The organism is Streptomyces sp. NPDC050161 (assembly GCF_044460025.1).
GTDB lineage: Bacteria > Actinomycetota > Actinomycetes > Streptomycetales > Streptomycetaceae > Streptomyces.
The window spans coordinates 115,344-228,244 of record NZ_JBITJM010000007.1 but is presented as its reverse complement, the minus strand read 5'-3'; the positions used below and the strand labels follow the sequence as shown (position 1 = coordinate 228,244).

Here is a 112,901-nt window from a genome sequence, read left to right as displayed (position 1 = left end):
CCTCCGGGCGGGAGCCGAACAGCGCGCCGTTGCGCCACTCGTTGACGAGGAAGGCCGACACATTGCGCCGGATCCGGGCCCACAGCGCCTCGTCGTTGGGCTCGAACACCACCCACTGGGTGCCGATCAGGATCGACTCCTCCAGGTAGTTGAAGTACCGGCGGATGTTGACGTAGCGCCAGGCCGGGTCGGACGACAGGGTGCGGGCACCCCAGACGCGGATACCGCGGCCGGGGAAGGCGCGGATGCAGTTGACGCCGATCGGGTTGAGCAGGTCCTGCTCGCCGCGGGTGATCTGGGTCTCCAGGTCGACGGCGCCGCGCACCACCTCGTTGGCCGGCGCCTTGTGCACGCCGCGCTCGAAGTCGTTGCGCGCCCAGATACCGGCCACGTGCCCGCTCGGCGGGACCAGCTTCGACTGGCCGCTGGCCGGGTCGAAGACCTTGACCCACGGGTAGTACACGGCCGCGTACTTGGAGTCGTAGCCCGCGCCCTCCTGCCGCCACACCCGGATGTCACGGGCGTTCAGGCCGGGCGGCGGGTCGATGAGGGCGACGCGGTCGCCCATCAGCTCGCAGTGCGCGATCAGCCCGAGCTGGACGGCCTTGACCGACTCCAGGTCGATGGCGCCGCGCTGGTAGGCCGCCATCAGGTCGGGAACGGAGACCATCGCGATCTCGTCGACCGCCTCCAGGCCGCCGAAGCCGGTGCGGTCGGCGGAGTCGCCGAGGTACTGGGCGGGGCCGGGGTGGGCGCTCTGCGCCGGGGCGGGCACGGCGGGTGCGGCGGCCGGTGTGGCACGGCCGAGCGCCACCGTCTGGTTCTCCGGCCGGGCGAGCTGCCCCGCGGGCGCCGACTCCTGGACCGTGATCAGCCGGGAGCGCTCCTTGACCTGCGTGACGACGTAGTTGCGGTTGCCCTTCTTGGCCGTCACGTCGAAGGACTCGGCGACCTTCTCGCCGTCCTTGACGATCAGCTTGAACCGCTCGGCGGGGCCCTCGCCCTCGGGGTCGGCGACCTCGACGCTGAGCGGGCCGCCGGTACCGGCGGCGATGGCGCGCACCGCGAAGGTGCCAAGCTCGGTCGGGTCGCCGGGGGTCAGCTCGGCGGGCGCGGCCGAGGCCCCGACCGCGGCCGGCGCGGCGGCCGTCGGGTTCTCCCCGTCGGGCGCGCCGCCGACGCGTACCACGTACGCGGCGGAGCCACCGTTGTTGAAGAAGCCGTAGACGGAGTGCGCGAGGTAGTAGCCGTCGGTGAACTCGCCGAAGGCTGCGACGTACTGGGACCAGTTGGTCACCAGCGTCGGCTGGTTGAGGGGCCCGGTGGGCGCGAGCCCGACGAAGGCCGCCACCGAGGTGCCCACCCCCTCGATCGGACGTGAGCCGCTGGCGACCTCCTCGACGTAGACGCCGGGCGACAGGTACGACGGCATGTTCTGGTTCTCCTCGGGGTAGGACGGCCGTGCGAGTTTCAGACGCTCTTCACTTTTGTCCGGCGGAGCGGAAGCGGGAAGGTCTCTCCGGGCCTGGCCGGGGGCACAGCCGGTGCCCCAAGGGGCAGCTTGTGCTGTGCGGATGAGGTTCCGGGCGGCCGTGACAGGGCGGCCCGGACGTGGCAGAGCGGGTGCGACGGCTGTTCTCGGCCACCGGTGGGCGGACCCGTCCACCCTCCTACGGGAAGGAAGTGAGGGACGGAAGGACCGTACGGGCAGACCCCCCGGGCTTCCGGGGCACTCAAGGAGTCCGGTGGCGCGGGCCGGGCTGCCGGGAACCCCGGTGGCGACGGCCCGGTTGCCCGTGTGCCGCCCCGGAGGGCAGCTCATTGCGTACCTTCGGGCAACGCACCGTGCCCTGTGGCCTGCGACACGTGTCAACACCCGCCATAGCCTGGGCATATGAGCCTGTGGACCTCCCTCGAACCCGCCTCGACCACTGTGGACCCGGGCGGTAGCACCACCGTGCGGCTGCGGCTGCGCAATACCGGCGATGTCGTCGACGAGTACCGGTGCGTGCCGGTCGGCGATCTGGCGCCGTGGACGACGGTCGAGCCGCAGACCATCCGGCTGTACCCGGGCACGACCGGCGCGGTGGAGCTGACGTTCGCCCCGCCCCGCACCCCGGACGCCGCCGCGGGCCCGAACCCGTACGGGGTGCAGATCATCCCGACGGAACACCCGGAGGCCACCACCGTCCCCGAGGGCAACGTCACCATCACGCCGTTCAGCGAGGTCCGCGCCGAACTCGTGCCGCAGACGGTCAAGGGCCGGTTCCGGGGGCGCCCCAAGCTCGCCGTCGACAACTTCGGCAACGTCGCGCTGACCGCCTCCATCAACGGCAGCGACAACGGCGACCAGATCTCGTACGACATCCACCCGGCGAACGTCCAGATCCAGCCGGGGCGGGCCGCGTTCATCAAGGCCACGCTGAAGCCGCGGCAGATCATCTGGGCCGGCGCGAAGCAGTCCAGGCCCTTCACCCTCGGGGTGCAGCGCTCCGGCGCCGAGCCGCTTCCGGTGCGCGGTACCTACATCCAGCCCGGATTGCTGCCCCGCTGGCTGGGAGTGGTCCTCAGCATGGTGCTGGCGCTGGCCATCGCCTTCCTCATGATCTGGCTGACCTACAAGCCGACCGTGCAGAGCAAGGCGCAGGAGAAAACGGAGCAGGAGGCCGTCCAGAAGGTGCCGACGCCGGATCCCAAGCCCACGCCGAGCGAGCCGAAGGCCCCGGATCCCGACCCGAAGCCGACCCACGGCGGCAACGGGGACGGTGGGGCGAAGGCCAAGGCGAAGGCGAAGGCCGAGCGGGAGAAGTTCTTCAACGTCCTGCTGCGGAACGGGACGACACGGAAGTGCGCCAATCTCCCCGGCTACGGCAGGGGGACGATCGGCGGCCCGGTCAACCAGCTGACCTGCAACGGAAACCCCGAGCAGGAGAACCAGATCTGGAATCTGGAGCTGATGCCCAAGGGCAAGGGCGCGGGTCCTGGCAACAAGGACCTCTACCAGATCAAGAACGTCAAGGACGGCTACTGCATGGACCTGCCGGACAACGGTCCCGCTCCGAAGGAGACGCACATCACGGAGGGCCCCTGCACCGGCCGGAGCGACGACAACCAGGGCTGGTGGCTGGAGAAGCGGGAGACGACCAACCTGTGGTGGATCCACAACTACACCAGCAACAACCTGTGCCTGGACGTCTCCGGCTACGCGGCAAAGGGCGATGACATGGCCGACAACAAGGCCCTCACCATCTTCGACTGCAGTGACACCGACGATCAGGGTTGGTCCGTCGACAAGCAGTGAGGGGCGCCGTACCCCACGAGTGAGGCCCGGCCGGGACCGTCAAGGACCTGGCCGGGCCTCGCCCGTTCCTTCATCTGCCGGTGCCGTTCACCAGCCCATGTCGTCGAGGACGAGGCGGCCCGCCTTGCGGTACTCGCGGCGGGCGCCGGCCAGCAGGTCGGCGTCGCTGACCGGCTCGCCGCGCCCTGCCGCCGCGTAGGCAGCGGTCACCACGGCACTGCGGATCGAACCGCCGGCCAGCTCGAAGTCGCGGGCGCAGGGCCCCGGATCGATGCCATCCGCGCAGGGCACGTGGACCAGGCTGTGCCGCCACAGGGCGAGCCGCTGCTCGGCGTCGGGGAACGGGAAGTCGACGATCAGGTCCAGGCGGCGGGTGAAGGCGTCGTCGATGTTGGCCCGCAGGTTGGTGGTGAGCAGCGCGATGCCGTCGAACGCCTCCAGCCGCTGGAGCAGGTAGGCGCTCTCCAGGTTGGCGTAGCGGTCGTGTGCGTCCTTGACCTCGGAGCGCTTGCCGAAGACGGCGTCGGCCTCGTCGAAGAGCAGCACGGCATCGGTACGGTCGGCCTCGGTGAAGATCCGCTCCAGGTTCTTCTCGGTCTCACCGACGAACTTGTCCACGACCGACGACAGTTGGACGACGTACATGTCCAGGCCCAGATCGGCGGCGACCACCTCGGCCGACAGGGTCTTGCCGGTTCCGGAGTCCCCGGCGAACAGCGCCAGCACCCCGCGGCCACGGCCGCCTCCGGCGCTCAGCCGCCAGTCGCCGAGCACCCGGTCACGGTGCCGGGCGCGCAGCGCCAGCTCCCGCAGATACGTCAACGGCCCGTCCGGCAGCACCAGATCGTCCCAGCCGACGTCGGGCCGGATCCGCCGCGCGTGCCGTTCCAGGCCGGACGCGGACTGCTGCCGGGCGGCGAGCCGCAGGTGATCGGCGGTCAGCGGGCCGCCGTCGAGTGCGGCCAGATCCCGCGCGGCGCGGGCGGCGCGGCGGATCCGGTCGCTCCCGAGGCGGTAGGGCGCGACGGCATCGGCCAGGTCGAAACCGGCGTCCAGGTCCGTGCCGATGCCCAGCTCCGCCGCCCACGCGTCCGTCGCGCCCGAGCGCAGCCGCGGCGCGTCCAGCACCAGCGGGTCCTGGTCGCACCACTGCGGGTCGTACGGGCGGGTTCCGCCGAACAGGACCTGTACGTCGGGCGCCGCCAGCGCCCGGATCAGCGGTCCCGGCCGTTCGGGCAGCGGCGACACGACGATCGCGCAGTCGCGGAGCCGTGCCTCGCGCAGCAGTTGGGGCACCGGGCCCAAGGCCGCAGGTTCGGTGTGGCCGGCCCCTTCCGGGTTGCCGTGCGGGTCGTGCGCGGCGGCGGGGGCGGTGTCGGCGGGGCTGAAGTGGAGGGCACCTCGCCCGGCGGCGCTCAGGGCCGCGGTGGCGCAGGCGAGGCCGTCGCCTTCCCGGTGTTCGCGCAGGTAGACCGTGAGCGGCCCGGCATCCAGGCGCGCGGCCAGCTTGCCGGCCAGCGGGTCGTCGACGGCCGCGGGCGCACCGGGCGCGGGCAGCGCGGTGACGTATCCGGCCAGCGCGGCGTCCGCGGTGTCGTCGCCGAGCAGGTGGGCGGCGACGCGGTCGGGGACGCGCAAGGAGCGGCTGAGGAAGGGGCGTTCGGTCTCCTCGACGAGGAGCAGCCCGTGGCCTGACAGCGGCGCCGACGGGTGGAACCGGCCGCGCGCCCCCGAGTCGGCGGCGCCGGGAGCGAGCAGCCCGCACAGGTCGAGGGCGAGACCGGTGGTGGCCCGTCGGCGGCTGACGTCGTCGTTGAGGTAGCCGTAGAGCGGCTCGAATCCGCGGTCGAGGTCGGGGGCCACGGCGATCAGCAGGATCGTGGTGTCCAGCGCGGTCAGTCCGAAGCGGTGGGCGAGCCGGCCGAGCCGGTCGCCGTGGTGCGGTTCCGCCGCCTCGTCCGCCTCGTCGCCTTCGCCCGCCGGGTCTTCCTGCGGGCGGGAACCGGCGGGCTGCCGCAGGTGGTGCCGTACGGCCTCGTCGGACAGGTAGAGGCCGCGCAGCGGGTCGGCTGCGGTGGGGTCGCCGGCGCTGCGCGCGTCGACCAGGGTGCCGACCCGGTCGCGCAGCCGGGCGAGCCGGGCGAGCAGCGGCCCCACCGGGTCGTCTGCGGCGCCGTTCCCCTCCGCGGTGGGCGCGCTGCCGGTCATCGGGCCGGTCATCGGGCCTCCTCCGCTTCCCGGGTGTTCGGCGCGGGCGGGGTGGCGCCGGTGAGATGGCGCGGCAGGTGTGCCCGCTCGTCGTCCGGCGGCCCCTCGATCTCGCGGGCGCGCACCACGGCGCCTTCGGTGACCGGCGGCCCCGCGTCGTAGTCGGGGAAGCCGGGGAACGGCACGGTGACGACCAGGTCGAGCGACGGCTTGAGTTCGCCGCCGAGCGCCGACCAGACCTCGGACATCGACCGGGAGTCGGTGTGCAGCCCGCCGACGGTGAGCGGCACGCTGAGCCCGAGGGCGGCGAGCGAGTCCGGCAGGCTCTCGGGCGGCAGCAGTTCGTTCGGCAGCAGTGTGGCCAACGCCGCCGACAGCAGGCGGTGTTCGTCCTGCGGGCGTTTGGTCCAGGCGGTGACGAGATACGACAGGCGGAACCAGCGGGGCGGCCGGCGGCGGCGTATCACGATGCCCCGGTCGTCGTGGACGGGGAGGGAGCCGCGTTCGCGCCGCTTGACGTCCTCCCGTATGTCGTACAGATAGGCGTTGAGGGCCGGTGCGTTGCGGCGTGCCGCCCACTCCCGGGTCGGTGCGTCGAAGGCGACCTCGATGTCGGTGCCGGCCAGCACGCCGCCGGTCAGCAGACCTTTGAGTACTTCGTCGACTTCGTGGATCATTGCGGTTGCTCCTGTCGGCCGGTGGCGGCCCTCACGAGATGTATCCCTCGCGCAGGGCGTACGCCACGGCATGCGCGCGGTTGCGCAGGTTCAGACGGGTCGTCAGGCCCTGCATGATGTTCTTGACGGTGCGTTCGGAGTAGGCCAGCTTGCGGGCTATTTCACCGGTGTCCATCCCTTCGGCGACCAGCCGGAGCGCGTCGACCTCCCGCTGGTTGAGCCCGGACGGGCGACCGCCGGGGGCGCCCACGGTGCCGGGCCGCAGCGCGCCGACCTGACTGATCAGCCGCCCGAGCAGGTCGGACGGCAGATCGCCGTCGCCGCGGTGGGCGGCGAGTACGGCCTGCAGCAGCCGCTGTCCGGTGGCCTCGCGCCGCCAGACGATGGCGCCCACCCCGCATTCGATGATTTCCAGCAGTTCCGCCTCGCGTATCAGGCTGACCACCAGGACGGCGTGCAGCCCGTCGCTGCGCACCAGCCGGCGCAGCCAGGAGAACATCGTCTCGTCGAGGGTCTCGGTGAGCAGGACGGCGACGCCGCCGCCCTGGGCGTCCGCCTCGTCGACGAGATCGATCACCGGGTGCTGCCGCAGCTGGCTGATTGTTCCTTCTCGGGAGATCGGATCCGGCGCGTGGACCACGACGGGAATCCGTTTCGCGGGTTCCGCCACTGCCGTCCGGAAAGAGCCGCGCAATTGTCCTCCCATGCCCATCGCCGTCCTGCTCAAGTGCTCATGTCGAGTCGGCTGATGCTGCATTTCCTCGCTTCGTGTCCCGTAGCTTACCGAGCCCAAGACGTGGCCCTTCGCGAACCCGGTTGCCTTGGTGGTCCGTTGTAACTGAATTGTCGAAAAGCGGGCGCTGGGGGGTGTTGTGCCGTGGCATGGTGGCGTACCGTGCCCGGGAATCGGATGTGACATACCGTCAATTACACGCTGTAAAAGAGCGAATGAGTCAAATCGAGAGATCCGCGGGAAGGTGCGGGCACATGGGCCACCCGTGTTGCCGTACGGACTCGAAATGGGCACGCTTCTGTGCCGGATCGCCGAAATGGCGCACCGGTCACGGGTGAAGAGCGCCGCGTTTCTTGCCCAGGTTTTTGCCCAGCATTCCCTGTCGCCTGTTGTTGCCGTGAATATTCCTCCGGTGGTGCGGTGACGGAAGGTCAGGGAAAGGGGAATCCGCCGCCGGTCCGCACGCCGTGCGCCGAGTGCCGGTGCCGGCGGGCGGACGGGCCCGGCGGCGGATGTATCCGTACTGCGCAGGACGTACGCGTACGGGCGTTCGGTTGCGGTCCGGTGCGTACGGATCACCGGCGCCCCGCCCGCCGCGCCCTTGCCGGGCCGGGGAGTTCGGGTCAGGGTGGGGCGTGGCGGCCGGTCCGTGGCCGCCCGACCGGCCGTCTGCTGTCTGGAGCGCGCGTGGCTTCCTTCGTCCTCCCTCATGTCCTGCACGGCGACGGGCCGCACAAGGTCATCGCCGTACACGGCTGGTTCGCGGACCGGTCCGCCTTCGACGCGGTGCTGCCCGACCTCGACCGGGACGCGTTCCAGTACGCGGTGGTCGACCTCCGCGGCTACGGCGGGGCGAAGGACGAGCCCGGCGCGTACACCACGGCCGAGGGCGCGGCCGACGTCCTGGCGCTCGCCGACCGGCTGGGCTGGGAGCGGTGTTCGCTGATCGGGCACTCGATGGGCGGCAGCGTCGTCCAGCGGGTGCTGGCCGCGGCGCCGCACCGTGTCCGCAGGCTCGTCGGCATCTCACCGGTGCCCGCATCCGGGGCCGGCCTGTCACCGGAGCAGTGGGAACTGTTCGCATCGGCGGCGCACGCCCCGGAGAGCCGGCGGGCCATCATCGACCTCACCACCGGCGGGCGGCGCCCCGCCGCCTGGCTCGACCGCATGGTGCGCAGGTCCCTGGAGCGCAGCGACCCGACGGCGTTCCGCACCTGGCTGGACTCCTGGGCGCTGGAGGACTTCGCGGCCGAGATCGACGGCTCGCCGGTACCTGCGCTTGCGGTCGCCGGGGCGCTCGACCCCGCGCTCTCCGCCGACGTGATGCGCGCGACCTGGCTGCGCCGGCACGCCGCGGCCACCCTGGTCGAACTGCCGGGCGCCGGGCACTACGCCATGGACGAGACCCCGCTGGAACTGATCCGCACGGTCGAGGACTTCCTGCGCGCCGACGGAGACGGCGGACCGGCAGGGCTTGCGGCGCGCACCGGCGACGGGCCGGACGCCGCATGACGCGCCCGGCGGCCGGCGGAGCACCGGCGGCGCCCGGCACACCGGACCTGCCCGACGTGCCGGACGTCTTCGACCCCCGTATCTACACCGGCGGCCTGCCGCACGCGGCCTACCGGCGGCTGCGCGACCGGCATCCGGTGGCCAGGCAGGAGGAGCACGAGGTACTGGGCTGGCCCGCGGGCCCCGGCTTCTGGGCCGTCACCCGGCACGCCGACGTCGTCCGCGTCCTCAAGGACGCCCGCACCTTCTCCTCCCGCCTGGGCGCCACCCAGATCCGCGACCCCGACCCCGCCGACCTGCCGTTCATCCGCCGGATGATGCTCAATCAGGACCCCCCGGACCACGTCAGGCTGCGCCGGCTCGCGGGCCGCGCCTTCACACCCCGTCGCATCGCACGGTTCGAGGACGGGGTGCGCGAGCGGGCCCGCGCCCTGCTGACGGCGTCCGTCGCCGCCGCCCGCGACGGGGACGGCGTCCGCGATCTCGTCGCCGACGTCACGGACGAGTACGCGCTGCTCAACCTCGCCGACCTGCTGGGCGTCCCGGCCACCGATCGCGGCCTGCTCCTGGAGTGGACCCGGCGCGTCATCGGCTACCAGGACCCGGACGAGGCAGGGCCGTCCGCCGCCGGGCAGGACGGGCCGCCCGCCGATCCGCGTTCCCCGGCGATGCTGGGGGACATGTTCGGCTTCGCGCGGGACCTGGCCGCCCACAAGCGGCGCCATCCGGGCGACGACCTCATGACGGTCCTCGCGACCGACCGCGAACTGGCCACCACCGAACTGGAGATGTTCTTCTTCCTGCTGACCATCGCGGGCAACGACACGGTGCGCAGCGCGGCACCCGGCGGCCTGCTGGCGCTCGCCCGCCACCCCGGCGCCTACCGTGCGCTGCGTACCGGGGAGGCGGCGACGGCGACGGCGGTGGAGGAACTGCTGCGCTGGCATCCGCCGGTGCTCAGCTTCCGCAGGACCGCCGCCCGCGACACCGAACTGGCGGGCCGCCGCATCAGGGCGGGCGACAAGGTGGTCGTCTTCCACGGCTCGGCCAACTTCGACGAGCGGGCCTTCGCCGACCCGCACCGGCTCGATCCGGCCCGCACCCCCAACCCCCACGTCTCCTTCGGCGACGGCCCGCACGTCTGCCTGGGCGCGCACTTCGCGCGCCTGCAACTGCGGGTGCTCTACGAGGAGACCTGCCGCCTGCTGCCCGCCCTGGCCGTCGGGGGCCCGCCGCAGCGCCTGGTGTCGAACTTCATCAACGGCCTGAAATCGCTGCCGCTGCGCCTGACGGACGTACCGCACCGGAGCTGAGCCGCACGGCGGGGACCGCGCCAGGTCCCCTGCTACCAGGGCGCGATGGGCCGCACGCCGATGCGGCGGCCTTCGTCGTCGAGCAGATGGCCCATGCGCTTGACGGTGTGCAGGCCCACGATGCGGTCGGTGACGGTGAGGGTGGGGAGCCGCGCGCACAAGGCGGCCTCGCGGCGCTGGATGTCGCCGATGTCGTGCACCCAGAGCGTGGCGAAGATGTTGGCCGACCCGGTGACACCCGCCACCAGACGGCACTCGGGGGAGGCCGCGAACGCACGGTGGACGGCGTCGATGTCGCGGGCCGGGGCCCGGCCCAGGAGGGAGACCGGGACGGGGCGGCCGGCGAGCGGTGTGGCCAGGTCGCAGCGGAAGGTGAGGACCCCGGCGTCGGTCAGCCGGTGCAGGCGGCGGCGGACGGTGGCCGGGCTGGTCGCGGCGCGGGCGGCCAGTTCGGACCAGCCGAGGCGGCCGTCGCTGACGAGCTGGTCGATCAACAGGCGGTCCACGGCGTCGAGTTCGACGGCGCGTATCCCGTTCGGCGCCGGGTGCGCGGTGGCGCCGAGCGCGGTGAGCTGGGCGGGGTCGAGGGAGCGCAGCCGCCAGCGGCTCCCCTCGACGTACAGGGACGTGGCGAACAGGCAGCTGACCGCGGTGATGCCGGGCAGTCGGTCGAGCTTCCCGGTCAGGAAGCGGCCGAGCGCGGGCAGGTCCGGGGTCAGCACGTCGAGCAGCAGGTCGGCGCTGCCAGGTCCGGTCACCTCGATGGTGACGGCCTCCGTGCACCCGCTCAGCTCCGCCGCCAGGTGGGACCTGGCCTCGGGACGGCAGCGGAGCAGCACGAACGCGGTGCAGCGGCTGCGGGTGAACTCCCGCCCCGGCGCCGCGTACACCCACGCCAGACCGGCCTCGGTCAGCCGCTCCCAGCGCCGCGCCAGGGTGCTCGGGGTGACGCCGAGCAGCGGCGCGAGGTCGGCCCAGGAGGCTCGGGGCCGTAGCTGCAGGGCGTTCACCAGCGCGAGATCCAACTCGCTCGCGGTGACCGTTTCTTGCATCAGGTGTGCTCCGTACGTCCGAATCCGTCGATTTCCGCGCCCGCTCGTACCCCGGCCCGCACAGTAACCACCACTGTCGGTTTCCGGCCACCGGATGAGGTGAGACTGTGTCCACTCCCGAGTCGTCCCCCAGGCCACGGGCGATGCGTTCCACCGCCCTGCTCGGCGCGATGGCCGTCGTGGTGCTGTGCAGCGGGATCGTGCAGGGCTACCTCACGCCGCTGCTGCCCGCGCTCGGCCCGCTGCTGCACCTCAGCAGCGTCGGCCAGAACAACATCTACCTGCTCTCCCAGCTCGCCTTCGCGGTGCTGACGCCGCTGCTGTCGCGGCTCGGCGACCTGTACGGGCACCGCAGACTGCTCCGGATCGCGCTGGCCATGGTGGCGGGCGGCTCGCTGCTGATGGCGGCCTGGCCCTCCGCGGCGACGCTGGCCGTCGGCGTGCTGCTGCAAGGCGCCCTGGTGGGCTTCTTCCCGCTGCTCGTGGGCATTCTCAGGTCCCGCGCGCCGGAGCGGAACCGCACCGGGATCTCGCTGCTCGTCGGCGTGCTGCTGATCGCGATCGGCGTGGGCGGCCTGGTGGCCGGGGTGCTCAGCGAACGGCATCCGGCCGCGGGGCTGTGGACGGCGGTACCGGTCGCCGTGCTCGCCCTCGTCGCCGGTCTGCTGCTGCCCGACAGCGACGTACCGCACGGCGGACGCTTCCACTTCGGGGCGGCGGCGCTGCTCACCGTGGGTCTGGTGGCGCTGGTGCTGGTCCTCGCGCAGGGCGCCGCCTGGGGGTGGGTGTCGATACCGACCCTGGGGCTCGCGCTGGTGGCCGTGGTGGCGCTCGCCGCCTGGGTCGCGGTCGAGCGCCGCGCCGCGCATCCGCTGGTCAGCGTGCGGATGCTGAGCAACCGGCGGCTCGCGGTGGTCAGCGGCTACACCTTCTGCGCCGCCTTCGGCACCATCGGCTTCCTCGGCGCCAACGCCCTCTTCCTGGGCGCCTCGCCTGCGGACGCGGGCTACGGCATGGGCCTGGGGCCGCAGGCCATCGCCACCGTCTCGCTCGGCATGGTGACCGCCGGGTTCGCCGGCTCCGCGCTCACACCGCGGCTGGCCCGGCGGGCGGGCGACCGCGCGGTGCTCGCGGCCGGCGGACTGCTCGCCGCGCTGGGCTTCCTGGGCATGGTGCTCTGCCACGGCACCCTCCCCTCGTATCTGACGTGCGCCCTGGTCGTGGGCCTGGCGACGGGGGTGTTCGAGTCGATCGGCAGGACCCTGTCGGCCGAGGTCGTCGACGCGCAGCAGACCGCGCTCGCGGTCGGCATCAACGAGTTGGCGCTGTCGCTCGGCGCGGCCATCGGCGCCGCCGTGACCGGCGCGTTCTTCGCCGCGCACGCGGACCGGGGCACCGGGCACATCGCCCTGTCCGGCTACCTGTGGAGCTGGAGCTGCTGCGCGCTGGTCGCCGTCCTGGGCACCGCCCTGGCACTGCGCTACCGAGGCCCGCGCCCGGCCGTGGCCGATCCGGCGCCACAGGCCGTCCCGCAGACACCGGGCACGAAGCTCGCATGACGGACGGACCGACGCACGGACCGACCGGACGCGGGACACCACGCACCGCACCCGCAGTTCGCACCCCGCACACCCCGCACAACCGCACACACCCCACAGGAATCGGGAGGCCCGTATGAGCACCGGGGCACCGCACGGCACCGGAACCGACGACGCGCGGCGCGCAGTGGCCGCTGCGGTCCGCGACTGGCGCGACCGGCTGCTGGCGCTGAGCCACAGCCTGCACGACGAGCCCGAGATCGCGCTCGCCGAACACCGCTCGGCCGCGAAGATCGCGGACCTCCTGGCGGACGCGGGGTTCACGGTCACCCGGGGCGTCGCGGGGCTGCCCACCGCCCTGGTGGCGGCGCGGGGTTCGGGCGACCTGGTGGTCGCGTTCTGCGCCGAGTACGACGCCCTGCCGGACATCGGCCATGCCTGCGGGCACAACGTCAACGGCGCCGCGGCGGTCGGCGCGGCCATCGGCCTGGCCGCCGTCGCGGACGAACTGGGCCTGACCGTCAAGCTCATCGGCACCCCGGCCGAGGAGGACATCGGCGGCAAGGCGCTCCTCCTGGAGGCCGGGGTCTTCGACGACGTCGCCGCGGCGATGATGGTGCACGCCGCGCCGGACGACACCGTGGGTGCCTCGTCGCTGGCCATCGGCGCCTGGGACATCACCTACCGGGGGACACCGGCGCACGCGGCGGTCGCCCCCTGGGAGGGTGTCAACGCCCTGGACGCGATGACCCTCGCGCACACCGCGCTCGGACTGCTGCGGCAGCAACTGCCGCCCGGCGCCGTGGTGCACGGCATCGTCACCGACGGCGGCCAGGCCGTGAACGTCATACCGGCGCGCACCGGCGCCCGCTACGAGGTCAGGGCCCCGACGCTGGAGGAACTGGCCCGGGTGCGGCAGAAGGTGCGGGCCTGTTTCGAGGCGGGCGCGCTGGCCACCGGCGCCGAGCTGGAGCTGCGGGTGCACGGCCGGGACTTCGCCGAGCTGTGCCAGGACCCGTACCTGACGGACGCGTACGTCAGGGCGGCCGGCAGTCTGGGCCGGTCGGTGGCCTCGCGGCAGGGGGAGACGCTGGCCTCGACGGACATGGGCAACGTCTCGCGGCTGCTGCCCGCGATCCACCCCACGATCGGCTACGACACCGGCGGCGCCAAGCAGCACACCCCTGAGTTCGCCGCGTACGGGAAGAGTCCGGGCGCCGACCTGGCGGTGCTCGACGGCGCCACCGCGCTGGCCCTGACCGGCGCCGAGCTGGCCGGGTCCGCGACCCAGCGGCGCCGCCTCATCGAGGGGATGGCTGCCCGGCGGACGCGCCCCTGACGCCGCCGCGCGCTGCGGCGACACCGCAGTCCCGATGCGCACGAACCGACCACGGCGCCACCAACACCCCCTACTTCCCTAGGAGTTGATGAACCGCGATACCCGAGGGAACGGCGATTGACCTGCCCTTGATCCGCCATTTGCGATTAGGTTAGGCTAACCTAATCCTTCTGGCGGGTTTTGTTCGGTCCGATCCGGGCCCGGCGGGGCCGCCGGCCCGTGCGCGCACTTCGGCATGCCCATAGCCGAGGGGCTGCACGGTCCGGCGGCTCGCTGCGTCCCGCTGCCGTCACTCGTCCAAGCCGGTTCCCCTGGCGGGAACTTCGCAGAAAAGGAGCCCCCGTGCCGACCGCACCCCACGTCGCCCCGCACATCCCGCCGACCGGTCCGGCGCACCCCGCCGTGGGAGCCGCCACCGGACTCCTGGACGCCTACGCGCCGGGCGACCGCTTCCTGGCCACCCCCACCCGCACCCTCCTGGCCCGCGGAGTGCACCGCGAAATACCCCATGACGAGAGACCGTTGCCCCAGCGGGTGGCGGACTCGCTGGAGGCGGCCCGCGCCGCAGGGTGCAGCGAACCGGTCGCCATCGGGGCCACCCCCTTCGACCACACCGCCCCCTCGGCCCTCGTGATAGCCGACGAGATGCGCAGCGGACCGCCGCTCGCCGCCGACCCGCTCATCGCGCTCCCCGCCGACGCGCCGTCCGGCACCGACTGGCAGATCCGCCCGCGCCCCGCGCCCGAGACGTACGGCGCCGGCGTCGCCTCCGCCGTCGAGCGCATGTGGCGCGGCGAGTTCAGCAAGGTCGTGCTGGCCCGCACCCTGGAACTGAGCGCACCCGAGCCGCTCGACATCCCCGCGATGCTCCAGCGGCTGGCCCGCCGCGACCCGTCCGGCCACACCTTCGCCCTGCCCACGGCGCCGGGACGCACCCTCATCGGGGCCAGCCCCGAACTCCTCGTCTCCCGGCACGGCAACCGCGTCGTCGCCAACCCGCTGGCCGGCTCGGCGCCGCGCAGCACCGACCTCGCCGAGGACGTACGCCGCGCCGCCGCGCTGCTCCAGTCCGCCAAGGACCTGCACGAACACGCGGTCGTGGTGGACGCGGTGCAGCAGGCGCTCGCCCCGTACTGCACGGCGATGCAGGTGCCCGCCCGCCCCACGCTGATCCGCACCGCCGCCATGTGGCACCTGTCGACCACCGTCCAGGGCACCCTCGCCGCGCCGGACGCCTCCGCGCTGGAACTGGCCTGCGCGCTGCACCCCACCCCCGCGGTCTGCGGCACCCCCACCGAGACCGCGCGTCAGGTCATCGGCGAGACCGAGCCGTTCGACCGCGGCTTCTTCACCGGCATGGTCGGCTGGGGCGACGCCCGCGGCGACGGCGAGTGGGTGGTGACGATCCGCTGCGCGGAAGCCGAGGAGAAGGCGCTGCGGCTGTACGCGGGCGCCGGCATCGTGGCCGCTTCGGAGCCCGCCGCGGAAATCGACGAGACGGCCGCGAAGTTCCGCACCTTCCTGCACGCGGTGGGAGCCGAGCTGTGAGCCACACCCCCACCCCGTCGTGGCCCGCCGCATACGCCGAGCGGTACCGCGCCGCCGGCTGGTGGCGCGGCGAGACCTTCGGGCAGATGCTGCGCGAGCGCGCCGCCGCCCACCCGGACCGCACAGCGCTTGTCGATCCGGCCGCCGGATCCCGCTGGACCTACGCCGAACTGGACGAACGGGCCGACCGGCTCGCGGCCGGCTTCGTCGCGCGCGGCATCGCCCCCGGCGACCGCGTCGTGGTCCAGCTCCCCAACACCGCCGAGTTCTTCGAGGTCGTCTTCGCCCTCTTCCGGATCGGCGCCCTCCCGGTCTTCGCGCTGCCCGCGCACCGCGAGACCGAGATCACCTACTTCTGCGCCTTCACCGAGGCCGCCGCCTACGTCATCCCCGCCGAGCACGGCGGATACGACTACCGCGAACTGGCCGCGAAGGTCCGTGCCGAAGTCCCCGGCCTCGGCGCGGTGTTCGTGACCGGCGGCGACCCCGGCCCCTTCGAAGCGCTGGCCGACGTGCCCCGCGACCCGGTGCCGCTCCCCGGGCCCGCCCCGCACGACCTGGCGTTCCTCCAGCTCTCCGGCGGCAGCACGGGCATCCCCAAGCTGATCCCGCGCACCCACGACGACTACCTGTACTCGGTGCGCGGCTCCAACGAGCTCTGCGGCGTCGACGAACACAGCGTCTACCTCTGCGTGCTGCCCGCCGCGCACAACTTCCCGCTGTCATCGCCCGGCACGCTCGGCGCGCTGTACGCGGGCGCCCGCGTGGTGCTCTGCCCGCAGCCCAGCCCCGACGTCGCCTTCCCGCTGATCGAGCAGGAGCGTGTCACCCTCACCGGCGTGGTGCCGCCGCTGGCGCTGGTGTGGACGGAGGCCGCCCCGTCGACGACGTACGACCTCAGCAGCCTCGACGTCCTGCTGGTGGGCGGCGCGAAGTTCAGCGAGGAAGCGGCGCGGCGGGTGCGTCCGGCGCTCGGCTGCACCTTGCAGCAGGTCTTCGGGATGGCCGAGGGCCTGGTCAACTACACGCGCCTGGACGACCCCGAGGAGACCATCGTCACCACCCAGGGGCGCCCCATCTCGCCGGACGACGAGATCAGGGTCGTCGACGACGAGGACAACGACGTGCCGCCCGGCGCGCCCGGCCATCTGCTGACCCGCGGCCCGTACACCATCCGCGGCTACTGGCGGGCGCCCGAGCACAACGCCACCGCCTTCACCGCCGACGGCTTCTACCGCACCGGTGACATCGTCCGGCAGACCCCGACCGGCCACCTGGTGGTGGAGGGGCGGGCCAAGGACCAGATCAACCGCGGCGGCGAGAAGATCGCGGCCGAGGAGGTCGAGAACCACCTGCTCGCCCACCCGGCCGTGCACGACGCCAACCTCGTCGCGGAGGCCGACCCCTACCTCGGCGAGCGCACCCGCGCCTACGTCATCCTCCGCGCCGGCGCCGAGCCACTGAAGCCGGCCGCGCTCAAGGCGTTCATCCGCGGCCGTGGCCTGGCCGCGTACAAGGTGCCCGACCGGGTCGAGTTCGTCGAGGAGTTCCCGCAGACCGCCATCGGCAAGATCTCCAAGAAGGACCTCCGGGCGGCGGCCGTCCGCGGGATGCAGGAGGCGGCGACGCCCACGGGGGACTGACCGGACCGGATCGACGAGAACACGATCCGCTGGACCTGGTTCGTGCCTTCATGGAACCGGGTGCTTCACGGCACATGATCTTCCGGCCTGCACAAACACCCCCTTCATGGGGGGGTGTTTGTGCAGGATTTCCCCGCGATCATCATCGGGTTTCCGCTGGTCAAGTCACTGCGGGCCCAGTGTTGTCCATGCGTGGGGCACGTTGCCGGGACATGGATCAGAGCGCGACCCCGGAGAGCTTCGACAGCCTGACCAGTTCCGGATTGCTGCGTCGGTGCAGGGACGACACGACCCGGAACGCCTCCCGCCACATAGGGTGGATGCGGGCCATCTGGGGAGCCGCTTCCCAGGCAACAGTCAGGTTCTCCAGAGCCCCGTCACGGTCGCCGAGGTCGAGTTGTGCCCGCGCCATGTTGATATGCGTCGGAGCGATCCGGGTGGGCGGCAGTCCCTCCAGAACGGTGTCGATGTCCTCGGCCGCGCTCAGCGCCTCCCGAGGTTTGCCCAGGTCCAGCCGGGTGGCCAGCACATGGGTAGCCGTGTTCCGAGGCCCGAAGATCATGTGGTGACGGTTCCAGTCCCGATCGAACCACTCGGCCGCCTCCGCCGCGGACCTGATGTGCCTTTCAGCCTCGCGCTTGCCCTCCGCCTTGTCTTTGAGCCGCCCGGCCAGGGTCATACCCCGGAGGTTCAGCACACCGACCGCGAATGCGCGTTCCTGGCCTGACAGGCGGCTCTGAGCCGCAGCGATGGCGCGGTCAACCATGGTCAGCCCCGCTTCGAAGTCTCCACCGTTGAGGTATGCCCCGGCGCGGTCCCGTGCGGCGAGAGCAGCGCCCAGGGGGTTGGCCTGCTGTTCGATGGCCCATCGCTGACGTGTCACCGCCAGGTCTGCCATATCCATCCAGCGATGCCGCGCGGCGACCCAATAGACGGTGCTGTAGACGTCCGAGAGCGCCGCCCAGGCTTCTGCCGTGTTGGCGGCATGCGCGTAGGCCGTGGCGTCCCTCAGCAGCTTCGGGAGCATCCTCAGGAGCCGGGTCACCTGCACGTCGTCCCGGAGCCGGCCAACTGTCTCCAAGGTGGCCTCGATCTGGCCTTCGTGGACTTCCCGGGCTCCGGGCAGGTCATAGTCCCTCACAGCCGACCGCAGCGCTGACAGGTCCGCCTGGGAGTCCTGTCGCACGGCGACTTTGCCCAGGACTTCCGCCATGGTGAGCCCGAGCGGCTCGGCCAGAGCAGCGGCGACGGCAGGCGTCAGGGTCCTGTCCCCCTCTCAGCTGTGCAAACTCTGTGCAAGTTCCTTATCCGGCAACCGCGTTGACTGAAGCAGGCAGGGGAGTGGCAGCCCGGTACGGCCGCCGCGCCGGCGAAGCGCTACCGCACGTGTGCGGCCTCGTGATCCTCCGAGGCAGGAGATGAGCCGGTTACGGGGCTGCGTGCGGAAGGCGGTTTCAGCGCACCACTCAACCGAGAGAAAGGGATCACGGTGACAACAGCAGTGAAGCTCAGGGATCCACGGGCGTGCGTAAGCCCCGAAGTCTGGGAACGTGAGGTGCGGCTGATCATGCGGGACCACCGCATGGACCGGGAGTTGGCCGAACGCACCTTCGGTCAGACCGTGGCCTACCTGGTGACGTCGGTTGAACGCCCGCATGTGGACATGGGACCGGCCCGACGCGTAGATCTCGGTGTTCACACGTTCGTGCTCGACACGATCAACTACACGGACTTCTGCAGCATGGTCGCCGGACGTTACATCCACCACGTCCCGCACATTCCCGAGCAGAACTCCGGTGGACGGTACGTCCTGCGGGACACGGTCGAAGCCATCAAGGCCGCTGGGTTCGCCATCGACCGCGAACTGTGGAACGCCGCGGAATCGGACTGTTCCCAGTGCCACGCGGGATGCAGCGACAGCCCGGTCGGCACGTAGCAGGACGCGCCATACTCGGTGGCTCCCTCCGATCCTGGGGGAGCCATCCTGCACGAGAGGAACGGCATGGAAGCAGTCACCGCAGTGTGGGAGCGGTACGCGGCGGGCCGGACCCCCAGAAGAGCCGTGAACGCCGCCGGAGCCACCACGTGGCTCAACTGGACTCAGCACGCCGACCACGGCCCCAACGAGTCCCTGCTCGGCCCTGTATGCGGGCGCCGGGTGCTGGAGCTGGGGAGCGGTACTGGCTGTAACCTCGCCCACTTGGCACAGCTCGGAGCCAGGTGTGTCGGTATCGACATCGCACCGAGTCAACGTGACAAGGCGGAGGCGCGTTGGGGAAGCGTCCCCGGCCTCATCTTCCGGACGGCAGAGGCAACGGAGTTCCTGACCCGCCACCCCGACAGCTTCGACGTGGTGTTCTCGGTCTTCGGCCCGGTGTGGTTCACAGATCCCGCAACGCTCCTGCCGCTGGTGCGGCAGGGCCTGGCTGAGGGCGGAGTGTTCGCCTTCAGCCACAAGCCACCGCAGGCTGATCCGAGACCTGGGAACCCGCTCCGTGAAGCGCGGGCGGTCTCACGCTGGGACCACTCACCCCAAGAGTGGACGACCCTCTTGACGTCAGCCCGCTTCACCAACATCACGACGGAGATCATCGATCCCCCGGACGGGGAATCCGAGGGAACACTGCTGGTGCGTGCCGAAAGGTGACACGGCGGCTACCGCAGACAAAGAAGCCCCGGCCTGCGCGGGGCCCCTTCGTGCACCCGGCCGGGCCGCGCGGTGAGGGCGGCGGCCCGGTCGGACGGTGTTACTTCGCCATGGCCGACTTGATGTCGTCGAGCACCTTCTGCGCGGCGATCGGGCCGCCGGAGCTGTTCCAGGCGGCGCCTTCGACGACCACCACGTGGTGGTCCTTCTCGGCCTTCAGCTTGCCGAAGTTGGGTACCTTGCGGGCCTCCTGGTACGCCTGCTCGCCGGACGCCTTGTCGCCGAGGGCGCCGAAGAACAGCCAGTCGCCGTCGATGGTGGCGAGCTTCTCCAGGCTGACCGGCTCGCTGTGCCCGACGCTCTCGCCCTGCTGGTTCGCGGGTCGTTCGAGGCCGAGTGCGGAGAGGGTGGAGCCGACGTGGCCCTTGCCCTTGCCGACGACCGAGGGGGCGCCGTCCTGCCAGCGGACGACGCTGGTCACCGCGCCGGCGTTGCCCTTGAGGGAGGACTTGGCCGCGGTCACGTCCTGGTCGAAGCGGCCCAGCCACTTCTTGGCGTCCGCCTTCTTGTTGAGGGCGTCGGCGGTGGCCGTGAAGGCCGTCTTCCAGTCCTCGTTGAGCTTGGCGGTGAGGACGGTGGGGGCGATGCCCTGGAGCTTGTCGAGGACCCGCTTGGAGCCGACGGTCTCGTCGAGCAGGATCAGGTCGGGCTGGAGCGAGGCCAGCTTCTCCAGGTCGGGCTCGGCGACGCTGGCGACGATCTGCGCCTTGTCCGCCTTCTTGGCGAGGTAGGCCGACACGCCCTTCTGGCCGCGGCCCGCGGTGGCGCCGATCGGCTCCACGCCGAGGGCAAGCGACGCGTCGAGGGTCGGCTCGCTGAGCGTGACGACCTTCTTGGGCGCCGTCGGCACGGTGACCTTCTTGCCGAGCGCGTCGGTCACGCTGCGGGTGCCGGACGACGCGTTCTTCGACGAGCCGTCGTCGCTGCCGCAGCCGGTCAGCACGAGTGCTCCGGCGAGCGCCGTCACCGGCAGCACCACGGCGGCGCGGCGGGCGGGTCTGCGGGAGGGGGAAAGGCGGGACACGGGGGCTCCTTGAGGTGAGAGGGGGAGAGGGGGAGAGGGGAGGGGCCGGGTGGTCCGGCCCGGGGGAGGGGCGGTTGAGGCCGGTGGGTCAGTGGCCGAGGAAGGACACCAGGCCGTCGGCCAGGCCGCCGCGCCAGCAGGCGTAGTCGTGCCCGCCGTTGAACTCGGTGCGGGTGACCGGGTAGCCGCGGCGGTCCAGGACGTCGTGGAGGGCACGGCTGTGATCGACCATGGCGCCTTCGTGCAGGCCCACGTCCAGGTGGACGCGGATGTCCCGCTTCTCGGCGTCGGCGAAGTGCTGCGCGAGCCACGGCGTGCCGCCGGCGGACTGCTTGGGCACCTGGTGCGGCAGGCCGGGCCGCCACCACAGCGAGGGCGACTGGGCCAGCGCGTTGCCGAACCGTTCAGGACGCAGGAAGCAGGCGTACAGCGCGGCCATGCCGCCCAGGCTCTGGCCCGCGACGACGGTACGGGCGGGGTCGGTGGTCAGCGGCCAGCGTGCCGCGGCCCAGGGCAGCAACTCGTCGGCCAGGAACGCGACATAGGGGTCGCGGGCGCCCAGCTCCCGCCACCGGGTCGCGCGGTCCACCGACTCCGGTGCGAGCACGGCGAGCGGCGGGACGGCGCCGTCGGCGATCAGCGCGTCCAGGGTGTGCCGGGTGTCCAGGCCGCCGAACCACATGTCGCCGTCGCACAGCACCAGCACGTCGAGCGCGGCCGTGGCGCCGCCGGGCGGCAGGTAGACCTGGACGGGGCGGTCGGCGCCGAGCGCGGCGCTGGGCAGCGTGTGCCGCTCAACGGTGCCCTGCGGCACTCCGGGGCGTGCCTCGCGCCACGGCTGCGCGGGCGCCTGGTCCAGCTCGAACAGGGAACTCCCGGCCTCTTGCCAACGGCCGTTGAGGGAGCGGCGGTTGAGCGGGTCGGGCACCGCGTGCGAGGTGAGCGCGCGCAGCCGGTCCTGTACGGCGGCGGGGGTGGCGGGCTGCGGCCCCGTCGAGATGTCGGCGACCATCCGGTACGAGCCCCGGTGGTCGGCGCGCAGCCGGTAGGTGCGGTACCAGATGTCGGTGTCCGGCAGCCGGTCGAGCAGCGAGCCTGCGAGGTGGTCGCGGTCCATGAGGCGGTTGGCGAGCAGCAGGACCTGGCGGGTGGCGCGGTGGCCGCGCCACAGGAAGGTGACGGCGCGGTGGCCCGGGTCGCCGTCCAGCGGCTCGACCAGCGGCGTGCCGCTCTCCTCGACCGCCGCCCAGAACTCGGCCACCAGGGCGTCGCGCGCGTCGGGTACGGCCGCCGCGAGACGGTCGGCGAGGCCGGTGAGGCGGGGGCTTTCGGCGGGCCGGGGGAGCGGCCGGGCGCCGTCGGCCGCCGGTCGCGCGGACGCGCTGGGTGCGGCGCCGCTCATCCGGAGTTCCCGTGGCGGCGGGCCAGCTCGACCAGGCGCGGGACGAGGTCGGCGGGGCTGGGCATGGCGGCCATCTCGGCGGCTGCCGCGCGGGCTTCGGTGCGCAGCCCGTCGTCGGTCAGCAGCCGTTCGACGAGCGCGGGGGTGAGGTCGCCTGGGCCTTCGGGTACCAGTCCGCAGCCGCGGTCGCGGACGGCTGCCGCGTTGGCCGGGCGGTCGGCGCCCTCGCCGAGGACGATCTGCGGCAGTCCGGAGTCCAGGGCGGTCAGGGTGGTGCCGGCGCCGCCGTGGTGGATGACGGCGTCGCTCGCCGCCAGCAGCGCGTTGAGCGGCACCCAGTCCACCGGGCGGACGTTGCCGGGCAGCGGGCCGAGGTCGCTGAGGTCGGCGCCGCCCAGCGCGAGGACGAACTCGGCGTCGGTGGCGCGGGCCGCGTCGACCACCCACTGCACGGGCGAGACGCCGTCGACGACCGGGCGCACAGTGCCGAGCGTGACGGCTATCCGCGGGCGTGCGGTCGGCGCGTACAGCCAACCGGGCAGTTCGGCGCCGCCGTTGTACGGCACGTAGCGCTGGAACCAGCGGTCGGGTTCGGTGGTGCGGCTCATGCCGGGCGGGGTGACGTCGAGCCAGGCGGCAACGGGGTCCGGGCCCTTCAGGCCGTGCCGGTCGTAGGCGTCGGCGAGTGCGTTGTTCATCATGCCGACGTGCGCGGAGGTGTGGCCGAAGCCGACGGCGTGCAGGACGGACGGGATGCCGAGCTTCGCGGCGACGAGCTGTCCGACGACGCCGTTGGGGGTGTGCACGACCAGGTCGGGGCGCCAGTGGCCGGCGATCTCCGTCATCCGGTCGGCCATCTCGTCGCTGAAGAAGGAGAAGCCCTGGCCCCGCGCGGGCTTGCCGCGCTCGCCGGGGGACGGCGGCTTCTTGCCTTGGCGGTCCTTCTCCAACTGTGCGTAGAGCGCGTCCGGGTCGATGCCGGGCGCGCAGTCGACGGCGGGCAGGCCGGCCCGTGCGGTGTGTCCCACCGCGGCTCCGCAGGTGGCCACGAGCACGTCGTGGCCGGCCGAGCGGAGCGCCTGGGCCAGCGGAACCATCGGGTAGAGCAGCCCGAAGAAGGGCGGCCCGGCGAACAGGACACGCATAGTTCCCCATCTCTGATGTGCCGTCAAAAGTCATTCGCGGCCTGAGGGTGGCCGGGATTTCGCCCGTTTCGTCCGACGGAATCGGGCCACCCCGGAACAATCACTACTTAGCTTAGCCTAAGCTAAGTTCGTGCTTACCGGATCAGCAACGCCACCCGGCTGGATACGCAGGCTCGCCGCCGCCTGCCGCCGCCACCCCCTGCTCCTGACCGCCGTCCTCCTCAGCTCCGTCTTCGGCACCGGGCTCGAAGCCTTCGGACCGCTGCTCGCCGGCCTCGCGGTGAACGACGCCGTCCAAGGCCACACCGACCGCATCGGCCCGCTCGTCGCCCTGCTCGCCGCCCTCGCCCTCGTCCAGTTCGGGGCCGAGTTCACCCGCAGGTTCGCCGCCGGCAAACTCGCCCTCGCCGTCCAGCACCGGCTGCGCACCCAGGTCTTCGGCGCGGTGCAGCAGTACGACGGTGTCCAGCAGGACGCCCTGCGTACCGGCCAGGTCGTCTCCCGCGCCAACAGCGACCTGCAACAGGTCCAGGTCCTGCTCGGCATGCTCCCCATCCCGATCGGCGTCGGCGCCCTCTTCCTGGTGTCGGCCTGCGCCATGCTCTGGCTGTCCGCGCCGCTGACCCTGGTCGCACTGACCGTCGTCCCCACCCTCGCGTTCACCGCGGCCCGCAGCCGCACCCGCCTGGTTCCGGCCACCCGCGGCGCGCAGGCGCAGGCCGCCGCGCTCGCCGAACACGTCGAAGAGACCGTCACCGGCGTCCGCGTCGTCAAGGGATTCGGCCAGGAGGAGCGCGAGACGGACCGGCTCACCGCCGCCGCCCGCCGCCTCTTCGCCCACCGCATCACCGTCTCCCGGCTCCAGGCCACCGCCACCGCCACGATGGCCGCGCTGCCCGCCGCGGGACAGGTCGGCATCCTCGCGTTCGGCGGCTGGCTCGCGCTGCGCGGCAGCATCGACGTCGGCACCTTCCTCGCCTTCGCCGGCTACCTGACGCTGCTGGCAGGCCCCGCCCGGCTGCTCGCCAACTTCACCGTCACCGCCCAGCAGGCCCGCGCCGCCGCCGAACGCGTGGGCGAACTCATCGACGCCAGGCCCGACGTCACCGACGCACCCGACGCGCTGCCGGTGCCCGACGGGCCGCTGGAGATCGAACTGCGCGACGTGACGTTCGGCTACACCCCCAGCGACCCCGTCCTGCGCGAGCTGTCCCTGACCGTGCGGGCCGGCGAGACCCTCGCCGTCGTCGGCCCGCCAGGATCCGGCAAGTCCACCGTCTCGCTGCTGCTCAGCCGCTTCTACGACCCCCAGTCAGGCAGCGTCCGCCTCGGCAGACCCGGGGCGGCCACCGACCTCACCGGCCTCCAACTCGCCTCGCTGCGCTCCGCCGTCGGCACCCTCTTCGAGGACCCGTTCCTCTTCTCCTGCTCGATCCGCGACAACATCGCCTACGGCCACCCCGACGCCACCGACGACGAGGTACGCGCCGCCGCCGAAGCCGCCGGCGCCCACGCCTTCATCAGCGAACTGCGCGACGGCTACGCCACCGAGACCGGCGAGCGCGGCCTCGCACTCTCCGGCGGACAGCGCCAGCGCATCGCCCTCGCCCGCGCCCTGCTGTCCGCCCCGCGCGTCCTGGTGCTCGACGACGCCACATCCGCCGTCGACCCGGCCACCGAAGCCGCCGTCCAGGCCACCCTGGCCGCCGTCGCCGAAGACCGCACCACCGTCCTGATCGCCCACCGCCGCGCCACCCTCGCCCTCGCCGACCGCATCGCCGTACTCGACTCCGGACGCCTCGTCGACTGCGGAACCCAGGACGAACTCACCGCCCGCTGCGCCGTCTTCCGCGAACTGCTGGCCGGCACCGGCGGCTCCGTCGACGAACGCACCCGCACCCGGCAGCACACCGACGAGGGCGTCACCCCCGAACTCTGGCCCGAACAACAGGACCAGGACCCCGCGGGCCGGGCCGGCGCCCCCGACCACGACCCGGACCTCGCCCCCGGCCCGCTGCGCGCCCCCGACCCGCACATCTCGCTGCGCCGGCTGCTGCGCCCGGTACGGCTGCCGCTGCTGCTCGGCCTCGCCCTGCTCGCCGTCGACACCGCAGCCGGGGTCGCCCTGCCCCTGCTGGTGCGCCGCGGCCTCGACGACGGCGTGAGCGCCCACGACGGCACCGCGCTGACCGTGTCCGCCCTGCTGGCCGCCCTCGCGGTGGCCATCGCCTGGGCCGCCTTCACCCTCCAGGGCCGGATCACCCGACGGGCCGGCGAACGCGTCCTGTTCGGCCTGCGGGTCCGCGCCTTCGCCCAGCTCCAGCGGCTCGGCATGGACTTCTACGAACGCGAACGCGGCGGCGCGATCATGACCCGCATCGTCAACGACATCGACGCGCTCGCCTCCTTCCTCCAGACCGGACTGCTCACCTCCGTCGCCTCGCTCGCCACCGTCACCGGCGCGGTCTGCGCGATGATCGCCGTCCACCCGCCGCTGGCCCTCGCCGCGCTGGCCCTGCTGCCGGTCCTGCTCATCGCCACCGCCGTCTTCTGGCGGCTGTCATCGGCCGCGTACGACGAGGCACGCCGCCGCATCGGCGAGGTCAACTCCAGCCTCCAGGAGAACGTCAGCGGCCTGCGCACCGCCCAGGCCCAGTCCAACACGGCAGGCTCGGCACAGGACTTCGACAAGCTCTCCGACGCCTACCGCGCCAGCCGGCTGCGCGCCCAGCGCTACGCGTCCGTCTACTTCCCCGCCGTCAACCTCTGCGCCGAACTCTCCCGCGCGCTGGTCCTGCTGGTCGGCGCGGGCCAGGTCGCGTCCGGCGCGCTGAGCCCCGGCGTGCTGGTCGCCTTCATGCTCTACCTCGGGATGTTCTTCGCCCCCGTCCAGCAGCTGTCCATGGCCTTTGACAGCTACCAGCAGGCATCCGTCGGCCTGCGCCGCACCGTCGAACTGCTCCGCATCCCGTCCACCGTCGCCGAACCCGACGAACCCGCGCCGCTGCCGGGCCGCCTGACCGGCGAGATCGTCCTGCACGACGTCACCCACACCTACCCGGGCGCCGACCGGCCCTCGCTCCACCCCACCGGGCTGCGCGTGGCGCCCGGCGAGACCGTCGCCCTGGTCGGCGCGACCGGCGCGGGCAAGTCGACGGTGATCAAACTGCTGGCACGGTTCCACGACCCCGGCACCGGACACATCACCGTCGACGGCACCGACATCCGCCGCTGGCCCGCCGCCGGCTACCGCAGGCTGCTCGGCTACGTCCCGCAGGAAGCCCACCTGTTCACCGGCGACCTCGCCGACAACATCCGCTACGGACGCCCGGACGCCACCGACGCCGAGGTGGAGGCCGCGGCCCGCGCGGTCGGTGCCCTGGACACCGTCGTCGCCCAGCCCCACGGCTTCCGCCAGCCCGTCGGCGAGCGCGGCCAGTCGCTGTCCGCCGGACAGCGCCAGCTGATCGCCCTCGCCCGCGCCGAACTCGTCGACCCCGGACTGCTGCTCCTCGACGAGGCCACCGCCTCGCTCGACCCGGCCACCGAAGAGGCCGTCGCCCGCGGCATGGAACGGGCGGCTGGCCGCCGCACCACCGTCGTAGTCGCCCACCGGCTGGCCACCGCCGCCCGCGCCGACCGCATCGTCGTCCTCGACGGCGGACGCATCACCGAAGAGGGCACCCACGAGCAGCTGCTCGCCGCCGGCGGCGGCTACGCCGGACTGTGGCAGCACTACACCGCGGGCGCCGCCACCGACGCCCCGCACACAACGGGAGTGAACCAACCGTGAAGGCACTCGTCCTGGCAGGCGGCACCGGCAGCAGACTGCGGCCGATCACCCACACCTCCGCCAAACAGCTCGTCCCCGTCGCCAACAAACCGGTGCTCTTCTACGGCATCGAATCGCTGGTCGCGGCAGGCATCACCGAGATCGGCATCGTCACGGGCGACACCGCACCCGAGATCGAGGCGGCGGTCGGCGACGGCACCCGCTTCGGCGCCGAGATCAGCTACCTGCCCCAGGAGCGCCCGCTGGGCCTCGCGCACGCCGTCCTCATCGCCCGCGACTGGCTCGGCGACGACGACTTCGTGATGTACCTCGGCGACAACTTCATCGTCGGCGGCATCACCGAACTCGTCGAAGGCTTCCGCGCCGACCGCCCCGACGCCGGGATCCTGCTCACCAAGGTCGCCGACCCCACCGCCTTCGGCGTCGCCGAACTCGACACCGAAGGCCGTGTGACGCGCCTGGAGGAGAAGCCCGCCGCGCCGCGCAGCGACCTGGCACTGGTCGGCGTGTACCTCTTCACCCCCGCCGTGCACGACGCGGTACGGGCCATCGGCCCCTCGGCCCGCGGCGAACTGGAGATCACCGACGCCATCCAGTGGCTCGTCGACCAAGGGCACACCGTCAGCCCCACCGTCATCAGCGGCTACTGGAAGGACACCGGCAACGTCACCGACATGCTGGAGGTCAACCGCTCCGTCCTGGAGGACGTCGACCCCGCCAGGGACGGCACCGTCGACGCGGACAGCGAACTCATCGGCCGGGTACGGGTCGAGGCCGGCGCCCGGGTGATCCGCTCCCGCATCGTCGGCCCCGCCGTCATCGGCGCCGGCAGCGTCGTCACCGACGCCTACGTTGGCCCCTCCACATCGGTGGCCGATGACTGCGTGATCACCAGCAGCGAAGTCGAGTTCTCCATCGTCCTCAGCGGCTCGCACATCGCCCACGCCGGACGCATCGAGGGCTCCCTGATCGGCCGCGGCGTCCGCGTCACCGGCGCCGACCGGGCACCGCGCGCCCACCGCCTCGTGCTCGGCGACCACAGCCACGTCCGGCTCACCACCTGACCGCCCCAAGCGAAAGCCCCCACATGCGCCTTCTCGTCACCGGCGGGGCCGGCTTCATCGGCTCCCACTTCGTCCGCACCCTGCTCGGCCCCGCCCGTACCTCCGCGGTCACCGTGCTCGACGCCCTCACCTACGCGGGCAACATCGCCAACCTCGCCCCCGTACTCGGCCACCCCTGCCTCGACTTCGTGCACGGCGACATCAGGGACCGCGCACTGGTCGACGCGCTGCTGCAGCACCACGACGCGGTGGTGCACTTCGCCGCCGAATCCCACGTCGACCGGTCCATCGACTCCGGCACGGAATTCACCTCCACCAACGTCCTGGGCACCCAGACCCTCCTGGAATCCGCCGTCGCCGCCGGCGTCCAGCGCTTCGTGCACGTCTCCACCGACGAGGTCTACGGCTCCGTCGCCCACGGCTCCTGGACGGAGACCGAACCGCCGGCGCCCAACTCGCCCTACGCCGCCTCCAAGGCGGGCTCCGACCTCCTGGCCCTCGCCTACCACCGCACCCACGGCCTGGACGTCCGCGTCACCCGCTGCTCCAACAACTACGGCCCGTTCCAGCACCCGGAAAAGGTCATCCCGCTGTTCACCACCCGGCTCCTGCAAGGCAGGACCGTCCCGCTCTACGGCGACGGCAGCAACATCCGCGACTGGCTGCACGTCGACGACCACTGCCGCGCCCTGCGCCTGGTGCTCGACGGCGGACGGCCGGGCGAGATCTACAACATCGGCGGCGGCACCGAACTGACCAACACCGAACTGACCGGCCGGCTGCTCGACGCCTGCGGCGCTTCCTGGGACCGCGTCGAGCACGTCACCGACCGCAAGGGCCACGACCAGCGGTACTCCGTCGACTGGACCAAGATCCGCACCGAGTTGGGCTACCGGCCGCAGCACACCTTCGACGCGGGCCTCGCCGAAACCGTCGACTGGTACCGCACCCACCAGGACTGGTGGCAGCGGTGACCGGCTGGCTGATCACCGGCGCCGACGGCATGCTCGGCAGGGAAGTCACCGCCCTGCTGCGCCGCACCGGGCAGCCCGTCCTGCCGCTCACCCGCGCCGACCTCGACCTGACCAGCCCCGACGCGGTACGCCGCGCCCTGCGCTGCGCCCGGCCCGCCGTCGTCGTCAACTGCGCCGCCTGGACCGACGTCGACGGCGCCGAGAGCGCCGAAGCCGCCGCGCGGGCCGTCAACGGCGACGCGGTCCGCACCCTCGCCCGCGCCTGCGGCGGCGTCCGCGCCCGCCTGCTGCACCTGTCCACCGACTACGTCTTCGCGGGCGACGCCGACACGCCCTACGCCGAGGACGCGCAGCCCGCACCCCGCACCGCCTACGGCCGCGGCAAACTCGCCGGCGAACAGGCCGTGCGCGCCGAACTCCCGCACCTGGGCACGGTGGTGCGCACCGCCTGGCTCTACGCAGGGCACGGCCGCAACTTCGTGACCACCGCGGCCCGCAAGGCGGCGGCGGGCGAGGGCATGCGGGTCGTCGACGACCAGCACGGACAGCCCACCTGGGCCCGCGACGTCGCCGGCCGGCTGCTCGCCCTGGGCCGCCTGCCGGCCGACCGCGCCGCCGGCGTCTTCCACGCCACGGCCGCGGGCCGCACCACCTGGTTCGGCCTGGCCAGGGAGGTCTTCCGGCTGACCGGAGCCGACGAGGAACTGGTCAGGCCGATGCCCAGCACCGAACTCCAACGTCCCGCACCCCGGCCCGCGTTCAGCGTCCTGGGCCACGCACGCTGGGAGCAGGCCGGACTCACCCCGCCCCGCCCCTGGCGGACCGCACTGGCCGAAGCCCTCGCCGACCCGCCCCCCGCACCTACCCCGTCCGATTCCGCAACCGATTCCGCGGGCGCCCACCGGCCCGCGTCCGAAAGGGGGGCCCGATGCGCCCGTTGAGCATCGAAGGCGCCTGGGTGCGCACACCCGCCGTCCACCACGACGAGCGGGGCAGCTTCCACGAGTGGCTGCGCGCCGACGAGTTCGGCGAGGCCGTCGGCCACCCGCCCAGACCCGCCCAGGCCAACTGCTCCGTCTCCCGCAAGGGCACCGTGCGCGGCATCCACTTCACCGACGTGCCGCCGGGACAGGCCAAATACGTCAGCTGCGTGCGCGGCGCGGTCCTCGACGTCGTCGTCGACCTGCGCCGCGGCTCGCCCACCTACGGCACCTGGGAGGCGGTACGCCTGGACGCCGCCGAAGGCACCGCCCTGTACCTGGCCGAAGGACTCGGCCACGGCTTCTGCGCCCTGACCGACGACGCCACCGTCGTCTACCTGTGCTCCACCGGCTACCAGCCGCTGCGCGAACACGCCGTCGACCCCTTCGACGCGGACCTCGCCATCGACTGGCCGCAGGACACCACACCGCTGCTGTCACCCAAGGACGCCGCCGCACCGTCCCTCCGGGAGGCCGAACAGCAGGGCATTCTGCCGTCGTACGACGACTGCCTGCGCCTGCGCGGCGCCCTGCCCGGGGCGGAACGCACCGCATGACCACGACGACCGACCTGCCCGGCACCACCGACCGGGACGTGAACCCCACCCGCCGGCGCACCTCGCTGCGCGCCGGCGGGCTGCTCGTCGGAGTGCTGCTGCTGATCGCGGTGGCCGCCGCGAGCCTGGCCATCGGCAGCAAGCAGATCCCGCTGCACGACGTCTGGACGGGCCTGTTCGACCCGTCGGGCACCGAGAACGACGCGATCATCCGCAGGCTGCGGCTGCCCCGCACCCTGATCGGCATCGCGGTGGGCGCCGCGCTCGGCGTCGCCGGCGCGGTCATGCAGACGCTGACCCGCAACCCGCTGGCCGACCCCGGGCTGCTGGGCGTGAACGCGGGGGCTTCGGCCGCCGTGGTCACCGCGATCAGCCTGTTCGGGGTGCGGTCCTTCGACATCTACCTGTGGTGCGCGCTGGCCGGCGCGGCGCTCGCCGCCGTCCTGGTCAACATGCTCGGCGGCAGCCGCGCCGCCACCCCGGTCCGGCTCGCGCTGGCGGGTACCGCCGTCAACGCCGCGCTGTTCGGCTACGTCAACGGCCTCCAGATGGTCGACATGAGCGCGCTGGACACCATGCGGCACTGGGCCGTCGGCACCCTCGCGGGACGGGACGCCGGGCTGCTGGTCAAGGCGCTGCCGGTGCTGCTGGCCGGGGCGCTGCTCGCGATGCTCGTCGCCCGGCCGCTCGGCGCGCTGTCACTCGGCGACGACTCCGCCAAGGCGCTGGGCGCCAACGTGGCCCGTACCCGGGTGCTGGCCATCGCCGCCATCACCCTGCTGTGCGGCGCCGCGACCGCCGTGTGCGGGCCGATCGGCTTCATCGGCCTGATGATCCCGCACGCCGTACGGGCCTTCACCGGACCCGACCCCCGCTGGATGTTCCCCGCCTGCGCGGTGTACGCACCGGTCCTGATGCTCGCGTCCGACGTGGTCGGCCGGGTCGTGGTACCGCCTTCGGAGATCGAAGTGGGCATCGTCACCGCCTTCTTCGGCGGACTCCTCTTCATCCACCTGGTCAGGCAGCGGAAGGTGGCCCAGCTGTGACCCTGCTCAAAAACGTCACGGTCGCCCGCGACCACGTGCGCACCGGCTCGGGCCGCTCGCTCCGCTTCGACCGGCGCACCCTGCTGGTCTGCACGATCCTGGCGCTCCTGGCCGCCGTGGTCACCGTCCTGTCCATCGGCACCGGACGCTACGCGCTCGGCCCCTGGGACGTGCTGCGGACCCTGGTCGGCGACGGGCCGCCGGGCGCCCGCTTCATCGTGCTCGACCTGCGGCTGCCGCGGGCGCTCGACGGACTGCTGGTCGGCTTCGCCATGGGGACGGCGGGCGCGGTGTTCCAGTCGCTGTCCCGCAACCCGCTGGGCAGCCCGGACATCATCGGCTTCGGCAACGGCGCGTCGGCCGGCGCGCTGGTCGCCATCATCATCCTGGACGCCGGCGCACCGCAGACCGCGCTGGGAGCGGTCTGCGGCGGCCTCGCGACGGCCGCGGCTGTCTACCTGCTGGCCTGGAAGCGCGGGGTGCACGGCTACCGGCTCGTCCTGGTCGGCATCGGCGCGTCGGCCGTGCTGGGCGCGGCCACCAGTTTCCTCTACGTCCGCGCGGAGATCGGCAAGGCGGCGCAGGCCGCCACCTGGATGATCGGTTCGCTCAACGGCCGCGGCTGGAGCGATGTGTCCGTCGCCGCCCTGGGACTCGTCGCCCTGGTCCCGGTCGTCGTGCTGTACGCGCGGCGCCTGGCCCTGCTGGAGATGGGCGACGACACGGCCGCCGCACTCGGCATCGCGCCGGAACGCAGCCGGCTGGTGCTGCTGGCCGCCGGAACCGGGCTGACCGCGATGGCGGTGGCCGCGGCCGGGCCCGTCCCGTTCATCGCCCTGGCCGCACCGCAGCTGGCCCGGCGCCTGACCCGCTCGGCAGGACCCAACCTGCTGCCCGCGGCCTGGATGGGGGCGGTGCTGATCGCCGGAGCCGACTGGGCCACGCAGCGGATCTCCGGTTCGGCGATCCTGCCGGTGGGTGTGGTGACCGGCGTGGCCGGCGGCGTGTACCTGGCCTGGCTGCTGCTGCGGGAGCGCAGGTCGGGACGGCTGTAGGAGGCGTACGCCGACGGGCTGCGCGGCGGCCCGCCCCCGCCACCTGACGGGCGGGTATCCCGGAACCCTCCCATCCACTCCTGCGTCTCCCTCCGTGTTCCCTCGTCCCCCTCGTCCGGTCAACCGGGCGAGGGGGACGAGGGGTTGACGGACAGCAGCCGGGAGGGACCGGCCGGAACGGGATTCGAGGAGCATCGCATGAAGCGCATCGTCATCGCCCTGGCCGTGGCCGCCGTAGTGGCGGCCGGCGCGGTGAGCGTCTGGTGGAACATGACGGGCGACGGTGCGGTCGCCACCGCGAGCGGAGCCGGGCACGTGGTGCCGCGCGACAAGGTGGAGGAACACGCCGAGGACGACTTCGGCCGCCCCCTCTCCGGGGACGCACCGGACTCGGTGAGCTGCCCGCGCGGCCTGCACGCCGAAATGGGGGACAGCGTGCGGTGCACCGCCGTCTTCGACGGTGTGCGCAAGTCGATGACGGTGGAGGTGTCCGGAGTGGACGGCGACGAGGTGAACCTCGGCTTCGCCGTGCAGAGGAAGAGCGAGTAGCGGGAGCGGAAGACAGGCGGAAAGAAGAGCGCTGCCCGGCCGGCCCCCCGAGACCGGCCGGACAGCGCCCGGTTCCTCAACCGCGGCCGGCCTCCACGAACCGCAGGCACGCGGCGTACGAGGCGGGTCCGTACTCGGCGGCCCAGCCGGCCGGCACCGCGACGGGACACGGCCACAGGGACTGTTCGCCCAGGGCGTTGGCCAGCACCAGATGGGTGGCGGCGTCGGATTCCGTCGGGTCGAAGGGCGAGCTGCGGGTCATCCGTCCAACTCCTCAAGCCTGGCGGCGAGCCGCGCCGCGATCTCATCCAGATGGGGTGCCTGGGTCATCTGCGGATGCAGGCAGTCGATGTCGTGCAGCTGAAGGGCACCGTCGACGTACGGCTGCCAGGCGTCGGGGGTCAGCCAGTCCTCGGCGCGCGGCGCCGCCGCGGTGAAGAACAGCACATCGCCGTCGAAGACGCGGTGGTCGTGCGCCCGCATCAGCCGGGCATTGTTGATCACGATGTCCACGACCGCCGACAGGGTGCGCTCGGAAAGACCCGCCAGGGCACTGCCCTCGCGTTGCAGGGTGGCGAGCACGTTCGCGCGGGTCAGCTCACCGCCCCGCTCGAATCCCGCCATCCGCAGCAGCGCGGTCAGCGCGTCCGTCTCGTCGGGCACGGCCTGATCGCGCCACTGGTCCGAAGGGTAGGCGTCCAGCAGGGCCAGCAACTCGACGCGGGCGCCCGCCTCCTGGAGGAGTACCGCGACGGTGTGCGCGAGCACCCCGCCGACCGACCAGCCGAGCAGCCGGTAGGGGCCATCCGGCTGCACCCGGCGGATCTGCGCGACGTAGTCGGCGGCCATCTCCTCCATCGTCGCGGGCAGTTCCTCGTCACGGGCGAGACCGCGGGCCTGCAGGCCGTGGACCGGCTGGCGCGGCCCGAGCCGGGCGAGCAGGCCGGAGTAGCACCAGCTGATGCCGCCCGCCGGATGCAGTACGAACAGCGGGGTGCGGTCCCCGTGGGCGCGCAGCGGCAGCAGCACCCCCAGGGCGTCGTCCACGCCGCCGTCGCCCGCCCCCAGCGCGGTGGCGAGCGCGGCGGGTGTCGGCGCCCGGAACACGGTGCCGATGGTCAGCTCCGTGCCCAGCGCCGCCCGCACCCGGGTGACCAGCCGCGCCGCGAGCAGCGAGGTGCCGCCCAGGTCGAAGAACGCGTCGTCCACGCCGACCGACGGCAGGCCGAGCACGTCGGCGAACAGCCGCGCCAGGGTCTCTTCCTGATGGCTGCGCGGCGCCCGTCCGCCGCCCGCCGCACTCTCCGGCGCGGGCAGCGCGGCACGGTCCAGCTTGCCGTTCGGGCTGAGCGGGAAACCGTCGACGACCACGAAGGCGCCGGGCACCATGTGGTCGGGCAGCGCGGCGGCCAGCCGTCGGCGCAGCGCGTCGGGGTCGGGGTCCTGGCCGTCCGCCGCGGTCACGTAGCCGACCAGCCGCTGATCGCCTGGCCGGTCCTCGCGGACCAGCGCGCAGGCGGCGGACACCGCGGGGTCGGCGCTCAACGCGGCCTCGATCTCGCCCAGTTCGATGCGCAGCCCCCGCAGCTTGACCTGGTGGTCGGTGCGCCCCAGGTACGCGACCTCGCCGTCCGCCGTCCACCGGGCCAGGTCGCCGGTGCGGTACATCCGGGTGCCGGGCGGGCCGTACGGGTCGGCCACGAAGCGGGTCGCGGTGAGCGCGGGGCGGCCGAGGTAGCCGGTGGCGAGCTGGTCGCCCGCGAGGTACAGCTCACCGGCGATGCCGGGCGGGCACGGCGCGAGTGCCGCGTCCAGGACGTACAGCCGGGTGTTCCACACCGGCCGCCCGATCGGCACCGGCCCCTGGTCGTCCGGCCGGCAGGCGTGGTACGTCACGTCGACGGCCGCCTCGGTCGGCCCGTAGAGGTTGTGCAGCGGCACACCGGGCAGTACCCGGGCGAACTCCTGCGCCGTCTCGCGGGCCAGCGCCTCGCCGCTGCAGAAGACCCGCCGCAGCCCGGTGCACCCGGCGGCGTCCGGCTCGGCGAGGAACACCTGGAGCATCGACGGCACGAAGTGGCAGGTGGTGACGGCCTGTTCGCGGATGAGGCGGGCCAGGTACGCCGGGTCCTTGTGGCCGCCGGGCGCGGCGAGCACCAGGGTGGCGCCCTCCCGCAGCGGCCAGAAGAACTCCCAGACGGACACGTCGAACCCGGAGGGCGTCTTCTGGAGCACCCGGTCACCGGCGCCCAGCCGGTAGGTGTCCTGCATCCAGCGCAGCCGGTTGTCGATCGCGGAGTGCGGGACCACGACACCCTTGGGCTTACCGGTCGACCCCGAGGTGTAGATGACGTACGCCGGGTGCTGCGGCGTCAGCGCGCGCGGCGGGGTGAGGTCCGGGTGGCCCGACAGGTCGAGCCCTTCGATGACGACCTGCGGCAGGCCGGTGTCCGGCAGCCGTCCGGGCACGTCGGTCACCGCGCAGACTGGCGCGGCGTCCTCGGTCATGTACCGCAGCCGCTGTGCCGGGTAGTCCGGGTCGAGCGGCAGATAGGCACCGCCCGCCTTGAGGACGGCCAGCAGCGCCACGACCAGATCGGCCGAACGGGGCAGGGCGAGCGCGACGACCGTTCCGGGGCCGACACCCTGGCCGACCAGATGCCGGGCGAGCCGGTTGGCGCGCCCGTCGAGCTGCCGGTAGCTGAGGGTCAGGTCGCCGTCCACCAGCGCGGGCGCGTCCGGGGTGCGGGCGGTCTGCGCCTCGATGGGCCCGATGAGCGTGGTCGGCGGCAGCGGGCGTGCGGTGCGGTTGAACTCCTCGATGACCGTGGTGTGTTCGGCCGCGGTCGGCAGCGCGTGGGCCGCGAGGGGGCGGTGCGGGTCGCCGTCCGCGACCCGGCCCAGCAGTTCCAGGAACCGCTCCTGGTGGGCGGCGAGTTCCGCCTGCCCGTACAGCGCCGGGTTGCCGTCGTGGTCGATGCGGAGACCGGCGCCGTCGCCCCGGTCGTAGACGTTGACGGTCAGGTCTTCGACCGGTCCGGCGGAGAGGTTGTGCGCCTCGGACGGCGCGCCGGCGAAGTCGGGCCCGTAGTCGAAGGGCATGACGTTGACCAGCGGGCCGACCAGCGCCCTGCCCTCGCCGAGCAGGCCCAGGTCGCGGCGGATGTCCTCGTAGCGGTAGCGCTGGTGACGGCGGGCGGCGCGGACGCCGAGGACGACCTGCCGGGTCAGTTCGGCGAAGGTCGTCGCGGGGGTGACGTGCAGCCGCAGCGGCACGACGTTCATGACCATGCCGGGGATGCGCAGTGCCGCGGAGCCCATCCGGCCCATCATCGGCACGCCGAGCACGACGCCGGCGCTGCCGGTCGCGCGCGAGACGTACAACGCCTGGGCGGCCATGAGGACTTCGGGCCAGGTGGCGCGGATCTCGTCGGCCAGCTTCTCGATCCTGCCGGTGAGTCCGGTGTCGATCCTGGCGGTCTGCCGCAGGAAGGTCCGCTGCGGCAGCGCGGTGCGCCCGGCGAGGCCCGGCACGTCGGGGCGGTCGGCGAAGGTGTCACGCCAGTGGGCGCGGTCGGCCTCGCGCGCGTCGGACGCGCGGTAGGCGGCGTCATCGGCGACGAGGTCACCGAGCCTGCCGAACGGGCTGGGCCCCGGCGTGTCACCGGCGGCGAGCGCGCGGTAGACCTCGGCGGCGCGCCGGGCCACCAGGGCGTAGCCGAAGCCGTCGAGCACGATGTGGTGGACGCGTTGGTACCAGAGCCAGTGGTCGTCGCCGACCTGGAAGAGCGCGTGCCGGAACAGCGGCCCGGCGGCGAGGTCGAAGGGGCGCGCGAGATCGTCCCGCATCCAGGACCCGGCGACTGCCGACGGGTCACCCTGGTCGCGCAGATCGGCCGCGTACAGCGGGAAGCCGTGCCCCGGCGGCTCGATGTCGATGGCGAACTGCCGCGGCCCGTCCGGGGTTTCCTCGATGCGCACGCGCAGCGCGTCCGTCTCGCCGACGGTGCGGTGCAGCGCCTCGGCGAAGAGCACCGGGTCGAGCGGCCCGCGGATCTCCAGACACTCCGCGGTGTTCTGCGCGGGACTGCCGGGGTCGAGGTGCTGCGCGTACCACATACCGGCCTGCGCGGCGGTCAGCGGCAGGCTCCGCACCTCGGGTGGGGCGGCCGGGGCCCAGGTCACGAGGTGACCCCCAGGACGGCCGCCCAGGTCTCGATCGACGGGTGTTCGGCGAGGTCGACGAAGGCCGTCTCGACGCCGTGTTCGCGGCGCCAGCGGCCGATGAGGGTCATGATGCGGATCGAATCGAGGCCCAGGTCCACGAGGTTCTCGTCGTCGGGGACGTCGGCCGGGTCCTCGCCGAGCGTGTCGGCGACGTCCTCGCGTATCTGCTGGAGTGTCAGCGCCATGGCGGTCAGACCCCCTCGGTGTGCCGGATGAGCGTGTCGGTGGTGGTGACGACGGCGCAGGTGCCGGCCGCCCGGCGCAGCGCCTCGTGGTGGTCGGCCGCGGAGAAGTCGGCGACCGCGTCGGCGGCGACGAACGCCTGGATGTCCCGCATCCACGCGTCGCAGGCGGTCATCAGCACGCCGATGTGGGCGTAGACGCCGACCACGACGAGCTGGTCGCGGCCCTGGGCCTGCATCCGCTCGGCGAGGTCGCTGCGGACGAACGCGCTGTACTTCCACTTGGTGAGGACCGTGTCGCCGTCCTGCGGGGCGACCGGCGCGGCGATGGCCGCGGCGTCCGGGTCGTCCGGCAGGCCGGGGCCCCAGAAGTCCTGCTGGAGCCCGCGCTCGGCGGGTGTCTGGCCGCCCGGCTGTGCGGAGTAGACGACGGGGATCCCGGCGGCCCGGCAGCTCGCCGCCAGCCGGCCGACGTTGTCGAGGAGTTCGGTGACCGGCGCGGCCCCTTCGGTGAAGGCGCGCAGGAAGTAGTTCTGGAGGTCGTGGACCAGCAGGACGGCTCTGCGGGGGTCCACGGTCCAGTCGACCCGGTTCGCGGGCAGGTCGTCGGGCGTGGGCATGGGGTAAGGAGCGATGGCGGGGAGCGCCATGACGGGCGGCCTTTCGGTGAAGCGGCAGGGGAGGGGCGGGGCGGACGGTCAGGCGCGCAGCGTCGCGCCGCCGTCGACGTACAGGTCGTGCATGGTGATGTGGCGGGCCCGGTCGGAGACGAGGAAGCCGACGGCCTCGGCGATGTCGGTGGGCTCGGCGATCCGGCCGAGAGGTATGCCGACGCGGTAGGCGTCGAGGTCGCCTTCGATGACGCGGTCGCGGGCGTCGGGCCCGTTCCACAGCTGCCGCTGCATGGGGGTGTCGGTGGAGCCGGGGGAGACGACGTTGCAACGCACGTTGCTGCGGGCGAGTTCGAGGCCGAGGCACTTGGTGAAGAGCGTGGCGGCGGCCTTGGAGGCGGCGTACGCGGCCATCCCGGCGCGCGGTACGCCCGCCGCGTTGGAGCCCACGGTGATGATGCAGCCGGAGCGGCGCTCGGCCATCTTCCTGGCCGCGGCGCGGGCGAGTACGAAGACGCCGGTGGTGTTGACCGCGAACGTGTCGTCCCAGTCCTGGTCGTCGAGGTCGACGACGGCTCCGGGGCGCAGCACGCCGGCCACGTTGACCAGGATGTCGAGTGCGCCGACGGTCTGTTCGGCCTCGTCCACCAGGGCGTTCACGGCGGTGCGGTCGGTGATGTCGACGGCGCGGGCGGTGATCCGCTCGGGCCCGTAGGCGGTTTCCAGGGCGGCGATGCCGGCCAGGTCCCGGTCCACGGCGACCACGCGCGCCCCTTGATCGGCCAGCAGTCGCGCCACGGCCTGCCCGATGCCCCGGCTCGCGCCGGTGACCAGTGCCGTCCGCCCGGAGAGTTCGGTTTCCCGCACGCCGGATCCCCTCAGTGAGTGAGTGTCAATTAGGTAAGGCTAACCTAACACGTGCTGGTGGGGGAGGTGCCGGGCCACCGGACGGCCGGGGCCGGGCACGGCTCGGTGCCCCCGACTTCCGTACGGGGGCACCGAGTTGCGCGACGGCCGGCGCTCAGGCGGGCTCGGCCTCGATGAGGGAGAACCGGCTGGGCGCGGGCAGCGGAGTCACGCTCCGGACGGCGAAGCCCGCGCCGCGGCACAGCTGCGTGAACTCGTCGCGGGTGCGCTCCCGGCCCCCGACGTTGACCAGCATGTTGAGGTCGCTGAGATAGATGCCGGCGACCGCCGGATCCACCGCGTCCGGCAGCACGGGCTCGATGATGAGCAGCCGCCCGTCGTCCGGGATGACGCGCCGGCAGTGGCGGAGGATGTCCGTGCACCGCTCGTCGTTCCAGTCGTGGATCACGCTCTTGAGCATGTAGAGGTCCGCGCCCTCCGGGGCGCCGGTGAAGAAGTCCCCTGCCACCAGCGAACACCGCCCCTCAAGACCGGCCCGCTCCAGTGTCGCCCCGGCCTGTGCCAGCCCCTCCGCGCGGTCGAAGATGATGCCGTGCAGCGCCGGATGTGCCCGCAGCACCGGCGCCAGCAGGGTGCCGTCGCCGCCCCCGATGTCGGCCACGGTGCGGAACCGCCCGAAGTCGTAGGCCGAGGGGAGGGCCTCCGCCGTGCCGCGGGTGACCTGGCTCATGGCGGAGTTGAACTGCTCGGACAGCTCCGGCCGTTCGGCGAGATGCGCGAAGAAGTCGGCGCCGAAGATCCCGTCGAACGACGTCTCGCCGGTCCGTACGCTCTCGTCCAGCAGCTCCCAGGCGCGCAGCACGACCGGGTCGGTGAACAGCCGGACGAAGGCGTGCAGCGAATCGGGGTGGCGGCTGTCCAGCGCCTCCCCGGCCGGTGTGACGGCGTACCTCCCGGGCGTCCGTTCGGCGAGCACGCCCAGCGCGGCCAGTGCGCGCAACAGCCGTCCCATGGCCTGCGGTTGCGCCGCACAGGCGGCCGACAGCTCGTCGGCGGTGCGCTCCGCGTCGCCGATCTTCTCGACGATCTCCAGCCTGGTGGCGGCGCCGAGCACCTGAGCGGCCATCGCCCCGACGGCGAGCTGTGCCACCGTCCTTGGCGTCCCGGCCTCCGCGGAGACCTCGTACGACGTCGACCCGTCCGATGCCATGGGGGCACCCTTCTGCTCGGCAGTGTCGCGGGCAGAGCCCGGCGGAGGCACGGCGACTCCCTGCGGCGCCCGTCCCACCTGCTCCCGCGCTGGTTAGGGTAGCCTAAGTTACGGTCAACTCGTCTGCAACGACCGGCTGTTCGCCGCATTCCGGAGTCCCGGGTGAGACGGGTCGCGCCGCCGGATTCCACCCCTACGCGTCGCCGTCCGGTTCCTGCTTCCCGCCGTTCGTCGCGGCCCGTGCGAGGGCGCGGCTGGCGCGCCGGGCTGCCGCGATGACGTCGTCGGGCCCCGCGTCCGTGCCCTTCGCGGCGAGGAGTGCGGCGGCGGTGGTGTCGAAGGTCATGCGGATGAGGAGGCGGTCCACTGTGCTCGCGTCCTCGCCGGCGAGGAGGTCGACGACGGTGTCGAAGGCCGAGCGGACGTCCTTGCCCTCGCCCGCGAGCCGCCGCATGAGGGGCTGGTTGGCCTGCGCGAGGCGCATGGCCTGGAGGTGCTCGGTGGTGGTGTCCGTCATCCACCGCAGGGCCGCGCGCTGCGGCAGATCCGGGGTCCTGGGCTGCGCGGTGATCCATGCGACGAGCGCGTCGAGGTCGGCGCGGCGCCCGGCCATCAGGCTCACCACGATCTCCTCCTTGTTCCGGAAGTGGTAGTAGAGCGCCGACTTGGTGAGCCCCAGGGCTTCCGAGATGTCCCGGATCGAGGTGGCCTCGAAGCCCTTCTCGGTGAACAGTTTCAGGGCGACGCGAAGGATGTCCTCGCGGGTGCGGGCGCCGGAGCGCCGGTCCTTTCCGGCGGGGGTCGTCATCGTTGCTGGTCCTCTCGTGGCCGCCTTTTCCGCGCCCATCCTACTTGCTTACCGACCGACCGTTCAGCTAACTTCAACTTACCGACCGCCCGTTCAGTAAGCGCGGCTCTCCGGCATGCACCGCTCCCGCCGAACCCTCAGGAACGGGCCGATCGCGACGCCCTCCCACGGACCACACCGATCCGGGCCCGTGCCACCACGCCACGACCACCACCCAGCGCAAGGGAACCCACCGTGAAGACCACACCCACCCCCCGCACAGCCATCGTCGGCGCGGGCCCCGCGGGCCTGCTCTGCGCCCGCGTCCTGCAACGGCACGGCATCGACGTCACGGTCTACGACGCCGACGCCTCCCTCGACGCCCGAGACCCCGGCGGCACCCTCGATCTGCACGCCGACTCCGGGCAGATCGCCCTGGAGGACGCCGGGCTGCTCGACGCGTTCACCGCGCTGGCACGGCCCGAAGGCCAGGTCAAGACCAGGCTCGACCACCACGGCACCGTGCTCGGCTCCTTCGCCCCCGACGACGGCGACGAAGCCGCCCCCGAGATCGACCGCGGACAGCTCCGCGCCCTGCTCGCCGCGCACGTCGCACCCGGCACCGTGCGCTGGGGACACAAGCTGCTCCGCGCCGTCCCGCTCGGCGGCGGCGCGCACCGCCTGGAGTTCGCGGGCGGCGCCACCGCCGAAGCGGACCTGGTGATCGGCGCGGACGGCGCCTGGTCACGGGTCCGCCCACTCGTGAGCGCCGCGGTGCCCCGCTACAGCGGCGTCTCGTTCCTCGACGTCCGCTTCGACGACGCCGAGCGCCGCCACCCCCGCATCGCCGAACTCGTCGGTGACGGCCACCTGTTCGCCAACGACGGCGACGGCAGGGCCGTCATCGCCCAGCGCAACAGCAACGGCCACATCCGCGGCTTCGTCGCCCTGCGCACCGGCCTCGATTGGCACACCAGGGCCGGCCTCGACCTCGGCGATGCGGTCGCCGTCCGGGAATTCCTGCTGCGGGAGTTCGACGGCTGGGCCCCGCAGCTGCTGCCCTTCCTCACCGACAGCGACGGCGGATACCTGAACCGCCCGATCCACACCCTGCCGGCCCCGCTCACCTGGCCGCACACCCCCGGCGTCACCCTGCTCGGCGACGCGGCCCACCTGATGTCCCCGTTCGGCGGCTTCGGCGCCAACCTCGCCATGCTCGACGGCGCCGAACTGGCCGGTGCGCTCGCCGCGGAGGCCACTGTCGACGACGCCGTCACCCGCTACGAGGCGGCCATGCTGCCCCGCTCCGGCTCCCACGCCACCGCCGCCAACGACGCCATCGACCGGTTCTTCGCCATCGGCGGCGCGCACCCCGGCGACCTGCCCGACCACGCGGCCGAGCACCGCCGCTACCGGGAGGCCGCCGCCGCGTACCGCCGCGGGGAGCCCCTCCGCGCCCCCGAGCAGGCGGCACCGGCCGGGGGGCCGGACGGCGGGGGAACGGTCGCGTCCGCACGGCAGAGGGGAGCATCATCGAACCCGTGACTGTCCCGCGTCCGATCCTCTTCCTCGACGTCGACGGCCCGCTCAATCCGTGGCGGGCGGATCAGGAACGGATCGAGCGGGCCGGCTACCGCACCCTGGCCATGCGCCCCACGGGCTGGGAGCCACCGGCCCCGGCGCTGCTGGTCCGGCTCGACCCGCGGCACGGCCCGCTGCTGCTCGGCCTCGGGTTCCGCCTGGTGTGGGCCACGACCTGGAAGGCCGACGCCAACACCTGGATCGCCCCGGTGCTGGGACTGCCTGACCTCCCGTACGTGGAGTGGCCGCCGCTGGGCCGCGACGACGGGGAGGAGGTGCACTGGAAGACCCGCCGCCTCGTGGAGGTCGCGGCGGGCCGCCCGTTCGCCTGGGTGGACGACGAGATCAGCGCGCACGACCGCGACTGGGTCGCCCTGCACCACGCGGGCCGCGCCCTGCTGCACCGCGTCGACCCGGCCGTCGGCCTGCGCCCCGGCGACTTCGGCGCGCTGCGGCAGTGGGCGGCGGGCCCGGCAGCGGACGGCGGGCGGCGGGGCGGCTGACCCGGCGGCTCACCCCACCAGGTCCAGAGCCGGGCGCAGGCCGTCCGGACGCCGCTCGACGGGCAGCGGATCGACCGGCAGATAGCCGCAGCCCAGTGCCGTCGCACCGCCGTCGGCCCGCCGGTCGTCGCCGACCATCAGGGTGTCGGCGGGCGCGACCCCCAGCTCCCGGCAGGCGACGCCGAAGAGACGCGGGTCCGGCTTCTGGACGCCGTGCTCGAACGAGAGCACGCACGACCCCAGGAAGCGGTCCAGGCCGTGGGCGCGCAGCACCGGCCGCAGGTCCCAGCCGATGTTGCTGACCACGCCGATGCGGATGCCGCGCCGGTGCAGCTCCGCCAGGACACCGACGGCATCCGGATAGGGAAGCCAGGCGTCCGGCGTCCTGTGACGCTCGTAGAGCGCCGGGTACAACTCGGGGGCGGGCAGCGGGACGCGGCGTGCCAGTGCGGTGTACAGCGCACGGTGCCGGGCGGCGTCACTGTCGCGGGTCGCCCACAGCTCCGCCAGCTCGTCCGGGACCTCGACGGGAGGGACATGACCCGGCAGGGCACCCGCCCGCTCCAGTTCCGCGGTGGCACGGCGGATGTCCGCTTCCGCCATGGCGGTGCCGGTGGCGCGCAGGGCCGCGCGCAGCCAGGAGTCCACGGACTCGATGTGCAGCAGCGTTCCGGAAAAGTCGAAGAGCACGGCCTCGATCGTCATGCCCGCCATCCTGCCCGCCCCGCCGAGCCCGCCGGTCAGGTTCCGGCCGCTTCCCCGCGGCCCGCCGCGCCCCGTCGGCGCTCGTACGCGGCGTGGGCCGCCACCGAACCCGCGGCCACCGCCCCGCCCAGCAGCCACCCACCGACCACGTCGGACGCCCAGTGCACCCCCAGGTGGACGCGGGTGAACCCGACGCCGAGCATCGACACCCCCACCGCCACCGCTGCCGCTGCCCGGTACACCCGGGCGGCGCCGTGCCGGTGCAGCAGCCACAGGGCCAGGCCGCCCGCGACCGTCAGCGACAGGGCGTGCCCGGAGGGGAAGGCCGCGTAGTGCGCCGACGCCACCGGGTCGGGCCAGACGGGGCGGGCCCGGTCCACCACCGCCTTCAGGCCCTGCTGAACTGCCGTGCCCACCAGCGAGGTTGCGGCCACCCAGACGCCGAGCAGCCACTCGCCGCGGCGCACCAGCCACCCGACCACCACCGCGAGACCGGCCCGCACGGTCCAGGGATCCCACAGCCAGTCGGTGAGCAGCCGGCTGGCCCGCGTCCAGCCGGGCGCGTCGACGGCCGCGCGGTGCAGCCCGTTCGCGAGGGCCGTGTCGCAGGCGAGCAGCGGCTGCCAGCGGACCACGACGAGCAGCAGGACGAGGGCGGCGGACGCGGCGCATGCCACGGCGACCGCAGTCACGGGTCGGATCACGGCGGCGGGGTGCGGCGTCGATACCATGCGCCGATCCTCGCCGACAGCGGTCACCGTCCGCCACGGCGCGGGCGTGCCGAACGCTTCTCCGGGAGCCGTTTCCAGGGCGTGCCCGCGAACGTCCCTGGTCAGTGGGTCAGCGCGCTGAGCCCCGGCACGAACGTGATCAGCAGCGGCACGGCGGGCACCAGGGCCGCACAGGCCGTCATCCGGATGCGGCGGCCGGGGGTGAAGCGGGCCGCCGGGGCCAGCAGCCGGTCCACCCGCTGCGGCACCTGCGCGTGTTGGGTCGGGCAGGGCCCGAACACGCCGCGGTCCTCGTTGAGTTCGACCAGCGCCAGGGCGATGGTCAGCCGGCCGAAGCGGCGCGACGCCACATCGTCGGCGGCGAGTTCGACCAGCCGGTGGACCTGGTCGCGGAACGCGGCGAAGACCGGGATCTGCGGGAAGCCGACGGCCAGCGCCGACGCCGAGTGCAGCAGCAGATCGTGCCGGGCGCGGGCGTGCCCCTGCTCGTGGGCGATCAGCGCATCGAGCTGACGCCCCTTCAGGCGCCGCAACGCGGAGGTGGTGATGACCAGTTGGGGCGAGGAGTGCGGCAGCCACCAGGCTTCCGGGCGGTCGCCCTCCAGGACGATCAGACGGTCGCCGGACCGCTCCTCGCCCGGCAGCAGCGGGGAGCGCCGCAGCAGATCGGCCCTGCGCTGCCTGCGGCGGGCCCGCACCGCGCGTACCTCGCGGGTCAGCACCAGGCCCGTCCACGCCGCGCCGCCCGCCAGCAGCAGCGCCAGCGATCCGGCCCACGGTCCGTACGCGTTGAGCGCGTACGCCTCCACGACCACACGCGGCGCGAAGCCGAACACCGGGCCGCGCACGGCCTCCCACGCGGCGGCTGCGCTCAGCGACATCGCGAGCGCGCAGCACAGCAGGACACCGGCGACCACGCACTGCCACACCCACAGGGCGAGTACCGGTTCGCGGTCGGGCCAGTCGGAACGGGCCATCAGCCGCGGCGCCATCGACGCGGCCAGCACGCCGAGGATCATCAGCGCGAGGGGGACCATCATGCGGCCAGCCTATGAGCGCCCGGCTACCGGGTGGTACGGCCGTGCACCGGAAGTGACGTACGCCACCCTCGTGGTGCGTGTGGCCTGCCCGCCGGTGAGGCACGGGCGCCGACGGGGCAGGACCGGGCGGTCGCAGCGGGCGGGCGGCGGCCGTCAGAGCGTCATCAGCATCGCGAACATGCCGATTCCCATGGCGATCCCGCACGCGCCGACCACGTCGGACCGCCCCGCCGACCCCACGGAAACCGGCGGCGATCCGGCCGCCACCGCCCCCGCCGCCACGGGCCCCGCGCCCGCCACCAAGGAGTCCGCCGGTATCAGCCGCAGTCCGGCGACGATCACGAACACCGCGTAGTAGCCGAGCAGCAGGCCGGTCAGCAGCGGCAGGCCGCCCGCCGCCGCATGCCCGGCGTGCGCCGCGCCACGGGCCGGCATCCCCGCCATCGGCACCGTCGACGCCATCGACAGCGCCATGTAGACCATCGCGGCGGAACCGATCGCATGGTGCGGATGCCGGTGCCACAGCTCCCACAGCGCCGCGGCGCCGAAGACCACGGTGTACCCCCACGGCAGCCAGGCAGGCTGCGCCACCACCGAAGCGGGCAGCGCCATCACCGCCATGCCGAGCCCCATCAGCGCCCCGCCACGCGCCTGGGTCCGCTGCGCGGCGGTGCCCGTACGCACCCGCGCCAGGCAGTACCCGCCCGTGGCGGCGCACAGCGCCACCAGCAGCCAGCCGGTCACCGACGATCCGTGCACGGTGCCCCCTTCGCGCCCGCCGCCCGGACCGGCGCGGCCACGGACGCAGCGGGCATCGATCCCGTACGTACGCCCGCAGGATGCCCGGACCCGGCCCGGCACACGGGAGCGCACGGGGGTAGCGGGGGAGCGCATGACGGGCCGCCCCAAGGGGAGCGCGGTGACCCCGGTGGTCCGGGGCGGGGGCCGGGGCCGTCAGGGGCGGTAGCGCAGCGGATGGCCGGCGGGGACCTCGGTGACCGCGATCCGGTGGCCGTCGGGGTCGGCGATCCACATCTCGATCAGCCCCCACGGTTCCTTCACCGGGGGCCGCAGGATCTCCACGCCGCGTCCCGCCAGTTCCTTGTGCACGGCCGCCGCGTCCGCCACCTGGATCCACAGCTGGAGGGTGCCGCTCGCGGGCTCCGCGGAGCGCCCGGAGACCTCCAGGAAGCCGCCGCCCAGGAAGTAGACGGTGCCGCGCTCCGGCCCCGTGCCGAACTCCCGGTAGACCTCCAGGCCCAGCGCTTCCCCGTAGAAGGCCCGCGACCGCTCGGGATCGGACGGCCTCACCAGCACCCTGCTGCTCAGTACGTGCACCATGCGGCGGACCCTACGCCCCGCGCCCCGCAGGCCGGTACGGGCGGGCCGGGCGGACAGTGGACGAAAGGCCCTGACGGCGGGGCCGCGCCTCTTGTTAGCCTCCCTTCCAACCGGCCCTTCGGACGCTTCGCGCCCCCGATCCGCGCCGTCCGCACGCCCCGAGAGGACCCCGCACACCATGCCCGTCAGCCCGCTCGCCTTCCGTTCCGCCACCGACGCCGACATCCCCGGGCTCGTCGAGCTGATCGAGTCGGCATACCGGGGCGACGCGAGCCGGGCCGGCTGGACCACCGAGGCGGACCTGCTGGAGGGGCAGCGCACCGACCCCGACGGCGTGGCCCGCGTGGTCGGGCAGGAAGGCAGCCGACTGCTGATCGCCGAGCGCGAAGGGGCCCTGATCGCCTGCTGCCAGCTCGAACACCGCGATGACCACGCCTACTTCGGGATGTTCGCGGTACGCCCCTCACTCCAGGGCAGCGGCCTGGGCAAGGTGATCATCGCCGAGGCGGAGCGCACCGCGCAGGCCGACTGGGGCGTGCGCGAGATGCGGATGACCGTCATCCGGCAGCGCGAGGAGCTGATCGCCTGGTACGAGCGCCGCGGCTACCGGCGCACCGGCGAGCTGAGCCCGTTCCCGTACGGCGACGAGCGGTTCGGCATCCCGCTCCGCGCTGACCTGGCGTTCGAGCTGCTGGTCAAGCCGCTCGACTGACGCCGCGGGCCGGGGCGCGTCCGGCGCCAGGTGCCACCGCCCCGGCGCCCGCTACAGCCGCCCCGCCTGGATGATCCGTTGCAGGAACTGCTGGGTGCGTTCCTCGCGCGGTGCGCCGAAGAGCTGTTCCGGAGCGCCGCGTTCCAGGATCACCCCGCCGTCCAGGAAGCAGACCTGATCGGCGACCTCGCGGGCGAACCCCATCTCGTGGGTCGCCAGCACCATCGTCATGCCCTGGTCCTTGAGGTCACGGACGACGGCCAGGACCTCGCCGACGAGTTCCGGGTCGAGCGCCGCGGTGATCTCGTCGAGCAGCAGCAGGCGGGGGCGGCAGGCCAGCGCCCTGACGATGGCGACCCGCTGCTGCTGGCCGCCGCTGAGCCGGTCCGGATAGGCACCGGCCCGCCCGCCGAGCCCCAGCCGTTCGAGCAGCTCGTGCGCCCGCGCCTCGGCCTCGGCACGCGGGATCCGGTGCACCCGGCGCGGCGCCAGCGTGATGTTGTCCAGCACCGTCATGTGCGGGAAGAGGTTGTACGCCTGGAAGACCACGCCGATCCTGCGGCGCACGGCGTCCACGTCCGCCCGGGGGTCGGTGATCTCCGCACCGTCCAGGAAGATCGCGCCGTCGTCGATCTCCTCCAGCAGATTCGCGCAGCGCAGCAGCGTCGACTTGCCGGACCCGGAGGCCCCGATCAGCGCGGTGACGGTGTGCGGTGCGACCTCCAGGTCCACGTCCCGCAGCACCACCGCATCCCGCCCGTACGTCTTGCGGACCGCATCGAGCCGCAGCACCGGAGCCGTCCCCGCCGCCCCGTCCTCCGCAGTGGCCCCGGCCGTCTCCACGGTCCCGCTCATGTGACCCCTCCCTGGGCGCGGCGCCGGTCCATCCGGGCCGTCACCCAGTCCGTCAGCCGCGTCATCGGGATCGTCAGGGCGACGAAGACCAGCCCGGCGACCACGTACGGCGTGTAGTTGAAGTCCTTGCCCGCGATGATCTGCGCCGCGTACACGGCGTCCACCGCGCCCGCGATCGACACCAGACCGGTGTCCTTCTGCAGCGACACCAGGTCGTTCAGCAGCGGCGGCACGACCCGCCGCACCGCCTGCGGCAGCACGACGAAACGCAGCGCCTGGCCGCTGGAGAGCCCCAGGGAACGCGCCGCTGCCCGCTGCGACGGATGGACCGACTCGATGCCGGCCCGGAACACCTCGGCCACGTACGCCGAGTAGGTCAGCACCAGCGCCGAGCCGCCGAGCACCACCGGGTCGGTGGTGACCCCCTGGAGCCGCAGCGCCGGGACGCCGAACACCACCATCAACAGGCAGATGATCAGCGGCAGTCCGCGGAAGAAGTCGGTGTACGCGGTCGCCAGCGCGCGCAGCGGGAAGAACACGGGGCCACGCAGGGTGCGCGCCACCGCCAGCAACAGCCCGATCACCAGCACCGCGGCCCCGCACACCACCAGCAGCCGCAGGTTCAGCAGCAGCCCCTCCAGCACCTTGGGCAGCGCCTGGCGCGCGTAGTCGGCGCTGAAGAACGTCTCGCGGGTGCGCGGCCAGCCGGGGGAGCGGGTGATGACGAGGAAGAGGACGACCGCCGTGACGAGGGTGCTGAGCGTGGCGACGGTGGCGGCGCGGCGGGCACGGACCCGCCGGAAACGCTCGCGGTCGAGACGCCGCTGCGAGGGCACGTACCCGTCGTCGGCGCCACCGGCGGCGGCCGGCCGCTCCCCCTTCAACACCCCCTTGCCGGACGTCACTTGAGCACCGGGGCGTGGGCGGCGTCGGCCAGCCACTTCTTCTCCAGGGCGGCGAGGGTGCCGTCCTTGCGCAGCGCGTCCACCGCGGCCGTGACGCAGCCGGTGAGGCGGCTCTCCTTGTCGAGGACGAGCCCGAACTCCTCCTCGTCCCCGCCGGTGGCCGGGAACTGTCCGACGACCTCGGCGTCCTTCACCTCGGCCGAGGTGATGTAGAAGGCCGTCGGCAGGTCGATCACGATCGCGTCGACCTGCCCGTTCTTCAGGGCGGACTTGGCGAAGTCGTTCTTCTGGTAGACGGCGGGCCGCCGGCTGGGCTTGATGGTGTCGTTGATGACGTCGAGGCTGGTGGTGCCGACCTGCGCGCCGAGCCGCGCCCCCTTGAGATCGGCGACGCTCTTGGCGCCCGCGGCCTTGGAGCCCTTGCGCGCGACGATCGCCTGCCGTACGTGGTAGTAGCCGGAGGAGAAGGCGACGGCCTGCTTGCGCGCGGCGCTTATCGAGATCTGGTTGATGTCGAAGTCGAACTTCTTCTCACCGGGCGCGAAGGCGTTGTTGAACGGCACGGTCTGCCAGGCCACCGCGTCCTTGGCGTAGCCGAGTTTCCCGGCGACCGCGTACGCCACCGCCGACTCGAAGCCCTTGCCGCTGCCGGGCTCGTCACCGACGAACCACGGGGCGTACGCGGGCTTGTCGGTGCCGACGGTGAGCTTGCCCGACGTGACGGTGGCGAGCTTGCCGCGCGCGCAGCTCTGCTTGCCCGGCCCGGCGGCGCTCGGACCGCCGGGCGCCGCGTCCTGCGGGGCGCAGCCGGCGGTGGCCAGCAGCACGGCGACGGCACAAGAGGCGAAAGATACGGGACGGTTGGCGAGGCGCATGGCGGGAGAGTGGCAGTGCGCGGGGCCATCTGTCGAGATCACCGGGGCGAACGTCCGTATGCTGGAAGGTCGTTGCACGCCTGTGAACTGCGGGTTTCGCCACCGCCCCGGCAAGTGCCCGACACCCGCCTCACGCCGTGAACCGCACCGCCCGCCGGATCTCGGGACGGTCGGTCACCACGCCGTCGAGGCCGAGCCCGCGCGCGATGCGCAGCTGATCGTGGGTGTTGACGGTCCACGCCAGGACCTTGAGCTGTGCGGCACGGGCGCGTTCGACCAGCTCGATGGTGAGGTGGCGGATGTTCAGCGAGAGCATCGTGGCACCCACGGCCCGCGCGCGGTCCACCACGTCGTTGCCGTACCGGTCGGCGACCAGCGCGGTCCGCACCCCGGGAAGGAGCGTGCGGATCGCCGCCAGCGCCTCGTCGTGGAAGGAGATCACCTCGACCCGGCCGGTCAGATCGCGGTCCCGCAGGACCTCGGCGAGCGCCTGCGCCGCCGCCACGTCCTTGATCTCCGCCTGGAGCGGCGCCCCGACCGCCTCCACGACCTCGTCGAAGACCGGGATCCGCTCGCCCCGCCCGGCATCCAGCTCACGCAGCTCGGCCAGCGTCCGCTCGCGGATCGGCCCGGTGCCGTCGGTCGTCCGGCTCACGTCCGCGTCGTGCATCACCACGAGCGCGCCGTCCTTGCTCAGGTGCAGGTCCAGTTCGATGACGTCGAGGCCCTCGCGCTCGGCGCGCACGAACGAACGCAGGGTGTTCTCCGGCTCCACGCCCATCATTCCGCGGTGCCCGATGGTGAGAAAGGACAAGGCTGCCTCGCTTCTGTCGGCTCGGTACTGCTGTGACTGGGTGGTGCTGCGGGTACTGCGCTGCGCCTGCGGCAGCCGCCGTCGCGGCGCAGGACGGACGCCGCGGCCGTCGGCACAAAGCCGTACGAAATGGCGCACAGCCTAACGGGCCACGCCCCCGGCCGACCGCCCGCAGGGGGCACGCGTGGTACGTCCGGTACGCGTACCCGCCGCGTCCCGGATCAGGCCCCGGAGGGCGGAGCGGACAGGGGCGGCACGGGTGTTCACGGGGGCTCCTTCCCCGGCGGAGGCGGCGCGTGGGGGCGCGCACGCTGGTACCTGTCCGCCCGGAAGGCCCGCGAACCGGCTCACCCGTGCGTGGGCGAGTCCCCGGCGGGCTGACGGGCCCGCCCCGGCGCGCGAAGCCGGATCCGGCCATGAACACCCGCGTGTACGCCGGCCCCGCGCCCGGCCACCGGCCGTGGGGCGGGAACCACGGCCCCGGCAGGTCACCGGGGCCGGATCGCGCCACGTCCCCGGGCGCCGGTGCCGACGGCACATTTTCCCGGCATGCTCCACGGCCTGCCCATCCCGCCCGAAGTGCCGGAGAAAGCGCGTGCGAATCGACCCGGACTGTCAGAACGTATCGTCGAAACCCATACCGGCAGGAAAAATGTTCGTGAGCAGGGGGCGTCGACAGAATAATTTTCAGATCACCCTCTTGAGCGAAAGAACATGGCTGGTTACGGTGGGTCCACCACACGATCTACCGCCGGAGGGCAGTCATGACGGAAATCCTTTCGCCTGTGGGTGCTCAGGGGAGTGCCGGGAGCACGAGCACGGAACGGGTGGTCGACCACCCGGCGTGGCCGATGCTCAAGGACGCGGTCGAGACGCTCCGCCCCTGGCAGGCCAAGGACGGCTCCATCGACCTGGCCGCCGAGGGCGCGCCGTCCGCCGCCGCGGTCCGCCAGGAGGTCGACCACGCGATCGCGGCCATCGGTGAACTGGCCCCGCTGCTGCCGCACAACGCCGCCTACCACGAGGCACTCGTCTCCGACCTGTTCCGCTGGGCCGACAACGGCTACGGCGTCCCGGACTTCCTCGACTCGCTGCTCGCCTTCCAGCCCGCCCGGCAGCGCGCCGACGGCCTCCAGCACCTCGTGCTCTTCCCCATGTACACGCAGAACGGCAACCCGGACCGCAACTTCGAAGCGGTCGTGCTGCGCATGGTCTGGCCGGACTGGCTCGCCGAACTGGAGCGCACCCGCTACGACAACCCCCTGTTCTGCGGCATCACCTTCGAGGACTTCACCGCGGGCTACGACACCAACTCCGCGGTCCTCTTCCCGGAGACCATCGCCGTGCGCGAGGCCCCCGAGCGGTTCACCTGGGGCGGCATCTTCTGCGACCGTGAGGCCGCCCGCTTCCGCCGGGTCGCCGGGGCCGCGATCGAGACGCTCGGCATCGAGATCCCGCAGGAATTCCGCGACATGCTCGGCGACCAGGAACGCTGCCAGCAGGCGTTCGTGCTCTGGGACATGGTCCACGACCGCACCCACAGCCACGGCGACCTGCCGTTCGACCCGTTCATGATCAAGCAGCGGCAGCCGTTCTGGATGTACGGCCTGGAGGAGCTGCGCTGCGACCTCACCGCCTTCCGCGAGGCCGTGAAACTGGAGACCGAGGGCTACCGCCAGGCACGCGACGTCCAGTACGCGGTGCTCTTCGACCGGATGTTCCGCTTCCCCGTCACCGGCGAGCGGGCCCGCAATTATGACGGCCTCGGCGGCCAGCTGCTCTTCGCGTACCTCCACAAGCATGAGGTCGTACGCTGGACGGACAACACGCTCCACATCGACTGGGAGCGGGCGCCCAAGGTCACCAACGAGCTGTGCGGCGAGATCGAGAAGCTCTACCGCGACGGCATCGACCGGCCCAAGCTGGTCCACTGGCTCGCCGCGTACGACCTCGTCTCGACCTACCTGGCGCCGCACCCGGGTTCGGTCTGGGCGAAGGGCCCCGACGCCCTGGACCTGGACAAGCCGCCGCGCAAGCTCGTGGACGACGTACTTCCCGACGAGTTCCCGCTCAGCATGTTCTACGAGGCACTTGCCAAGAAGCTCCGCACAGTGATCGCCTCCACCAAGGGCATCACGGCCGCGCGTGAAGCGCCGGTGGCGGCGTGAGGGCCGGCCGGGACAGCGGACGGAAGGCCGTCCAGGAGAATGAGGAGGCGACGGAGATGACTACTTCGACGGGCGGCCAGGGGCCGCTGGAAGGCGCCGTCATCGCGGTGGCGGGCGCTGCGGGCCCCGCGGGACGGGCCACCCTGCTGCGGCTGGCCGAGGCGGGCGCCACCGTCGTCGGCTCCGACGCGGACGCCGCGCGGCTGGCCGAAGCGGTCGACGCGGCCCGTTACGCGCACGGCGGCGCCACGGTGATCGGCGACACCGTCGACCTCCTCGATCTTGAACAGACCCGCACCTGGGCGGACCGCACCGAGAAGGAATTCGGGCGCATCGACGGCCTGGTGCACCTGGTGGGCGGCTGGCGCGGCGCGAAGAGCTTCGCGGGCGCCGATCTCAGCGACTGGGACCTGCTGCACAACCTCCTCATCCGGACGGTCCAGCACACCTCCCTCGCCTTCCACGAGGGCCTCGAACGGAGCGGTAACGGCCGCTATCTGCTGACCAGCGCGGCCGGTGCCAGCAAGCCCACGGCGGGCAACGCCGCGTACGCGGCCTCCAAGGCGGCGGCCGAGGCGTGGACGCTGGCGCTCGCCGACGCGTTCCGCAAGTCGGGGGGCGAGGAGGGGCCGCGCGCCGCTGCTGCGATCCTGGTCGTCAAGGCGCTCGTCAACGACCAGATGCGCGCCGAGCGACCGAACGCCAAGTTCGCGGGCTTCACGGACGTCACGGAGCTGGCCGAAGCCATCGCCGGGGTCTGGAGCCGGCCCGCACGGGAAGTGAATGGAAAGCGTCTGTGGCTGACCCCCGAGCCGTGAGCAACGACAAGACCGATGCCCGGCAGCACCACGACCCCCAGGTACGGGGCTTCGCCAGCGACAACTACGCGGGCGCCCACCCGGAGGTCCTGGCGGCGCTCGCCCTGGCCAACGGCGGCCACCAGATCGCCTACGGCGAGGACGACTACACCGCGCACCTCCAGCGGATCATCCGCAGCCACTTCGGGCAGCGCGCCGAGGCGTTCCCGGTCTTCAACGGCACCGGCGCCAACGTCGTCGCGCTCCAGTCGGTCACCGACCGCTGGGGCGCGGTGATCGCCGCCCAGTCGGCACACATCAACGTCGACGAATGCGGCGCCCCCGAGCGGGTCGGCGGCCTCAAGCTGCTCACCGTGCCGACCGACGACGGCAAGCTCACCCCCGCGCTCATCGACCGCGAGGCGTACGGCTGGGACGACGAGCACCGCGCCATGCCGCAGGTCGTCTCGATCACCCAGAGCACCGAGCTCGGCACCCTCTACACACCCGACGAGATCCGGGCGATCTGCGAACACGCCCACGAGCGCGGGATGGTGGTGCATCTCGACGGCTCGCGGATAGCCAACGCCGCGGCGTCCCTGGACGTCCCGATGCGGGCGTTCACCAACGCCGTGGGGGTGGACATCCTCTCCCTCGGCGGCACGAAGAACGGCGCCGTCTTCGGCGAGGCCGTCGTCGTCCTCAACCCCGACGCGGTGCGCGCGATGAAGCATCTGCGCAAGCTGTCCATGCAGCTGGCCTCCAAGATGCGTTTCGTCTCCGTGCAGTTGGAGGCGCTGCTCGCCAAGGACCTGTGGCTGCGCAACGCCCGGCACGCCAACACCATGGCGCAGCGCCTGGCGGCCGGCGTCCGCGGGATCGACGGCGTGGAGATCCTCTACCCCGTCCAGTCCAACGCGGTCTTCGCACGGCTGCCGCACGACGTCAGCGAGCGGCTCCAGAAGCGCTACCGCTTCTACTTCTGGGACGAGGCGGCCGGCGATGTGCGCTGGATGTGCGCGTTCGACACCACGGAGGATGACGTCGACGGCTTCCTCACGGCGCTCCGCGAAGAGATCGCCCGCTGACGAGGGCTCCCTGTAGCTGAATATTCATGCGCCCGACCGAAGTCCATTGACTTCCGGCCGGGCGCATCAGCATGCAGACGGTGAATGGAGGGCGCTCGATGGCGCCGACGCGTTCCGCCTCGATCGTGAGCAGCTGGCCTGGCCGGTCCGCCAGGAGTGCAATGAAGTGGACTCGCCAGTGCTGTTTGCTGAACCGTGCCCCGTCGTGCTCCAATGCCTCAAGCGGGCCGTCGACCGGCCGCACCTCTGGCAGACGCTTCCCACCGAATTCTGAGGCACCCCACCCCATGACTCGTACCCTGCACGTCTCCGACGACGTACGTGCCCTCGCGCCGGGCTTCGCGCACCTCGTGATCGAGGCGCACGGGCTGACCAACGGGCCCAGCGACGCGGCGACTTCCGGTCTGCTGGACGAGGCGGCCGGGCGGCTCACCGCGCGGCTGGCCGGCGGCGCCGTTCAGGACGACCCGCACATCGCGGCCTGGCGCGCCGCCTACTCCGCCTTCGGCACCAAGCCCTCACGCACCCGCAACTCCGCCGAGGCGCTGGCCCGCCGGGCGCTCGCCGACGGCCAACTGCCGCGCATCAACCGCCTCGTCGACCTCTACAACGCCATCAGCGTCGCCCACCTCGTCCCGGTGGGCGGCGAGGACCTGGACCGCATCAAGGGCGGTATGCGGCTGCTGCGGGCCACCGGCGACGAGCCGTTCGCCACCGCGGCCGGCGGCGTGGAGATTGTCGAGCACCCCGAGCCCGGCGAGGTCGTCTGGTGCGACGACGAGGGTGTCACCTGCCGCCGCTGGAACTGGCGGCAGGGCGTCCGCACCCGGCTGACCGAGGAATCCGTCAGCGCCCTGTTCCTCCTGGAAGGGATGGCGCCGATGTCACACGACGAGCTGCGGGCCGCGGGCGCCGAGCTCGCCGAGAACCTGGAGAAGACCTGCCCCGGCGCCCGCGTCGAGATCGGCGAGGTCCGGCACGGCTGATCCGCCGGCTGCTACGCCGCGCCTCCGGGCGCGGCAGGGGCGGTGCCGCCCAGATGGGCCGGGATCCACCAGGTGTCATCGGGGCCCTTGGGCCGCACCGGATACGCGCGCTGGGCGGCCTCCAGCAGGTCCTGCACCCGCGCCCGCAGCCGGTCGGTGATCTTCTCCGCCTGCTCGGCCGGATCGGCCTCCAGCGGCTCGCCGACCCGGATCGTGATGGGGTAGTGGTGACGGCCGAGATCGCGCTTGTGGCCCTTCGTCCACAGCCGCTGGGTGCCCCACAGCGCCATCGGCAGCAGCGGCACCCCGGCCTCCTGCGCCAGCCGCGCCGCCCCCGACTTGAAGTTCTTGAGCGTGAAGGACTCGGAGATCGTCGCCTCCGGGAAGACACCGATCACCTCGCCCGAGCGCAGCGCCGTCAGGGCGTGCCGGTACGCGTGCACACCCTGCGAGCGGTCCACCGGGATGTGCTTCATGGCGCGCATCAACGGCCCCGACACCTTGTGCCGGAACACCGACTCCTTGGCCATGAACCGCACCAGGCGCTTGGCCGGCCGCGCCGCGAGACCGGCGAAGACGAAGTCCAGATAGCCGATGTGATTGCTCACCAGCACCGCACCGCCGCGCCGCGGAATATTGTCCGCGCCGGCGATGTCGAACTTCAGGTCGAGCGACTTGAAGATGGTGCGAGCGGCACCGATCACCGGCGGATAGACGAGCTCTGCCATGTCGGAGGACCCCATTTCTGTGCCCGGGGAGGGTTCTCCCGGCGGAAACCTACGCAGCCGTAAGTGTGCGGCTGTCGGGTGATCGTGCCCGATCAGGGCCCCGGCGGCTACCGCGAGGCCCGCCAAGGCCGGGAGATTCTCGTCACGTGAGGGTCTGCTCAGCGCGCGCCTTCCCCGTTCAGAAGGTACACGGCCCTCCGGAACGCGACGGCTCCGGGAATCTTTACGCGCCGCCGCGCGCTGCATCCCAGGACGACTGGACACGGGGGCCGCAGGACCGAGGCGCGCCCCCACCGCCGCGACGGAAGGCAGATCGGTGCGCGCACGCGAGGACGGACAGCGGCTCGGCGCCGCGGACATCGGCACGGAACCAGGGGAGCGGGCCACCCTCGTACAGTTCTCCAGCGCCTTCTGCCAGCCCTGCCGCGCCACCCGCCGCACCCTCACCGAGGTCGCCGCGATGGTCGAGGGGGTCACCCACGTCGAGATCGACGCCGAGGCCCACCTCGGCCTCGTGCGCACCCTGGGCATCGAGCGCACGCCGACCGTCCTGGTGCTGGACGCGGCGGGCCGGATCGTGCGCCGCGCGGCGGGTCTGCCGCGCAAGGCGGACGTCATCGCCGCACTCGGCGAGGCGGTCCGTGATTGATCTCCCAGATACCGGGCGCCACTTGACGCTACGCCCGGTGAATCGTCACTCTGACGTTATGCGCCCAGGAACCCTTTTGTACGGACGCGTGCACGTAGACCTTCTGCGGACCGCCAGCGCGCGCTGTCCGCGCGTGTGAGCGGCGACGACACCTCCGCAGCCGGCGGCGCAACGCCCGCCGGCCGCGCTGCCACGGCTCGTACCCCCCTGCAGAAGGACAATTCCATGACGGCATCGCCCGACCTCGGCACGCCCCGCACCGCCACCCCCGACCTCCTGCGCGCCGTCTTCCGGCAGCACGCCGCGGGGGTCGCGGTGATCACCGCACAGGGCGCACGCCCCGTCGGCTTCACCGCCACCTCCCTCACCTCGGTGGCCGCCGACCCGCCGCTGCTCTCGTTCGGCGTCGGCACCGCCGCCTCCAGCTGGCCGACGCTCGCCGACGCCGAGCACATCGGCGTGCACATACTCGGCGAGCACCAGCAGGAGCTGGCCGCCACCTTCGCCCGCAGCGGCGCCGACCGCTTCGGCCCCGCCACCTCCTGGCGCGAAGGGCCCGAGGGCGTGCCTCTCCTGGACGGTGTCCTGGCCTGGCTGGTGTGCAAGGTCATCGCCAGGGTGCCGGCCGGCGACCACCGCATCGTGCTCGCCCAGCCGCTCGTCGGCGACCCGGCGGGGCCCGGCCGTCCGCTCCTGTACCACCAGGGACGCTTCAACGCGCTGCGCGACTGACGGGTTCCCGTAACGCTTCGTCATTGCCGGGTCGGGGCCGTTGGGTAGGTCACAGTTCGACGGCCTTGATTCCGGGGACGAGACTGGTTGTACTGGTGAGTAATATCGGTGTTGGCGCGGGGATCCCGAACCGACCCGGAGCCGCCCCAACAGGCGCCTATGCTGCCAGCACAAGGCAGTTCTGAAGAGACGAAGCAGGTAGGAGAGCCGGCGTGAGCTTGAGGATCGTTGTCTGTGTGAAGTACGTGCCCGACGCCACCGGCGACCGGCACTTCGCCGAGGACCTGACCGTCGACCGCGACGACGTGGACGGCCTTCTCTCGGAACTCGACGAGTACGCCGTCGAGCAGGCCCTGCAGATCAAGGAAGCGAACGACGACGCCGAGGTCACGGTCCTGACCGTCGGCCCCGATGACGCCAACGACGCGCTGCGCAAGGCGCTGTCGATGGGCGCCGACAAGGGCGTGCACGTCGAGGACGACGACCTGCACGGCACCGACGCCCTCGGCACCTCGCTCGTACTCGCCAAGGCCATCGAGAAGACCGGCTACGACCTGGTCGTCTGCGGCATGGCCTCCACCGACGGCACGATGGGCGTGCTGCCCGCGCTGCTCGCCGAGCGGCTGAACGTACCCCAGGTCACCCAGCTCTCCGAGGTCGCCGTCGCCGACGGCAAGGTCACCGGCCGCCGCGACGGCGACACCGCCAGCGAGCAGCTGGAGGCCGCGCTGCCGGCCGTCGTGTCCGTCACCGACCAGTCGGGCGAGGCGCGTTACCCCTCCTTCAAGGGCATCATGGCCGCCAAGAAGAAGCCGGTGGAGTCGCTGGACCTGGACGACCTCGACATCGAGGCGGACGAGGTCGGCCTGGAAGGCGCCTGGACCAAGGTCGACGACGCGACCGAGCGTCCGGCCCGCACCGCAGGCACGGTCGTCAAGGACGAGGGCGAGGGCGGCAAGCAGCTCGCCGAGTTCCTCGCGGGCCAGAAGTTCATCTAGGGCTCTCAGGCCGGGAGTTCACGCCGAGCGCCCCGGCCGGCCGTTCCTCAACCGCCTTCTTTTCTTCCCGCAGGAGAGTCATCTCATGGCTGAAGTCCTTGTCTACGTCGACCACGTGGACGGCGCCGTCCGCAAGCCCACCCTCGAACTGCTCGCCCTCGCCCGCCGGATCGGCGAGCCGGTGGCCGTCCACCTCGGCGCCGGTGCCGACGCCGCCGCGCCGGTGCTCGCCGAGCACGGCGCCGTGAAGGTCCTGGCAGCCGACGCCCCCGAGTTCACCGAGTACCTCGTCGCCCCCAAGGTCGACGCGCTCCAGGCCGCACACGAGGCCGTGTCGCCCGCCGCCGTGCTGCTGCCCTCCTCGGCCGAGGGCAAGGAGATCGCGGCCCGCCTCGCGGTCCGCATCGGCTCCGGCATCATCACCGACGCCGTGGACCTGGAGGCCGGCGACGAGGGCCCGGTGGCGACGCAGTCCGTCTTCGCCGCGTCCTTCACCACCAAGTCGCGCATCACCACCGGCACCCCGGTCATCACCGTCAAGCCCAACTCCGCCGCCCCGGAGGCCGCTCCGGCCGCCGGTACGGTCGAGCAGCTCGCGGTCACCGTCGCCGAATCCTCCAAGGGCACCAAGATCGTCTCGCGCACCCCGCGCGAGTCGACGGGCCGCCCGGACCTGACCGAGGCCGCGATCGTGGTCTCCGGTGGCCGCGGCGTCAACGGCGCCGAGAACTTCCCGGTCATCGAGGCCCTCGCCGACTCGCTCGGCGCGGCCGTCGGCGCCTCGCGCGCCGCGGTGGACGCCGGCTGGTACCCGCACACCAACCAGGTCGGCCAGACCGGCAAGTCGGTCTCGCCGCAGCTGTACATCGCGGCGGGCATCTCCGGCGCGATCCAGCACCGCGCCGGTATGCAGACCTCGAAGACCATCGTCGCCATCAACAAGGACGCCGAGGCACCGATCTTCGACCTGGTCGACTACGGCGTCGTCGGCGACCTCTTCGACGTCGTCCCCGCGCTCACCGACGAGGTCAAGACCCGCAAGGGCTGACCCGCTCCGGCTCCCCGGAGCCACCGGTCCGCACGGCCGAGGCCCCGCACGCAACCGGCGTGCGGGGCCTCGGCGTTGAGGTGCGGGCGCACACGGGCGGCCGGAAGGGCCGACGCCGAGGGGCGGGCGGTCACGACGCCTACCCCGCTTCCGCCAGCCCGTCGAGCGCCTCGGGCAGATCGCCGGTGTGCAGCACCCCGAGCCGCTGGGTGGCGCGGGTCAGCGCGACGTACAGATCGCTCACCCCGTACTCGGCCGGTTCCACGACCAGCACCGTGTCGAACTCCAGCCCCTTCGCCTGCCGCGCGTCGAGCAGCACCACGTCCCGGGTGAGGTCGGGCGCGGGCCCGTGACCCGCGTCCGGCAGCTCCGCGAGGAGCGACGCGTGCAGCCCCGCCGGAGCGACGACCGCGACCCGGCCCCCGTCCCGCGCCGCCGCGGCCTCCCGCGCCACGGCGGCGGCGAGACCGCCCGCGGCGACCCGCAGCGCCCAGGGCCGCACCCCCGTCGACCGCACCGAACCCGGCGGCACGAACGACGGGTCGTGCGCCCGCAGGAACCCGGCCGCCACCTCCATGATCTCGGCGGGCGTACGGTAGTTGACCCCCAGCCGCACGTGCTCCCAGCGGTCGCCCACGTACGGCTCCAGGATGCGCTCCCAGGAGCCGAGGCCCGCTGTTTCCGCGGTCTGCGCCGGATCCCCGACGAGCGTCATGGAACGCGTCGGAACGCGCCGCATCAGCAGCCGCCAGGCCATCGCCGACAACTCCTGCGCCTCGTCGACGACGATGTGGCCGAACGCCCAGGTCCGGTCGGCCGCCGCCCGCTCGGCCGCGCTGCGGCGGTCGGCCTCCTCGTGCCGCTCGGCCATCCGCTCGGCGTCGATGACGTCGTGCGCCGCGAGGACCTCGGACTCCTCGTCCTCGAACTCGTACGTCTCCGATCCTGCGGACAGCTCCAACACGCCCTGTGCGTAGGCGATCCGCTCCTGGCGCTCGGCCTCGGCCGCGGCGCGGGCCGCACTGTCGTCCTCGCCCAGCAACTCGGCGGCCTCGTCGAGAAGCGGCACGTCGGCCGGGGTCCACGGCCCGCCCTGCCGCCGGATCAGCCCGGCCGACCCGTCGTCGAGATGCACCGGATCCGCGAGGAAGTCCGCGACGAACTCCTGCGGGGTGAGCTGCGGCCACAGCTCGTCGACGGCCGCGTGGACCTCCCGGCTCGTCGCGATCTCCTTGCCCAGCTGGGCGATGTCGTCGGGCCCCAGCAGATTGGGCCCGCCGAACGGGTCGGCGCCGATCCGCTCGGCCAGTTGCGCGGTGAGCGCGTCGATGAGGTGGAACGTGAAGACGGGCCTGGCCAGGTTGTGGGGCAGCTTGCTCTCGCGGGCCCGCGCGCGGGCGTCCTCGGCCATCGCCCGGTCCAGGTGGAGCGTCCCGTATCCGTCGTGGTCGATCTCCGTCGCCCGCTCGGGCACGGTCTGCCGGTCCCGCAGCGCCTTCGCCAGCACGTCCGCCATCGCGGCGCGCCCCTTGACCTCGGCGGCGGCCGGACCGTCGGTGCCGGTGGCGCGCACACCGGGGAAGAGTTCGCCGACGGTGGCCAGCAGCACCCCGGTCTCGCCCAGGGACGGCAGTACGTCACCGATGTAGCCCAGGAAGGCCGGATTCGGGCCGACGATCAGCACGGCGCGCCGGGCCAGCAACTCCCGCTGCTCGTACAGCAGATACGCCGCCCGGTGCAGTGCGACGACGGTCTTCCCGGTGCCGGGGCCGCCCTCGACGACCATGACGCCCTGGTGGGGCGCCCGGATGATGCGGTCCTGCTCGGCCTGGATGGTGCGGACGATGTCGTGCATCCGGCCCGTGCGGGCCGCGTCCAGCGTGGCCAGCAGGACCTCGTCGGCGTCCGCGCCCTCGTGGCCGGTGCGGGTCGGGTCACCGAGGTCCATCAGCTCGTCGTGGAGCGCGGTGACGGTGCGCCCCTCGGTGGTGATGTGCCGCCGTCGCCGCAGACCCATCGGAGAATGACCGGTGGCCAGATAGAAGGGACGCGCCATGTCCGCCCGCCAGTCGAGCACCAGAGGCGTACGGGACGGATCGTCCTGCCGAATTCCGATGCGCCCGATGTGGTGGGTCCTGCCGTCCCGGAAGTCGAGGCGTCCGAAACAGAGCCCGTTTTCCCCCGCGTGGATCGCATGGAGCAGCCCGGACTGCTCCGCCACCAGCACATCCCGCTCAATCCTGGCCTGAAAACCGCTCCCGACCTGCACGAGCGCGCCACGCACCGACTCCTCGGCCTGCTCCCTGAGCTGATCGAGCCTGGCGTAGAGGCCGGTGATGAATTGCTGTTCCTGCCGTATTTCCTCGGTTGACAATTCCACTCCTGACGCGATATGCTTCTCGCATAAGACTTCTTTTCATGCTTTAATCGCAAAGGCATGAAGGATTGAATATACGCAGGAACAAGCCCCGGATGCCAATTCATCCGGGGCTTGTCTTTTTGCGGAATCACTGCTCCCGAGCGGGGGCGGCGGGACGGCGGCGCGGCACTCCGGCGAACGACCTGCTCGACGGGCCCCGGGCTAGGCCCTGTCGTCAAATTCCCGTCTGCCTCGCGACGCCTGGCACGCACGCTCGCCGCGTTGTCGGGCTCTTCCCGGTACGCCCAGTACCGGGAAGACCCTCCGCCTTGCGAGCGCACGCACCAGACGCCGCGGGGCCTGCCCTCCGGGCAGACGACGGGAGTTTGACGACAGGACCTAGTAACCGGCCGCGCCGTCGATCCGCTCGCGCAGCAGATCCGCATGGCCGTTGTGCCGGGCGTACTCCTCGATCATGTGGGCGTAGATCCAGCGCAGGTTGAGGTCATGGCCGCGCGTCGTCGAGAACGCCTCGTCCAGGCCGCGGTCCGCCACCGCCGCGTCGCAGGCGGCGATCTCCTCACGGAAGACCGCGAAGACGGACTCGGCCTCCGCCGGGTCGACATCGTCGAAATCGGAGTCCAGATTCTCCTCGGTGATGTAGTGCGAGTGCAGCCGCTCGCGGGCGAAGCGCTGCCGGAACCACGCGCGCTCGACGTCCGTCAGGTGGCGCACCAGACCGAGCAGGGTGAGCGTGGACGGTTCCGCGCTGCGCCGGGCGAGCTGTTCGGCGGTGAGTCCGGCGCAGTTGGCCAGCAGGGTGTCGCGGTGCCAGTCGAGCCAGCCCTGCAGCATCTCCCGTTCGCCCGCCGCCTGCGGCTGGGGGCGGCGCTCTATGTGTGGTGCGGTCCAAGTCATACGGGGAGTCTGGCGGCGCGGGCCGCGCCGCGCCACGGACTTTTGGGGGCCGTGACCTGCGGGTGTCCGTCGCGGGGGTGTTGACCTGGGTACCCGGCCCAGTTAGCTTCGCTATACGGATTGTTGATTCCGTGAAGCGGAAACGCCCGAGGGTCGGGCGGAAGCACCGGGAGGGTGTCGAATGGGGCAGCAGGAGACCGTGGCGACGAGCCTTGCGCACACCGTACGTGAGGGAATCGGAGCCTCCCTCGCCGAGGTCGACGCGGACCTGGCACGGCGCTACCCGGGCGACCCCGGCACCCGTCAGCCCGTCCACACGGTCTACGTACCCGGCGACGCCTTCACCGCCGACACCGTCCGCTCCTGGGGTGACCAGGCCATCGCCGCCCTCGACGAACACGCCCCCGACGCCGACGCGTTCGCCGGCGTCCTCGGCATCCCCGAACACCTCGCGGAACAGGTCCACGACCGCGTACGCGCCAAACTGCGACGCGAGCCCGTTGAAGACCTGCGCATCGACTTCGAGGACGGCTACGGCCCCCGCCCGGACGCCGAAGAGGACGAGACCGCCGCCCGCGCCGCCGCCCTCGTCGCCGCCGCCCATCGCGACGGCACCGCCGCCCCGTACACCGGCATCCGCATGAAGTGCATGGAAGCCGCCGTACGCGACCGCGGCATCCGCACCCTCGACATCTTCCTCACCGGCCTCATGGACGCCGGCGGCCTCCCCGAAGGACTCGTCCTCACCCTCCCGAAGGTGACCTACGCCGAGCAGGTCACCGCCATGGTCCGACTCCTGGAGGCGTTCGAGAAGGCCCGCGGCCTGGACAGCGGCCGGATCGGCTTCGAGATCCAGATCGAGACCACCCAGTCCATCCTCGGCGCCGACGGCCGGGCCACCGTCGCCCGCATGATCGAAGCCGCCGAGGGCCGCGCCACCTCCCTCCACTACGGCACCTTCGACTACAGCGCCTCCTGCGGCGTCAGCGCCGCACACCAGTCCCTCGACCACCCGGTGGCCGACCACGCCAAGGCCGTCATGCAGGTCGCCGCCGCGGGCACCGGCGTCCGCCTCTCCGACGGATCCACCAACGTCCTGCCCGTCGGCGCCACCACCCAGGTCCACGATGCCTGGCGGCTGCACCACGGCCTCGTCCGGCGGTCACTGGCCCGCGCCTACTACCAGGGCTGGGACATGCACCCGGCGCACCTGCCCACCCGCTACGCCGCCGTCTACGCCTTCTACCGCGAGGGCCTGGAACAGGCCGCGGCCCGGCTCACGGCATACGTCGCCAAGGCCGGCGGCGCCATCGCCGACGAACCCGCCACCGCCAAGGCACTCAGCGGCTACCTGCTGCGCGGCCTGGACTGCGGCGCCGTCGACACCGCCGAAGTCGCCCGGCTCACCGGCATGACCCGCACCGACCTCGACGCACTGGCCGGCAGGGCGACAGCGGTGCGGGGGTGAGCGACGGGCCGAAGAGCTGAAGGCGGCTTGGGGCGGGGGTGGTTGGAGGGGCGGGAGGCGTTGGAGGGGGCCTGGGCAGGCTCCCCCGCCCGTGCCCTCCCCCCCGTGCGTGCGGCGGTGGACATGCCGTAGTACTCCTGGGGACACAGAGACACGCTTGCTCTCGTTTGGAGTCGTCGATGGCCGTTCGCCGTGTCGTGCCCAATATCCAGTCGGATGCCGCGCAGGAGAGCCGGGAGTTCTATGGCCTGTTGGGCTTCGATGAGGTCATGAACCACGGCTGGATCATGACGCTCGCCTCCCCGTCCAGCCCATCAGCGCAGATCAGCGTCATGACCGAGGACAAGACCGCGCCCGTCACCCCCGATATGAGCGTCGAGGTGGACGACGTGGATGCGGCATATGCGGTCATGCGGGAGAGCGGTGCGGAGATCATTCACCCCTTGCAGGACGAGGAGTGGGGCGTGCGGCGGTTCTTCGTCCGCGATCCCGGCGGACGGGTGGTCAACGTGCTGGGCCACCGCTGACGGTCCTCCCGCACCCCCTCGCCTCACCGCACCCCCACCTCACCCCCGGATCTCCCCCGACCCGCGGGCGATCAGGCGGGTGGGTATCTCCACCCGCCGCGGGGCCTCGTCGGTGCCATCCAGGCGGCGGAACAGCAGGCCGGCGGCGGTGCGGCCGATGCGGGCCGGGTCCTGGGCGACGACGGTGATGGCGGGGCGTACGAGGTCGGCCAGCTCGAAGTCGTCGAAGCCCACCAGCGCGACGGGGCGCGGGTGTTCGCCGAGTACCCGGACCACGGTGACGGTGACGCGGTTGTTGCCCGCGAAGAGCGCGGTGACCGGCTCCGCCGCCTCCAGCATCGCAGTCGCCGCCGCGCGGACCCGGCCGGGTCCGGTGGCGCCGAGGGAGACCCAGGAGTCGTCCACCGGGAGCCCGGCGGCGGCCATCGCGGTGCGGTAGCCGCGCAGCCGCTCCCGCGCGGTGTGGATCCGCGGCCGGTCGCCGATGAAGCCGATCCTGCGGTGGCCGTTGGCGATGAGGTGGGCCACCGCGTCCTGGGCGCCGCCGAAGTTGTCGGAGAGCACGACGTCGGCGTCGATGCGGCCGGGCGGGCGGTCGACGAAGACGGTGGCGACCCCGGCGGCGATCTCCGGCTCCAGGTAGCGGTGGTCGTCACCGGCCGGGATGACGACCAGGCCGTCCACCCGCCGGGCGCACAGCGCGAGCGCCAACTCCTGTTCGCGGGCCGGGTCTTCGGCGCTCGACCCGTTGATGAGCAGCGCGCCGTGGCTGCGTGCGACCTCCTCGACCGCGCGGCTCAGCGGCCCGTAGAAGGGGTCGGCGAGGTCTTCGAGCACGAGGCCGATGCTGGCGGTGCGGCCCTTGCGCAGGGTCCTGGCGGAGTCGTTGCGGCGGAAGCCGAGCGCCGTGATGGCCTCCTGGACGCGGCGTTCGGTGTCGGGGGTGACACCGGGTTCGCCGTTGACCACCCGCGAGACGGTCTTCAGGCCGACCCCGGCGCGTGCCGCGACATCCTTCATCGTGGGCCGGGTGCCGTAGCGGCGGGAGTTGCCCCGGGCGGTGTCGGTCACGGTGCGAGGTCCTGTTTCTGTCGGCTGCGGCGGTGGCGTCGAGCATAGCCTCTAGACAACGTTGTCAACTGCGGGAAGACTGACGTTCCCAGACCGGGCCTGTCCCATGGCTCCCCGCCCTCACCAGGAGATTTCGACACCGATGCACACGGACCTCAGCGCAGCGCTCGACATCGGCGGTACGAAGATCGCCGGCGCTCTGGTGGACGGACACGGCCGGCTGCTCGTGCGGACGTCCAGGCCCACTCCCGCGGACCAGGACGGCGCCGTGGTGATGCGTGCGGTGGCCGAGGTGATCGGGGAACTGACGGCGGACCCCGCCTGGCAGCGGGTGGCCGCGGTCGGCATCGGCAGCGCGGGCCCGGTGGACGCGTCGGCGGGGACGGTCAGCCCGGTCAACATCCCCGGCTGGCGGGACTTTCCGCTCGTCGCCGGGGTGCGGGCGCTGGTCGGCGACCGTCCCGTCGTGCTGGTCGGCGACGGTGTGGCGATGACGGCGGCCGAGCACTGGCAGGGCGCGGCGCGCGGGCGGGCCAACGCGCTGTGCATGGTGGTGTCCACCGGCGTCGGCGGCGGTCTCGTCCTCAACGGGCGCTTGCACACGGGCCCCACGGGCAACGCGGGGCACATCGGGCACATCAGTGTCGACCTCGACGGCGAATCCTGCCCGTGCGGTGCGCGCGGCTGCGTGGAACGCATCGCCAGCGGCCCGAACATCGCCCGCCGCGCGCTGGCCAACGGCTGGCGCCCGGGTGCCGACGGGGATGCCAGCGCCGCGGCCGTGGCGGTCGCCGCGCAGGCCGGAGACCCGGTGGCGCTCGGCTCGTTCGAGCGGGCCGCGCAGGCGCTGGCGGCCGGCATCGCGGCCACGGCGACGCTCGTCGAGATCGATATCGCGGTCATAGGCGGCGGCGTGGCAGGCGCAGGAGACGTCCTGTTCACCCCGCTGCGCCGGGCACTCCGCTCCTACGCCACGCTCTCCTTCGTGGCGGACCTCACGGTCGTGCCCGCGCAGACGGGGACGGACGCCGGTCTGGTCGGCGCCGCGGCAGCCGCGCAACAGTCACGTCTCGATGCGGTCGTTCCGCTGCCCTGAGTCACCACGTGCGGCCTGTGCGCACCGTAGTCTGGTGCCGCTCGTGAACAGGCGGGCAGGGACGACGGTGGCGAGGGGATCGGTGACGTGGCATCGGGGGAGCGTGAGCAGCGCGGGGCGGACGACGACAGGGGTGCGGACGCGGTGACCGGCTCCGGCCGGCCGGACGACGGTGCGGCGGAGGGGCAGGGGCGGCCCGGCGGAGCGGACGGCGCGGCGGTCCGGAGCAGCCGGGCCAGGGACGGCGACGACGACCTGAACGGCCGTGTCCTGGGCGGGCGTTACCGCGTCACCGGACGGCTGGGACGCGGCGGCATGGGCGTGGTCTGCCGCGCCGTCGACGAGGTGCTCGGACGCGAGGTCGCCGTCAAGGTCCTGCGTGCCTACACCGACGCGTCGGCGCCGGAGCTGGCCGACCTGCGGACCCGCATGCAGCGCGAGGCGCGCGCGGCGGCCCGCATCCGGCACTCCGGCGTGGTCACCGTCCACGACGTGATCGACGAGGCGGGCCGCCCCGTCATCGTGATGGAGCTGGTGGACGGCCCGTCCCTGGACGACGCGATCGAGCGGCGCGGGGCCATCGACCCGCGGGAGATCGCCGGGATCGGCGCCCGGGTCATGGACGCGCTGGACGCGGCCCACCAAGTCGGTGTGCTGCACCGCGATGTGAAGCCGGGCAACGTGCTGCTGGACCGCAGCGGCCGGGTCGTCCTCACCGACTTCGGCATCGCCAGCATCGAGGCTCCGGACGACGGCGCCGCCACCAACATCACGCGCAGCGGCGAACTGGTCGGCTCCCTCGACTACTTGCCGCCCGAGCGCGCGCAGGGCATGGAGCCGACCCCCGCTTCGGACATCTGGTCGCTGGGCATGACGCTGTACGCGGCGGTCGAGGGCGGCGGCGCGCCGTTCCGCCGTACGTCGGTGTGGTCGACACTGACCGCGATCGTCACCGAGCCGCTGCCCGAACCGCAGCGCGCCGGGCCGCTCGCGCCGGTGCTGCACGTACTGATGGCGAAGAACCCCGCCGACCGGCCGAGCGCGGCGCACGCGCGGGAGCTGTTGCAGGCGGTGGCCGACGGACGCGACCCGATGGCCAGGCCGCTGCCCGGCGCACCGCACCTGCCGACCGCGACGGACGTCCGGCCGCTGGGCCCGCCCCCGCCGCCGAAGCCCCTCGGCCCGGAAGTCTCCGGAGGCGTCAACGCGGCCGGGGCACCGGCGAGTTGGCTGTCGGGCCCTGGCCCGTCCGGCGCCCCGCACGCCGCGCCGTCCGGCGCCGGAGGCGGAACGGGTACCGGTACGGGCGCCGACACCGGCGCGGGCATCGGATATCAGCCCACGACCGTGGTGCGCGGCGGGCCGCCGCCCGGCGCCGGCGGCCCGTCCCAGGACCCGCAGGCGCGGGAGCCGGCCGACAGGCGCCGCCGGGTCGGCCTCGCGGTGGCCGCCGTGCTGGCCGTGCTGGCCGCCGGTGGTGGGGTGACGTACGCGCTGGTCGGCAAGGGTTCCGGTGAGCCGGTCGCGCAGGGCGGCCCGGCGGCGACGGCCTCCGGCAGCCCGACCCGTGCCGCCGAGCCGAACGCCCCGGCCGACGGGGGCGCGGACGGGACGGATGGCGAAGGCAAGGGGAAGGACGAGGGGAAGGGCGAGGGCGAGGAGGGCCCGAGTACCTCGCCGTCGCCGACGCGGGAAGCGTCGGACGGGCCCGCGTCGCACGACCCCAAGCCCGGTGGCGCGGGCGGGAGTTCGGGTCACCACGGCGGCGGCGGTACGAGTGGCGGCGGCTCGCACGACGGCGGGTCCGGCGGGTCGGGCGGCAGCGGCGGTTCCGGTGGCGGGGGCACCCCCACCGAGAGCACCTCGTGCGCGCCGGGCGACGCCGGCAAGACCAACTGCCAGGTGTGGCGCGCCGCCACCTCGTACACCCAGTCCTTCCAGCAGGTCGGCACGCTCAACAGCGGCCCGAACTACTTCTACTGCCAGGCGAAGCTGGGCCGCCGCGAGACCTACGGGAAGTGGACCAACGTCTGGTGGGCCAAGACCGACGACGACAGCGGCAACGCCGGTGTGTACATCAGCGTCGTGTACCTCACCGGCGGCGGGAACGACCAGCCCATTCCGGGGCTGCGGGTCTGCTGAGTCCGCGGCGCGACGGGTGCGGGTGAGGTCCGGCGCGCCGCGGCCGGTTCAGGAGCCGGCGCGCCCGGTGCCGCCGGTGGCCTTCCCTTCGGCGGAGATCCGGTAGACGACGGTGCCGTGCGGCGGGACGTCCGCGGCGATGTCGCCCGTGGTGTGCAGGTCGTCGTGCTGCCACAGGTCGCGCAGCCGGTAGCCGTCGGCCTGCGGCAGGCCGGTCGCCGTCGCGCTGGTGGTGATCCGCTGAGCGGTGTCCGTTTCGTTGAACAGGGCGACCGCGCGGTCACCGTTGGCCAGTTCCTTGACCAGCGTCCAGCGGCCGTCCGTGGACTCCAGCACCGTCGCCTGCTTGCCCAGCGGGTCCTGGTCGAGGGCGATGACGTCCTTGTTGTCCAGGATCTCGTACGTCGCCGGGGTCGCCGTGCGCAGGTCGGAGCCGATCAGCAGCGGCGCGGACATCATCGACCAGAGGGAGAAGTGGCTGCGGTACTCGGTGTCGGTCATGCCGCCGTTGCCCACCTCCAGCATGTCCGGGTCGTTCCAGTGCCCCGGGCCCGCGTGCGGCGCCAGCGGCAGGTTCTGCTTGAGGATGTCCAGCATGCTCGGCCAGTTGTCGCTGATGTCGCCTGTGGTGCGCCACAGGTGGCCTACGTCCGCCGCCCATTCCCAGGGCTTGTTCTCGCCCCATTCGCAGATGCTGTAGACGACGGGGCGGCCGGTGGCCTTGAGCGCGTCGCGCATCGCGACGTAGCGCTGCCGGGCGTCCACCCCCTGGTTGTTGCAGTTGTCGTACTTGAGATAGTCCACGCCCCAGTCGGCGAACTGCTGCGCGTCGGAAGCCTCGTGGCCCAGCGCTCCGGGGAAGCCGATATCGCTACAGGTCTTGGTGCCGGCGCTGGTGTAGATGCCGAACTTCAGGCCCTTGGAGTGGACGTAGTCGGCGACCGGCTTGATGCCGTGCGGGAAGCGCTGCGGATCGGGGACGAGTTTGCCGTCCGCGTCCCGTTCGGGCAGCGCCCAGCAGTCGTCGAGATTGACGTACTGGTAGCCGGCGTCCTTGAGGCCCTTGTCGAGGAAGAGGTCGGCGATGCCCTTGACCATCTCCTCGTTGAATTCCGGGCGGCAGTGGGTGGAGTTCCAGTTGTTGAACCCCATGGGGGGAGTGGCGGCGAGGCCGCCGGGCAGCTCGGGTGCCCCGCCGGGGTGTGCGGCGGGCGCAACGCCGTGGGCGGCGGCAGGCAGGGCGGTGGCTCCGGAGGTGCACAGCAGCGCGGCGAAGACCGCTCCGACGAGGGTCCGCCGGCGCCGTCGTGGGGTGGTGCGCGGGTGCAGGTGCATGATCGCGTTCTCCGTCCTCGGGCGAGGTGCAGGGAAGTGCGGGGAAAAACGGGGGAGATGCGGGGAGGTGCGGTGGCCCCGAGTGTTGCCATGTACCGGTCACTGTCGAGTGCGTGATTACGGTAGAGCGTGTTGGAGTCTGTTGGAAGAGCTGGGGCGGGGTGGCTGGAATGTGTGCCGACGGGCCATACCGCGGGGGTGGGAGGGGCGACTGTCGGGCGGATCGGCTGCGGCGTCGTTCGGTTCTGTTGGATTCGGGGGGTGGGGTGTGAGGCGGACGCGGCGGCCAAGCGCCGAGGGCGGAGCCCCCTCGTCTCTCCCGCCCCTTCGGCCCGTAGGCCCCTGCCGGGTACCGTGCCGAACGGACCGTGTGACGGGTGCCGGAGACGGATATCCGGGTGTTCTCACCGCACTTCGGTGGATTCCCGTCCGCTGCATTCCGCAATTCCCTTGGCGGTAACGGAAATTCAGCATGGATTCCCTGCTGCGGGGAAGGCGTGCAGACCGAGCGGAAGGCCGTTCGGGCGGACGATGGGCCGCCGTCATATGCGGAGCCCGTCATGCGTGATGCCGGTATGCAGGCGGGGGTTTCGGTATGGGAAGCGTTGGGGAGCGCTTGTTTGCCGAGGGCTTCGCGGGGCGGGATGCGGCGGATGACATCCCCGCCGTGGCGCATTCCACGACCGGCGCGCGCACGGGGGCCGCGCAGTCCCCCGCGTACGCACCGCCGCCGGAATTGCGCGCGGTCCCCGGTTGCGCGTGCGGCCCGTGATGCGCAGCGATTGCGTGGCAGGGTGGTGCGGGCAACTCACCTGGGTCTAGGGAAGAGGGGAAACCGTGATCGTCTGGCTGAACGGCACGTTCGGTGCGGGCAAGACCACTACGGCTCAAGAATTGCTCGACCTGCTTCCCGGAAGCACGCTCTACGACCCGGAACTCCTCGGATACGGCCTGCGGATGATGCTGCCGGCCAAGCGCCTCGCGGAGGTCGACGACTTCCAGGACCTGCCGGCCTGGCGCCGGATGGTCGTGGACACCGCGGCGGCGCTGCTGACCGAGGTGCCGGGGCCTTTGGTGACGCCGATGACGCTGCTGCGCCAGGAGTACCGCGACGAGATCTTCGGCTCCCTGGCGGCCCGCCGTATTCCGGTGCAGCACTTTCTGCTCGACGCGGGGGAAACGATCCTGCGCGAACGGGTCGCCCGCCGTGAGGAGAGCGCGGGCGACGACGGGAACACCTCGTCGCTGCGCCGCTGGAGCCTGGACCACCTGGGCCCGTACGCCGAGGCGTTGAGCTGGCTCAAGGACGACGCGCACGTCGTGGACACCGGGCTGCTGACGCCCCGGCAGACCGCCGAGCAGATAGCCGAGGCGGTCCGCTCGGGCACCGGTGACTGCGGCATCGTGCAGACACCCGAACCGACCGCCGAAACCCTCGCGGCAGGTGTGCTGCTCTTCGACGACGAGGACCGGGTACTCCTCGTCGATCCCACCTACAAGCCGGGCTGGGAATTCCCCGGCGGCATCGTCGAACACGGTGAGTCGCCCACCCGCGCCGGCATCCGCGAGGTCGCCGAAGAGCTGGGCCTCCGGCTTCCCCGTACGCCGCGCCTGCTCGTCCTCGACTGGGAAGCGCCCGCCCCGCCCGGATTCGGCGGCCTGCGGCTGCTGTTCGACGGCGGCAGGCTCACCGAAGACCAGACCAGCGCCCTGCTGCTGCCCGGCTCCGAACTGCGCGACTGGCGCTTCGTCACCGAGGCCGAGGCGGAGCACATGCTGCCGCCGGTGCGCTTCCACCGCCTGCGCTGGGCCCTGCGCGCCCGCGAACAGGGCTGCCCCCTCCTGCTGGAAGCCGGGGTGCCGACCGGCGGCTGAACCGCCCGCCCGGCGCCGCCCCGACGGGCCGGGAGGCCGCCCCCGTTGCCTGGGAGGCGGCCCCGGCCGGTACGTCCGTCAGCCCCGGCTCGCCGCGTACTCCTGGAGGAACAGCGCCTCGGCGAGGGACAGCCGCTCCAGCTCATCGGGGGAGACGCTCTCGTTGACCGCGTGGATCTGCGCGTCCGGCTCGCTCAGCCCGATCAGCAGGATCTCCGCCTCCGGGTAGAGCCCGGCCAGGGTGTTGCACAGCGGGATGGAGCCGCCCATACCGGACGTCTGCATCTCCTCGCCGTCGTACGCCTCGCGCAGCGCCGACGCCATCGACGCGTACGCCGGGCTGCCGGTGTCGGCGCGGAACGCCTGGCCCTGGCCGATCTGTTCGGTGGTCACCCGCGCGCCCCAGGGAGCGGCGTTCTCCAGGTGGGCCAGGAGGAGCTTCGTCGCCTCGCCCGCGTCGGTGCCCGGCGGCACCCGCAGGCTCACCAGCGCGCGGGCGCCCGCCTGGACGGACGGGGTGGCTCCTATGACGGGCGGGCAGTCGATGCCGAGCACGGTCACCGCGGGGCGGGCCCAGATCCGGTCGGCGACCGAGCCCGAGCCGATCAGGCCGACACCGTCCAGCACCTTGGCGTCCTTGCGGAACTCCTCGTCCGGGTACTGCAGGCCGTCCCAGGTGGCGTCCGCGGCCAGCCCGTTCACGGTCGTGGAGCCGTCTTCGGCGCGCAGCGAGTCCAGGATCCGGATCAGCGCGGCCAGCGCGTCGGGGGCCGCGCCGCCGAACTGACCGGAGTGGAGGTTGCCGCCCAGGGTGTCGACCGTGACCCGCACCAGCGTCATGCCGCGCAGCGTCGCGGTCACCGTCGGCAGTCCGACGCGGAAGTTGCCGGTGTCACCGATGACGATGGCGTCGGCGGCCAGCAGCTCGGGGTGCGCCTCGGCGTACCGCTCCAGGCCGCCGGTGCCCTGCTCCTCCGAACCCTCCACGATCACCTTGACGTTGACCGGGACGCCGCCGTGCTCCTTGAGCGCGCGCAGCGCCGTCAGGTGCATCAGCACCCCGCCCTTGCAGTCGGCGGCGCCGCGCCCGTACCAGCGGCCGTCCCGCTCGGTCAGCTCGAACGGCGGCGAGAGCCAGGCGGCTTCGTCGAGCGGCGGCTGCACGTCGTAGTGCGCGTACAGCAGCACCGTCGGCGCCCCGGCGGGGCCGGGCAGGAAGCCGTACACGGACTGTGTGCCGTCCGGGGTGTCCAGCAGCGCGACGTCCTGGAAGCCGTCGGCGCGCAGCGCGTCGGCGACCCACCTCGCCGCCGCCTCGCACTCGCTCCGGGGGAACTGGTCCGGGTCCGCGACCGACTTGAAGGCCACCAGCTCGGCCAGTTCGGCCAGGGCGCGCGGCTGAAGTGAGGCGACGGTGTGGGCGAGCGGGCTGTCAGACATGGAACGCTCCTTGTGGGCGCGGCGTTGGACAGACGGAACGTCCGGCGGGGTGCCGCGGGACGGGCCGGACGTGCAGGCGTGAATGCTCCCGATGTTCCCACAGGCGGTCCGCGCGGCAGCGGCCCGTAGGATGCGGGCGGTAGGCGCAGCGGAATCGAACAGGAGCAGAAGCACAGGTGAGCAGCGAGCAGGCAGCCGAGGACAACGAGCAGGTGTGGGACGTCGTGGTGGTGGGCGCAGGGCCCGCGGGCGCCTCGGCGGCCCACGCGGCGGCATGCACGGGACGCCGGGTGCTGCTCCTGGAGAAAGCGGAACTGCCCCGCTACAAGACCTGTGGCGGCGGCATCATCGGCCCCTCGCGGGATTCCCTGCCACCCGGCTTCGAGCTGCCGCTGCGGGACCGCGTGTACGCCGTGACGTTCTCGCTCAACGGCAGGATGACCCGCACCCGCAGGTCCAAGAACATGCTCTTCGGCCTGATAAACCGCCCCGAGTTCGACGAGGAGCTGGTCAAGGCGGCGAAGGACGCCGGAGCGCAGATCCGTACGGGCGTCGCGGTCTCGCGGGTGGAGCAGCACGGCACCGCGGTGCCCGACCGGCGGACCGTCGCCGTGGTGCTCGCCGACGGCGAGGTCATCCTGGCGCGGGCGGTCGTCGGCGCCGACGGCAGCTCGGGCCGGATAGGCGCACACGTCGGCGTCAAGCTCGACCAGGTCGACCTGGGGCTGGAATCGGAAATTCCGGTGCCGCCGACGGTCGCGGACGACTGGGCGGGCCGGGTCCTCATCGACTGGGGTCCGCTGCCAGGCAGTTACGGCTGGGTCTTCCCCAAGGGCGACACCCTCACGGTCGGCGTGATCTCCGCCCGTGGCGAGGGCGCGGCCACCAAGCGGTATCTGGAGGACTTCATCGGCAGGCTCGGCCTCGCCGGTTTCGAGCCGAGCGTCTCGTCGGGACACCTGACGCGCTGCCGCTCCGACGACTCGCCGCTCTCCCGCGGCCGGGTGCTGGTGGCGGGCGACGCCGCGGGGCTGCTGGAGCCGTGGACGCGGGAGGGCATCTCCTTCGCGCTGCGGTCCGGGCGGCTCGCGGGGGAGTGGGCGGTCCGCGTCTCCGAGGCGCACGACGCCGTGGACGCCCGCAGGCAGGCCCTGAACTACGCCTTCGCCATCAAGGCGGGCCTCGGCGTGGAGATGAGCGTGGGCCGCCGGATGCACGCCGTCTTCTCCCGCAGGCCCGGCCTGCTGCACGCCGTGCTCACCGGCTTCCGGCCCGCCTGGAACGCCTTCGCGAAGATCACCCGCGGGACGACCACGCTGGGCGAACTGGTCCGCACCCACCCGCTGGCGCGGCGCGCCCTGGAGACGATGGACCGGCCGTGAGGCCGCGCGGGCGGGCCGGGTGCCTCACCCGGCCCGTACCGCGGCGCCGTGATCACGACTCGGTGATCACGACTCCGTGATCACGATTCGGTGATGCGGAAGACGGGGTGGCGGGGGGCCGCGGCGAGGAGTTCCTCGTCGCTGGATTCGGCGGTGATCCCGCCGAAGAACGACCTCACCTCCCAGCCCCAGCGCTGGAGATAGGCCCGCAGCAGTGCGGGGGTCTCGGCGGGCGGCAGCTCCACGGCGGTGAACGTGCGGGTGCGGCGGCCGACCTGTAGCCGGCCGCCGCCCGCGGCGCGCATGTTGCGCACCCAGTCGGAGTCGCCGCGCGCCGAGACGAGGTAGCGGCCGTCGCCGAAGGTCATCGGGTTGACCGGGATCCGCCGCCAGGTGCCGCTCGTGCGTCCGCGTACCGCCAGGTCGGCCGAGCCGGCCAGGCTGATGCCCCGGCGGGCCAGCCAGCCGATGACGCTGTTGAGACGGGCGGACAGGCGGCCTGGCTTGAGGTAGTGGGACATCCGGCCCTCCGGGGCGTGGTCGTGGTCGGCTCCCGCCGTGCTGCTGCGCGGCGGGGCGGGGAGCGGTGGCTCCCCCGTAACGAGAGCGGTGCTCTCTCTTGTGAGCAGTGTGCGCCATGAGGTCATGGCGTAGCAAGAGCAGTGCTCTCTTTTTTGTGCGGTGCTCCGATCGGTGGCAGACTGCCGTCCCATGACGGCGATCCGAGGGGCCAGGGCACGGGCCCGCAGCGACATCACCGCGGCCATCAAGGACGAGGCCCGCAGGCAACTCGCGGCCGAGGGCGCGGCGAAGCTGTCGCTGCGCGCCGTCGCCCGCGAGCTGGGCATGGCCTCATCCGCGCTCTACCGCTACTTCCCCAGCCGCGACGACCTGCTCACCGCGCTGATCCTCGACGCCTACAACGCGATCGGCGCGGCTGCCGAGGCGGCGGATCCCGAGGCTGCGGATCCCGGGGCTGCGGATTCCGGGGCGGCAGGACGGTCCCCCGGCACGGGCACCGGGGAGGGCGCCGCCGACACCGCAGCGGAGGCCCTCGTCGGCCGCTGGACCGCCGTCTGCGCAGCCGTCCGCTCCTGGGCCCTCGCCCATCCGCACGAGTACGCGCTGATCTACGGCTCGCCGGTCCCCGGCTACCACGCGCCGCGCGACACCGCGGCCCCGGCGGGCCGGGTCGTCTTCGCGCTGATCGCGGTGGTCCGTGACGCCCATGCCGCCGGTGCGCTCCAGGAACCGGCCGGGCCGCTGCCCGACGCGGTGGCCGCCGAGGCGCGGGCTCTCGCATCGGAGCTGGAGATCGAGCTGCCCGCGCCCGTCACGGCGGCCCTCGTCGCCGTCTGGGCGCAGCTCTTCGGGCTGATCAGCTTTGAACTCTTCGGCCAGTTCCACCGCGTGATCGAGGACCGGGACGCCTTCTTCGCGCACACCGTCCGCCGCCTCGCCGCCGACGTCGGCCTGGCCGCCCGCTGACCCCGCACCGCCCGCCCGCTACTCCCGCGGGAGTACGCCCGTTCACCGCGCCGGGCTGACGCCCCGCGCCCGACCGCCGTCTAGCGTTACGGGCATGGACGACGCACGGCCGCCGCGGGCGCGGCACCGCCCGGGGGCGGAGCGGTGGTTCCGGCCTCCGGACGAGGAGCGACGGGGCCCGGCCGGCACCCGTCCGCCCTGGCTCTCCACGCTCCTGGTGACCGCGGTCGTGCTGATCGGCTCGGGGTTCGCCGGGCGCAACCAGCCGCAGCGGGTGCCGCTCGACCACGTCGGGTACGCCCTGCTGTGCGCCGGCGGCGTCCTGCTGCTCTTCCGCCACCGCTTCCCGCGCACCGTCACCTGCGGGACCGCGGCGATGACCGCCGGCTACCTCGCCGCCGGATACCCGTACGGGCCGGTGTTCGCGATCACCGCGCTCGGGGTGTTCGCCGGGATCGTCGGCGGGCACCGGCGCGTCGCCTGGGCCGCGCTCGGCGGCCTGTGGCTGAGCCACCTCGTCCTCGCCCACTGGCTCTACGCCTGGCTGCCGCCCGCGCACGACCACGCCGCCCCCTGGGGGCAGGAACTGATCGTCACCGCCTGGGCGGTGGCGGTGGTCGCGGTCTCCGAGCTGGTGCGGGTACGCCGGGAACAGCTCGCCAAGGTACGGGCCGAGCGTGCCGCGGCGGCCCGCCGCCGGGCCGACGAGGAGCGGCTGCGGATCGCCAGGGAGCTGCACGACGTCCTCGCGCACAGCATCTCCGTCATCAACGTCCAGGCGGGGGTCGGGCTCGCGCTGCTGGACGACGACCCCGAGCAGGCACGGACCGCGCTGACCACCATCAAGGCCGCGAGCAAGGAAGCGCTCGGCGAGGTCAGGCACGTCCTGGACACCCTGCGCGCGCCGGGTGACGCCCCGCGCTCGCCGGCCCCCGGCCTCGACCGGCTGCCTGAGCTGACCGAGCAGGCCAAGGGCGCGGGACTGGCCGTCGATGTCACCACCGAAGGCGGCCACACGGCCCTGCCGCCCGGCACCGACCTGGCCGCCTTCCGCATCGTCCAGGAGGCGCTGACCAACATCGTCCGGCACTCCGGCTCGCGGACGGCCCGCGTCCTGCTGCGGTACGGTCCGCGGTCGCTGGAGATCGGGGTGGACGACGACGGGCCGGCGACCACCGGCCAGGGGGAGCCGGCGGGCGGCGGCAACGGCCTGGTCGGGATGCGGGAGCGGGCCGCCGCGCTCGGCGGGACCGTCGAGGCAGGCCCCCGCGCGGACGGCGGTTTCCGGGTCCGCGCCCGCATCCCGCTCGCCGCACCGCCGGGCCGGGCCACCGGTACGGATACGGTGACCCCGGACGCCACCGAGGAGGAGTCGTGATCCGGGTACTGCTCGCCGACGACCAGGCGCTGGTCAGGGCCGGCTTCAAGGCGCTGCTGGACTCCCGGCCCGGAATCGGGGTGGTCGGCGAGGCGGCGGACGGCCGGCAGACGCTGGCCGCGGTACGCGAACTGCGGCCCGACGTCGTCCTGATGGACATCCGGATGCCGGTGCTCGACGGGCTGGCCGCCACCCGCAGCATTGCTGACGACCCGCAGCTGGCCGCCGTGAAGGTCGTCATGCTGACCACCTTCGAACTGGACGAGTACGTCTTCGAGGCGATCAGGTCCGGCGCCTCCGGCTTCCTGGTCAAGGACACCGAGCCGGAGGAGTTGGTGCGTGCGGTGCGTGCGGTCGTCGACGGGGACGCGCTGCTCTCGCCCGGCGTCACCCGCCGGCTGATCGCGGAATTCGCCGCCCGCTCCAAGGAGCCCGCAGCCGCCGGCACGCTGTCCGGGCTGACGGACCGGGAGCGCGAGGTGATGGCGCTGGTCGGCATCGGTCTGTCCAACGACGAGATCGCCCGCCGACTGGTCGTCAGCCCGCTGACCGCGAAGACGCACGTCAGCCGCACGATGGTGAAACTCGGCGCCCGCGACCGCGCCCAACTGGTCGTGCTGGCCTACGAGTCGGGGCTGGTGCGCCCCGGCTGGCTCGGCTGACGACCGGGCCGCGCAGGCCACTCCCCGCACCCGCCCCGTCACGGGGAACGGCCTCGCCCGTCCGTACGGCTGCCACTTCGCCGCCCCTCCCGTCATGGCAGCATCGGGCTTCCCCCCCCGGGTCCGCCGCGTGACGTGCGCCCGCTGCCCTGCCGTCAGATGCCGCCGCGCTCCTGCCACAGACGCACCAGGGACTCGTCCCCGCTCACCGACAGGCTGTCCCAGGGCGTGCGGTTCCACAGGGCGAGGTAGAGCGCCTCGGCCGGGCCCTCGACCGTGCAGTCCGCCGGCTTCGCCGCGTCCTGCCCGGCCTCGGCGCCTTCCGCGTCCGCGGAACGCACGGTGTGCGGCGGCTCTTCGGACAGCCGGACCGACCATTGCGCACCGGCCGTGTCCGTCGCCCGCAGCCGCAGCGTCCGCGGTACGTCGCTGCGCACCCGGCTGCGGGCCTGGGAGTGGATGCCGGCCAGCAGTTCGTCGACGCCGTCCGCCGCGAACGCCCGTGGCAGCGGCGTGAGTCCGACACCGAGCGCCTGCTGGGCGTCCACGCGGTGCACGGACGTCTCGTGTGCCTGGCGGCGGGCCCAGAAGGCCAGCGGGGAATCCGCCGGCAGGAACGTCCAGGCCGACAGGTCCTGCGGGGCGGTGTGCAGTGCCACGACGAGGTGGTGATGGCCCTCGCGCAGCCACGGCACCAGTTCCTTGTCGGTGAGTTCCGGGGCCTCGGGCGGTCTCGACGCCCGGTCGGTGCCCTCGGTCACGTACTGCGTCGCCCAGCGGTGCACGCGCCCGACATGGGTGACCAGATCGCGCATCTGCCACTCCGGGCATGCCGGAATCCGGGCGTCGGGCCCGGCCTCCTCCGCGGCCTCCGCGAGCAGCGCTCCGTCCAGCCGCAGTGCTTCGACGAACTCAGTGATCTCCATACCGACGAGTGTGCCAGCCACCACTGACAGCGGACCCCCGCGGCCCCCACCGGCAGGCCGGAGCGCGCGTACCGGATCCCGGCAGCGGCACGTGCGCCACCACCGCACCGGCCGCGCCGCTCGCCAACCACCCCTCAGGGGCGGCGGCTTCACCCGTACGAGCGGTCTCACGTCCGCCCGGTGTGGTGCGCCCCGCGCGTCACGTACGCGATGAGCACGGCGACGGCGGAGAGCAGCGCGAGCGTCGTCAGCGCGGCCGGGAGCCCGAACGCCTCGGCGAGGAATCCGATGGCGGGCGGGCCGAGCAGCATCCCGCCGTAGCCGACCGTGGAGGCGGCGGCGACGCCGCCCGGCCCGCCGGCCTCACCGGCCCGTGCGATGGCGATGGGGAAGATGTTGGCGAGCCCGAGACCGGCCACCGCGAAGCCGAGGCAGACCGCCCACGCGGCGGGGGCGAGCGCGCCGAGCAGCAGCCCCGCGGTCGCGGTCGTGCCGCCGGCGACCAGCGCGCGGGCCGGGCCGATCCGCTGCACCACCGCCGTGCCCGACAGCCGCCCGGCCGTCATGGCCAGCGCGAAGACCGCGTACCCGGCGGCCGAGAGCCCGGGGCCGGCGGCCAGATCCTGCGACAGGTGCAGCGCGCCCCAGTCGGCCATCGCGCCCTCCCCGTACGCGGTGCACAGCGCGATCAGCCCGAAGACGAGCACCGGCCGCCGCGTGCGGCCCGCGCCCGACGGGCCCCGCGGCCTCTCCGGGCCCCCGTCCGCGGGCAGTTGCTCGGGGGCGGCGGGGGCCGGGTGGGTCAGCAGTGTGCGTCCGGCGACGGCCGTCACCAGTAGGCCGATGACGGCGAGGAGCAGCAGGTGGACGGTGGGGGAGAGCCCTCCGGCGATCAGCCCGCCGAGGCCGGCGCCGACCATTCCGCCCAGGCTGAAGGCGGCGTGGAAGCTCGGCATCACCGGGCGCCGCAGCGCCCCGATCAGGTCGACGGCCGCGCTGTTCATGGCGACGTTCAACGAGCCGTAGGCGGCGCCGAACACCAGCAGCACCAGGCCCAGCGCGGTCGCCGAACCTGTCAGGGGTGGCAGGATGATGCTCAGCGCCATCGCGCCGCCCGACCAGACCGTGACCGCGTGGCTGCCGAACCGGCGGCAGAGGCGGCCGGTGAGCATCATGAACGCGACGGCGCCCGCGGAGACCCCGAGCAGCGCGAGCCCGAGCGAGCCCGCGCTCGCGCCCGTCTGTTCCTTGATCGCGGGGATGCGGACGACCCATCCGGCGAAGAGGAAGCCGTCCATCGCGAAGAACGCGGTGATCGCGAGGCGGAGGGCGGCGAGGCGGGGATCGGTGGATTCCTGGGGACTGGCCCACGAAAGGGCCGAGCGTATTTTGTTTAGCGTCGGCACAAAGCCAGAATAGGGGCGTGACCCAGACTCGGACAACCAGGCTGGAGCGGGGCCGTGGTGCTCTCGGACCCGCACTGGAGCTCGTACACACCGGACGCGCCCCCACCCGCGCGGTCCTCACATCGGAACTCGGCGTGACCCGCGCGACGGCCGGCGCGGTCGCGGCCGAACTGGAAGCCCTAGGGCTGATCATCGTCGACTCCCGGCCGACCGCGTCCGCCGGCTCCCAAGGGCGGCCGTCCCACCGCCTGTTCATCGACGAACGCGGCCCCGTCGTGCTCGCCGCGCAGATCCACGCCGACGGCTTCCGCGTCGCCCTGGTCGGCCTCGGCGGGCGCATCGTGGCGACGGCATCCGGCTGCGGCACCATCCCCGCCGACCCGGCCCATGTGCTTGCCGAAGCCGTCGCCGCCGGATCAGGACTGCTGGCCGAGAGCGGCAGACGCTGCCTCGGCGCCGGCCTCGCGGTGCCGTCGGCCGTCGCCGAACCGGACGGCGAGGCACTCAACCCGCTCCACCTCGCCTGGCCGGCCGGCGCCCCGGTACGGGCGCTCTTCCTGCGCGCACTGGCCGACGCGGGCATCCCAGGCGTGACCGAGGAGATCGGCTTCACCGGCAACGACGTCAACCTCATGGCACTCGCCGAGCACCGGCACGGCGCCGGCCGCGGCGCCCGCGACCTGCTCTGCGTCGCCTCCGGGCACCGCGGGGTCGGCGGCGCGCTGGTCATCGACGGCCGCCTGCACAGCGGCAGTTCGGGCCTGGCCCTGGAGGTCGGCCACCTGACGGTGCACCCCGAGGGCGCGCCCTGCCACTGCGGAAGCCGCGGCTGCCTGGACGTCGAGGCCGACCCGCTCGCCTTCCTCGGCGCCGCGGGCCGCGCCCCAGGACCCGAGGGCTCGCTGCTCCACCAGGCGGCCGGGCTGCTGCGCACCGAATACGCAGACCCGGCGGTACGCGCCGCGGCCGACCTGCTCATCGACCGCCTCGGCCTGGGCATCGCGGGGCTCGTCAACATCCTCAACCCCGACCGCATCATCCTGGGCGGGCTGCACCGCACCCTCCTGGAGACCGACCCCGAACGGCTGCGCGCGGTGGTCGCCGACCGCAGCCTGTGGGGCCGCAGCGGCGGGGTGCCGATCCTGCCCTGCAGCCTCGACCACAACAGCCTCGTCGGCGCCGCCGAACTCGCCTGGCAGCCGGTGCTCGACGACCCGCTGGTCGTCCTGGAGCGCTGAGACGCATCCGTGACGTCCCGCCATCCGGCCTCCTGGCGGCGGGACTTCACGGACACACCCCGGGTGCGCCGCGGGCCGATGACCGACCCGGCCCGCGGCCCCCTTAGGCTGCCGCCCATGATTCCCGACGCCCTGGCCCGCAGCCACTACGTCAGCCTCGTCACCCACCGGAAGAGCGGCGCGCCGGTGCCGACCCCCGTATGGGCGGTGGCCGACGGGGACGAACTCCTGGTGTGGACGCGGGATGACAGCGGGAAGGTCAGGCGGCTGCGCCACGACACCCGGGTGACCGTCACCCCCTGCGACGTACGCGGCAACGTCGCCGACGGCGCGACCACGTCCGGGGGTACCGCGCGGCTGCTGGAGAGCCCCGCCGAACTCGCCCGGGTGCGACGGGCGTTGGCCGCCAAATACGGGCTGAGGTTCCGGTTGCTGGACACCGGGGGCGCGCTGCTGCGCCGCGGCAGGCGTCCGCACGTGGGGATCGCCATCACATTGGAGCGGTAACGACGGGCAAACGCTCCGGGCGGGCCCCGGCCCGCTCCGCGGCTCCACCGGACCCGCCGGACGGGCCGCCCGCTCAGCGGCGCCACCGCGCCGCGAACGCGCGGGCCGGGTTGCAGGTCAGGATCTCCTCCACCAGCTCAGGACCCACTTCGGCGGCCAGCCGCGCCCGTTGACGGGTCAGCAGATACGGCATCCCCGGCCCGCCGCGCACCGACCGCGCACCGGCCGTCGTGGTGTCGCCGCCCAGCAGGAGCTGCCCGCCGTGCCCCGCGTCGGCGAGCGCCCGCAGCGCGTCCGGCAGCCGCCAGTCCGTCGCGTGGTGCGCCCGCGACGGCCCGTCGAACGCCAGGAACGCGCCCGTCCGCGCCGCCCATCGGTGCACGGTCGGATCGGGTGAGCGGTTGAGATGCCCCAGGATCACCCGGTCGGGCGGCACCTCCAGCGTCCCGCAGAGCAGGTCGAGCACGTCCTGCGCGCCCGTCCCCAGCTCCAGATGGACGCCGATCACCGCGCCGGTGGCGTGCTGTGCCTCCGCCGCTGCCTCCATCGTGTGGCGCGCGTGCCGGTCCAGGCCGTGGAAGCCTCCGGCGACCTTGATCAGGCCGGCCTGTACGCCGGTGTCCCCGATCCCGTCCGTGAGTTCGGCGACGAACAGCTCCGCCAGACCGGACCTGACCCGCTCCAGCACATCCGGCGGGTAGTGCACGGCCTGGTGCAGCCCGGTCGCCGCGACGATCCGCACACCCGACTCCCGTGCCAGACGCGGGAGTTCGGCGGCGCCGCGCCCCATGCCGTACGGCGTCCACTGGATCACCGCGCCACCGCCTGCCGCCCGGAAGGCGTGCAGTTCCGCGGCGGCGGCCTCCGGGTCGGACAGTTCCTGGCCCGGCAGTTGCGGGCTGCTCAGGAAGAGGTGGTCGTGCGCGTCGCAGACCCCGAGCGCGGCGGGCTCGATGTCGCCGATGACGGTACGGACGGCGCGGTCGGGGCCGCCCGGGGCGCCCTGGTTCACCACTGCCGCCCGGTGGCGAGCCGCCCGATGCCGGGGGCCGACAGGTGCAGCACCTGGTAGCGGGCGCCGACGGTCTGTGGCGCCGCGTCCGCCCAGAGGGTGAAGTGGACCAGCTCCCAGTGCCGGGGATCCAGGGCCAGCGCCGTGGTGTGCACCCCGTCCGTCCCGGCCAGCTCCTCGTGTCCGGCCAGCGCGCCCGCGATGGCGGTGGCCGGATCGGCGTCGGCGGGGAGCGGTGTGGTCCGCCGGGAGAAGGCCAGCGGAGGCGTTGCGCGGGCCGGACCCGCGCGGTGGAAGAGGCCCTGCCAGTGCTGGACGACCGGCCGCCCGAAGTCACGGATCACGCCCCGGAACCCGTCGCCGGTCAGAAACCGGTTCATCGCCTGCGGATCGGCCCACAGGTAGAACGGCGCATACGCGTTGACCGGCGACCCGTCGGTGCCGCGCTCGCGGATGCCGTACGCCTTGAGCCCGAGCCCGTCGAAGTCGTCCAGCAGATGCCCTCTGGACCGCACCCGCTCCCGGATGATCTCCATGTCGTAGTCGGCGGGCAGGGTGATCTCGTACTGCATGGCGTGCATGACGGACTCCGGGGTGGGGACGGGCGGCGGTGGCCGGATCAGTGCGCGGGGGTGGTGACCTGGGCGGCGAGGAGGGCCAGTACGCCCTGGACCGCCGCGTCGAAGGGCTCGGGGGAGTCGGCCGCGCGGGCGAGCACATAGCCGCCCTGGATGACGGCGGCGACGGTCGCCGCGGTCGCCACCGGGTCGAGCGCCGCGGCGAGTTCACCGCGGCGCACCCCTTCGCCGAGTACGCCGGCGATGCGCTCCTGGAGCCAGCCGAACATCTCGTCCAGCGGCTGCCGCAGCGCGCTGCTGCGCACCACGTCGCGGTCCTGCGTCATCCGGCCGACCGGGCAGCCGCGCAGCACCTGCCGCTCGCGCAGCAGATAGCCGGCCACCCGGTCGTACGCCGTGCCGGGGCCGGACAGGCACGCGTCGGCGGTCTCCTTCATGCCGTCGGCGGTGCGCCGGATCGCGGCGAGCGCGAGGCCGGACTTGCCGTCGAAGTGGTGGTACATGCTGCCCTGGCCGACGCCTGCGCGTTCCAGGATGGCCTTCGGGCTGGTGCCGACGTAGCCGCGTTCCCACAGCAGTTCCTGAGTGCTCTCGACGAGCCGTTCCCGGGCGTTCATGAGCGCCACTGTACATACCTGTAGTTACATAATTCAAGGTCAGGGGAGTGGCGGAGGGTGCGGCCCCGGCGTAGTCGTGCCCGCTCGGTGTACTTCCCGAGCGGTACGGGTGATGCCGTCGGCCGTACGACGACGTGCGGGCCCCGGGGGGCGAGGCTCGGTAGGGACAGCGAACGTCCCTACCGAGGAGCTGAATCCCATGTTCGAGCTGGCACACCCCTGGAACGGCGGCGGACCCGGCCCCTGGATCCTGTTCGTTCCGGTGATCTGGGCGCTGGTCGTCCTCGGCGTGGTGCTCGTGCTGCGCCGCACCGTATGGCGCCACCGGGGCCCCGGCCGGGCCTTCCAGGGGCCGCGGCCCGCCGCCGATGCGCCCACCCCGATCGCCGTGCTCGGTGGCCGCTTCGCCGCCGGCGAGATCGACGAGGACGAGTACCGGCGCCGGATGGCCGTCCTGGAGGACCACTTCGGCCCCGGGTTCAAGGGGAGCGCGGGGTGACCGTCACCGCCGCCGCATCCTCAGCCGACCCCCGCGCTCCGCATTCCGGCGCGGGGTCCGGCCGTGGTGGCGGCGTCCGCCAGGGACGTCCCGTACCGGCCGGCGCCGACCGGGACGGCCTTCTCCGGTACGCGACCCGGCGCGGGAAGGGTGAACCACACGACCTTGCCCGAACCGTGCGGGCGCACCCCCCAGCTCTCGCTGAGTGACGCGATCAGGGCGAGGCCGCGCCCGCAGGTCTCCCATGTCTCGGCGGCCCGGACGCACGGCAGTCGCGGATCCCTGTCGTGCACCGAGACCGTCAACTGGTCGAGTAGGACCCAGAGTTGGACCGTGCACTGCTTGCTGGGCCGGGCGTGGCGGTGCACATTGGCGAGGAGTTCGGTGACGCCGAGCGCGGCGGGATCTATCAGCGGATCGAGGCGCCAGTACCGCAGTTGCGCCGAGACGATCCGGCGTACCTGGCCGATGCGGGCCGGAAGGGCCTGGAGTTCCACCGTGCAATGCCTGCTGGGCTGCCTGATCACGACCGCGACTCCCTGGTGAGGCCGGGCGCTCCCGCCGGGCAGGAGCGAAGATCGGATCCAGCGATGCCGATGCATGCCACAGCGTCACCGCTGGTGAACCCTCTGTGATACAGATCCAGGGTCGTCCCCGCAGTGCACTCCCGCAACCGCAGCCCGCCCGGCGGCAGCCCGCCGCGCTCCTGCCCCCGCCCCCTTCGCGCGGCGGGCCGCGGCCCTCAGGTCCGGGGTGTTCTGGCTGCCTGCACCGCGTCCAGGAAACGGTCGGGTGCGCCGAGCGTCAGCGAATACCGGTGGCCGTTCAGCCTGGCCAGCGCCCGGTCGCGGGCCGCGAACAGCGGTTTGTGTGCCTGCACCGCCTGGAGCGGCGCGCTGTCGATCTCGGTGCCGTAGCTGGTCAGCAGCGCGAGCCTGCCGTCGCGGATGACGACCTGCCCGGCCCTCGTCAAGGACCTCAGCCATCGCTCGATCCGTACGCCGGTCATGTTGAACTCCGGCTCGGCCATGGCCCCCACCTCCTCGGTGATCGGGCAGGTGCCCCTCACCGCCCCTTGAAGGGCAGTGTGCACGGCCTTCGCCGGTCGCACCAGTGCCTCTGGTGCCGGGGGCTGTCGTTCGGGTCGGGGTGAACGACAGCCCCCGGACGGCGCGAACAGCCCCTTCCCAGGCTCCCCTTGGGGGATGTCAAAGTGATGTTTATGCAGGTGAGAAGCGTGTGGGAGGTGGCTATAGTCGGGGTCGGCCCGGCGTTCGCGCGGGCTTCGTCCCCCTCTAGGAGCCCGCCGGTGAGCACCGCACAGCAGCCGCCAGGACCGCCCCGCGACGGCGCCGCAGGCGCCCCCCTGCCGACCGTCGACGTCGACCGCACGGATCCCGCCTACCGCGGCTGGCTCAAAGAGGCCGTCCGCAAGGTCCAGGCGGACGCCAACCGCACCGCCGACACCCACCTCCTGCGCTTCCCGCTCCCCGAGGAGTGGGGCATCGACCTCTACCTCAAGGACGAGTCCACCCACCCCACCGGCAGCCTCAAGCACCGGCTGGCCCGTTCCCTGTTCCTCTACGGGCTGTGCAACGGCTGGATCCGCCCCGGCAAGCCGGTCATCGAGTCCTCCAGCGGCTCCACCGCCGTGTCCGAGGCGTACTTCGCCTCGCTGATCGGCGTGCCGTTCATCGCCGTGATGCCGGCCACCACCAGCCGCGAGAAGACCCGGCTGATCGAGTTCCACGGCGGCACCTGCCACCTCGTCCAGGACCCGCGCACGGTCTACGAGGTGTCGGCGCAGCTCGCCGCCGAGTCCGGCGGTCACTACATGGATCAGTTCACCTACGCCGAACGGGCGACGGACTGGCGCGGCAACAACAACATCGCGGAATCGATCTACCAGCAGCTCCGTCTGGAGCGCTACCCCGAACCTGCCTGGATCGTGGCGACCGCGGGCACCGGCGGCACCTCGGCGACCATCGCCCGCTACGTCCACTACATGCAGTACGACACCCGCGTCTGCGTCCCCGACCCGGAGAACTCCTGCTTCTTCGACGGCTGGCGCACCGGCGACGCCGGCATCGGCTGCGCCACCGCCTCCCGCATCGAGGGCATCGGGCGGCCCCGGATGGAACCGAGCTTCGTGCCCGGCGCGATCGACCGGATGATGAAGGTCCCCGACGCGGCGAGCATCGCCGCCGTACGCGCCCTGGAAGCGGCGATCGGCCGCAAGGCGGGCGGGTCGACCGGCACCGGGCTGTGGAGCGCCCTGAAGATCGTCGGCGAGATGGTCGCCGCGGGACGGACCGGATCCGTCGTCACCCTGCTCTGCGACCCCGGCGACCGCTACCTCGACAAGTACTACTCGGACGACTGGCTGGCGGCCCAGGGCCTCGACATCACGCCCTACGCGCGCACCCTCGACGCCTTCCTGGCCGACGGCGTCTGGCCGGACTGAGGCGCCTGCCGGGCCCGTGTCAGTACCCGGCCGACCGGCGGTCCAGGGCCCGCGCCGATGTGCGGAAGGCGCGGCCCAGGCCCGGCCGCGCGAGCAGCAGGGCGCAGCGGAGCGGGGCCGGCCCGTCCGCGGCGAACAGCCACCGCACGCGGGTGCCGCGGCCGGCCGGGGTCAGCCGCCAGTCCTCCAACAGGGCCCGCAGACCGGGTGCGTTGGTGCGGTCGACGCGGTAGGCGTACCGCGCGCCCGGCTCCGTGGCCAGCACCGTCTCGGCGAAGCGGGTGCCGCCCGTCAGACGGATGTCCCGCCCCCTGCCGCCGTCCGTCGGCGCCGAGCAGGTGACGCCGGTGAACCAGCCGGACCAGCCCTCGACGTCATCGGCCAGCGTCGCGTACACCGCATCGGGCGGCGCGGCGACCTCCGCCGTGAACACCAGCCGCAGCGGCGCGGACTCGGCGAAGTCCAGCTCGACGGGGCGGAGTCGATGCGTCATGGGACGAGCACCCCCTACGGGAACGGCGAAGAGGTCCTGTGCCGGAACCTGCGGCGCACACCATAGGCGCCGCACCGTCAGATGTCTGCGTCCTGCCAGGGTTCGCCCGCCACCAGGAGTTCGGGCGGCAGCTCCGCGAACTGCTCGCGCATCCCGTCGGCCAGACCGGAATCCGTCACCAGCACATCCACCTCCTCCAGCGAGGCGAACGAACTCAGCCCCACCGTCCCCCACTTGGTGTGGTCGGCGACCACCACGACCCGCCGCGCCGACCGTACGAAATGCCGGTTGGTCTCCGCCTCGGCGAGGTTCGGTGTGGACAGCCCCGCCTCGACCGATATGCCGTGCACCCCGAGGAAGAGCACGTCGAAGTGGAGCGAGCGGATCGCGGCATCGGCCACCGGCCCCACCAGGGTGTCCGACGGCGTACGCACCCCGCCCGTCAGCACCACCGTCGCCGCGCCCGCGCGCGGGCCAGCGCCGCCGCTCGCCGCCGCCCGCTGCGCCGTGTAGAAGACATCGGCGACCCGCACCGAATTCGTCACCACGGTCAGGTCGGGCACCTCCACCAGCTGCTGCGCCAGCGCGAACGCCGTCGTGCCGCCCGCCAGCGCGATGGCGCTGCCCGGGGCCGCCATCTGTGCCGCGGCCTCGGCGATGTCCTCCTTGGCGCTCAGCTCCAGCGCCGACTTCACCTCGAACCCCGGCTCGTGGGCGCTCGGCTCGCCCACCGGCACCGCGCCGCCGTGCACCTTCTCCACCATGCCCTGGCGTGCCAGCGCGTCCAGATCGCGGCGTACGGTCATGTCCGAGACGCTGAGTCTGCGGGTGAGTTCGTTGACCCGCACCCCGCCGCGCCGCCTGACCTCGTCGAGGATCAGGGCCCGCCGCTGCTCGGCCAGCAGATTCTGGTTGTCGCTCACCCCGGTCCATCCCTTCCGCCGGGCCGCCGATCCGGGCCGCCCACGCCACTGCCACCCGTCGTCCCGGGTTTTCCTCATCCTCGCACGGGGCACCGACAGCGGGGTCCGTCGATCCCCGCGGACCAGGGCGGTCGCCAGGACCGGCAGCCCCGGAGGCGCGTCGGCCCGAGCCCGCCCCGCGCCCGGCAGGAGCGCCTCGCGGCGCCGACCGTCCCGTACGCGCCCGCGACCCCGTCCCGTACGCGCCCGCGAACTCCGGCCCACGCAGCCGCACTTCGCGCCGACGCCCGACGCCCGGTGCCGGTCACCGCCTGCCCGTCGCCCACGCAGGCCACCTGGAGAACGCGGGGAGACGCGGCCATGGCGCACGGGAAGACCGAGGGTTTCCGGCAGAAAGTGACCGGCCAGTAGGGGAGTGAAGCCATCATCGGGGTAAGGGAGATGCTGGGACAATGCCCGGCGCCGGAGAGCGCCACGGACAACGGGGGAACAGCAGTGGAGACCGCGGACACCACACCACCCGCGCGGCCGACGCGCAACCGAGCACCGGACGATGCGCCGGACGACTCGATGGCACCGCAACTCGCCCTGGAACTGCTGGTGCACGGCGTCGGCGGCACCACACCCCAGGAGATGCTCGGCGACCCGCGCATCTCACTGATCACCGGCGACGACACCGCGGCCTGCTACCGGCGGACCGAGGACGCCGACGCCGAGGAGCGCCCCGACGCGTACCGCGGCGAACCGGTCCGCGAGGCGTACTGCTGGTCCAACCTCACCTCGGGCAACGGCGCCCGCGCCCTCTGGCTGATCCTGCTGCCCTTCATGGTCGCCAACCTCGCCCACTGGATGCGCCCCGCGGCCCCGCAGAACCACCCCGCCCAGCGCCTCTACGACGTCCTCGTCCGCGTCCTCGCCCTCAGCCTCACCGTCCTGCTGGCGGCTGCCGCCTGCGAGGTCGCCCTCGACCTCACGGCCTGGCAGTGCGCCGGCACCCCGGTCTGCGTCACCGGCAAGTCCTGGATGGGCTTCGTCAACCCGGCCGACGGCGGCTGGTGGAGCCTGCCGGGCCGCCGCCTCGTCCTCGCCTCCACCCTGCCGCTGCTGCTCATCGGCTTCCTGTGGTGGCTCTCGCACCGCACCTGGAGCGCCTACGAATCGGCGTCCCCGCCGCCCCGCCGCCCCGGCACCTCGCGCGACACCCCGCCCGCCGAACGCACCGCGCTCAGCCTCGACGGCTTCTGGTACGGCCGCAGGCTCGTCGCCCGGCTGCGCGCCGCGCACTCCACCGCCGGTGTGCTGACCATCGCCGCCGCCCTCCTCGTCGCCACCCGCAAGGCCGACGCGCGGGCAGGCCACGGCGCGAGCCTCGCGGCCACCGGCGACGTCCTGGCCGCACTGCTCGTCCTGCTGGCCGCCACCACCCTCGTCATCGTCTGGCGCACCGCCCGCAGCGAGGCCGCACCCGACGACACGACCGACCGCCCCGTCGTACGGGCCCTGCCCTACGCGGCCGTCGGCCTGCTGGCCGTGACCGCCGTGTACGCAGCCTGGGAACGCCCCACGGGGCACAGTTCGGGACCGCTGCCCGGCGCCGCCGCGTTCGGCGCCATCGCCGTGCTCCAGGGCGCCCTGGTACTCGCCCTCGCCGTCACCGCCGGGATCCTCCAGCGCGCCGCGCCCAACGGCCCCCGCACCGCGCTGCGCGGCATGGGAGGGCCCGCGGTCGCCCTGCTGGCCTGCGCGGTCGGCGGGGTGCTGTCCGGGGGCGTGGCCCAGCGGTTCGCCGACTGGATGGACGGCGACGCGACCCCTGGCCAGAACGGCGCCCCCATGGCGGGCCCGCCGGTCCTGCTCTCCTGGCAGGCCGCGGTACTCCCCGTCCTGCTGGTCGTGGTCGCCGGCGTCGCCGTGCTCGCCGCGCTCCGGGTACGCGCCGTACGCCGCAGCGTCATGCCCGACATCCCTGGCCTCTACGACAGCAGGGAGAAGCCCGACGAGTGGCGCACCCGCAAGATCGCCGGGACCATCGCCCGCGCCGGGCTCACCGACGCGGCACCCGTACTCGCCGCGGCCATCGCTGCGGTCACCCTCGTACTCGGCGCCGGGGCGGTCATCGGCGCCTGGCTCACCGACCGGGCGCCAGGACCCGCCACCGAAGGCGCGCCGCCTGCCGTGCACGCCGCCGCCGAGACCGCAGCGGCACTCGGCTCCTGGCTGATGGGCGCCGGCGTCATACTCCTGCTCGCCACCGGCCGCCGCGCCTACCGCGACCACTCCGCCCGCCGCACCATCGGCATCCTCTGGGACGTCGGCACCTTCTGGCCGCGCGCCGCCCACCCCTTCGCGCCCCCCTGCTACGCCGAGCGCGCCGTCCCCGACCTCACCTGGCGGATGGCCACCTGGACCGAGCGGTTCGACGGACGGCTGGTGATCTCGGGCCACTCCCAGGGCAGCGTCCTGGCGGCGGCTGCCGTCTGGCAGCTTGACCTGGTCACCCGCAGCCGCGTCGCACTGCTCACCTACGGATCACCTCTGGAGCGGCTCTACGGGCGGTGGTTCCCCGCCTACTTCGGCCCGCCCGCGCTCACCGGGCTGCACCGCGAGATGGACGACTGGCGCAACCTCTGGCGCTTCACCGACCCCATCGGCGGCCCCATCCGCCTCACCTGCGAGGACGGCCGGCGGATCGACGAAGGCCCGCTCCGCGACCCGCTGGCCTTCGGCCGCAGCCTGCGCAGCCCGCTGCCCGCCCAGATACTCGGGCACGGCGACTACGCGGCTGACCCGGTCTTCGGCAGGGTCCGCGCCGAGCTGATCGCCCGGCTCGGACCGCAGCTGCCACGGCAGCGCCCGGAACCCGATGCCCCCGCGGACTGCGGCCAGGATCAGGGGAGTTCGGGCAGATCGTCGGCGTAGAGCAGGGTGAGGTCGTCGGTGCTCGGGTCGGTCAGCTGCGCCACCCGGCTCGCGTGCCGCTCGACCATCGCCTCGAACGTCTGCCGCGCGGTCCTGCCGTTGCCGAACGACGGCCCCTTGGGCAGCGCCGTGAAGTACTTCAGCAGCGCCTCGTCCGTCCCCTCGCCGAGCTGGTACTCGTGCTCCTCGCCCTGCTGCTCGACGATCCGCAGCAGTTCATCGGCGCCGTAGTCACCGAAGGTGATGGTCCGTGAGAAACGGGATGCCACACCGGGGTTGACCGCCAGGAACCGTTCCATCTCGGAGGTGTAACCGGCCACGATCACCACCACCGCATCCCGGTGGTCCTCCATCAGCTTCACCAGCGTGTCGATGGCCTCCCGCCCGAAGTCCCGGCCCGAGTCCTCGGGGGAGAGGGCGTACGCCTCGTCGATGAAGAGCACCCCGCCGCGCGCCCGGTCGAACGCCTCCTGGGTGCGGATCGCCGTCGACCCGATGTGCTCGCCCACCAGGTCGACCCGCGACACCTCGACCAGGTGCCCGCGCTCCAACACCCCCAGGGCCGCCAGGATTTCGCCGTACAGCCGGGCCACCGTCGTCTTGCCGGTACCGGGGGAGCCGGTGAAGACCAGATGCCGGCGCGCGGACGCGGCCTTCAGGCCCGCCTGCTGCCGCCTGCGCCCCACCTCGATCATGTTGATCAGGCCGCGCACCTCACGCTTGACGCTGTCCAGGCCGACCAGGGTGTCCAGTTCACCCAGCACCTCGTCCGAAGGGCGCCGGGCGGCCTCCGGTTCGGCGGCTGCCGCCGGAGCCGCAGCCGTCCGCTGCGCGCTCTGCGAGGGCACTCCGCCCAGCAGCCCCGCCGTCTGCGTCGCCTGCTGCACCCCGGGCCCCGCCGCGACCGGCGCGGGCGGTACCTGCGCCGCCCGGCTCTCGTCGCTGGTGCAGTCCTCGACCAGCGGGCCGCCGCCGCTGCCGTCGCCCGCCGTCCCCTCGGCGAACTCGTAGCCGCCCCGCGCACACCGTTCCGTACGGCACCGGGAAAGTGTCGTACGGCAGCCGTCTATGACGTGGAAGCCGAACCCCGAACTGCCCGTCACCCGGCAGCTGTGGAACGTGCCGCGCCCCTCGGCGGAGACGTAGAAACCCGCCTCGGCCGGTGAACTGACCGTGCAGCCCTCGATGGTGGGGTCGGCGCCCTTGGTGACGATGACGCCGGTCTGGGCGCCGTCGATGGTGCAGTTGGCGAGGGTGCCGCCGCTGCCGTGGTCACGGAACCAGGCGCCGGTGGACGCCTCCCGGATCCGGCAGTCGTCCAGCTGCACCGTCGCGCCGTCGCTGACCGACACGGCGGTGTTGCGCACCTGGGAGAGGTCGCTGTCGACCACGTCGGCGCGCGAGCCACGGTCCAGGACGAACAGGGCGTCCGGCACGTCGTGCACCCGCGTCGAGTCCAGGACGACGGTCGCGCCGTCGCTGACCCACACCGCCGGGTAGTCGCCCGTACTGTCGTGGATCTCGGACTGGTTGGCGTCCGCGCGGGTGCCGGGATCCCAGACCGACAGGCCGTTGCGGCCGAAGTGCCTGACCGTGCTGCGGGTCAGCGTGAGCACCGAACGCGACCGCAGGTCGATGGCGTTCTCCGGGATGTCGTGGATGGCGCAGTCGGCGAGCGTGAGCACCGCGTCGGTGTCCAGCGTGACGCCGTCGGCCGAGGTGCGGTGCACGGTGCAGTCCGTGAAGTGGCCGGTGGCCCGCGCCGCGACCTGCACGCCGGTGCCCTTGATCTCGTACACCTCGCAGCCCACCGCCTCCAGCGCGCTGCCCTCGCCGTGCAGCGACAGGCCGGCTCCCGACGCGTGGTGGACGCGGCAGTTCTCCAGCCGCGGATGCGCCCCGTCCCGCACCGAGACGCCGGCCTGCCCGGCGGCCACCACCTCGCACTCCTCGAAGACGCCGCCGGCGCCGTCCAGGACGCTGATGCCGATGCCGCCGGCGTTGTCGACGGTGCAGCGCCGCACGGTCGGCCGGGCGCCGCCGCGCACCTCGATGCCGGCCGCCGACCGCGTCACCACCCGCAGCCCCGTCAGCTCCGGGGTGCCGTCCTCCACCAGCAGCGCGGGCGACGCCGAATCCGTCGCCTCCAGATGCAGGTCCTGGACGGTCGCCGAGGCGCGGACCGTCAGCGCGACGCCGTCCGCAGGGGCGATCCGCACCGAACCGCGCGCGCCGTCCGCGCCGCGCAGCGTCACCGCGCGCAGCAGCACCAGGTTCTCGCGGTAGGTCCCGGCGGGCACGGTCAGCACATCACCGTCCCCCGCGGCCTCCAGAGCGGCGGCGAGCGAGCTGTACTCTCCCGTACGGCGTCGCCAACGCGACGTTCCGGAGTGCGTCACCTGGACCGAGCCCTGTGCCATGGCGCTGTCGTGCCCCCACCTCGTGCGGCTGTTGACGGCCCGGCAGGTTCCGTCCGCTGATGTCCGCTTTCGGGTGCGCCAGGCCCCAGCCGAGTGGCTGGCTGCACCACCGTAGCGCGCCCGGCGGGCGGTAGTTGACATGGTCAGGCACTCCCGGACAGCTCCCGCGGCACGGCGCCGGACATGGCTGAGCACCGCCGCACCGTGGCCCGGCGGCGGCCCGCGCGGCGCCGCGTCAGCTGCCCGCGCCGGCCCTGCCCCAGTCCTGGTACGCGCGCTCCCACGCCTCGTCCCAGCGCCGGTGGCGGCGGGCCGTCATCCGCCGCATCACCAGCCTGCGGCAGCCCTCGATCAGGCCGCCGACCGCCCCGGCGACGCCGAGCCCTGCCAGCACCGCGTGCGCGCCCGCGGTGCTGGTGTCCATCGGGCGCGGCATCACCCTGCCGCGGCCGTCGGTCCAGATCCGGAAGCGGGCGCCCGGCTCCACCAGCCGCGGCGCACCGACCTGTCCCAGGTGCGAGCTGCCGTCCCGCGCCGTCCAGCGGGCGATGACCCGCAGCCGGGAATCGCGTGGTGTGGACGTCTCCGGGTCGGGGTCGAGGGGAGCGCTGGGGGCCGCCCGGTCGACCGTGGCCCACACGAGATGCCGCTGCGCGCGCTGGCTGCGGACGGTCTCCAGGAGGGTGTCGTACGCGGCGCCGCCCGCCGCCGTGCCCGCGAGGGGCGCGCCCAGGGCGATCAGCAGGACGGTGAGGGCGGTGAGCCAGGACTCGATGCGGTCGGTCGTGCGCCGCAGCGGATTGTGCCGCCGGCGCAGTGCCCCTGCCTTCGCTCGCTTCACAGAACCCCCTCTCCCTCTCCCTGAATACCTCATCTTCCGCCGCTCATGCGTGAGTTCGGCGAAGAGAGACCCGGTTCACTCCGTATGCGGAGAACCGCCGGGGGGCGAGTGACGGGAGTGCGGGCGGAGGTGCGGGCGGGGGTGTGCGGGCGTCGCGGACCCGTCCGGTCAGTCGAGCACCTCGAAGGCGTCGCCGACCCGGATCGTGCCGGTGCCCTGCGGCACCAGGTTCTGGCCGAAGACCAGTTGGCCGGTGGCCTGCCGATGCCGGGCGAGGGTGCGCAGCGGCTCCTTGCCGCGCTCCGCGGTGCGCTGGTCGGTGGTGGTGACGACGCAGCGCCGAGAGGGCTTGGCCACCCGGAAGACCACCTCACCGATGCGGACCGTGCGCCAGGTGTCCTCGGCCCACGGGGCGGTGCCGTCGACGGTCACATTGGGCCGGAAACGGTTCATCGGCAGCGGGCCCTCATCCGCGTGATCACCCTGCGCGATGAGGGAGTTGAGCGCGTCGAGCGACGAGGTGGTGGTCAGCAGCAGCGGAAAGCCGTCCGCGAACGAGACCGTCTCGCCCGGCCGCGCGTACGCCGCGGCGATCGGCCGCAGCTTCCCTGGCGCATCGAGATGCACCAGCTCCACCGGCGTGCCCAGATACCCGCTGAACCACTCGGCCGCCGCCGCGTCGGCCGGTACCGCGTCGACCGTGTCCCGCCAGATCTCGACCGCGACCGTCTCCCCGGACCAGGGCACCTCGACGGTCAGCGGCGGCATGCCGGGCGCGGTCAGCCGCACGGCGTTGCCCGGCAGTTCATCGGCGGCGGCCAACGCCAGCTTCGGGTGCAGCCGTTGGCTCACCATCTTGTGCTGCGCGTCCACCAGCATCCAGCGACGGTCCCCGGCGAGCCCCCACGGTTCCACGACCGCCTCGCCGGGTCCGGACCCCGCAATGGATTTGACCGGATACACATGGATGGCGTGGAGCGCTGACTCGGGCATGGCCCCATCCTGCCAGCCGCCCGGAAGCGCCGGTCGAGCGGTCAGTACCCCCGCGAGGGGTACTGGCGGCCGTACGGATCGTCGTACGGAGCCGCGGCACGCTGCGGCGCGGGCGCCACCGGGGCGGCCGGACGCATCGCTTCGTAGCCCGTGCTCATCCCCGTACGCGGCGGCTGCGGCGGCTGCGGGGCCGGGTAGCCGCGGGTGCCCGCCTGCTGCGGGATGTACGGCGCGGGTGTGTGCTGGAGCGGGGCGACCGGCTGCGCGGCGGCGCCGGGATATCCCTGCGACGGATGGGACGGGGCGGCGGGCAGTGCCGCGGGGAGCGCCGGCAGGTAGGACGAGCCGGTGTCGTACGGAGCCGGAGAGACCCGGATCGGAGCGATCTGCGGTGTACCGCGTTCCGCGACGAGGCTGTCGTAGATCGGGGTGTCCGGGAAGGACGGCGAAGCGTAGTAGCCGCCGCCGTAGGTAGAGCGGGGGGAGGTCATACCTCTTAAGTTAAGCCCACGATGTGCCGATTGGGGAGCCTGGGAAGGCGGTTGTTTCGCGGGTGTCTGACGGGCTCGGCTCACCAATGTGAGCGAACGTGCGAAAATCGGTCGAGATCGACCGTAGAAATCGTGTAAAGACCGCGCTTCTCGCAGGTGAATGGGGGGCGTTCGGCGTCCTCAGGGCCAAGTAGGTTGGGGTGCGCCGCTGCTGACGGGGAGACGTGTGGGACGGATGTGTCTCATGGGATCCCGGGGCCGCCGGAACCTGCGGCCGGCGGGGTGGCTGCGGCGGTCGGCGCCGGGTCGCGGAAGCGGGTCCGGTGGAACGGGAGAAGCGACGAGAGAGGGGTGCGGCGATGTCGATGCGCAAGGGCGGGAACGTTCCGGTACCGGCCGGGGCCGTGCGGGTGGAACTGGGGTGGCAGGCAGTGCCGGGCGCCCCCGACGTGGACGCCTCGGCTCTCCTGCTGGTGTCGGGCAAGGTGCGTGACGACGCCGACTTCGTCTTCTACAACCAGGCGGTGCACGCCTCCGGCGCCGTAAGGCACGAGGGGAAGCGGCAGGTGGGCGGCGTGCTGACCGACACCGTCGCGGTCGATCTCGCCGCCGTGGAGGGCCCGGTGGAGACGGTGGTGCTCGCGGCGTCCGCCGACGGCGGGACCTTCGGCCAGGTCCCCGGGCTGTACATCCGGGTGCTCGACGCGGCGGACGGCGCCGAGATGGCCCGCTTCGACAGCCAGGACGCGTCCCGCGAGACGGCCTTCGTCCTCGGCGAGCTCTACCGCCGCCAGGGCGCCTGGAAGTTCCGCGCGGTGGGGCAGGGCTACGACACCGGGCTCGCCGGTCTGGCCACCGACTTCGGGATCAGCGTGGAGGCCGAGCCCGAACCGCAGGCGCCGACGGAGGCGACGGCACCGGGCCAGCCGCCCGCCGCCCCGCCGATGGCTCCGCCGCCCGGACCGCCCGTGCCGCCTCCCGCGCCGCCGATGCCCCCGGCCGCGCCCCCGTTGACGTCAGGTCAACCCGTGGCGTCAACCCCGCAGCCCGGATACCCGGCGCCCGCGCCCGCCTCCCCTCCCGTCCGCCTGACGAAGATCACCCTGACGAAGGAAGCCCCGGCCGTCTCATTGACGAAGCAGGGCGGCACGTCAGGCGCGATGCGGGTGAACCTCAACTGGACCGGCGCCAAGGTCGGCAAACGGCTCGGCAAGAAGATCGGCCGCAAGGCCATGGAGGCGCTCGGGGCCCGCGGCGCGCTGCTGCCGCAGACCGGCGACCTCGACCTCGACCTGTGCGCGCTCTACGAACTCACCGACGGCAGCGCGGGGGTGGTGCACCCGCTCGGCAACAGCTTCGGCGCCCTGCACGCACCGCCCTACGTCCAACTCGACGGCGACGACCGAACCGGCGCCGTCACGTCGGGCGAGAACCTCACCATCAACCTCGACCACCAGGCGCGGATCCGCCGCATCCTGCTCTTCGTCACCGTCTACGCGGGCGCCCGCAGCTTCGAGGGCCTGAACGCGTCCGTCACCCTCCAGCCGCAGCACGGCGCACCGGTCGAGTTCACCCTGGACGCCTGCACGGTGCCGTCGCCGGTGTGCGCCCTCGCCCTGATCACCAACACCGGCAGCGAACTCGTCGTCCAGCGCGAGGCCCGCTACCTCGTCCCGCAGCCCGGCGTCAGCCCGCAGCGCACCGTCGACCACGCCTACGGCTGGGGCCTGGACTGGTCACCTGCCAGGAAGTGAGCGAGGGGCCGGACGGTCAGGGCGCCCCGTACGTCCGGCCCTTCCACGCCGCCCCGCGCCCGCGGTGATGCTGCACCGCCGAGTCCACCGTCATCAGCAGATACAGCAGCGCGGTAAACGGCAGCAGCAGCGCCGTCCACAGCGGCTGCCGGTAGTAGCGCAGCATCGGGCAGAACGTCCCGGCCATCACCGCCCACGCCGCGCCGCCCGCCACCGCGGCCTGCGGACTGTCGAGCGCCGCCCCGGCCAGCAGCACGACGGGCGGCGCCAGATAGACCAGCGCGAGACCCAGGACCGTGCCGAGCAGCAGCAGCGGCTGGTGCCGCAGCTGGGCGTACGCGCTGCGCGACACCATCCGCCACAGCTCGGCGAGGCGCGGATACGGCCGCACGCTGTCCACCCGGTCGGCGAGCCCGAGCCAGATCCGCCCGCCCGCCGACCGCACCGCCCGCGCCAGCGCCACATCGTCGATCACCGCGTGCCGGATGCACTCCGGAACCCCGGCCCGCTCCGCCGCGTCCCGCCGCAGCAGCACACAGCCGCCGGCCGCCGCCGCGGTCCGCGCGCCGGGCCGGTTGATCCAGCGGAACGGGTACAGCTGCGCGAAGAAGTAGACGAACGCCGGGACGATCAGCCGCTCCCAGGGCGTCGCCACCCGCAGCCGCGCCATCTGCGACACCAGATCCAGCCGCGCGGAGCGCGCCGCGGCCACCAACTCGCGCAGGCTGTCCGGCTCATGGGCGATGTCCGCGTCCGTCAGCAGCAGATACTCCGGGTCCATCCGCTCGCACGCCAGCGTCATGCCGTGCCGTACGGCCCAGAGCTTGCCCGTCCAGCCGGGCTCGGGCTCCCCTGGCGAGGTGATCGTCAGCGCCAGGCCGTCCCGCTCCGCCGCCAGCGACCTGGCCAGCGCCGCGGTGCCGTCCGTGCTGCCGTCGTCGACGAGGAACACCTCGGCCCGGCCCGGGTACTTCTGCGCCAGCAGCGACGGCAGGCTCACCGGCAGCACCTCCGCCTCGTCCCTGGCCGGCACCACCACGGCAACCGAAGGCCAGCGCTCCGGATCCCGCCGGTGCGGCAGCCGCACGTCCGTACGCCAGAAGAAGCCCTGCCCCAGCAACAGCCACAGCCAGACCAGCAGCGTCCCGGCACCGATCCACTCCATCGCTCCCACGGCCCGCAGTCTGCCGCACCGCGGGCGGCGGGAGCGGGCGATCGGCGCGGTGTCCCGGGCCGGCGTCGCCGGGTGCGCGGCCGGTGCGCGGGTTCCGGCCACGGCCCGGCCGGTACGACCTCCCGGTATGACAAGTCGGGCACCCGGCTGAGTAGAGTGTCCGGGTGAAGATCGCGCTCATGGATTCCGGTGCCGGGCTGCTCGCCGCAGCCGCCGCCGTGCGTCGGCTGCGGCCGGACGCCGATCTGGTCATCTCCTGCGACCCCGACGGCATGCCCTGGGGCCCGCGTACCCCCGACGACGTCACCGCGCATGCGCTGGCCGTGGCCCGCTCCGCCGCCGCGCACCGCCCGGACGCCCTGATCGTCGCCTGCAACACCGCGTCCGTGCACGCCCTGCCGGCGCTCCGCGCCGAACTGGAGCCCGCGATACCGGTCATCGGCACGGTCCCCGCCATCAAGCCGGCCGCGGCCGGCGGCGGGCCCGTCGCGATCTGGGCCACCCCCGCCACCACGGGCAGCCCCTACCAGCGCGATCTGATCGCCAGGTTCGCGGACGGCCTGGACGTCACGGGCGTGCCCTGCCCGGGGCTCGCCGACGCCGTGGAGCAGGCGGACGCCGCCGCGGTCTCCGCCGCCGTGGCCGCCGCTGCCGCGCGCACCCCCCGCGACGTACGCGCCGTCGTCCTCGGCTGCACCCACTACGAACTCGTCGCCGAAGAGATCAGGGACGCGCTCCAGCAGCCCGGCGCCCCCGCTCTGGTCCTGCACGGCTCCGCCGACGCGGTGGCCGCCCAGGCGCTGCGCCGCATCGGTGCCGAGCCGGCGCCCGCCGCCGCGCCGACCGGCGGCCTCCGCGTGCTCCTCAGCGGTCGCCCCGGCGAGCTGCCGGACGTCGCACTCGCCTACCCGGAGGGCCGCCTGCTCGCCGGATCCGGTGACCGCCGGGCGGCGGCGCTGCCGCGCTGAAGCCCGGTGCGTCCGCCGCTCCGGAGCGTGCTGCGCGAAGCCCGCGGCACGCTTCCGGAACGCGGCGGACGGACGGGCCGCACGGGGAGCCAGGCACCCTGCCCCAGCGTGCAAAGGCGCGTACGCTGCGTCTCATGAGGGACCACCCCCACGACGGGGCAGCCACCCCCGATCGGCACACCGGCGCCACCGGCGCGGGAAAAGGCGCACGGCCCGCCTCGGGCGCCCACCCGGAGCTGCCCGAGGTCTGGCAGGGCAGTGCCACCAACCGGGTGCAGTGGCTGCTGGCCGCCATCGGAGCCGCCTGCCTCGCCCTGGGCGTCCAGCTCGCCGTCGACAGCACCTGGACCTCCAGCCTGGTGCCGCTGGTGATGGCTGTGGTCGGCTGCGTCGCGGCCGGTCTGCTGGTGCTGTTCGGCACCCTCGCCTTCGTCCATGTCGCGGTGCGCGTCGACAAGGAGTGCCTGGAGGTGCGCTGCGGCCACATCGGAGTGCCGCGGCGCCGGATCCCGCTCGACCTCGTCGTCGATGTGGCGATCGCCCAGCAGGTCACCCCGCGTCACTGGGGCGGCTGGGGCTACCGCTGGCGGCCCGAGCAGGGCACGGCCGTGATCGTACGGCGCGGCGAGGCGCTGGTGCTCAAGCTCGGTGACGGACGGACCTTCACGGTCACCGTCGACGACGCCGAGGGCGCGATGCGCTACATCGTCGGGCGGATCGGCCTGCGCGGGGGCAGTCCGGCGGGTGCCTGAGCGCCGGGCGGGGGCGGGACGTCCTCTACAGTTCAGGACATGGCGACACCCGATTTCATCCGCGACCTCCGGACCTCCATCGGCCATCAACTGCTGTGGCTGCCCGGCGTGAGCGCCGTCGTCTTCGACGACGAGGGCCGGGTTCTGCTGGGCAAGCGCGTGGACACCGGGAACTGGTCGGTCATCGGCGGCATTCCCGAACCGGGCGAGCAGCCCGCGCAGACCGCGGCGCGTGAGGTCTTCGAGGAGACGGCGGTGCGGGTCGTGCCGGAGGGTGTCGTCCTCGTCGAGGCGATGCAGCCGATCACCTATCCCAACGGTGACCACTGCCAGTTCATGGACGTCACGCTGCGCTGCCGTGCGATCGGCGGCGAGGCGGCGGTCAACGACGACGAGTCGCTGGCGGTCGGCTGGTTCGCGATGGACGCCCTGCCGGTGCTCGACGACTACTCCCTGACCCGGATCAAGCGGGCCCAGGAGGCAGGCCCCGCCTGGTTCCAGGGCATGGGCGAGGAACCCGCAGCCCCGTAGGGTCTGTCGTCCTCACAGCTCTTCGGTCGACGGCTCGTCCATCGGCGACGACGGCTCGTCAGGCAGCGGCGGCAGCCGGCTCTCGTCCGGGGCGCTCGGCTCATCGGACGGGTCGGTGCCGTCCCCGGACGGCTCCTCGGTGTGCATCTCCAGCCGGTCCTTGTGGCAGCTGCTGATCCAGGTGCCGGTGGGGCCGCTCTCGTACCGGCAGAACCAGCCCCGTACGGCCAGCGTGCCCGCGTCGTCGCCGGAGTCCTGCGGCGCCCGCTCGAAGAAGTCGGCCATCACGTCGTGGGCCTCTTCGCAGCCCACGGTGCCGTCGGCGCCGGGGTCGGCGAAGAGCGTGACGCTCTCCGACGTGCCGAGTGCGTCGCGGATCTCGCCGCAGTCCACCGGCTGGCCGGGGACCGTGGGCGTCGGCCCGGCGGAACGGGGCGCGCCGGGCGGCGACGACGGGCTCGGCGCCCCGGATCCCTCGGAGACGGCCGCGGGGGTGTCCGCGGTCCGGCCGCCGGTGCAGCCGGCGGCGGCCAGGGCGAGCAGCACGGTCGGCACGGCGATGAGTCGGCGCATTCGGACTCCCTGGTGTCGGCGGCGCGCAGGCGGCGAGCTGCGTCTTAGGACGCTAGAAGTCCGGCGGCGCCCCGGCGATCCGGGGCGGCCGTTCGAGTGAGGCGGCGCGGCGCGGGGGACGCGCTCTAAGGTGCGGTCATGACTGCGATCGGTACACCCGGGCCCGTCTCCCTCGACCTCGAAGGCCGCACCGCGCTGGTGACCGGCGCGGCCGGCGGCATCGGGCGCGCCTGTGCGCTGCGGCTGGCGGCGGCGGGCGCGACGGTACGCGCCGTGGACCGCGACGCGGAGGGTCTCGACCGGCTCGCGGGCGAGGTGCCGGGCGGCGTACCCGGAGCCGTCGAGCCGCGCCCGCTGGACCTCACCGACCTGGACGCGGCGGAGCGGGCGGCGGCCGGCTGCGACCTGCTGGTCAACAACGCGGGCATCCAACTCGTGCGGCCCATCGAGGAGTTCCCGCCCGAGGTGTTCCACGAGGTGCTGACGGTGATGCTGGAGGCGCCGTTCCGGCTGCTGCGCGGCGCGCTGCCGCACATGTACGCGGGCGGCTGGGGCCGGATCGTCAACATCTCATCCGTCCACGGCCTGCGCGCCTCCCCGTTCAAGTCCGCCTACGTGGCCGCCAAGCACGGCCTGGAGGGCCTGTCGAAGACCGCGGCACTGGAGGGCGCCCCGCACGGTGTGACATCGAACTGCGTCAACCCCGGCTACGTCCGCACCCCGTTGGTCGAGCGGCAGATCGCCGACCAGGCGGCGGCGCACGGCATTCCCGAGGAGCGGGTGCTCGCCGACGTCCTGCTGGCCGACTCCGCACTCAAGCGGCTGGTCGAACCGTCGGAGGTGGCCGAGGCCGTCGCCTACCTCTGCACCCCGCAGGCGTCCTTCATCACCGGCACGTCGCTGCGGCTCGACGGCGGCTGGACCGCGCACTGACCGGGCCCGGCCCGGCCGCGCCCTACCGATGGCGGCCTCCGGATGCGGGGCGGCGGGATGCGGGGCAGCGTGGTGCCGTTCCGTCCCCGACCGACCGGACAAGGGAGTGCGCCATGGGTGACAAGAGCGGCATGGACAAGATGAAGGGCAAGGCCAAGGAGGCCGTGGGCAAGGCCACCGGCAACGACCGGATGGCCGCCGAGGGCCGTACCGACCAGGCCAAGGGCGAGGCCAAGCGCGCGATGGGCAACGCCAAGGACAAGGCGGAGGGGATGAAGGACTCGCTGAAGGGCCGCCGCGACCGCGAGTCCTGACGCCGCGCTCCGGGAAAGCGCCGTGCCCCGGTCCTGCCCTCGCGGGCGGGCCGGGGCACGGCGTACGTGCGTCGCGGGTCAGTGGCCTGACCAGGGGTGGCGCAGCCGGATCCAGAGGTCACGGGCCCGCCGCCCCGCCTGCGTACGGCTGAGGGCGACCAGTTGCTGGGCCTGTTCCTCGTTCTCCACCATCGGCCCGGAGCCGCGCAGCGGCTTGCCCGCCGTCTCGTGGAGGAAGAAGCTGGCGACGAGTCCGATGACCCCGGCTGCCATCAGGTAGTACGCGGGCACCATCTCGCTGCCGGTCGCCTGCACGAGCGCGGAGGCGATCAGCGGGGTCGTGCCGCCGAAGAGCGACACGGAGATGTTGAACGAGATCGACAGGGCGCCGTACCGCAGCCGCGTCGGGAAGAGCGCGGGCAGCGTCGAGGCGGAGGTACCGGCGAAGCAGACCAGCAGGAGGCCCAGGATCAGGCATCCGAAGGCCGGCAGCAGGATGCCCCCGGCGCGGATCAGCAGCACCGCGGGCGCCGCCAGGGCGATCAGCGCGATGCTGCCCGCCATGAAGACCGGCCTGCGGCCCCAGCGGTCGGACGTCCGGCCCACGGTGGTGATGGTGAGCACCACGACGATCATGGTGCCGAGCACGAGCAGCTGCGCGGTGAGGGCGTCCTCGCCGAGGGTCTCGGACATGAACGTCGGCAGGTACGAGGTCACCATGTAGTTGGTGACGTTGTAGAGCAGCACCAGGCCCATGCAGATCAGCACGGCTTCCCAGTGCTGGGTGAAGATTTCCTTCAGACGCCCGTGGCCGGACTGGCGGGCCACCTCCACCGGGTCCTCGCCGCCTTCGCTGCGGGCCTTCTCGGCTTCCTCGTGGGCCTGTTCGGCCTCGCGCTGGAACGCCGGTGTCTCCTCCAGGCGCAGGCGCATGTAGAGCCCGATGAGTCCCAGTGGTCCCGCGACCAGGAACGGGAGGCGCCAGCCCCACGACACCATGCTGCCCTCGCCGATCACGGCCGTGAGAATCGTGACCATTCCCGAGCCCAGCGAATAGCCGACGAACGTGCCGAAGTCGAGCCAGCTGCCGAGGAATCCGCGGCGCTTGTCGGGCGCGTATTCGGCGATATAGGTGGTGGCCCCCGCGTATTCGCCGCCGGTGGAGAATCCCTGTACGAGACGGCAGATGAGCAGCAGAATCGGTGCGCTGAATCCGATGGCCGCGTAACTGGGCAGGAATCCGACGGCGAAGGTGCTGATCGCCATCATGATCATGGTGGCGGCCAAGACGCGTTTACGTCCGATGCGGTCGCCGAGCGGCCCGAAGACCAGCCCGCCGAGCGGCCGGACGAGAAAGGCGGCGGCGAAGGTGGCGAAGGTCGAGACGACTTGGGCGCCGGGCGAACTCGACGGAAAGAAAACCTTTCCCAGGGTTCCGGCCAGATAGGCGTAGACGCCGAAGTCGAACCATTCCATCGTGTTGCCCAGAGCGGCTGCGGAAACCGCGCGGCGCACTTCGGGTTTGTCGGTGATCGTCACGTCATCGGCGGTGAGTGACTGTTTGCGGCGGCGCAACAGGATACGGAGCAGGCGGTCGTTGGCCGCGGTTCCTCCACGGGCCGCTGTCCTGCTGTGCCGGAAGTGCGACGGATTTCGGCGTCGAGGGCTCATGTCACCCCGTCCAGGGCGGTGTTGGGGGCCTCATTGTTCCGCGATTATTCCCCGAACATTCCGCCTGGGGAGCAGGCACACGGGCACCGCGTGTCGCCCGCGCCGGGCGGCCGTACGGCGGTCCGGCACGGGCGGGACACCTTGTTGCCTATGGCAAGCTCTTGCGTGCCTGTGGCAATAAGGAGCGAGGCGTCAGCCGCTGCCCCTCGGCGTTCGGCAGTCGGGCGCCGCGACGGGAGACCGACCGAGGAAAGGTGCGTCATGAGCGAGACGATCACGCGGGTGGACTGGCAGTCCTGGCAGGACAGCTGGGACCGGCAGCAGGAGTGGTACATGCCCGACCGCGAGGAGCGGTTCCGGGTCATGCTCGACATGGTCGAGGCGCTGGCAGGACCCGCCCCTGCGGTGCTCGACCTCGCCTGCGGCACGGGCAGCATCACCGGCCGGCTGCTGAAGCGCCTCCCGGACGCCCGCAGCACCGGCGTCGACCTCGACCCGGCCCTGCTGACTCTCGCCCGCGGCCACTTCGCCGGTGACGAGCGGGCGGAGTTCGTCACCGCGGACCTCACCGACCCGGCGTGGCGGGACGCGCTGCCGCACCGTTCCTACGACGCGGTGGTGACAGCGACCGCGCTGCACTGGCTGGAAGCGGAGCCGCTGCGCACGCTCTACGGCGACATCGCCGGTGTCCTGCGGGAGGGCGGCGTCTTCCTGAACGCCGATCACATGGCCGACGCCGCCGCCCCGCGGATCAATGAGGCGGTGGCGTCCTTCCACACCCGCCGCAAGGAGCGGGAGCAGGCGGCCGGGGCGCTCGACTGGGCCGCCTGGTGGAGCGCGCTCGCCGACGACCCGGTGCTCGCGGAGCCCGCGCGGCAGCGCTTCGACCTGCTCGGCGATCCCCGGGAACCGGCAGGTCCCCAGGACGGCGACCGGCCGACGGAGACCCACTGGCACCTGGAAACCCTGCGCGCGAGCGGCTTCGCCGAGGCCGGGCAGGCGTGGTGCTCACCGAGCGACGCCCTGGTCGTGGGGCTGCGCTGACGGCCGTGGGCAGCGGCCTCGGCCCTGCGCCCGTCCGGCGGGGCGCAGGGCCGGGTGCTCAGTCCTGTGCCTCGGCCGCGACCGGCTTCGGGATCAGGAAGGACGCCGCGATGGCCGCGGCCAGGATGACGACACCGGCGATCATGCCCGCCGTGTAGCCGCCGGAGGAGGCGGCGTCCGCGGGCTTCGCGGCGGTCTCGACCGCGTACAGCACGGCGAAGCTGAGCCCCGCGCCGAGGTTGAAGGCGCCCGCGTTCAGGCCGGGCAGGAAGCCCGGGTTCTCGCGCGGTGACAGCACGATGCCAAGACCGTTCAGCACGATGTTCGTCACGCCCGCGTACACCACGCCGATCAGCAGCGACAGCAGCAGCAACAGGATCCGGGACTGGCCGTGCAGGGTGAGGATCATCAGGACGACCGCGGCGACCGACCCGACCAGGCCGCAGCGCAGGATCCGCCCGTAGCCGTAGGTGGCGGCGAGGCGGCCGGCGACCGGGCCCATGGCGAGCCCGGCGAGCGCGTACGGCGTCAGCGTCCACCACGCGGACTGCTCGGCGGACATGCCGAGTCCGGCCTGCGCGTCCTGGGCGAACGCCGGGATCAGCCCGTTCATGACGGCGAACACGCCGGTCATGGTGAGCACGGTGGTCAGCAGCGTCGCCCAGGTCGCCCGCTGCTTGAGGTGCCGGGTGGCGACCAGCGGGTGGCCGCTGCGGTTCTCCGTACGCCAGAACAGCGCGAACGCGACGGCGGCCAGCACCACCAGGCCGGCGATCAGCGGCCAGTTGGCGGCGGCGAGCTTGCCCGCCTCGTTGAGCGCGATCAGCAGCGAGCCGACCGAGACGACCAGCAGCACGACCCCGGGCCAGTCCATCCGGCTCGTCACCGGCGCCCTGGACTCGGGGGTCAGGGTGGCGACCAGCACGGTGGCGACGGCCGCGACGCCTGCCATCGCCCAGAAGACCGAAGCGAAGCCGTGGTGGTCGGCGAGGTAGCCGCCGGCCAGCGAGTCGACGCCGGCGATCCCGCCGTTGACCGCGGTGATCACCCCGAGCAGCGTGCCGTACCGCTTCGGTTCCTTGACCTCGACCCGCAGCATGATCAGGCACAGCGGGACGACCGGACCGCTCACCCCCTGGATGATGCGGCCCACGAACAGCATCGGCACGCTCGTCGCCAGCGCGGCGATCACACAGCCGACGACCATCAGGCCGAGCATTCCGGCCAGCACCTTGCGGCGGCCGATGACGTCGCCGAGCCGCGGCAGGAAGAGCGAGAACAGCGCCGCCGAGGTGAAGAACGCGGTCTGGGTGAGGCCGATCTCGGCGGATCCTGCGCCCAGTGAGTCCTGGATGCTCTTCAGCGCCGGGCTGAGCATGCTGGCGTTGAGCTGGAAGGCGAAACAGGCCGCGAGCAGCGCCGCGACCAGGACACCCACCCGGACCCCTGAACCGCCCGGCGTCACGGCGCCGTGCGGTGCGGTGGAGACACTCATGCCGCGCCGTCGCCGATCCGCTCCAGCGCGTCCACCACGAGGTTCCAGAACCGCTCGTGGTCGAGGGCGACCGCGACCTGCGTGGTGCAGTCGGCGGGGGCCGGCGCACGGAAGTCGGCGACGGTCATGCCGAGGGTCAGCCCGCCGCGCAGCTCCACGTCCACCGGCGCCTTGCGCACGGTCATGACGTCCGGGTCGATGACGTACGCGACCGCGCACGGGTCGTGCACCGGCGGGAACTCGAAGCCCTGGTTCTCCCGGTACGCCTCACGGAAGAAGTCGAGGAGTTCCAGGACGAAGGTGGCCGGCTTGGTGCCGACCGCGGCGATCTTCTCGGCGACCTCGGGGGTGGCCAGCGCCTGGTGCGTGAGGTCGAGGCCGACCATGGTGACCGGCCAGCGCTCGTTGAAGACGATGTGCGCGGCCTCGGGGTCGATGATGATGTTGAACTCGGCGACCGCGCTCCAGTTGCCCTCGTGGTAGCCGCCGCCCATCAGGACGACCTCACGGACCCGCTCGGCGATCCGCGGCTCCTTGCGCACGGCCAGCGCGATGTTGGTCAGGCCCGCGGTCGGGACGATGGTGATCTCGCCGGGCTCGTGGGACATCACCGTGTCGATGATCAGGTCCACGGCGTGCCTGCGGTCCAGCTCGATGTCGGGCTCGGGCAGCTCGGGCCCGTCGAGACCGGTCTCGCCGTGGATGTCGGGCGCCGTCTCGATGGCACGCACCAGGGGGCGCGGGCAGCCGGCCGCGAACGGCACACCGGTGATCCCGGCTATCCGGGCCACGGACAGCGCGTTGCGGGTCACCTTCTCCAGTGTCTGGTTCCCGACCACGGTCGTGACGGCGACCAGCTCGACGTCGGGGTTGCCGTGGGCCAGGAGCATGGCGATCGCGTCGTCGTGCCCCGGGTCGCAGTCGAGGATGATCTTTCTGGCCAACGGAAGAGCCCCTTTGCTCTGGTGCTTCGGTCTGCCGCTTCCCGGGCGCGGTCCTGACACCGGGCGCGGGCGCCGCCGCACCGGTGGCGGACGGCGCGGGCGCGAGGGGCGCCGCCGTCGGCCCCGGGCGTGGGCTCGGGACACTTCACGGGAAAACGTTCTCCGGAAACTTGACCCATGAACCAGCAGCTTGTCAATGACTCATATCGCATTCTTCGGGGCGATTTCCCGGCATCTCGCCGGTAGATGGCGCCGCCGAGCCGCTCCCGCACACCGGACGGGGACAACGTTTGCCGCACCACGTACGGGGCGTATGCTCCGTCCGGCCCGCACGGGCCGTACGCGTCGAAGGAAGGGGGCCGGGAGACGGTGGTCGAAGTCACCCTCAAGGATGTCGCCCGCGCATCGGGCTGTTCCGTCGCCACGGTCTCCCGCGTCCTGGCGGGCACCCGCCCGGTCGGCGCCGAGACCGCCCGCAGGGTGCGGGACGCGGCCGAGCGCCTGGGCTACCGGCCCAACCACGTCGCCCGCGCCCTGCGCAGCCGCTCCACGGGCACGGTCGGCCTGGTCCTGCCGCAGATCACCAACCCGTTCTTCCCCGCCCTCGTCAGGGAACTGGAGCACGCCCTGCACGCCGAGGGCAGGGCGCTGCTGCTCGCCGACTGCGACGACGACCCGGAGACGGAGGCCGCCAGGATCGGCGCCCTGCTGGACCGGCAGGTCGACGCGCTCCTGGTGGTACCGGCCGACGAGCGGCGCAGCCGGCCCGCGGTGGCCGCGGCGGCGGCCCGGGTGCCGCTGGTGCTGCTCGACCGCGGCTGCGGCGCCGGTGTCGCCGATTCGGTGGCCGTGGACAACGCCGCGGGCATGGCGCTGGTCCTCGACCACCTGGCCGCGACCGGCCGCCGCAGGCCCTGCTTCGTCGGCGCGGCCGGGACGGCGTCGACGGCGGTCGAACGGCACGCGGCCTACGAGGCGGGCATCGGCGTCCTGGGCCCCGACGTCCCGCCTCGGGCCGAGTTGGGCGACTTCTCCGTGGCCTGGGGGAGGGCCGCCGTGGACCGGCTCTGGCCGTCCCGGCCCGACGCCCTGGTCTGCGCCAACGACCTCATCGCGGCCGGCGCGCTCCAGCAGCTGCGCCGGCTGGGCGCCGACGTGCCGGGCGAGGTCGCGGTCACCGGCTTCGACGACATCCCGCTGGCCGGCCTCGCCGACCCGGCCCTGACCACCGTCCGCCAGCCGGTCGCCGAACTCGCCGCGGAGGCCGCCGGGTTGCTCGTGCGCCGGCCGTCCGCAGCGGCCCCGGCGTCCCGCCGCGCGGTCCGTCTCGCGCCCCGGCTCGTCGTGCGGGGCTCCAGCGCGCCGGACCCGGCGGCGTCCGGGCGGTCCTGGACGCCCGCCTGAGACGGTCGGGCGCACAGGCGAAGGCCGCCACCACAGAGTGTGGTGACGGCCCGTTTCCGTGTGTGACCACTGCCCGCCGGCTGTTACCAGTTGCCGTCGATGGAGCCGCCCTCACAACCCTGGAACCACACCGGGTTGCCCTCCAGGACGGCTGCGCCCTGCAGGCACTTGAAGTACTTGGCGCTGAGGCCCGAGTGGTCGTCGTGGCCCCCCGCCATGGCGGTGCCGGCGCCGCTCAGGATGATGGTGGCGGCGAGAGCGGTGGCCGAGATGACGGCGCGGATGCGCATGGATACTCCTCATGGGTTCGCGGAGATACTGGCATGGACAGAGATCACCTTCGCGAACCACTTCAAAACGCCCACTACGCCGATCGTGTGAGCCGCCCGGTCAGCGGAAATTGACGCACCGTCAACGACGGGCCGCCTCCTGCTCGGCCTCGGCCCGCACCCGCAGCAGCTTCTTGTCGGGCTTGCCCGCGTCGGTCAGCGGCAGCGCGTCGGTGAAGGTGAGGTGGGCCGGCTCGTACATGGCGCCGCGCTCGGCGCGCACCATGTCGCGCAGCTGCTGCGCGTCGACGTCGCCGCCCGGCGCGCGGACCACGACCGCGTGCACCTGCTCCATCCGGTCCGCGTCCCGGACGCCGAAGACGGCGCTCTGCTGGACCTGCGGGTGCGTGTTGAGCAGGTCCTCCAGTTCGGTGGTGTACACGTGGCCGCCGACCACGACGATCATGTCCTTGATGCGGTCGACGATCGTCAAGTAGCCGTCGGTGTCGAGGAATCCGATGTCGCCGGTGTGCACCCAGCCGTCCCGCAGGACCTCGGCGGTCAGCTCGGGCTGCTTCCAGTAGCCCTTCATGATCATGTCGGAGCGTACGCAGACCTCGCCGTGCCCGCCGGGCGGCAGGTTGCGGCCCTGTTCGTCGCGGATGGCGACCTCGACGCCGGGCAGCACCTTGCCCGCGGAGCGCAGCCGGTCGGGCCGCTCCGGGTCGTGGTCGTCGGGCAGCAGGATGCTGATGGCGCCCGCCTCGTTCTGGCCGTAGCCCTGCATCAGGACCGGGCCGAAGGTGCGGATCGCGTCGGCGATGCGGGTGGGGGACGCCTGGCAGCCGCCGTAGGTCAGCCGGCGCAGGCTGCTGGTGTCGGTGTGCTGCGCGTCCGGGTGGTCCATCAGCTGGTAGAGCAGCGGCGGCAGCATGAACAGGTCGGTGATCCGCTCGCGTTCGATGGCGGCGAGGGCGGCGGCCGGGTCGAAGTCGTCGAGCAGCACGACGGTGCCGTCGGCGTTCAGGGTGGAGTCGGCCATGATGCCGGCGGCGTGCGCGAGGGTCGTGCAGACCAGCTGACGGGGCGGCTCGGCGTCCTCGGGGATGGCCCGGTGGAACCAGCGGGACTGCGAGAAGGTGCTGCAGATGCCCTTGGGGTGGCCGGTGGTGCCGCCGGTGTGGCGGATGGTGCAGACGTCCTCGGGCCGTGCGTCGCCCGCGAACGGCTCGGCGCTCTGTCCGGCGGCCAGCTCCAGCAGGTCGGTGCCGGTCTTCGCGGGGCCGAGCGCGAGGATGGCCGGGACC

Annotated in this window: 102 protein-coding genes and 1 pseudogene (2 of these 103 cut by a window edge); 51 read left to right on the top strand and 52 right to left on the bottom strand. The window is 73.0% G+C overall.

Features of this window, described 5'->3' with window-relative positions; all coding sequences use genetic code 11:
• Positions 1-1,432, bottom strand: the 5' portion of a protein-coding gene (locus ACIBK8_RS15335) for a phage tail sheath family protein (RefSeq protein WP_399042285.1). 161 nt of this gene lie to the left of the window's left edge; 1,432 of the gene's 1,593 nt are visible here — the first part of the coding sequence; the start codon lies at positions 1,430-1,432; its stop codon lies off the left edge, out of view.
• A 462-nt stretch (positions 1,433-1,894) separates the two neighbouring features.
• On the opposite strand from ACIBK8_RS15335, the gene ACIBK8_RS15330 reads away from it, so the two are divergent.
• Positions 1,895-3,301 carry an RICIN domain-containing protein gene (locus ACIBK8_RS15330; protein ID WP_399042284.1) on the top strand — a complete coding sequence of 469 codons (1,407 nt, stop codon included), beginning with the start codon at positions 1,895-1,897 and terminating at the stop codon, positions 3,299-3,301.
• Positions 3,302-3,388: 87 nt separating this feature from the next.
• On the opposite strand, the gene ACIBK8_RS15325 is transcribed toward ACIBK8_RS15330, so the two are convergent.
• From ACIBK8_RS15325 to ACIBK8_RS15315, 3 genes are read right to left on the bottom strand one after another with little or no spacing between them, the layout of a single operon-like run.
• A complete protein-coding gene (locus tag ACIBK8_RS15325) occupies positions 3,389-5,521 on the bottom strand; it encodes an ATP-binding protein (protein ID WP_399042282.1) in 2,133 nt (710 codons plus the stop codon).
• Complete coding sequence (locus ACIBK8_RS15320) at positions 5,518-6,186, bottom strand: DUF4255 domain-containing protein (RefSeq protein ID WP_399042281.1); 669 nt, start codon at positions 6,184-6,186, stop codon at positions 5,518-5,520. Before ACIBK8_RS15320 ends, ACIBK8_RS15325 begins: the two co-directional genes overlap by 4 nt.
• Positions 6,187-6,217: 31 nt before the next feature.
• Positions 6,218-6,892 carry a response regulator transcription factor gene (locus tag ACIBK8_RS15315; RefSeq protein WP_393687892.1) on the bottom strand — a complete coding sequence of 225 codons (675 nt, stop codon included), beginning with the start codon at positions 6,890-6,892 and terminating at the stop codon, positions 6,218-6,220.
• 313 nt (positions 6,893-7,205) lie between these two features.
• Here ACIBK8_RS15315 and ACIBK8_RS15310 point away from each other — a divergent pair, with 313 nt between their 5' ends.
• The 3 genes from ACIBK8_RS15310 (at position 7,206) to ACIBK8_RS15300 (ending at position 9,744) form a co-directional block, all read left to right on the top strand.
• Positions 7,206-7,343 (top strand): hypothetical protein, encoded by a 138-nt coding sequence (locus ACIBK8_RS15310; RefSeq protein ID WP_399042279.1) that lies wholly within the window; start codon positions 7,206-7,208, stop codon positions 7,341-7,343.
• Positions 7,344-7,606: 263 nt separating this feature from the next.
• Complete coding sequence (locus ACIBK8_RS15305; RefSeq protein WP_399042277.1) at positions 7,607-8,431, top strand: alpha/beta fold hydrolase; 825 nt, start codon at positions 7,607-7,609, stop codon at positions 8,429-8,431.
• Positions 8,428-9,744: a cytochrome P450 gene (locus tag ACIBK8_RS15300; RefSeq protein WP_399042275.1), complete on the top strand. Its 1,317-nt coding sequence runs from the start codon at positions 8,428-8,430 to the stop codon at positions 9,742-9,744. The genes ACIBK8_RS15305 and ACIBK8_RS15300 overlap by 4 nt, the downstream gene beginning before the upstream one ends.
• A 32-nt stretch (positions 9,745-9,776) precedes the next feature.
• Here ACIBK8_RS15300 and ACIBK8_RS15295 read toward each other — a convergent pair whose 3' ends face one another.
• Positions 9,777-10,796 carry an Lrp/AsnC family transcriptional regulator gene (locus tag ACIBK8_RS15295; RefSeq protein ID WP_399042273.1) on the bottom strand — a complete coding sequence of 340 codons (1,020 nt, stop codon included), beginning with the start codon at positions 10,794-10,796 and terminating at the stop codon, positions 9,777-9,779.
• A gap of 107 nt (positions 10,797-10,903) precedes the next feature.
• Here ACIBK8_RS15295 and ACIBK8_RS15290 point away from each other — a divergent pair, with 107 nt between their 5' ends.
• The 4 genes from ACIBK8_RS15290 (at position 10,904) to ACIBK8_RS15275 (ending at position 16,864) form a co-directional block, all read left to right on the top strand.
• Positions 10,904-12,355, top strand: coding sequence for an MFS transporter (locus tag ACIBK8_RS15290; RefSeq protein WP_399042272.1), 1,452 nt, complete (start codon positions 10,904-10,906; stop codon positions 12,353-12,355).
• Positions 12,356-12,470: 115 nt separating this feature from the next.
• Positions 12,471-13,673, top strand: a complete 1,203-nt coding sequence (locus ACIBK8_RS15285) for an amidohydrolase (RefSeq protein ID WP_399042270.1) — start codon at positions 12,471-12,473, stop codon at positions 13,671-13,673.
• Between the two features lie 342 nt (positions 13,674-14,015).
• Complete coding sequence (gene dhbC / locus ACIBK8_RS15280) at positions 14,016-15,221, top strand: isochorismate synthase DhbC (RefSeq protein WP_399042269.1); 1,206 nt, start codon at positions 14,016-14,018, stop codon at positions 15,219-15,221.
• Positions 15,218-16,864, top strand: coding sequence for a (2,3-dihydroxybenzoyl)adenylate synthase (locus tag ACIBK8_RS15275; protein ID WP_399042267.1), 1,647 nt, complete (start codon positions 15,218-15,220; stop codon positions 16,862-16,864). The genes dhbC and ACIBK8_RS15275 overlap by 4 nt, the downstream gene beginning before the upstream one ends.
• Positions 16,865-17,081: 217 nt before the next feature.
• Here ACIBK8_RS15275 and ACIBK8_RS15270 read toward each other — a convergent pair whose 3' ends face one another.
• The gene (locus ACIBK8_RS15270; RefSeq protein WP_399042266.1) at positions 17,082-18,077 is read right to left on the bottom strand and encodes an XRE family transcriptional regulator; all 996 of its coding nucleotides are present in this window, start codon (positions 18,075-18,077) and stop codon (positions 17,082-17,084) included.
• A 342-nt stretch (positions 18,078-18,419) separates the two neighbouring features.
• Between ACIBK8_RS15270 and ACIBK8_RS15265 the strand changes: the two genes are divergently transcribed.
• Positions 18,420-18,800, top strand: coding sequence for a glycine-rich domain-containing protein (locus ACIBK8_RS15265; RefSeq protein WP_399042265.1), 381 nt, complete (start codon positions 18,420-18,422; stop codon positions 18,798-18,800).
• A gap of 66 nt (positions 18,801-18,866) precedes the next feature.
• Entirely contained in the window at positions 18,867-19,511 is a 645-nt protein-coding gene (locus ACIBK8_RS15260; protein ID WP_399042264.1) for a class I SAM-dependent methyltransferase, read from the top strand.
• Positions 19,512-19,611: 100 nt separating this feature from the next.
• Here the strand turns inward: ACIBK8_RS15260 and ACIBK8_RS15255 are convergent, their stop codons facing one another.
• The 3 genes from ACIBK8_RS15255 to ACIBK8_RS15245 all read right to left on the bottom strand — a co-directional run bounded on the left by ACIBK8_RS15255 (position 19,612) and on the right by ACIBK8_RS15245 (position 23,142).
• A complete protein-coding gene (locus ACIBK8_RS15255; protein WP_399042262.1) occupies positions 19,612-20,595 on the bottom strand; it encodes an ABC transporter substrate-binding protein in 984 nt (327 codons plus the stop codon).
• 88 nt (positions 20,596-20,683) lie between these two features.
• Entirely contained in the window at positions 20,684-21,997 is a 1,314-nt protein-coding gene (fes, locus tag ACIBK8_RS15250) for an enterochelin esterase (protein ID WP_399042260.1), read from the bottom strand.
• Positions 21,994-23,142, bottom strand: a complete 1,149-nt coding sequence (locus ACIBK8_RS15245; RefSeq protein WP_399042259.1) for a nucleotide disphospho-sugar-binding domain-containing protein — start codon at positions 23,140-23,142, stop codon at positions 21,994-21,996. The genes fes and ACIBK8_RS15245 overlap by 4 nt, the downstream gene beginning before the upstream one ends.
• 130 nt (positions 23,143-23,272) lie before the next feature.
• Here ACIBK8_RS15245 and ACIBK8_RS15240 point away from each other — a divergent pair, with 130 nt between their 5' ends.
• The 8 genes from ACIBK8_RS15240 to ACIBK8_RS15205 all read left to right on the top strand — a co-directional run bounded on the left by ACIBK8_RS15240 (position 23,273) and on the right by ACIBK8_RS15205 (position 33,160).
• Entirely contained in the window at positions 23,273-26,935 is a 3,663-nt protein-coding gene (locus ACIBK8_RS15240) for an ABC transporter ATP-binding protein (protein ID WP_399042257.1), read from the top strand.
• Complete coding sequence (locus tag ACIBK8_RS15235; RefSeq protein WP_399042256.1) at positions 26,932-27,999, top strand: glucose-1-phosphate thymidylyltransferase; 1,068 nt, start codon at positions 26,932-26,934, stop codon at positions 27,997-27,999. Before ACIBK8_RS15240 ends, ACIBK8_RS15235 begins: the two co-directional genes overlap by 4 nt.
• Before the next feature lie 23 nt (positions 28,000-28,022).
• Positions 28,023-28,973 carry a dTDP-glucose 4,6-dehydratase gene (gene rfbB, locus ACIBK8_RS15230; RefSeq protein ID WP_399042255.1) on the top strand — a complete coding sequence of 317 codons (951 nt, stop codon included), beginning with the start codon at positions 28,023-28,025 and terminating at the stop codon, positions 28,971-28,973.
• Positions 28,970-29,914, top strand: coding sequence for a dTDP-4-dehydrorhamnose reductase (gene rfbD / locus ACIBK8_RS15225; protein ID WP_399042386.1), 945 nt, complete (start codon positions 28,970-28,972; stop codon positions 29,912-29,914). Before rfbB ends, rfbD begins: the two co-directional genes overlap by 4 nt.
• Positions 29,902-30,510, top strand: coding sequence for a dTDP-4-dehydrorhamnose 3,5-epimerase (gene rfbC / locus ACIBK8_RS15220; protein ID WP_399042254.1), 609 nt, complete (start codon positions 29,902-29,904; stop codon positions 30,508-30,510). Before rfbD ends, rfbC begins: the two co-directional genes overlap by 13 nt.
• Positions 30,507-31,556 carry a FecCD family ABC transporter permease gene (locus ACIBK8_RS15215; protein WP_399042253.1) on the top strand — a complete coding sequence of 350 codons (1,050 nt, stop codon included), beginning with the start codon at positions 30,507-30,509 and terminating at the stop codon, positions 31,554-31,556. The genes rfbC and ACIBK8_RS15215 overlap by 4 nt, the downstream gene beginning before the upstream one ends.
• Complete coding sequence (locus tag ACIBK8_RS15210) at positions 31,553-32,611, top strand: FecCD family ABC transporter permease (RefSeq protein WP_399042252.1); 1,059 nt, start codon at positions 31,553-31,555, stop codon at positions 32,609-32,611. Before ACIBK8_RS15215 ends, ACIBK8_RS15210 begins: the two co-directional genes overlap by 4 nt.
• A 198-nt stretch (positions 32,612-32,809) precedes the next feature.
• A complete protein-coding gene (locus ACIBK8_RS15205; protein WP_399042251.1) occupies positions 32,810-33,160 on the top strand; it encodes a DUF4333 domain-containing protein in 351 nt (116 codons plus the stop codon).
• A gap of 76 nt (positions 33,161-33,236) precedes the next feature.
• On the opposite strand, the gene ACIBK8_RS15200 is transcribed toward ACIBK8_RS15205, so the two are convergent.
• The 7 genes from ACIBK8_RS15200 to ACIBK8_RS15170 all read right to left on the bottom strand — a co-directional run bounded on the left by ACIBK8_RS15200 (position 33,237) and on the right by ACIBK8_RS15170 (position 41,065).
• Positions 33,237-33,422, bottom strand: a complete 186-nt coding sequence (locus tag ACIBK8_RS15200) for an MbtH family NRPS accessory protein (RefSeq protein WP_399042249.1) — start codon at positions 33,420-33,422, stop codon at positions 33,237-33,239.
• Positions 33,419-37,345: an amino acid adenylation domain-containing protein gene (locus ACIBK8_RS15195; protein ID WP_399042248.1), complete on the bottom strand. Its 3,927-nt coding sequence runs from the start codon at positions 37,343-37,345 to the stop codon at positions 33,419-33,421. Before ACIBK8_RS15195 ends, ACIBK8_RS15200 begins: the two co-directional genes overlap by 4 nt.
• Positions 37,342-37,572, bottom strand: coding sequence for a phosphopantetheine-binding protein (locus ACIBK8_RS15190; RefSeq protein ID WP_393687932.1), 231 nt, complete (start codon positions 37,570-37,572; stop codon positions 37,342-37,344). Before ACIBK8_RS15190 ends, ACIBK8_RS15195 begins: the two co-directional genes overlap by 4 nt.
• Positions 37,573-37,577: 5 nt before the next feature.
• Positions 37,578-38,219: an isochorismatase family protein gene (locus tag ACIBK8_RS15185; protein ID WP_399042247.1), complete on the bottom strand. Its 642-nt coding sequence runs from the start codon at positions 38,217-38,219 to the stop codon at positions 37,578-37,580.
• Positions 38,220-38,267: 48 nt separating this feature from the next.
• Positions 38,268-39,047 (bottom strand): 2,3-dihydro-2,3-dihydroxybenzoate dehydrogenase, encoded by a 780-nt coding sequence (locus ACIBK8_RS15180; protein WP_399042246.1) that lies wholly within the window; start codon positions 39,045-39,047, stop codon positions 38,268-38,270.
• Positions 39,048-39,201: 154 nt separating this feature from the next.
• Entirely contained in the window at positions 39,202-40,257 is a 1,056-nt protein-coding gene (locus ACIBK8_RS15175) for an ArsR family transcriptional regulator (RefSeq protein WP_399042245.1), read from the bottom strand.
• 193 nt (positions 40,258-40,450) lie between these two features.
• Positions 40,451-41,065: a TetR/AcrR family transcriptional regulator gene (locus ACIBK8_RS15170; RefSeq protein WP_399042243.1), complete on the bottom strand. Its 615-nt coding sequence runs from the start codon at positions 41,063-41,065 to the stop codon at positions 40,451-40,453.
• Between the two features lie 234 nt (positions 41,066-41,299).
• Between ACIBK8_RS15170 and ACIBK8_RS15165 the strand changes: the two genes are divergently transcribed.
• Together ACIBK8_RS15165 and ACIBK8_RS15160 are read left to right on the top strand one after the other, a co-directional pair.
• Complete coding sequence (locus ACIBK8_RS15165) at positions 41,300-42,589, top strand: FAD-dependent oxidoreductase (RefSeq protein WP_399042242.1); 1,290 nt, start codon at positions 41,300-41,302, stop codon at positions 42,587-42,589.
• Positions 42,586-43,128 carry an HAD domain-containing protein gene (locus ACIBK8_RS15160; RefSeq protein WP_399042241.1) on the top strand — a complete coding sequence of 181 codons (543 nt, stop codon included), beginning with the start codon at positions 42,586-42,588 and terminating at the stop codon, positions 43,126-43,128. The genes ACIBK8_RS15165 and ACIBK8_RS15160 overlap by 4 nt, the downstream gene beginning before the upstream one ends.
• Positions 43,129-43,137: 9 nt before the next feature.
• Here the strand turns inward: ACIBK8_RS15160 and ACIBK8_RS15155 are convergent, their stop codons facing one another.
• The 5 genes from ACIBK8_RS15155 to ACIBK8_RS15135 form a co-directional block, all read right to left on the bottom strand.
• Positions 43,138-43,833 carry an HAD family hydrolase gene (locus tag ACIBK8_RS15155; RefSeq protein WP_399042240.1) on the bottom strand — a complete coding sequence of 232 codons (696 nt, stop codon included), beginning with the start codon at positions 43,831-43,833 and terminating at the stop codon, positions 43,138-43,140.
• Between the two features lie 35 nt (positions 43,834-43,868).
• Positions 43,869-44,525, bottom strand: coding sequence for a phosphatase PAP2 family protein (locus ACIBK8_RS15150; protein WP_399042239.1), 657 nt, complete (start codon positions 44,523-44,525; stop codon positions 43,869-43,871).
• A gap of 140 nt (positions 44,526-44,665) precedes the next feature.
• The gene (locus ACIBK8_RS15145; RefSeq protein WP_393687949.1) at positions 44,666-45,604 is read right to left on the bottom strand and encodes a M56 family metallopeptidase; all 939 of its coding nucleotides are present in this window, start codon (positions 45,602-45,604) and stop codon (positions 44,666-44,668) included.
• A 153-nt stretch (positions 45,605-45,757) separates the two neighbouring features.
• Positions 45,758-46,363, bottom strand: a complete 606-nt coding sequence (locus ACIBK8_RS15140) for a DUF5134 domain-containing protein (protein ID WP_399042237.1) — start codon at positions 46,361-46,363, stop codon at positions 45,758-45,760.
• A 195-nt stretch (positions 46,364-46,558) separates the two neighbouring features.
• Positions 46,559-46,945, bottom strand: coding sequence for a VOC family protein (locus ACIBK8_RS15135; protein ID WP_399042236.1), 387 nt, complete (start codon positions 46,943-46,945; stop codon positions 46,559-46,561).
• Between the two features lie 178 nt (positions 46,946-47,123).
• Here ACIBK8_RS15135 and ACIBK8_RS15130 point away from each other — a divergent pair, with 178 nt between their 5' ends.
• Complete coding sequence (locus tag ACIBK8_RS15130) at positions 47,124-47,657, top strand: GNAT family N-acetyltransferase (protein WP_399042235.1); 534 nt, start codon at positions 47,124-47,126, stop codon at positions 47,655-47,657.
• Between the two features lie 51 nt (positions 47,658-47,708).
• Here ACIBK8_RS15130 and ACIBK8_RS15125 read toward each other — a convergent pair whose 3' ends face one another.
• The 4 genes from ACIBK8_RS15125 to ACIBK8_RS15110 all read right to left on the bottom strand — a co-directional run bounded on the left by ACIBK8_RS15125 (position 47,709) and on the right by ACIBK8_RS15110 (position 51,106).
• Complete coding sequence (locus ACIBK8_RS15125) at positions 47,709-48,512, bottom strand: amino acid ABC transporter ATP-binding protein (RefSeq protein WP_399042234.1); 804 nt, start codon at positions 48,510-48,512, stop codon at positions 47,709-47,711.
• Positions 48,509-49,417, bottom strand: coding sequence for an amino acid ABC transporter permease (locus ACIBK8_RS15120; RefSeq protein ID WP_399042233.1), 909 nt, complete (start codon positions 49,415-49,417; stop codon positions 48,509-48,511). The genes ACIBK8_RS15125 and ACIBK8_RS15120 overlap by 4 nt, the downstream gene beginning before the upstream one ends.
• Positions 49,414-50,292 (bottom strand): ABC transporter substrate-binding protein, encoded by an 879-nt coding sequence (locus tag ACIBK8_RS15115; protein ID WP_399042232.1) that lies wholly within the window; start codon positions 50,290-50,292, stop codon positions 49,414-49,416. The genes ACIBK8_RS15120 and ACIBK8_RS15115 overlap by 4 nt, the downstream gene beginning before the upstream one ends.
• A gap of 130 nt (positions 50,293-50,422) precedes the next feature.
• Positions 50,423-51,106, bottom strand: a complete 684-nt coding sequence (locus ACIBK8_RS15110; protein WP_399042231.1) for a glycerophosphodiester phosphodiesterase — start codon at positions 51,104-51,106, stop codon at positions 50,423-50,425.
• Positions 51,107-51,870: 764 nt separating this feature from the next.
• On the opposite strand from ACIBK8_RS15110, the gene ACIBK8_RS15105 reads away from it, so the two are divergent.
• From ACIBK8_RS15105 to ACIBK8_RS15090, 4 genes are all read left to right on the top strand, one after another.
• Complete coding sequence (locus ACIBK8_RS15105; RefSeq protein ID WP_399042230.1) at positions 51,871-53,274, top strand: DUF6421 family protein; 1,404 nt, start codon at positions 51,871-51,873, stop codon at positions 53,272-53,274.
• Between the two features lie 56 nt (positions 53,275-53,330).
• Positions 53,331-54,092, top strand: coding sequence for an SDR family NAD(P)-dependent oxidoreductase (locus ACIBK8_RS15100; protein ID WP_399042229.1), 762 nt, complete (start codon positions 53,331-53,333; stop codon positions 54,090-54,092).
• A complete protein-coding gene (locus ACIBK8_RS15095; RefSeq protein ID WP_399042385.1) occupies positions 54,089-55,159 on the top strand; it encodes a threonine aldolase family protein in 1,071 nt (356 codons plus the stop codon). The genes ACIBK8_RS15100 and ACIBK8_RS15095 overlap by 4 nt, the downstream gene beginning before the upstream one ends.
• 287 nt (positions 55,160-55,446) lie before the next feature.
• Positions 55,447-56,145, top strand: coding sequence for a B3/4 domain-containing protein (locus ACIBK8_RS15090; protein ID WP_399042228.1), 699 nt, complete (start codon positions 55,447-55,449; stop codon positions 56,143-56,145).
• An 11-nt stretch (positions 56,146-56,156) separates the two neighbouring features.
• Here the strand turns inward: ACIBK8_RS15090 and ACIBK8_RS15085 are convergent, their stop codons facing one another.
• Positions 56,157-56,873 (bottom strand): lysophospholipid acyltransferase family protein, encoded by a 717-nt coding sequence (locus ACIBK8_RS15085; protein WP_399042227.1) that lies wholly within the window; start codon positions 56,871-56,873, stop codon positions 56,157-56,159.
• A gap of 316 nt (positions 56,874-57,189) precedes the next feature.
• Between ACIBK8_RS15085 and ACIBK8_RS15080 the strand changes: the two genes are divergently transcribed.
• The 4 genes from ACIBK8_RS15080 to ACIBK8_RS15065 all read left to right on the top strand — a co-directional run bounded on the left by ACIBK8_RS15080 (position 57,190) and on the right by ACIBK8_RS15065 (position 60,300).
• Positions 57,190-57,522: a thioredoxin family protein gene (locus tag ACIBK8_RS15080; protein ID WP_393687974.1), complete on the top strand. Its 333-nt coding sequence runs from the start codon at positions 57,190-57,192 to the stop codon at positions 57,520-57,522.
• A gap of 225 nt (positions 57,523-57,747) precedes the next feature.
• Positions 57,748-58,254, top strand: a complete 507-nt coding sequence (locus tag ACIBK8_RS15075) for a flavin reductase family protein (RefSeq protein ID WP_399042226.1) — start codon at positions 57,748-57,750, stop codon at positions 58,252-58,254.
• Between the two features lie 212 nt (positions 58,255-58,466).
• Positions 58,467-59,252 (top strand): electron transfer flavoprotein subunit beta/FixA family protein, encoded by a 786-nt coding sequence (locus ACIBK8_RS15070; RefSeq protein WP_399042224.1) that lies wholly within the window; start codon positions 58,467-58,469, stop codon positions 59,250-59,252.
• Between the two features lie 85 nt (positions 59,253-59,337).
• Entirely contained in the window at positions 59,338-60,300 is a 963-nt protein-coding gene (locus tag ACIBK8_RS15065) for an electron transfer flavoprotein subunit alpha/FixB family protein (RefSeq protein ID WP_393687980.1), read from the top strand.
• A gap of 139 nt (positions 60,301-60,439) precedes the next feature.
• Here ACIBK8_RS15065 and ACIBK8_RS15060 read toward each other — a convergent pair whose 3' ends face one another.
• Together ACIBK8_RS15060 and ACIBK8_RS15055 are read right to left on the bottom strand one after the other, a co-directional pair.
• Positions 60,440-62,674 (bottom strand): HelD family protein, encoded by a 2,235-nt coding sequence (locus ACIBK8_RS15060; protein WP_399042222.1) that lies wholly within the window; start codon positions 62,672-62,674, stop codon positions 60,440-60,442.
• Positions 62,675-63,058: 384 nt separating this feature from the next.
• Positions 63,059-63,577 (bottom strand): DinB family protein, encoded by a 519-nt coding sequence (locus ACIBK8_RS15055; RefSeq protein WP_399042221.1) that lies wholly within the window; start codon positions 63,575-63,577, stop codon positions 63,059-63,061.
• A gap of 181 nt (positions 63,578-63,758) precedes the next feature.
• Between ACIBK8_RS15055 and ACIBK8_RS15050 the strand changes: the two genes are divergently transcribed.
• Both ACIBK8_RS15050 and ACIBK8_RS15045 read left to right on the top strand, forming a co-directional pair.
• A complete protein-coding gene (locus ACIBK8_RS15050) occupies positions 63,759-65,045 on the top strand; it encodes a DUF6986 family protein (RefSeq protein WP_399042220.1) in 1,287 nt (428 codons plus the stop codon).
• Positions 65,046-65,224: 179 nt separating this feature from the next.
• Positions 65,225-65,572: a VOC family protein gene (locus ACIBK8_RS15045; RefSeq protein ID WP_399042218.1), complete on the top strand. Its 348-nt coding sequence runs from the start codon at positions 65,225-65,227 to the stop codon at positions 65,570-65,572.
• A 39-nt stretch (positions 65,573-65,611) separates the two neighbouring features.
• Here the strand turns inward: ACIBK8_RS15045 and ACIBK8_RS15040 are convergent, their stop codons facing one another.
• A complete protein-coding gene (locus ACIBK8_RS15040) occupies positions 65,612-66,643 on the bottom strand; it encodes a LacI family DNA-binding transcriptional regulator (RefSeq protein WP_399042217.1) in 1,032 nt (343 codons plus the stop codon).
• A 142-nt stretch (positions 66,644-66,785) separates the two neighbouring features.
• Between ACIBK8_RS15040 and ACIBK8_RS15035 the strand changes: the two genes are divergently transcribed.
• Complete coding sequence (locus ACIBK8_RS15035; protein ID WP_399042216.1) at positions 66,786-67,739, top strand: ROK family protein; 954 nt, start codon at positions 66,786-66,788, stop codon at positions 67,737-67,739.
• A gap of 87 nt (positions 67,740-67,826) precedes the next feature.
• Positions 67,827-69,881, top strand: a complete 2,055-nt coding sequence (locus ACIBK8_RS15030; protein ID WP_399042215.1) for a serine/threonine-protein kinase — start codon at positions 67,827-67,829, stop codon at positions 69,879-69,881.
• Between the two features lie 87 nt (positions 69,882-69,968).
• On the opposite strand, the pseudogene ACIBK8_RS15025 reads toward ACIBK8_RS15030, so the two are convergent.
• A pseudogene (locus ACIBK8_RS15025) lies at positions 69,969-71,216 on the bottom strand (glycoside hydrolase family 27 protein); the annotation flags it as partial.
• An 837-nt stretch (positions 71,217-72,053) separates the two neighbouring features.
• On the opposite strand from ACIBK8_RS15025, the gene ACIBK8_RS15020 reads away from it, so the two are divergent.
• Entirely contained in the window at positions 72,054-73,091 is a 1,038-nt protein-coding gene (locus ACIBK8_RS15020) for an NUDIX domain-containing protein (RefSeq protein ID WP_399042214.1), read from the top strand.
• A gap of 78 nt (positions 73,092-73,169) precedes the next feature.
• Here the strand turns inward: ACIBK8_RS15020 and ACIBK8_RS15015 are convergent, their stop codons facing one another.
• Positions 73,170-74,531: a dipeptidase gene (locus ACIBK8_RS15015; protein WP_399042213.1), complete on the bottom strand. Its 1,362-nt coding sequence runs from the start codon at positions 74,529-74,531 to the stop codon at positions 73,170-73,172.
• 176 nt (positions 74,532-74,707) lie between these two features.
• Between ACIBK8_RS15015 and ACIBK8_RS15010 the strand changes: the two genes are divergently transcribed.
• On the top strand, positions 74,708-75,913 hold the full coding sequence (locus ACIBK8_RS15010) for a geranylgeranyl reductase family protein (protein ID WP_399042212.1): 1,206 nt from the start codon (positions 74,708-74,710) through the stop codon (positions 75,911-75,913).
• Positions 75,914-75,993: 80 nt separating this feature from the next.
• On the opposite strand, the gene ACIBK8_RS15005 is transcribed toward ACIBK8_RS15010, so the two are convergent.
• Complete coding sequence (locus ACIBK8_RS15005; RefSeq protein ID WP_399042211.1) at positions 75,994-76,434, bottom strand: nitroreductase family deazaflavin-dependent oxidoreductase; 441 nt, start codon at positions 76,432-76,434, stop codon at positions 75,994-75,996.
• A gap of 190 nt (positions 76,435-76,624) precedes the next feature.
• Here ACIBK8_RS15005 and ACIBK8_RS15000 point away from each other — a divergent pair, with 190 nt between their 5' ends.
• The 3 genes from ACIBK8_RS15000 (at position 76,625) to ACIBK8_RS14990 (ending at position 79,441) form a co-directional block, all read left to right on the top strand.
• Positions 76,625-77,401, top strand: a complete 777-nt coding sequence (locus tag ACIBK8_RS15000) for a TetR/AcrR family transcriptional regulator (protein ID WP_399042209.1) — start codon at positions 76,625-76,627, stop codon at positions 77,399-77,401.
• Positions 77,402-77,495: 94 nt separating this feature from the next.
• Positions 77,496-78,779, top strand: coding sequence for a sensor histidine kinase (locus ACIBK8_RS14995; RefSeq protein ID WP_399042208.1), 1,284 nt, complete (start codon positions 77,496-77,498; stop codon positions 78,777-78,779).
• Positions 78,776-79,441, top strand: coding sequence for a response regulator (locus ACIBK8_RS14990; RefSeq protein ID WP_399042207.1), 666 nt, complete (start codon positions 78,776-78,778; stop codon positions 79,439-79,441). Before ACIBK8_RS14995 ends, ACIBK8_RS14990 begins: the two co-directional genes overlap by 4 nt.
• Before the next feature lie 155 nt (positions 79,442-79,596).
• Here ACIBK8_RS14990 and ACIBK8_RS14985 read toward each other — a convergent pair whose 3' ends face one another.
• Positions 79,597-80,367, bottom strand: a complete 771-nt coding sequence (locus ACIBK8_RS14985) for a maleylpyruvate isomerase family mycothiol-dependent enzyme (RefSeq protein WP_399042206.1) — start codon at positions 80,365-80,367, stop codon at positions 79,597-79,599.
• 167 nt (positions 80,368-80,534) lie between these two features.
• On the bottom strand, positions 80,535-81,773 hold the full coding sequence (locus ACIBK8_RS14980) for an MFS transporter (protein WP_399042205.1): 1,239 nt from the start codon (positions 81,771-81,773) through the stop codon (positions 80,535-80,537).
• Between the two features lie 17 nt (positions 81,774-81,790).
• Between ACIBK8_RS14980 and ACIBK8_RS14975 the strand changes: the two genes are divergently transcribed.
• Entirely contained in the window at positions 81,791-83,011 is a 1,221-nt protein-coding gene (locus ACIBK8_RS14975; protein WP_399042204.1) for an ROK family protein, read from the top strand.
• Between the two features lie 117 nt (positions 83,012-83,128).
• Complete coding sequence (locus ACIBK8_RS14970; RefSeq protein ID WP_399042203.1) at positions 83,129-83,518, top strand: PPOX class F420-dependent oxidoreductase; 390 nt, start codon at positions 83,129-83,131, stop codon at positions 83,516-83,518.
• Between the two features lie 73 nt (positions 83,519-83,591).
• Here the strand turns inward: ACIBK8_RS14970 and ACIBK8_RS14965 are convergent, their stop codons facing one another.
• From ACIBK8_RS14965 to ACIBK8_RS14955, 3 genes are read right to left on the bottom strand one after another with little or no spacing between them, the layout of a single operon-like run.
• Positions 83,592-84,533 carry a phosphotriesterase gene (locus tag ACIBK8_RS14965; protein WP_399042202.1) on the bottom strand — a complete coding sequence of 314 codons (942 nt, stop codon included), beginning with the start codon at positions 84,531-84,533 and terminating at the stop codon, positions 83,592-83,594.
• Positions 84,527-85,111, bottom strand: coding sequence for a DUF4865 family protein (locus ACIBK8_RS14960; protein WP_399042201.1), 585 nt, complete (start codon positions 85,109-85,111; stop codon positions 84,527-84,529). The genes ACIBK8_RS14965 and ACIBK8_RS14960 overlap by 7 nt, the downstream gene beginning before the upstream one ends.
• A gap of 38 nt (positions 85,112-85,149) precedes the next feature.
• Positions 85,150-85,725 carry a TetR/AcrR family transcriptional regulator gene (locus ACIBK8_RS14955; RefSeq protein WP_399042200.1) on the bottom strand — a complete coding sequence of 192 codons (576 nt, stop codon included), beginning with the start codon at positions 85,723-85,725 and terminating at the stop codon, positions 85,150-85,152.
• Between the two features lie 199 nt (positions 85,726-85,924).
• Between ACIBK8_RS14955 and ACIBK8_RS14950 the strand changes: the two genes are divergently transcribed.
• Positions 85,925-86,224 carry an SHOCT domain-containing protein gene (locus tag ACIBK8_RS14950; RefSeq protein ID WP_399042198.1) on the top strand — a complete coding sequence of 100 codons (300 nt, stop codon included), beginning with the start codon at positions 85,925-85,927 and terminating at the stop codon, positions 86,222-86,224.
• A gap of 20 nt (positions 86,225-86,244) precedes the next feature.
• Here the strand turns inward: ACIBK8_RS14950 and ACIBK8_RS14945 are convergent, their stop codons facing one another.
• Positions 86,245-86,751 carry an ATP-binding protein gene (locus tag ACIBK8_RS14945; protein ID WP_399042197.1) on the bottom strand — a complete coding sequence of 169 codons (507 nt, stop codon included), beginning with the start codon at positions 86,749-86,751 and terminating at the stop codon, positions 86,245-86,247.
• A 215-nt stretch (positions 86,752-86,966) separates the two neighbouring features.
• A complete protein-coding gene (locus ACIBK8_RS14940; protein WP_393688015.1) occupies positions 86,967-87,254 on the bottom strand; it encodes a hypothetical protein in 288 nt (95 codons plus the stop codon).
• A gap of 279 nt (positions 87,255-87,533) precedes the next feature.
• Between ACIBK8_RS14940 and ACIBK8_RS14935 the strand changes: the two genes are divergently transcribed.
• Positions 87,534-88,688 carry a PLP-dependent cysteine synthase family protein gene (locus ACIBK8_RS14935; RefSeq protein WP_399042196.1) on the top strand — a complete coding sequence of 385 codons (1,155 nt, stop codon included), beginning with the start codon at positions 87,534-87,536 and terminating at the stop codon, positions 88,686-88,688.
• Between the two features lie 19 nt (positions 88,689-88,707).
• On the opposite strand, the gene ACIBK8_RS14930 is transcribed toward ACIBK8_RS14935, so the two are convergent.
• Positions 88,708-89,181 carry an SRPBCC family protein gene (locus ACIBK8_RS14930; RefSeq protein WP_399042195.1) on the bottom strand — a complete coding sequence of 158 codons (474 nt, stop codon included), beginning with the start codon at positions 89,179-89,181 and terminating at the stop codon, positions 88,708-88,710.
• Positions 89,182-89,258: 77 nt separating this feature from the next.
• Positions 89,259-90,104, bottom strand: a complete 846-nt coding sequence (locus ACIBK8_RS14925) for a DeoR/GlpR family DNA-binding transcription regulator (protein ID WP_393688552.1) — start codon at positions 90,102-90,104, stop codon at positions 89,259-89,261.
• A gap of 495 nt (positions 90,105-90,599) precedes the next feature.
• Between ACIBK8_RS14925 and ACIBK8_RS14920 the strand changes: the two genes are divergently transcribed.
• Positions 90,600-93,023 (top strand): hypothetical protein, encoded by a 2,424-nt coding sequence (locus tag ACIBK8_RS14920; protein WP_399042194.1) that lies wholly within the window; start codon positions 90,600-90,602, stop codon positions 93,021-93,023.
• Here the strand turns inward: ACIBK8_RS14920 and ACIBK8_RS14915 are convergent.
• The 4 genes from ACIBK8_RS14915 to ACIBK8_RS14900 all read right to left on the bottom strand — a co-directional run bounded on the left by ACIBK8_RS14915 (position 92,993) and on the right by ACIBK8_RS14900 (position 97,768).
• Positions 92,993-95,443, bottom strand: a complete 2,451-nt coding sequence (locus ACIBK8_RS14915) for a right-handed parallel beta-helix repeat-containing protein (protein WP_399042192.1) — start codon at positions 95,441-95,443, stop codon at positions 92,993-92,995. The genes ACIBK8_RS14920 and ACIBK8_RS14915 overlap by 31 nt on opposite strands.
• Before the next feature lie 235 nt (positions 95,444-95,678).
• Positions 95,679-96,284 carry a hypothetical protein gene (locus tag ACIBK8_RS14910; RefSeq protein WP_399042191.1) on the bottom strand — a complete coding sequence of 202 codons (606 nt, stop codon included), beginning with the start codon at positions 96,282-96,284 and terminating at the stop codon, positions 95,679-95,681.
• A 168-nt stretch (positions 96,285-96,452) separates the two neighbouring features.
• The gene (locus ACIBK8_RS14905) at positions 96,453-97,277 is read right to left on the bottom strand and encodes an MOSC domain-containing protein (protein ID WP_399042190.1); all 825 of its coding nucleotides are present in this window, start codon (positions 97,275-97,277) and stop codon (positions 96,453-96,455) included.
• Positions 97,278-97,318: 41 nt separating this feature from the next.
• The gene (locus ACIBK8_RS14900; RefSeq protein ID WP_399042189.1) at positions 97,319-97,768 is read right to left on the bottom strand and encodes a DUF6643 family protein; all 450 of its coding nucleotides are present in this window, start codon (positions 97,766-97,768) and stop codon (positions 97,319-97,321) included.
• A 359-nt stretch (positions 97,769-98,127) separates the two neighbouring features.
• On the opposite strand from ACIBK8_RS14900, the gene ACIBK8_RS14895 reads away from it, so the two are divergent.
• On the top strand, positions 98,128-99,522 hold the full coding sequence (locus ACIBK8_RS14895) for a TerD family protein (RefSeq protein WP_399042188.1): 1,395 nt from the start codon (positions 98,128-98,130) through the stop codon (positions 99,520-99,522).
• 16 nt (positions 99,523-99,538) lie between these two features.
• Here ACIBK8_RS14895 and ACIBK8_RS14890 read toward each other — a convergent pair whose 3' ends face one another.
• Positions 99,539-100,687, bottom strand: coding sequence for a glycosyltransferase (locus ACIBK8_RS14890; protein WP_399042383.1), 1,149 nt, complete (start codon positions 100,685-100,687; stop codon positions 99,539-99,541).
• A gap of 173 nt (positions 100,688-100,860) precedes the next feature.
• Between ACIBK8_RS14890 and ACIBK8_RS14885 the strand changes: the two genes are divergently transcribed.
• The 3 genes from ACIBK8_RS14885 (at position 100,861) to ACIBK8_RS14875 (ending at position 102,947) form a co-directional block, all read left to right on the top strand.
• Positions 100,861-101,664 (top strand): glutamate racemase, encoded by an 804-nt coding sequence (locus ACIBK8_RS14885; protein WP_399042186.1) that lies wholly within the window; start codon positions 100,861-100,863, stop codon positions 101,662-101,664.
• 134 nt (positions 101,665-101,798) lie between these two features.
• The gene (locus ACIBK8_RS14880) at positions 101,799-102,416 is read left to right on the top strand and encodes a hypothetical protein (protein ID WP_399042185.1); all 618 of its coding nucleotides are present in this window, start codon (positions 101,799-101,801) and stop codon (positions 102,414-102,416) included.
• A 39-nt stretch (positions 102,417-102,455) separates the two neighbouring features.
• A complete protein-coding gene (locus ACIBK8_RS14875) occupies positions 102,456-102,947 on the top strand; it encodes an NUDIX hydrolase (RefSeq protein WP_399042184.1) in 492 nt (163 codons plus the stop codon).
• A 12-nt stretch (positions 102,948-102,959) separates the two neighbouring features.
• Here the strand turns inward: ACIBK8_RS14875 and ACIBK8_RS14870 are convergent, their stop codons facing one another.
• Positions 102,960-103,520 carry a hypothetical protein gene (locus tag ACIBK8_RS14870; protein ID WP_399042183.1) on the bottom strand — a complete coding sequence of 187 codons (561 nt, stop codon included), beginning with the start codon at positions 103,518-103,520 and terminating at the stop codon, positions 102,960-102,962.
• Between the two features lie 138 nt (positions 103,521-103,658).
• On the opposite strand from ACIBK8_RS14870, the gene ACIBK8_RS14865 reads away from it, so the two are divergent.
• Positions 103,659-104,453, top strand: a complete 795-nt coding sequence (locus tag ACIBK8_RS14865; RefSeq protein ID WP_399042182.1) for a 3-hydroxybutyrate dehydrogenase — start codon at positions 103,659-103,661, stop codon at positions 104,451-104,453.
• A gap of 113 nt (positions 104,454-104,566) precedes the next feature.
• Positions 104,567-104,767: a CsbD family protein gene (locus ACIBK8_RS14860; protein ID WP_399042181.1), complete on the top strand. Its 201-nt coding sequence runs from the start codon at positions 104,567-104,569 to the stop codon at positions 104,765-104,767.
• Between the two features lie 78 nt (positions 104,768-104,845).
• Here the strand turns inward: ACIBK8_RS14860 and proP are convergent, their stop codons facing one another.
• Entirely contained in the window at positions 104,846-106,357 is a 1,512-nt protein-coding gene (proP, locus tag ACIBK8_RS14855) for a glycine betaine/L-proline transporter ProP (RefSeq protein ID WP_399042381.1), read from the bottom strand.
• A 342-nt stretch (positions 106,358-106,699) separates the two neighbouring features.
• Between proP and ACIBK8_RS14850 the strand changes: the two genes are divergently transcribed.
• The gene (locus ACIBK8_RS14850) at positions 106,700-107,482 is read left to right on the top strand and encodes a class I SAM-dependent methyltransferase (RefSeq protein WP_399042180.1); all 783 of its coding nucleotides are present in this window, start codon (positions 106,700-106,702) and stop codon (positions 107,480-107,482) included.
• A 58-nt stretch (positions 107,483-107,540) separates the two neighbouring features.
• On the opposite strand, the gene ACIBK8_RS14845 is transcribed toward ACIBK8_RS14850, so the two are convergent.
• A complete protein-coding gene (locus ACIBK8_RS14845) occupies positions 107,541-108,977 on the bottom strand; it encodes an MFS transporter (RefSeq protein ID WP_399042179.1) in 1,437 nt (478 codons plus the stop codon).
• The gene (locus ACIBK8_RS14840; RefSeq protein WP_393688524.1) at positions 108,974-109,921 is read right to left on the bottom strand and encodes a nucleoside hydrolase; all 948 of its coding nucleotides are present in this window, start codon (positions 109,919-109,921) and stop codon (positions 108,974-108,976) included. The genes ACIBK8_RS14845 and ACIBK8_RS14840 overlap by 4 nt, the downstream gene beginning before the upstream one ends.
• A 369-nt stretch (positions 109,922-110,290) precedes the next feature.
• Here ACIBK8_RS14840 and ACIBK8_RS14835 point away from each other — a divergent pair, with 369 nt between their 5' ends.
• The gene (locus ACIBK8_RS14835; protein ID WP_399042178.1) at positions 110,291-111,325 is read left to right on the top strand and encodes a LacI family DNA-binding transcriptional regulator; all 1,035 of its coding nucleotides are present in this window, start codon (positions 110,291-110,293) and stop codon (positions 111,323-111,325) included.
• 83 nt (positions 111,326-111,408) lie between these two features.
• On the opposite strand, the gene ACIBK8_RS14830 is transcribed toward ACIBK8_RS14835, so the two are convergent.
• Complete coding sequence (locus ACIBK8_RS14830) at positions 111,409-111,615, bottom strand: hypothetical protein (protein WP_399042177.1); 207 nt, start codon at positions 111,613-111,615, stop codon at positions 111,409-111,411.
• A 121-nt stretch (positions 111,616-111,736) separates the two neighbouring features.
• On the bottom strand, positions 111,737-112,901 hold the 3' portion of the coding sequence (locus tag ACIBK8_RS14825; protein WP_399042176.1) for an AMP-binding protein. It continues 383 nt past the right edge of the window; 1,165 of the gene's 1,548 nt are visible here — the last part of the coding sequence; the start codon falls outside the window, past its right edge; the stop codon is at positions 111,737-111,739.

Excerpts from the sequence above, each read along its gene's own strand:
- ACIBK8_RS15330 (WP_399042284.1), top strand. The coding sequence starts at position 1,895 with ATGAGCCTGTGGACCTCCCTCGAACCCGCCTCGACCACTGTGGACCCG.
- ACIBK8_RS15325 (WP_399042282.1), bottom strand. The coding sequence starts at position 5,521 with ATGACCGGCCCGATGACCGGCAGCGCGCCCACCGCGGAGGGGAACGGC.
- ACIBK8_RS15320 (WP_399042281.1), bottom strand. The coding sequence starts at position 6,186 with ATGATCCACGAAGTCGACGAAGTACTCAAAGGTCTGCTGACCGGCGGC.
- ACIBK8_RS15315 (WP_393687892.1), bottom strand. The coding sequence starts at position 6,892 with ATGGGAGGACAATTGCGCGGCTCTTTCCGGACGGCAGTGGCGGAACCC.
- ACIBK8_RS15310 (WP_399042279.1), top strand. The coding sequence starts at position 7,206 with ATGGGCACGCTTCTGTGCCGGATCGCCGAAATGGCGCACCGGTCACGG.
- ACIBK8_RS15300 (WP_399042275.1), top strand. The coding sequence starts at position 8,428 with ATGACGCGCCCGGCGGCCGGCGGAGCACCGGCGGCGCCCGGCACACCG.
- ACIBK8_RS15295 (WP_399042273.1), bottom strand. The coding sequence starts at position 10,796 with ATGCAAGAAACGGTCACCGCGAGCGAGTTGGATCTCGCGCTGGTGAAC.
- ACIBK8_RS15285 (WP_399042270.1), top strand. The coding sequence starts at position 12,471 with ATGAGCACCGGGGCACCGCACGGCACCGGAACCGACGACGCGCGGCGC.
- ACIBK8_RS15270 (WP_399042266.1), bottom strand. The coding sequence starts at position 18,077 with ATGGCGGAAGTCCTGGGCAAAGTCGCCGTGCGACAGGACTCCCAGGCG.
- ACIBK8_RS15260 (WP_399042264.1), top strand. The coding sequence starts at position 18,867 with ATGGAAGCAGTCACCGCAGTGTGGGAGCGGTACGCGGCGGGCCGGACC.
- fes (WP_399042260.1), bottom strand. The coding sequence starts at position 21,997 with ATGAGCGGCGCCGCACCCAGCGCGTCCGCGCGACCGGCGGCCGACGGC.
- ACIBK8_RS15245 (WP_399042259.1), bottom strand. The coding sequence starts at position 23,142 with ATGCGTGTCCTGTTCGCCGGGCCGCCCTTCTTCGGGCTGCTCTACCCG.
- rfbB (WP_399042255.1), top strand. The coding sequence starts at position 28,023 with ATGCGCCTTCTCGTCACCGGCGGGGCCGGCTTCATCGGCTCCCACTTC.
- rfbC (WP_399042254.1), top strand. The coding sequence starts at position 29,902 with ATGCGCCCGTTGAGCATCGAAGGCGCCTGGGTGCGCACACCCGCCGTC.
- ACIBK8_RS15215 (WP_399042253.1), top strand. The coding sequence starts at position 30,507 with ATGACCACGACGACCGACCTGCCCGGCACCACCGACCGGGACGTGAAC.
- ACIBK8_RS15205 (WP_399042251.1), top strand. The coding sequence starts at position 32,810 with ATGAAGCGCATCGTCATCGCCCTGGCCGTGGCCGCCGTAGTGGCGGCC.
- ACIBK8_RS15200 (WP_399042249.1), bottom strand. The coding sequence starts at position 33,422 with ATGACCCGCAGCTCGCCCTTCGACCCGACGGAATCCGACGCCGCCACC.
- ACIBK8_RS15190 (WP_393687932.1), bottom strand. The coding sequence starts at position 37,572 with ATGGCGCTGACACTCCAGCAGATACGCGAGGACGTCGCCGACACGCTC.
- ACIBK8_RS15185 (WP_399042247.1), bottom strand. The coding sequence starts at position 38,219 with ATGGCGCTCCCCGCCATCGCTCCTTACCCCATGCCCACGCCCGACGAC.
- ACIBK8_RS15175 (WP_399042245.1), bottom strand. The coding sequence starts at position 40,257 with ATGGCATCGGACGGGTCGACGTCGTACGAGGTCTCCGCGGAGGCCGGG.
- ACIBK8_RS15170 (WP_399042243.1), bottom strand. The coding sequence starts at position 41,065 with ATGACGACCCCCGCCGGAAAGGACCGGCGCTCCGGCGCCCGCACCCGC.
- ACIBK8_RS15155 (WP_399042240.1), bottom strand. The coding sequence starts at position 43,833 with ATGACGATCGAGGCCGTGCTCTTCGACTTTTCCGGAACGCTGCTGCAC.
- ACIBK8_RS15145 (WP_393687949.1), bottom strand. The coding sequence starts at position 45,604 with ATGATGGTCCCCCTCGCGCTGATGATCCTCGGCGTGCTGGCCGCGTCG.
- ACIBK8_RS15135 (WP_399042236.1), bottom strand. The coding sequence starts at position 46,945 with ATGGTGCACGTACTGAGCAGCAGGGTGCTGGTGAGGCCGTCCGATCCC.
- ACIBK8_RS15130 (WP_399042235.1), top strand. The coding sequence starts at position 47,124 with ATGCCCGTCAGCCCGCTCGCCTTCCGTTCCGCCACCGACGCCGACATC.
- ACIBK8_RS15125 (WP_399042234.1), bottom strand. The coding sequence starts at position 48,512 with ATGAGCGGGACCGTGGAGACGGCCGGGGCCACTGCGGAGGACGGGGCG.
- ACIBK8_RS15115 (WP_399042232.1), bottom strand. The coding sequence starts at position 50,292 with ATGCGCCTCGCCAACCGTCCCGTATCTTTCGCCTCTTGTGCCGTCGCC.
- ACIBK8_RS15105 (WP_399042230.1), top strand. The coding sequence starts at position 51,871 with ATGACGGAAATCCTTTCGCCTGTGGGTGCTCAGGGGAGTGCCGGGAGC.
- ACIBK8_RS15100 (WP_399042229.1), top strand. The coding sequence starts at position 53,331 with ATGACTACTTCGACGGGCGGCCAGGGGCCGCTGGAAGGCGCCGTCATC.
- ACIBK8_RS15090 (WP_399042228.1), top strand. The coding sequence starts at position 55,447 with ATGACTCGTACCCTGCACGTCTCCGACGACGTACGTGCCCTCGCGCCG.
- ACIBK8_RS15085 (WP_399042227.1), bottom strand. The coding sequence starts at position 56,873 with ATGGCAGAGCTCGTCTATCCGCCGGTGATCGGTGCCGCTCGCACCATC.
- ACIBK8_RS15075 (WP_399042226.1), top strand. The coding sequence starts at position 57,748 with ATGACGGCATCGCCCGACCTCGGCACGCCCCGCACCGCCACCCCCGAC.
- ACIBK8_RS15065 (WP_393687980.1), top strand. The coding sequence starts at position 59,338 with ATGGCTGAAGTCCTTGTCTACGTCGACCACGTGGACGGCGCCGTCCGC.
- ACIBK8_RS15055 (WP_399042221.1), bottom strand. The coding sequence starts at position 63,577 with ATGACTTGGACCGCACCACACATAGAGCGCCGCCCCCAGCCGCAGGCG.
- ACIBK8_RS15050 (WP_399042220.1), top strand. The coding sequence starts at position 63,759 with ATGGGGCAGCAGGAGACCGTGGCGACGAGCCTTGCGCACACCGTACGT.
- ACIBK8_RS15045 (WP_399042218.1), top strand. The coding sequence starts at position 65,225 with ATGGCCGTTCGCCGTGTCGTGCCCAATATCCAGTCGGATGCCGCGCAG.
- ACIBK8_RS15035 (WP_399042216.1), top strand. The coding sequence starts at position 66,786 with ATGCACACGGACCTCAGCGCAGCGCTCGACATCGGCGGTACGAAGATC.
- ACIBK8_RS15015 (WP_399042213.1), bottom strand. The coding sequence starts at position 74,531 with ATGTCTGACAGCCCGCTCGCCCACACCGTCGCCTCACTTCAGCCGCGC.
- ACIBK8_RS15005 (WP_399042211.1), bottom strand. The coding sequence starts at position 76,434 with ATGTCCCACTACCTCAAGCCAGGCCGCCTGTCCGCCCGTCTCAACAGC.
- ACIBK8_RS15000 (WP_399042209.1), top strand. The coding sequence starts at position 76,625 with ATGACGGCGATCCGAGGGGCCAGGGCACGGGCCCGCAGCGACATCACC.
- ACIBK8_RS14995 (WP_399042208.1), top strand. The coding sequence starts at position 77,496 with ATGGACGACGCACGGCCGCCGCGGGCGCGGCACCGCCCGGGGGCGGAG.
- ACIBK8_RS14985 (WP_399042206.1), bottom strand. The coding sequence starts at position 80,367 with ATGGAGATCACTGAGTTCGTCGAAGCACTGCGGCTGGACGGAGCGCTG.
- ACIBK8_RS14970 (WP_399042203.1), top strand. The coding sequence starts at position 83,129 with ATGATTCCCGACGCCCTGGCCCGCAGCCACTACGTCAGCCTCGTCACC.
- ACIBK8_RS14960 (WP_399042201.1), bottom strand. The coding sequence starts at position 85,111 with ATGCACGCCATGCAGTACGAGATCACCCTGCCCGCCGACTACGACATG.
- ACIBK8_RS14955 (WP_399042200.1), bottom strand. The coding sequence starts at position 85,725 with ATGAACGCCCGGGAACGGCTCGTCGAGAGCACTCAGGAACTGCTGTGG.
- ACIBK8_RS14950 (WP_399042198.1), top strand. The coding sequence starts at position 85,925 with ATGTTCGAGCTGGCACACCCCTGGAACGGCGGCGGACCCGGCCCCTGG.
- ACIBK8_RS14940 (WP_393688015.1), bottom strand. The coding sequence starts at position 87,254 with ATGGCCGAGCCGGAGTTCAACATGACCGGCGTACGGATCGAGCGATGG.
- ACIBK8_RS14930 (WP_399042195.1), bottom strand. The coding sequence starts at position 89,181 with ATGACGCATCGACTCCGCCCCGTCGAGCTGGACTTCGCCGAGTCCGCG.
- ACIBK8_RS14915 (WP_399042192.1), bottom strand. The coding sequence starts at position 95,443 with ATGGCACAGGGCTCGGTCCAGGTGACGCACTCCGGAACGTCGCGTTGG.
- ACIBK8_RS14905 (WP_399042190.1), bottom strand. The coding sequence starts at position 97,277 with ATGCCCGAGTCAGCGCTCCACGCCATCCATGTGTATCCGGTCAAATCC.
- ACIBK8_RS14900 (WP_399042189.1), bottom strand. The coding sequence starts at position 97,768 with ATGACCTCCCCCCGCTCTACCTACGGCGGCGGCTACTACGCTTCGCCG.
- ACIBK8_RS14895 (WP_399042188.1), top strand. The coding sequence starts at position 98,128 with ATGTCGATGCGCAAGGGCGGGAACGTTCCGGTACCGGCCGGGGCCGTG.
- ACIBK8_RS14890 (WP_399042383.1), bottom strand. The coding sequence starts at position 100,687 with ATGGAGTGGATCGGTGCCGGGACGCTGCTGGTCTGGCTGTGGCTGTTG.
- ACIBK8_RS14880 (WP_399042185.1), top strand. The coding sequence starts at position 101,799 with ATGAGGGACCACCCCCACGACGGGGCAGCCACCCCCGATCGGCACACC.
- ACIBK8_RS14875 (WP_399042184.1), top strand. The coding sequence starts at position 102,456 with ATGGCGACACCCGATTTCATCCGCGACCTCCGGACCTCCATCGGCCAT.
- ACIBK8_RS14870 (WP_399042183.1), bottom strand. The coding sequence starts at position 103,520 with ATGCGCCGACTCATCGCCGTGCCGACCGTGCTGCTCGCCCTGGCCGCC.
- ACIBK8_RS14865 (WP_399042182.1), top strand. The coding sequence starts at position 103,659 with ATGACTGCGATCGGTACACCCGGGCCCGTCTCCCTCGACCTCGAAGGC.
- ACIBK8_RS14860 (WP_399042181.1), top strand. The coding sequence starts at position 104,567 with ATGGGTGACAAGAGCGGCATGGACAAGATGAAGGGCAAGGCCAAGGAG.
- ACIBK8_RS14850 (WP_399042180.1), top strand. The coding sequence starts at position 106,700 with ATGAGCGAGACGATCACGCGGGTGGACTGGCAGTCCTGGCAGGACAGC.
- ACIBK8_RS14845 (WP_399042179.1), bottom strand. The coding sequence starts at position 108,977 with ATGAGTGTCTCCACCGCACCGCACGGCGCCGTGACGCCGGGCGGTTCA.
- ACIBK8_RS14830 (WP_399042177.1), bottom strand. The coding sequence starts at position 111,615 with ATGCGCATCCGCGCCGTCATCTCGGCCACCGCTCTCGCCGCCACCATC.